Annotated in this window: 105 protein-coding genes and 1 riboswitch; of the genes, 64 read left to right on the forward strand and 41 right to left on the reverse strand. The window is 65.3% G+C overall.

All coding sequences use genetic code 11. The features are described from left to right. Positions 1-179: 179 nt before the first annotated feature. From NFC73_RS15580 to NFC73_RS15590, 3 genes are all read right to left on the reverse strand, one after another. Positions 180-998, reverse strand: a complete 819-nt coding sequence (locus NFC73_RS15580) for an MFS transporter (RefSeq protein ID WP_254751607.1) — start codon at positions 996-998, stop codon at positions 180-182. Between the two features lie 179 nt (positions 999-1177). Continuing rightward, complete coding sequence (locus NFC73_RS15585) at positions 1178-1912, reverse strand: hypothetical protein (RefSeq protein ID WP_254751608.1); 735 nt, start codon at positions 1910-1912, stop codon at positions 1178-1180. Between the two features lie 107 nt (positions 1913-2019). Next, positions 2020-2568 carry a YceI family protein gene (locus NFC73_RS15590; RefSeq protein WP_254751610.1) on the reverse strand — a complete coding sequence of 183 codons (549 nt, stop codon included), beginning with the start codon at positions 2566-2568 and terminating at the stop codon, positions 2020-2022. Positions 2569-2770: 202 nt separating this feature from the next. Here NFC73_RS15590 and NFC73_RS15595 point away from each other — a divergent pair, with 202 nt between their 5' ends. The 10 genes from NFC73_RS15595 to NFC73_RS15640 all read left to right on the forward strand — a co-directional run bounded on the left by NFC73_RS15595 (position 2771) and on the right by NFC73_RS15640 (position 17032). Beyond that, positions 2771-3451 (forward strand): histidine phosphatase family protein, encoded by a 681-nt coding sequence (locus NFC73_RS15595; RefSeq protein ID WP_254751612.1) that lies wholly within the window; start codon positions 2771-2773, stop codon positions 3449-3451. Position 3452: 1 nt separating this feature from the next. Further along, a complete protein-coding gene (locus tag NFC73_RS15600; RefSeq protein WP_254751614.1) occupies positions 3453-4088 on the forward strand; it encodes a TlpA family protein disulfide reductase in 636 nt (211 codons plus the stop codon). Positions 4089-4103: 15 nt separating this feature from the next. Beyond that, the gene (locus NFC73_RS15605; RefSeq protein WP_058931385.1) at positions 4104-4859 is read left to right on the forward strand and encodes a cytochrome c biogenesis CcdA family protein; all 756 of its coding nucleotides are present in this window, start codon (positions 4104-4106) and stop codon (positions 4857-4859) included. Beyond that, the gene (gene resB, locus NFC73_RS15610) at positions 4859-6616 is read left to right on the forward strand and encodes a cytochrome c biogenesis protein ResB (protein WP_254751616.1); all 1758 of its coding nucleotides are present in this window, start codon (positions 4859-4861) and stop codon (positions 6614-6616) included. The genes NFC73_RS15605 and resB overlap by 1 nt, the downstream gene beginning before the upstream one ends. Next, positions 6616-7752, forward strand: a complete 1137-nt coding sequence (ccsB, locus tag NFC73_RS15615) for a c-type cytochrome biogenesis protein CcsB (protein WP_254751618.1) — start codon at positions 6616-6618, stop codon at positions 7750-7752. Before resB ends, ccsB begins: the two co-directional genes overlap by 1 nt. Positions 7753-7907: 155 nt before the next feature. Beyond that, on the forward strand, positions 7908-9995 hold the full coding sequence (locus NFC73_RS15620) for an Hsp70 family protein (RefSeq protein WP_254751620.1): 2088 nt from the start codon (positions 7908-7910) through the stop codon (positions 9993-9995). Positions 9996-9998: 3 nt separating this feature from the next. After that, complete coding sequence (locus tag NFC73_RS15625; protein WP_372494677.1) at positions 9999-12152, forward strand: LuxR C-terminal-related transcriptional regulator; 2154 nt, start codon at positions 9999-10001, stop codon at positions 12150-12152. A 66-nt stretch (positions 12153-12218) separates the two neighbouring features. Next, positions 12219-13361, forward strand: a complete 1143-nt coding sequence (locus tag NFC73_RS15630; protein WP_254751622.1) for an IniB N-terminal domain-containing protein — start codon at positions 12219-12221, stop codon at positions 13359-13361. A 159-nt stretch (positions 13362-13520) separates the two neighbouring features. Further along, positions 13521-15542, forward strand: a complete 2022-nt coding sequence (locus NFC73_RS15635; protein WP_254751798.1) for a dynamin family protein — start codon at positions 13521-13523, stop codon at positions 15540-15542. Next, complete coding sequence (locus tag NFC73_RS15640) at positions 15539-17032, forward strand: dynamin family protein (RefSeq protein ID WP_254751624.1); 1494 nt, start codon at positions 15539-15541, stop codon at positions 17030-17032. The genes NFC73_RS15635 and NFC73_RS15640 overlap by 4 nt, the downstream gene beginning before the upstream one ends. 25 nt (positions 17033-17057) lie before the next feature. Here NFC73_RS15640 and NFC73_RS15645 read toward each other — a convergent pair whose 3' ends face one another. Both NFC73_RS15645 and NFC73_RS15650 read right to left on the reverse strand, forming a co-directional pair. Continuing rightward, positions 17058-17681 carry a hypothetical protein gene (locus NFC73_RS15645; RefSeq protein ID WP_254751626.1) on the reverse strand — a complete coding sequence of 208 codons (624 nt, stop codon included), beginning with the start codon at positions 17679-17681 and terminating at the stop codon, positions 17058-17060. A 7-nt stretch (positions 17682-17688) separates the two neighbouring features. Then, positions 17689-18150: a PLD nuclease N-terminal domain-containing protein gene (locus NFC73_RS15650; protein WP_254751628.1), complete on the reverse strand. Its 462-nt coding sequence runs from the start codon at positions 18148-18150 to the stop codon at positions 17689-17691. 60 nt (positions 18151-18210) lie between these two features. On the opposite strand from NFC73_RS15650, the gene NFC73_RS15655 reads away from it, so the two are divergent. Beyond that, positions 18211-18522 carry a DUF4229 domain-containing protein gene (locus NFC73_RS15655; RefSeq protein ID WP_254751630.1) on the forward strand — a complete coding sequence of 104 codons (312 nt, stop codon included), beginning with the start codon at positions 18211-18213 and terminating at the stop codon, positions 18520-18522. Here the strand turns inward: NFC73_RS15655 and NFC73_RS15660 are convergent. From NFC73_RS15660 to NFC73_RS15675, 4 genes are all read right to left on the reverse strand, one after another. Next, positions 18519-19400 (reverse strand): 1,4-dihydroxy-2-naphthoate polyprenyltransferase, encoded by an 882-nt coding sequence (locus NFC73_RS15660; protein WP_058931394.1) that lies wholly within the window; start codon positions 19398-19400, stop codon positions 18519-18521. The two genes, NFC73_RS15655 and NFC73_RS15660, sit on opposite strands and share 4 nt — an antisense overlap. Before the next feature lie 78 nt (positions 19401-19478). Further along, the gene (locus NFC73_RS15665; protein WP_254751632.1) at positions 19479-20654 is read right to left on the reverse strand and encodes an AMP-binding protein; all 1176 of its coding nucleotides are present in this window, start codon (positions 20652-20654) and stop codon (positions 19479-19481) included. An 85-nt stretch (positions 20655-20739) separates the two neighbouring features. Beyond that, positions 20740-21693, reverse strand: a complete 954-nt coding sequence (locus NFC73_RS15670) for a 1,4-dihydroxy-2-naphthoyl-CoA synthase (protein ID WP_254751634.1) — start codon at positions 21691-21693, stop codon at positions 20740-20742. Positions 21694-21837: 144 nt separating this feature from the next. After that, complete coding sequence (locus tag NFC73_RS15675; protein WP_254751636.1) at positions 21838-22599, reverse strand: CPBP family intramembrane glutamic endopeptidase; 762 nt, start codon at positions 22597-22599, stop codon at positions 21838-21840. A 147-nt stretch (positions 22600-22746) separates the two neighbouring features. Between NFC73_RS15675 and NFC73_RS15680 the strand changes: the two genes are divergently transcribed. Genes NFC73_RS15680 through NFC73_RS15690 form a run of 3 tightly spaced genes read left to right on the forward strand, consistent with a single transcriptional unit; the run spans position 22747 to position 25421 of the window. Further along, the gene (locus NFC73_RS15680) at positions 22747-23745 is read left to right on the forward strand and encodes a metal ABC transporter substrate-binding protein (RefSeq protein ID WP_254751638.1); all 999 of its coding nucleotides are present in this window, start codon (positions 22747-22749) and stop codon (positions 23743-23745) included. After that, the gene (locus NFC73_RS15685) at positions 23745-24539 is read left to right on the forward strand and encodes a metal ABC transporter ATP-binding protein (RefSeq protein WP_254751640.1); all 795 of its coding nucleotides are present in this window, start codon (positions 23745-23747) and stop codon (positions 24537-24539) included. The genes NFC73_RS15680 and NFC73_RS15685 overlap by 1 nt, the downstream gene beginning before the upstream one ends. 48 nt (positions 24540-24587) lie before the next feature. Continuing rightward, positions 24588-25421, forward strand: coding sequence for a metal ABC transporter permease (locus NFC73_RS15690; RefSeq protein ID WP_256549001.1), 834 nt, complete (start codon positions 24588-24590; stop codon positions 25419-25421). Between the two features lie 94 nt (positions 25422-25515). On the opposite strand, the gene NFC73_RS15695 is transcribed toward NFC73_RS15690, so the two are convergent. Both NFC73_RS15695 and NFC73_RS15700 read right to left on the reverse strand, forming a co-directional pair. Then, the gene (locus tag NFC73_RS15695) at positions 25516-26379 is read right to left on the reverse strand and encodes a DUF4097 family beta strand repeat-containing protein (RefSeq protein ID WP_254751644.1); all 864 of its coding nucleotides are present in this window, start codon (positions 26377-26379) and stop codon (positions 25516-25518) included. Next, positions 26379-26894, reverse strand: coding sequence for a histidine kinase (locus NFC73_RS15700; RefSeq protein WP_254751646.1), 516 nt, complete (start codon positions 26892-26894; stop codon positions 26379-26381). Before NFC73_RS15700 ends, NFC73_RS15695 begins: the two co-directional genes overlap by 1 nt. Before the next feature lie 221 nt (positions 26895-27115). Here NFC73_RS15700 and NFC73_RS15705 point away from each other — a divergent pair, with 221 nt between their 5' ends. From NFC73_RS15705 to NFC73_RS15725, 5 genes are all read left to right on the forward strand, one after another. After that, positions 27116-28825 (forward strand): ABC-F family ATP-binding cassette domain-containing protein, encoded by a 1710-nt coding sequence (locus NFC73_RS15705; RefSeq protein WP_254751648.1) that lies wholly within the window; start codon positions 27116-27118, stop codon positions 28823-28825. 131 nt (positions 28826-28956) lie between these two features. Further along, on the forward strand, positions 28957-29304 hold the full coding sequence (locus tag NFC73_RS15710) for a molybdopterin oxidoreductase (protein WP_104060431.1): 348 nt from the start codon (positions 28957-28959) through the stop codon (positions 29302-29304). Continuing rightward, positions 29304-31820: a nitrite reductase large subunit NirB gene (nirB, locus tag NFC73_RS15715; protein WP_254751650.1), complete on the forward strand. Its 2517-nt coding sequence runs from the start codon at positions 29304-29306 to the stop codon at positions 31818-31820. The genes NFC73_RS15710 and nirB overlap by 1 nt, the downstream gene beginning before the upstream one ends. After that, positions 31817-32152, forward strand: coding sequence for a Rieske (2Fe-2S) protein (locus NFC73_RS15720; protein ID WP_254751652.1), 336 nt, complete (start codon positions 31817-31819; stop codon positions 32150-32152). The genes nirB and NFC73_RS15720 overlap by 4 nt, the downstream gene beginning before the upstream one ends. A 188-nt stretch (positions 32153-32340) precedes the next feature. Next, entirely contained in the window at positions 32341-33801 is a 1461-nt protein-coding gene (locus tag NFC73_RS15725) for an amino acid permease (RefSeq protein ID WP_254751654.1), read from the forward strand. Positions 33802-33932: 131 nt separating this feature from the next. On the opposite strand, the gene NFC73_RS15730 is transcribed toward NFC73_RS15725, so the two are convergent. The 3 genes from NFC73_RS15730 to NFC73_RS15740 form a co-directional block, all read right to left on the reverse strand. Next, positions 33933-34658: a dienelactone hydrolase family protein gene (locus NFC73_RS15730; RefSeq protein WP_254751656.1), complete on the reverse strand. Its 726-nt coding sequence runs from the start codon at positions 34656-34658 to the stop codon at positions 33933-33935. A 108-nt stretch (positions 34659-34766) separates the two neighbouring features. After that, positions 34767-34940: a CsbD family protein gene (locus NFC73_RS15735; protein WP_254751658.1), complete on the reverse strand. Its 174-nt coding sequence runs from the start codon at positions 34938-34940 to the stop codon at positions 34767-34769. A gap of 122 nt (positions 34941-35062) precedes the next feature. Next, positions 35063-37324 carry a PEP/pyruvate-binding domain-containing protein gene (locus NFC73_RS15740; protein WP_254751660.1) on the reverse strand — a complete coding sequence of 754 codons (2262 nt, stop codon included), beginning with the start codon at positions 37322-37324 and terminating at the stop codon, positions 35063-35065. Positions 37325-37442: 118 nt separating this feature from the next. Between NFC73_RS15740 and NFC73_RS15745 the strand changes: the two genes are divergently transcribed. The 6 genes from NFC73_RS15745 to NFC73_RS15770 all read left to right on the forward strand — a co-directional run bounded on the left by NFC73_RS15745 (position 37443) and on the right by NFC73_RS15770 (position 42136). Next, positions 37443-37901 (forward strand): SRPBCC family protein, encoded by a 459-nt coding sequence (locus NFC73_RS15745; RefSeq protein ID WP_104060425.1) that lies wholly within the window; start codon positions 37443-37445, stop codon positions 37899-37901. Continuing rightward, the gene (locus NFC73_RS15750; protein ID WP_254751662.1) at positions 37901-38563 is read left to right on the forward strand and encodes a pentapeptide repeat-containing protein; all 663 of its coding nucleotides are present in this window, start codon (positions 37901-37903) and stop codon (positions 38561-38563) included. The genes NFC73_RS15745 and NFC73_RS15750 overlap by 1 nt, the downstream gene beginning before the upstream one ends. Before the next feature lie 92 nt (positions 38564-38655). Continuing rightward, positions 38656-39867 (forward strand): thiolase family protein, encoded by a 1212-nt coding sequence (locus NFC73_RS15755; protein ID WP_254751664.1) that lies wholly within the window; start codon positions 38656-38658, stop codon positions 39865-39867. After that, entirely contained in the window at positions 39867-40664 is a 798-nt protein-coding gene (locus tag NFC73_RS15760) for an enoyl-CoA hydratase/isomerase family protein (RefSeq protein WP_254751666.1), read from the forward strand. Before NFC73_RS15755 ends, NFC73_RS15760 begins: the two co-directional genes overlap by 1 nt. Continuing rightward, a complete protein-coding gene (locus NFC73_RS15765) occupies positions 40661-41518 on the forward strand; it encodes a 3-hydroxyacyl-CoA dehydrogenase family protein (RefSeq protein ID WP_254751668.1) in 858 nt (285 codons plus the stop codon). The genes NFC73_RS15760 and NFC73_RS15765 overlap by 4 nt, the downstream gene beginning before the upstream one ends. A 9-nt stretch (positions 41519-41527) precedes the next feature. Next, the gene (locus NFC73_RS15770) at positions 41528-42136 is read left to right on the forward strand and encodes a GNAT family N-acetyltransferase (RefSeq protein WP_254751670.1); all 609 of its coding nucleotides are present in this window, start codon (positions 41528-41530) and stop codon (positions 42134-42136) included. 87 nt (positions 42137-42223) lie between these two features. On the opposite strand, the gene NFC73_RS15775 is transcribed toward NFC73_RS15770, so the two are convergent. Then, positions 42224-43033 carry an SGNH/GDSL hydrolase family protein gene (locus NFC73_RS15775; protein WP_254751672.1) on the reverse strand — a complete coding sequence of 270 codons (810 nt, stop codon included), beginning with the start codon at positions 43031-43033 and terminating at the stop codon, positions 42224-42226. A 198-nt stretch (positions 43034-43231) separates the two neighbouring features. On the opposite strand from NFC73_RS15775, the gene NFC73_RS15780 reads away from it, so the two are divergent. From NFC73_RS15780 to NFC73_RS15785, 3 genes are read left to right on the forward strand one after another with little or no spacing between them, the layout of a single operon-like run. Next, on the forward strand, positions 43232-43927 hold the full coding sequence (locus NFC73_RS15780; protein WP_254751674.1) for a tyrosine-protein phosphatase: 696 nt from the start codon (positions 43232-43234) through the stop codon (positions 43925-43927). After that, a complete protein-coding gene (locus NFC73_RS20780) occupies positions 43924-44046 on the forward strand; it encodes a hypothetical protein (RefSeq protein ID WP_256548998.1) in 123 nt (40 codons plus the stop codon). Before NFC73_RS15780 ends, NFC73_RS20780 begins: the two co-directional genes overlap by 4 nt. Before the next feature lie 10 nt (positions 44047-44056). After that, entirely contained in the window at positions 44057-46066 is a 2010-nt protein-coding gene (locus NFC73_RS15785) for a S1 family peptidase (RefSeq protein WP_254751676.1), read from the forward strand. Positions 46067-46128: 62 nt separating this feature from the next. Here the strand turns inward: NFC73_RS15785 and NFC73_RS15790 are convergent, their stop codons facing one another. After that, entirely contained in the window at positions 46129-46482 is a 354-nt protein-coding gene (locus NFC73_RS15790; protein ID WP_254751799.1) for a PaaI family thioesterase, read from the reverse strand. Between the two features lie 234 nt (positions 46483-46716). Between NFC73_RS15790 and paaZ the strand changes: the two genes are divergently transcribed. Next, positions 46717-48819, forward strand: coding sequence for a phenylacetic acid degradation bifunctional protein PaaZ (paaZ, locus tag NFC73_RS15795; protein ID WP_254751678.1), 2103 nt, complete (start codon positions 46717-46719; stop codon positions 48817-48819). 62 nt (positions 48820-48881) lie between these two features. Here paaZ and NFC73_RS15800 read toward each other — a convergent pair whose 3' ends face one another. Then, on the reverse strand, positions 48882-49676 hold the full coding sequence (locus NFC73_RS15800) for a glycoside hydrolase family 16 protein (RefSeq protein WP_254751680.1): 795 nt from the start codon (positions 49674-49676) through the stop codon (positions 48882-48884). Between the two features lie 282 nt (positions 49677-49958). Here NFC73_RS15800 and NFC73_RS15805 point away from each other — a divergent pair, with 282 nt between their 5' ends. Further along, positions 49959-50366, forward strand: coding sequence for a VOC family protein (locus NFC73_RS15805; protein ID WP_254751682.1), 408 nt, complete (start codon positions 49959-49961; stop codon positions 50364-50366). Between the two features lie 38 nt (positions 50367-50404). Here the strand turns inward: NFC73_RS15805 and NFC73_RS15810 are convergent, their stop codons facing one another. The 3 genes from NFC73_RS15810 to NFC73_RS15820 form a co-directional block, all read right to left on the reverse strand. Continuing rightward, positions 50405-51010: a TetR/AcrR family transcriptional regulator gene (locus tag NFC73_RS15810; RefSeq protein WP_254751684.1), complete on the reverse strand. Its 606-nt coding sequence runs from the start codon at positions 51008-51010 to the stop codon at positions 50405-50407. 72 nt (positions 51011-51082) lie between these two features. After that, positions 51083-52459, reverse strand: a complete 1377-nt coding sequence (gene paaK, locus NFC73_RS15815; protein WP_372494678.1) for a phenylacetate--CoA ligase PaaK — start codon at positions 52457-52459, stop codon at positions 51083-51085. A 6-nt stretch (positions 52460-52465) separates the two neighbouring features. Then, entirely contained in the window at positions 52466-52951 is a 486-nt protein-coding gene (locus NFC73_RS15820) for a hotdog fold thioesterase (RefSeq protein WP_254751686.1), read from the reverse strand. 165 nt (positions 52952-53116) lie between these two features. On the opposite strand from NFC73_RS15820, the gene pta reads away from it, so the two are divergent. Then, positions 53117-55195 carry a phosphate acetyltransferase gene (gene pta / locus NFC73_RS15825; RefSeq protein WP_254751688.1) on the forward strand — a complete coding sequence of 693 codons (2079 nt, stop codon included), beginning with the start codon at positions 53117-53119 and terminating at the stop codon, positions 55193-55195. A 49-nt stretch (positions 55196-55244) separates the two neighbouring features. On the opposite strand, the gene NFC73_RS15830 is transcribed toward pta, so the two are convergent. From NFC73_RS15830 to NFC73_RS15840, 3 genes are all read right to left on the reverse strand, one after another. Then, a complete protein-coding gene (locus NFC73_RS15830) occupies positions 55245-55517 on the reverse strand; it encodes a hypothetical protein (protein WP_254751690.1) in 273 nt (90 codons plus the stop codon). A 94-nt stretch (positions 55518-55611) separates the two neighbouring features. Next, positions 55612-55734, reverse strand: coding sequence for a type B 50S ribosomal protein L36 (gene ykgO, locus NFC73_RS15835; RefSeq protein ID WP_058931424.1), 123 nt, complete (start codon positions 55732-55734; stop codon positions 55612-55614). A gap of 38 nt (positions 55735-55772) precedes the next feature. Then, positions 55773-56888, reverse strand: a complete 1116-nt coding sequence (locus NFC73_RS15840) for a GTP-binding protein (protein ID WP_254751692.1) — start codon at positions 56886-56888, stop codon at positions 55773-55775. A 149-nt stretch (positions 56889-57037) separates the two neighbouring features. Here NFC73_RS15840 and NFC73_RS15845 point away from each other — a divergent pair, with 149 nt between their 5' ends. The 3 genes from NFC73_RS15845 to NFC73_RS15855 all read left to right on the forward strand — a co-directional run bounded on the left by NFC73_RS15845 (position 57038) and on the right by NFC73_RS15855 (position 59435). Further along, the gene (locus NFC73_RS15845; RefSeq protein WP_254751694.1) at positions 57038-58192 is read left to right on the forward strand and encodes an acetate kinase; all 1155 of its coding nucleotides are present in this window, start codon (positions 57038-57040) and stop codon (positions 58190-58192) included. 111 nt (positions 58193-58303) lie between these two features. After that, positions 58304-58861 (forward strand): GNAT family N-acetyltransferase, encoded by a 558-nt coding sequence (locus NFC73_RS15850; RefSeq protein ID WP_254751696.1) that lies wholly within the window; start codon positions 58304-58306, stop codon positions 58859-58861. Positions 58862-58967: 106 nt separating this feature from the next. Then, positions 58968-59435 carry an SRPBCC family protein gene (locus NFC73_RS15855; RefSeq protein WP_254751698.1) on the forward strand — a complete coding sequence of 156 codons (468 nt, stop codon included), beginning with the start codon at positions 58968-58970 and terminating at the stop codon, positions 59433-59435. Positions 59436-59451: 16 nt separating this feature from the next. Here NFC73_RS15855 and NFC73_RS15860 read toward each other — a convergent pair whose 3' ends face one another. Beyond that, complete coding sequence (locus NFC73_RS15860; protein WP_254751700.1) at positions 59452-61692, reverse strand: S9 family peptidase; 2241 nt, start codon at positions 61690-61692, stop codon at positions 59452-59454. A 403-nt stretch (positions 61693-62095) separates the two neighbouring features. Between NFC73_RS15860 and NFC73_RS15865 the strand changes: the two genes are divergently transcribed. Beyond that, positions 62096-62509: a hypothetical protein gene (locus NFC73_RS15865; RefSeq protein ID WP_254751702.1), complete on the forward strand. Its 414-nt coding sequence runs from the start codon at positions 62096-62098 to the stop codon at positions 62507-62509. 67 nt (positions 62510-62576) lie between these two features. Beyond that, the gene (locus tag NFC73_RS15870) at positions 62577-62774 is read left to right on the forward strand and encodes a hypothetical protein (RefSeq protein ID WP_254751704.1); all 198 of its coding nucleotides are present in this window, start codon (positions 62577-62579) and stop codon (positions 62772-62774) included. 95 nt (positions 62775-62869) lie between these two features. On the opposite strand, the gene NFC73_RS15875 is transcribed toward NFC73_RS15870, so the two are convergent. From NFC73_RS15875 to NFC73_RS15890, 4 genes are all read right to left on the reverse strand, one after another. After that, positions 62870-63979, reverse strand: a complete 1110-nt coding sequence (locus tag NFC73_RS15875) for an LCP family protein (RefSeq protein ID WP_254751706.1) — start codon at positions 63977-63979, stop codon at positions 62870-62872. A gap of 88 nt (positions 63980-64067) precedes the next feature. Then, a complete protein-coding gene (locus NFC73_RS15880; RefSeq protein ID WP_254751708.1) occupies positions 64068-64709 on the reverse strand; it encodes an arsenate reductase/protein-tyrosine-phosphatase family protein in 642 nt (213 codons plus the stop codon). 122 nt (positions 64710-64831) lie between these two features. Beyond that, the gene (locus NFC73_RS15885; protein ID WP_254751710.1) at positions 64832-65191 is read right to left on the reverse strand and encodes an ArsR/SmtB family transcription factor; all 360 of its coding nucleotides are present in this window, start codon (positions 65189-65191) and stop codon (positions 64832-64834) included. A 4-nt stretch (positions 65192-65195) separates the two neighbouring features. Beyond that, positions 65196-66425 carry an MFS transporter gene (locus tag NFC73_RS15890; RefSeq protein ID WP_254751712.1) on the reverse strand — a complete coding sequence of 410 codons (1230 nt, stop codon included), beginning with the start codon at positions 66423-66425 and terminating at the stop codon, positions 65196-65198. A 226-nt stretch (positions 66426-66651) separates the two neighbouring features. Between NFC73_RS15890 and NFC73_RS15895 the strand changes: the two genes are divergently transcribed. The 15 genes from NFC73_RS15895 to purU all read left to right on the forward strand — a co-directional run bounded on the left by NFC73_RS15895 (position 66652) and on the right by purU (position 84496). Then, on the forward strand, positions 66652-68052 hold the full coding sequence (locus tag NFC73_RS15895; RefSeq protein ID WP_254751714.1) for a DUF6421 family protein: 1401 nt from the start codon (positions 66652-66654) through the stop codon (positions 68050-68052). Next, the gene (locus tag NFC73_RS15900; RefSeq protein WP_308292689.1) at positions 68049-68780 is read left to right on the forward strand and encodes an SDR family NAD(P)-dependent oxidoreductase; all 732 of its coding nucleotides are present in this window, start codon (positions 68049-68051) and stop codon (positions 68778-68780) included. The genes NFC73_RS15895 and NFC73_RS15900 overlap by 4 nt, the downstream gene beginning before the upstream one ends. Positions 68781-68933: 153 nt before the next feature. Beyond that, positions 68934-69863, forward strand: coding sequence for an ABC transporter substrate-binding protein (locus NFC73_RS15905; protein ID WP_254751716.1), 930 nt, complete (start codon positions 68934-68936; stop codon positions 69861-69863). A gap of 2 nt (positions 69864-69865) precedes the next feature. Then, positions 69866-70825, forward strand: a complete 960-nt coding sequence (locus NFC73_RS15910) for an amino acid ABC transporter permease (RefSeq protein WP_254751802.1) — start codon at positions 69866-69868, stop codon at positions 70823-70825. A 17-nt stretch (positions 70826-70842) separates the two neighbouring features. After that, positions 70843-71610: an amino acid ABC transporter ATP-binding protein gene (locus tag NFC73_RS15915; RefSeq protein WP_254751803.1), complete on the forward strand. Its 768-nt coding sequence runs from the start codon at positions 70843-70845 to the stop codon at positions 71608-71610. Positions 71611-71746: 136 nt separating this feature from the next. Then, positions 71747-72415: a DsbA family protein gene (locus NFC73_RS15920; protein ID WP_254751718.1), complete on the forward strand. Its 669-nt coding sequence runs from the start codon at positions 71747-71749 to the stop codon at positions 72413-72415. 152 nt (positions 72416-72567) lie between these two features. Continuing rightward, a riboswitch (glycine riboswitch) is annotated at positions 72568-72665 on the forward strand. Between the two features lie 160 nt (positions 72666-72825). Next, positions 72826-75678: an aminomethyl-transferring glycine dehydrogenase gene (gcvP, locus tag NFC73_RS15925; RefSeq protein WP_254751720.1), complete on the forward strand. Its 2853-nt coding sequence runs from the start codon at positions 72826-72828 to the stop codon at positions 75676-75678. Positions 75679-75700: 22 nt separating this feature from the next. Continuing rightward, positions 75701-76813: a glycine cleavage system aminomethyltransferase GcvT gene (gene gcvT, locus NFC73_RS15930; protein WP_254751722.1), complete on the forward strand. Its 1113-nt coding sequence runs from the start codon at positions 75701-75703 to the stop codon at positions 76811-76813. 128 nt (positions 76814-76941) lie between these two features. After that, positions 76942-77325, forward strand: a complete 384-nt coding sequence (gcvH, locus tag NFC73_RS15935) for a glycine cleavage system protein GcvH (RefSeq protein WP_058931449.1) — start codon at positions 76942-76944, stop codon at positions 77323-77325. Beyond that, on the forward strand, positions 77322-78635 hold the full coding sequence (glyA, locus tag NFC73_RS15940; RefSeq protein WP_308292690.1) for a serine hydroxymethyltransferase: 1314 nt from the start codon (positions 77322-77324) through the stop codon (positions 78633-78635). The genes gcvH and glyA overlap by 4 nt, the downstream gene beginning before the upstream one ends. A 240-nt stretch (positions 78636-78875) precedes the next feature. Further along, entirely contained in the window at positions 78876-80273 is a 1398-nt protein-coding gene (locus NFC73_RS15945; RefSeq protein WP_254751723.1) for an L-serine ammonia-lyase, read from the forward strand. Between the two features lie 13 nt (positions 80274-80286). Further along, the gene (lipA, locus tag NFC73_RS15950) at positions 80287-81297 is read left to right on the forward strand and encodes a lipoyl synthase (RefSeq protein WP_058931452.1); all 1011 of its coding nucleotides are present in this window, start codon (positions 80287-80289) and stop codon (positions 81295-81297) included. A gap of 33 nt (positions 81298-81330) precedes the next feature. Then, entirely contained in the window at positions 81331-82161 is an 831-nt protein-coding gene (locus NFC73_RS15955) for a methylenetetrahydrofolate reductase (protein ID WP_254751725.1), read from the forward strand. Next, a complete protein-coding gene (cycA, locus tag NFC73_RS15960) occupies positions 82151-83641 on the forward strand; it encodes a D-serine/D-alanine/glycine transporter (RefSeq protein WP_254751727.1) in 1491 nt (496 codons plus the stop codon). Before NFC73_RS15955 ends, cycA begins: the two co-directional genes overlap by 11 nt. Further along, positions 83642-84496 carry a formyltetrahydrofolate deformylase gene (purU, locus tag NFC73_RS15965; RefSeq protein WP_254751730.1) on the forward strand — a complete coding sequence of 285 codons (855 nt, stop codon included), beginning with the start codon at positions 83642-83644 and terminating at the stop codon, positions 84494-84496. A gap of 123 nt (positions 84497-84619) precedes the next feature. On the opposite strand, the gene NFC73_RS15970 is transcribed toward purU, so the two are convergent. The 3 genes from NFC73_RS15970 to NFC73_RS15980 all read right to left on the reverse strand — a co-directional run bounded on the left by NFC73_RS15970 (position 84620) and on the right by NFC73_RS15980 (position 86475). Continuing rightward, entirely contained in the window at positions 84620-85360 is a 741-nt protein-coding gene (locus NFC73_RS15970) for an ANTAR domain-containing protein (RefSeq protein WP_254751732.1), read from the reverse strand. Between the two features lie 129 nt (positions 85361-85489). Further along, positions 85490-86224, reverse strand: coding sequence for a GAF and ANTAR domain-containing protein (locus NFC73_RS15975; RefSeq protein WP_254751734.1), 735 nt, complete (start codon positions 86222-86224; stop codon positions 85490-85492). A 35-nt stretch (positions 86225-86259) separates the two neighbouring features. Beyond that, positions 86260-86475 carry a hypothetical protein gene (locus tag NFC73_RS15980; RefSeq protein WP_254751736.1) on the reverse strand — a complete coding sequence of 72 codons (216 nt, stop codon included), beginning with the start codon at positions 86473-86475 and terminating at the stop codon, positions 86260-86262. Positions 86476-86586: 111 nt separating this feature from the next. Between NFC73_RS15980 and NFC73_RS15985 the strand changes: the two genes are divergently transcribed. Next, positions 86587-87405, forward strand: a complete 819-nt coding sequence (locus NFC73_RS15985) for a pyruvate, water dikinase regulatory protein (RefSeq protein ID WP_252598632.1) — start codon at positions 86587-86589, stop codon at positions 87403-87405. A 151-nt stretch (positions 87406-87556) separates the two neighbouring features. Then, positions 87557-89950, forward strand: a complete 2394-nt coding sequence (gene ppsA / locus NFC73_RS15990; protein ID WP_254751739.1) for a phosphoenolpyruvate synthase — start codon at positions 87557-87559, stop codon at positions 89948-89950. A 158-nt stretch (positions 89951-90108) separates the two neighbouring features. Here ppsA and NFC73_RS15995 read toward each other — a convergent pair whose 3' ends face one another. The 5 genes from NFC73_RS15995 to NFC73_RS16015 all read right to left on the reverse strand — a co-directional run bounded on the left by NFC73_RS15995 (position 90109) and on the right by NFC73_RS16015 (position 93744). Further along, entirely contained in the window at positions 90109-91083 is a 975-nt protein-coding gene (locus NFC73_RS15995; protein ID WP_254751741.1) for a hypothetical protein, read from the reverse strand. A 166-nt stretch (positions 91084-91249) separates the two neighbouring features. Beyond that, positions 91250-91651 (reverse strand): VOC family protein, encoded by a 402-nt coding sequence (locus tag NFC73_RS16000; RefSeq protein WP_254751743.1) that lies wholly within the window; start codon positions 91649-91651, stop codon positions 91250-91252. Positions 91652-91673: 22 nt separating this feature from the next. Further along, positions 91674-92099, reverse strand: a complete 426-nt coding sequence (locus NFC73_RS16005; protein WP_058931462.1) for a helix-turn-helix transcriptional regulator — start codon at positions 92097-92099, stop codon at positions 91674-91676. A 135-nt stretch (positions 92100-92234) separates the two neighbouring features. After that, positions 92235-93056 carry a hypothetical protein gene (locus tag NFC73_RS16010; protein ID WP_254751745.1) on the reverse strand — a complete coding sequence of 274 codons (822 nt, stop codon included), beginning with the start codon at positions 93054-93056 and terminating at the stop codon, positions 92235-92237. After that, positions 93049-93744 carry a helix-turn-helix domain-containing protein gene (locus NFC73_RS16015; RefSeq protein ID WP_254751747.1) on the reverse strand — a complete coding sequence of 232 codons (696 nt, stop codon included), beginning with the start codon at positions 93742-93744 and terminating at the stop codon, positions 93049-93051. The genes NFC73_RS16010 and NFC73_RS16015 overlap by 8 nt, the downstream gene beginning before the upstream one ends. 168 nt (positions 93745-93912) lie before the next feature. Between NFC73_RS16015 and NFC73_RS16020 the strand changes: the two genes are divergently transcribed. Then, on the forward strand, positions 93913-94311 hold the full coding sequence (locus tag NFC73_RS16020; RefSeq protein WP_254751749.1) for a nuclear transport factor 2 family protein: 399 nt from the start codon (positions 93913-93915) through the stop codon (positions 94309-94311). Between the two features lie 201 nt (positions 94312-94512). Then, complete coding sequence (locus NFC73_RS16025) at positions 94513-97035, forward strand: AMP-binding protein (protein ID WP_254751751.1); 2523 nt, start codon at positions 94513-94515, stop codon at positions 97033-97035. 190 nt (positions 97036-97225) lie between these two features. Here the strand turns inward: NFC73_RS16025 and NFC73_RS16030 are convergent, their stop codons facing one another. Then, positions 97226-99307 carry a sensor domain-containing protein gene (locus tag NFC73_RS16030; protein WP_254751753.1) on the reverse strand — a complete coding sequence of 694 codons (2082 nt, stop codon included), beginning with the start codon at positions 99305-99307 and terminating at the stop codon, positions 97226-97228. A gap of 628 nt (positions 99308-99935) precedes the next feature. Here NFC73_RS16030 and paaA point away from each other — a divergent pair. The 7 genes from paaA (at position 99936) to galU (ending at position 105721) form a co-directional block, all read left to right on the forward strand. After that, complete coding sequence (gene paaA / locus NFC73_RS16035; RefSeq protein WP_254751755.1) at positions 99936-100943, forward strand: 1,2-phenylacetyl-CoA epoxidase subunit PaaA; 1008 nt, start codon at positions 99936-99938, stop codon at positions 100941-100943. Then, a complete protein-coding gene (gene paaB / locus NFC73_RS16040; RefSeq protein WP_254751757.1) occupies positions 100940-101299 on the forward strand; it encodes a 1,2-phenylacetyl-CoA epoxidase subunit PaaB in 360 nt (119 codons plus the stop codon). Before paaA ends, paaB begins: the two co-directional genes overlap by 4 nt. A gap of 11 nt (positions 101300-101310) precedes the next feature. Next, positions 101311-102198 (forward strand): 1,2-phenylacetyl-CoA epoxidase subunit PaaC, encoded by an 888-nt coding sequence (paaC, locus tag NFC73_RS16045; RefSeq protein WP_372494680.1) that lies wholly within the window; start codon positions 101311-101313, stop codon positions 102196-102198. After that, positions 102195-102713, forward strand: a complete 519-nt coding sequence (gene paaD / locus NFC73_RS16050; RefSeq protein WP_254751759.1) for a 1,2-phenylacetyl-CoA epoxidase subunit PaaD — start codon at positions 102195-102197, stop codon at positions 102711-102713. Before paaC ends, paaD begins: the two co-directional genes overlap by 4 nt. Positions 102714-102721: 8 nt before the next feature. After that, positions 102722-103963 carry a 1,2-phenylacetyl-CoA epoxidase subunit PaaE gene (gene paaE, locus NFC73_RS16055; protein WP_254751761.1) on the forward strand — a complete coding sequence of 414 codons (1242 nt, stop codon included), beginning with the start codon at positions 102722-102724 and terminating at the stop codon, positions 103961-103963. Positions 103964-103970: 7 nt separating this feature from the next. Next, positions 103971-104753: an enoyl-CoA hydratase/isomerase family protein gene (locus NFC73_RS16060; protein ID WP_254751763.1), complete on the forward strand. Its 783-nt coding sequence runs from the start codon at positions 103971-103973 to the stop codon at positions 104751-104753. Positions 104754-104830: 77 nt separating this feature from the next. Next, a complete protein-coding gene (gene galU / locus NFC73_RS16065; RefSeq protein WP_254751765.1) occupies positions 104831-105721 on the forward strand; it encodes a UTP--glucose-1-phosphate uridylyltransferase GalU in 891 nt (296 codons plus the stop codon). A 22-nt stretch (positions 105722-105743) separates the two neighbouring features. Here the strand turns inward: galU and NFC73_RS16070 are convergent, their stop codons facing one another. The 4 genes from NFC73_RS16070 to NFC73_RS16085 all read right to left on the reverse strand — a co-directional run bounded on the left by NFC73_RS16070 (position 105744) and on the right by NFC73_RS16085 (position 110630). Then, the gene (locus NFC73_RS16070; protein WP_254751767.1) at positions 105744-105968 is read right to left on the reverse strand and encodes a VanZ family protein; all 225 of its coding nucleotides are present in this window, start codon (positions 105966-105968) and stop codon (positions 105744-105746) included. 511 nt (positions 105969-106479) lie between these two features. Further along, positions 106480-107064: an LPXTG cell wall anchor domain-containing protein gene (locus NFC73_RS16075; RefSeq protein ID WP_254751769.1), complete on the reverse strand. Its 585-nt coding sequence runs from the start codon at positions 107062-107064 to the stop codon at positions 106480-106482. A 178-nt stretch (positions 107065-107242) separates the two neighbouring features. Beyond that, positions 107243-109012, reverse strand: coding sequence for a DUF4012 domain-containing protein (locus tag NFC73_RS16080; protein WP_254751771.1), 1770 nt, complete (start codon positions 109010-109012; stop codon positions 107243-107245). 118 nt (positions 109013-109130) lie between these two features. Then, a complete protein-coding gene (locus NFC73_RS16085; RefSeq protein WP_254751773.1) occupies positions 109131-110630 on the reverse strand; it encodes a tyrosine-protein kinase domain-containing protein in 1500 nt (499 codons plus the stop codon). A 724-nt stretch (positions 110631-111354) separates the two neighbouring features. Here NFC73_RS16085 and NFC73_RS16090 point away from each other — a divergent pair. Further along, positions 111355-112992 (forward strand): polysaccharide biosynthesis protein, encoded by a 1638-nt coding sequence (locus NFC73_RS16090; protein ID WP_308292691.1) that lies wholly within the window; start codon positions 111355-111357, stop codon positions 112990-112992. Next, positions 112985-114118 (forward strand): DegT/DnrJ/EryC1/StrS family aminotransferase, encoded by a 1134-nt coding sequence (locus NFC73_RS16095; protein WP_254751775.1) that lies wholly within the window; start codon positions 112985-112987, stop codon positions 114116-114118. The genes NFC73_RS16090 and NFC73_RS16095 overlap by 8 nt, the downstream gene beginning before the upstream one ends. The last annotated feature ends 67 nt before the right edge of the window (positions 114119-114185 follow it).

The following is a 114185-nucleotide window of genomic DNA, read 5'->3' on the forward strand; positions in this document are numbered from 1 at the left end:
ATCGGCAGGGGCAGCCTGAGCCTGTACAAGGTCCTCAAGGAACTCCAGGAACACCTCGTCCAGCTACTCAGCCGCTGCCCCTACTGCCAACACGCACCCCCAACCTAACAAAGTACTACTAGGTGATCGGCGGCTGATGGGGCCCACGCCCGTTAGGGTGTGGATGCGACTCGTTGCTACTACTGCCCGTACGGGTTGCCAGGCGTGGTGCCCGGGGCGCCGTACGGGTTAGCGAACGGCTGCTGCTTGCGGAAGTAAGGTGCCGCGGCCGGCAGGTAGAGCAGCACAATCGCTGCGATCCCGGCCAGCGTCCCCACGGTTCCGAGGCTCGGTGGTCCGAAGAGGCCGAAAATGGACAGGGCCGCGAAAACCGTACCGAGGATGCGGGCCCAGTTCTTGCCTTTGCGGACGAAGAACGCCACCAGCGCGTACAACCCCGCACCGATGATCGCGAAGACCACGAGCGACCCGGCAATGACACCCTTGAAATCGTCGAACGCGAATTCCGCACCAGTGGCACCGCTGCTGCGCATGGCGTCGTCGAACGCATTCCGGAACAACGGATCGTCAAGCATGCCAATGCCCATCAGCAGGCTGATGACATACACAACACCCGCGCCAATCAGAAGCCAGAACGAGATGTTGACCAGCTGGGGAACCCCGTTGGCTCCCGTGGCCTGCGGCTGCTCGGACGGGTACTGCGCGTAAGGGGACTGCCCGTACGGCTGCTGGCCATAGGGCGGAGGCGTGGGCTGGCCGAACTGCGGCGGGTTGTTCTGGCCATACTGTGGGGAGTTTTGCCCATACTGCGGGGCGTTTTGCCCGTACTGGGGTGCCGGGGGAGTCTGCTGGCCATACTGCGGGGCGTTTTGCCCGTACTGTGGCGCCGGCGGTGTGGGCTGCCCGAACTGCGGGCTGTTCTCGCCGTATCGGGGCGCTGGCGGCTGGTTGCCGGGCTCGGGCTCGTTCGGAACGGGAGGCGGGACAGGCGTGCTCATGAGCGGTCCTTTGCAGGTCGGATGTCAGTTCGGCTGCTGGGTGCAGTCCAACTGGCCTGCCCCCAGTACGGCTTACTTCCCACCGTACCCCCGGCGGGTGCCGCGGGGGATCATTCCGGAGAGGTATTCCCACAGATCGCAGCGGGATCGTACAAGGCTGTGTTTGAACCGGACCCGGTCTACGCGCGGCCCTTCGCGGCGTTGAACCAGGCCTGCGAGTTCGGCAGCCACATGAGCACCGTTGCCGCGGCGCTGATGAGGAAGCCCAGCCAGTTGTTGCCGATGCCTTGGCCCATGCCGCCGCCGCCCACGCTGCCGCCAAGCACGGCGAGCACCAGCGAAACGCCGGCCACGATGGTGAGCGCAAGTCTTGCCCATTCCTTGCCCTCCTTCATCTTCAGGACCAGGACAATCTGGGCCGCCGCCAGGGCCAGTGCCACCAGGACGAGCAGGAGGACCACAACGGCCAGTCCGGGTGCCACGACGAACAACGCCAGCGAACCCAACACGCCGAACAGGCCGCCAAGGACTCCCAGCATGCCGCCGATGAGCCAGATCCAGTACGAGACCTTGAGCTCGGTGGGCAGCCCGGTCACGCTGAACATGCCGGAGAACCCGGCCTTGGGCATAACGTCGTTGAAGTTGCGGGGGCCGTCGGTTGGCATCTCAAAGCGGAAGCCGCCCGGCTGGCCCGGCTGGTTGTAGGCCTGGCCGGGCTGAGGGTAGGCGTGGCCCGGCGCGGGATAAGACTGGCCTGGCTGCGGGTACGCCGGTGGCGGCTGGTAGCCGGCCGGAGGAACGTTGCCGGCAGTCGGCTGAGTGACTGGCGGCTGAGTGACAGGCGGCTGGGCGCCGGGTTGCTCGGCGCCGGGCTGCTGGGGCTGCTGTGGCTGCGGTACTTCACTGTTGCTCATGGGTCTCACTGTAGACCGCGTGTCCGCCTGTATCTAGGGGATAAAACAAAGCACCCCGGCCGCCAGATTCCGGGAATCTGGCGGCCGGGGTGCTTCAGGAGGAAAAACTATGCTGCGGGTGCGATGAACGCGAGCTCCAGGTTGATGGCAACCTTGTCGCTGACCAGCACGCCGCCGGCTTCCAGCACGGCGTTCCACGTCAGCCCGAAGTCCTTGCGGCTGATGGTGGTTTCAGCGGAGACGCCGGCGCGGGTCATGCCGAACGGGTCCACGGCCACGCCGTTGAACTCGGTCTCAAGGGCAACGGGGCGGGTGACACCTTTGATGGTGAGGTCCCCGGTCAGCTCGTAGCTGTTGCCCTTGGCCACGAGGCTGTTGGAGACGAAGGAGATTTCCGGGAAGGCCTCGACGTCGAAGAAGTCTTCGCCGCGGACGTGGCCGTCGCGGTTGACATCGCCGGAGTCGAAGCTGGCGGTCTGGATGGTGGCGCTGATCTTGGAATCGGCCACGTTGTCGGCGAGGTCCAGGGTTGCCACGGCATCCTTGAACTGGCCGCGGACCTTGCTGATGCCTGCGTGCCGGACAGTGAAGGCGATCTCGCTGTGAGAGTTGTCGAGGGTCCAGGTGCCGGTGGTGACGTCTGCGGGAAGAGTCATGGTGTTTCTCCTTGGGTTTGTCGGGTAGTGCTTCCGGATAGCTTGACGCTTCATCTGTTGAATCCTCAACTATCCGCTGCATCCAGTATAAACATGCGTTTGCATGTTTTGTTCCCGGTTCCGGAACATTTTTCCAAAAATTTGAGTTCTACTGGATGTAGAAGATTTCGGATCGCACGCCATCTTTGAGAAACTGGTAAACATGCCCCAATCCACTGTCCATCTGCTCCGCCACGGCGAGGTCCACAATCCTGACCGCGTTTTGTACGGCAGGCTGCCCGAATTCCACCTCTCCGAGCTGGGCCGGGAAATGGCGCAGATGCTCGCCGACCACTTCGCCGAACGTGCCGCGCGCGGGGCAAGGATCGTCTATCTCGCGGCGTCGCCGCTGGTCAGGGCGCAGGAAACAGCGGCCCCCACGGCTGAGGCGCTTAGTCTGGAAATCCACACGGACAGCCGCATCATTGAAGCGGAAAACTACTTCCAGGGCATGAAGGTCACCAAGGCCGAGCTCCGGAAGCCCAAGCACTGGCCCCACCTGGTCAACCCGTTCCGGCCGTCCTGGGGCGAACCGTACAAGGCGCAGGCCGCGCGCGTCATGACAGCTGTTGAGGACGCCCGGCTCCAGGCCATCGAATTGGCAGCCGGAGACTACGGAGCCGACGGGCCGGAAGCCATCATGGTCAGCCACCAGCTCCCCATCTGGGCCACCCGCCTCAGCGCCGAAGGCAGGCCGCTATGGCATGACCCGCGCAAACGCGAGTGCACGCTGACGTCCATCACCTCCCTGGTGTTCGACGACGACGGCTCCCTCCTGCGCGTTGAGTACAGTGAGCCCGCTGCCGTACTTCTTCCCGGCGCCGCCAGCACCCCCGGAGCCTGACATGACTGACCCTCGCGCAACATTCCGCTCAATTTCAGGCACAGCGTCCCGTCGTGCCGTGCTTGCGGCCGGTGGCGCCGCCCTGACCGCCCTGACCCTGGGGCTGTCCGCCTGTGCGCAGGAAGACGCCCTCGCCAAGCAGGCCAAAGCCGGCGACAACAAGAACTATGTGGCCGGGGACGGCTCGGTGACCGAGTTCACCGCGGCGGACCGCAAGGCCGCCGTCGCCATTAACGGCACGCTGTTCAACGGCACGCAGGTAGCCCCCGCGGACTTCCAGGGCAAGGTGACCGTCCTGAACTTCTGGTTCGCCGCCTGCGCACCCTGCCGGGTGGAGGCGCCCATCCTGGAAGACCTGCACCAGGAGTTCAAGGGCCAGGGCGTGCAGTTCCTCGGCGTCAACCTCCGCGACGAAAAAGCCACCGCGGAGGCCTTCGATAAAACGTTCAACCTGACCTACCCCAGCTTCGACGACAAGAACGGCGGCGTGCTCCTGGCCGTCTCAGGCCTGGTCCCGCCGGGGGCAGTCCCCACCACGCTGGTCCTGGACAAGCAGGGCCGCGTGGCCTCGCGCGTGCTGGGCGAAATCCAGAGAGGCACCCTCAAAGCCCTCATCACCGCCGCCGTGGCAGAGTAGCGGCGGCCCCGGACCGTGAACAGCCCTTTCGCCGAAACCATCCTGAACGGCTCGCTCCTGCTTGCCATCCCGGTGGCACTGCTCGCGGGCCTGGTGTCCTTCCTGTCCCCGTGCGTGCTGCCCCTGGTGCCCGGCTACCTGGGCTACGTCACCGGCCTGAGCGGCGTGGACCTGGAGAAGCAGAAGCGCGGCCGGATGCTGGCGGGCATCGGGCTCTTTGTATTGGGGTTCTCGGTTATTTTCGTGCTCCTGGGCGGCGCGTTCGGCCAGCTCGGCACCCTGATCACCGGCTCGCAGAATGCCTGGATCACCCAGCTGCTGGGGCTCCTGGTCATCCTCATGGGCGTGGTGTTCATGGGCGGTTTCGGCTGGCTGCAGCGTGATGCGAAAATCCACGCCAAGCCGCCGGCCGGCCTGTGGGGCGCGCCGTTGCTGGGCCTCACGTTCGGCCTGGGCTGGGCCCCGTGCATCGGCCCCACCTACTCCGCCGTCCAGCTCCTGAGCCTGTCCGGCGGTTCCTCCGCAGCCAAGGGTGCCCTCCTGGCGTTTGTCTACAGCCTGGGCCTGGGCATCCCGTTCCTGCTGATCGCCCTGGCGGTGCGACGCGGCATGGGTGTGATGTCCTTCTTCCGGACGCACCGCCTGGCCATCCAGCGGATCGGCGGCGGGATCCTGGTGGTGCTGGGCCTGCTGATGGCCAGCGGCGTCTGGGGCACCTGGGTCACCGAGTTGCAGTACTGGTTCCAAACCGATGTGAAGTTGCCGATCTGATGAGCGAGCGCGTGAAAGAAAACAAAAAGTCCCCGGCACCCGTTGCCGCCGCCAAAACTGAGGCGGCGCTGCCAGTCCTGGGGCCGGTGGAGATGCTGCGCTGGGCGTGGACCCAGCTGACCAGCATGCGCACGGCGCTGTTCCTGCTGCTGCTCCTGGCGGTCGCCGCGGTGCCCGGCTCGCTGTTCCCGCAGCGCCCGGCCAACCCCTCCATCGTGACGCAGTACATCAAGGACAACCCGGACTACGGGAAGCTGCTGGACACCCTGCAGCTCTACGACGTCTACTCGTCGGCCTGGTTCTCGGCCATCTACATCCTGCTGTTCATCTCGCTGATCGGCTGCGTGGTCCCGCGCGCCATCGCCCACTACAGGGCCATGCGCTCCCAGCCGCCACGGACCCCCAAACGCCTCTCCCGCCTCCCCGAGTACGGCACCCTCGTGGTTCCCGCCGACGCCGGCCTCCCGGCGTCGGACGCCATCCGCAGCGCCGCCGGGGTGCTGAAGAGGCGCGGCTACCGCGTTGACGTGAGGGACGACGACGGCGCGCGGCCGTCTTTGGGCGCCGAACGCGGCTTCGCCAAGGAGGTAGGGAACCTGGTGTTCCACACGTCGCTGATCGGCGTGCTGGTGTCCGTGGCCGTGGGCGGCCTCTTCGGCTACAGCGGCCAGCGCATCCTGGTGGAGGGCGACACCTTTGTGAACACCCTGGTGGGCTACGACCAGTTCACCCCCGGCACCAATTTCCAGTCCAGCCAGCTGCAGCCGTACTCGATTCAGCTGGACAAATTCGACGTCCTGTTTGACCGCGAATCACCTGGCAAAATCGGTCAGCCCATCGACTTCAACGCCGAAGTCACCACGAGGGAAACCCCGGACTCGCCCGCCAAGCAGGAAGTCCTGAAGGTCAACGATCCCGTGACCCTGGGCGGCACCAGCATCTACCTCACCGGCAACGGCTACGCGCCCGTGGTGACCGTCCGCGACGGCGCCGGCAACGTGGCCATGCAGGGTCCCGTGGTGGCCAAACTCCAGGGTGACAACTACTACTCGTCCCTTGTCATCAAGGTCCCTGACGCCAAGCCGGACCAGCTCGGGTTCCAGGGGTTCTTCCTGCCGACGGCGTTCGTCAACGATAAGGGCGTGTCCTTCAGCGGCGACCCCGATCTGTTCAACCCGCGGCTGTCGCTGAACTCGTATTACGGTGACCTCGGACTGGACAGCGGATCGCCGCAGAACGTCTTCGAAATCGACGTCAAGGACCTGACCCCGCTGAACGCCCGCAACCTGGACGCCGGCGGCATCACACTAGCGCCGGGCATGAGCTACACCCTGCCGGACGGCAAGGGAAGCATCAGTTTCGACGGCGTGAAGCGGTACGTGGGCGTGGACATCCACCACAACCCGGGCCAGCTCTACGCCCTCATTTTCGCGCTACTGGCCGTGGGCGGCCTGATCGTCTCGCTCTACGTGAACCGGCGCCGCGTCTGGGTGCGGACCGGGACGCACGAGGACGGCCGGACCATGGTGGAGTACGGCCTGCTTGCCCGCGGTGAGGACCACCGGCTCGCCGCGGAAGCGGTTGCCGTCAGGAAGCTGCTGTCCGACGAGTGGCAGCTTGCGGATTCCGATTCCGTCGAATCTGCTGACGATCCCGATTCCAGCGTCACCCAGCAAACTCCCAGCCGCCAGGGCGATAATGGCGCAGACTCCGTCACCACCCCAGCGGGCCCCACCGGGCCGAAAAAGGACCAGTAATGCCGTTCGCCATCAACGAAACCATGGGCCAGTACAGCGAGCTGTTCATGCTGCTCGCAGCCGGCACGTACACCGTGGCCTTCATCGCCTTCGCCTGGGACCTCGCGAAGAGCAGCAAGGCACTGCGCGCCATAGACCTGAAGGCGGCCGAGGCTGCCGGGACCAAGGTGCCCGCGATGGCCGGCGCCGGTGCGTCTGCTGGTTCTGCCGCTGGTTCAGCCGCGGCAGCCGGCAGTGTGGCAACGGACAGGGTTGACTCGCACCTGGCCGGACCGGTGGGACGGGTCGAGCGGCCGTCGTCGTCCGTGGCCAAGCGCGGCGGCGACGCTTCCGGGGCAGGGCAGACCGCCGACGCCGATATGCGCTACGCGGCGGAACGCCGCGTTCCGGCGCGGGTCGCCGTTGCCCTCACCGTTCTCGGCGTGCTGATCCAAGCTGCCGGCGTCATCACGCGTGCCGTGGGTGCGGGGCGGGTGCCGTGGGGCAACATGTATGAATTCCTGACCACCGGCGCCTTTGTGGCCGTGGCGGTTTTCCTGCTGGTGCTGATCCGCCGCGACCTGCGGTTCCTGGGCACGTTTGTGGTGGGCCTGGCCATCATAATGCTGGTGGCGGCCTCGGTGGCATACTGGACCCCCGTGGGCCACCTGGTCCCTGCGCTGCAGAGCTACTGGCTGATCATCCACGTTTCCATCGCGGTGCTCTCCTCCGCACTCTTCACCCTCACGTTTGCCATGTCCGCCCTTCAGTTGGTCCAGTCCCACCGGCAAAAGACGGTGGCAGCCGGTGGTGCTGACAAGCTTGGTTTTATGCGCCTGGTTCCCTCGGCACTGAGCCTGGAAAACCTGTCCTACCGCATCAACGCCATCGCCTTCATCGGCTGGACCTTCACCCTTATGTTCGGTGCCATCTGGGCTGAAAAAGCCTGGGGCCGGTTCTGGGGCTGGGACACCAAGGAGGTCTGGACCTTCGTGATCTGGGTGGTCTACGCAGGCTACCTGCACGCCCGCGCCACGCGTGGCTGGACCGGCACCCGCGCCGCGTGGCTGTCGATCGTCGGCTACCTCTGCGTGGTCTTCAATTTCACCATCGTCAACCAGTTCTTTAACGGTCTGCACTCCTATTCGGGCCTCTGAACTGGGGTTTCTCCGGCGGTCCTTGGCAACGGTCGACTGATACGCCAATCGATGTATGAATAAGGGTGTTGCCCCGCAGACGGTGATGCTACCTTGGTGGGAGTTGTCAGTGATGAAGCTCGCAGACAGCTAGTTGCGTTTTTGCCGAGGTGCTCATGAGCTATGTCCTCGCCGTTGATGTCGGGACCAGTTTCACCGCCGCCGCCATAGTCCGAATTGATCACGACGCTTCACGTGTTCCGGAGAGCCTGCCGCTGGGGCTCCGCGGAACGGCTGTGCCTTCGGTGGTCTACTACCCCGAAGAAGGCCCCATCCTGGTGGGGGAGGCGGCCGAGCGCCGCGGCCTTGACTCCCCGGAGCGGGTGGTGCGGGAGTTCAAACGACGGGTCGGAGACGACGTCCCCATTGCCGTCGGTACACTTTCCCTCCCTGCTGAAGACGTCTTCGCCACCATGGCGCGATGGGTCGCAGACCGGGCTGAAGAACGCGAGGGCGCGCCGCCGTCGGACATTATCCTTTCCCACCCTGCCTCCTGGGGTGCGCACCGAACGCAGCTCATCCTCGCTGCCCTGGCCTCAAAAGACCTGACCAAGGTCACGCTGATCAGCGAACCGGAAGCGGCGGCGCTGCACTACGCCGCCCAGGTGCGGGTGGAGGCTGGCAGTACCATCGCCGTCTACGACCTCGGTGGCGGGACCTTTGACACCGCCGTCCTGAAGAAGACGGACGCCGGCCACTTTGAACTGCTGGGCCGGCCCGAAGGGATCGAGGGGCTGGGCGGCGCTGACTTCGACGCAGCCGTCCTGCGGTACGTTGCCGATCATGCCGGGCAGGGCCTTGCCAATCTTGACCCGTCGGCGCCAGGCGCCCTGGCGGCCCTGTCGCGCCTGCGGCGGGAGTGTGTGGAAGCCAAGGAGGCGCTGTCCGCGGACAGCGAGGCCAGCATTTCGGTGCTGCTGCCGGGAATCCAGCAGCAGGTGCGGCTGGTCCGGTCCGACTTCGAGGCGATGATCAGCGAGCCCATCCGGGAAACAGTGGACGCCCTGGAGCGTTCCCTGCAGGACCTGGGGCTCACTCCGGACGACCTGTCCGCGGTGCTTCTCATCGGCGGCTCGTCGCGCATTCCCCTGGTGGCACAGCTGATTTCGGAGCGGCTGGACCGGCCGATCGCCGTGGACGCCGATCCGAAGTCATCCATCTGCCTCGGCGCGGCAGTTGCCGCCCTTCGCGCTCAGCCGGAGGGGGCCGCGCAGCCCGCTGCCATGACCGCACAGCTGGCTGGCGCCGTCGTACTCATGCAGGCTGACGGGCATCATGGAACTGCCGGCCGACGAGCCAGCTGGTCCCGGCATGCCGACGCCGGTGCTGCAGCACTCGCCGCCGGTGCCCATGCCGCCAGTGCCCATGCCGCCGGGCGCAAGGGCGGTGCGCACGGGCCACGTCCGACCGTGCGGCTGACGGCGGTAGCAGCGGTGGCGGCGCTCTTTACCGGGCTCACGGCGACGGCGGCCCAGGGCCCGGACGGACTCGGCAGCCTCTCGGCAATGTTCGCCGCGCCGGCAGATGCGGCGAAGGACGCCCCAAACGCTGCTCCTCCTGACGGAACCGGCGGACCCGGCTCCGGTGGGCCCGCGGCAGGAGCAGGCGCGGCAGGAGCAGGAGCGGTGCAGTTACCCGTGCAGGGGATCGAAGCCAGCACTCAGCTGCCGGACAGCAGCGCCCCGGCCAGTTCCACGGGACTGGACATTGTTGCCTCGTCCACCAGCAGGCCACTTACCGAAGCAGGCCAACCAGCCCCCGGCGGGGCCGCTGCCGGGACGGGTACTTCCAGTGAGCCTGCACAGGATTCCGTAGGCTCCACCCCGGGTCCGGTGACCAACCCGACGACGGATCCGGCGCCGGGCCCGGTCCCATTGCCTCTCGATCCTGCACCTGATCCGACCACTGACCCGGTCCCGGGTCCTACGACGGATCCGGCTCCGGATCCGACCACCGATCCTGCGCCGGATCCGACCACTGACCCGGCTCCCGATCCGACCACCGATCCTGCGCCGGATCCGACCACCGGCCCGCCTCCAGAGCCGTCGTCGGCACCTGCGCCGGAACCCGATCCGACCACCGGCCCGGCTCCAGGGCCGTCGTCGGCACCTGCGCCGGAGCCCGACCCGTTCGCGGAACCGTCCCCCACCACGGATCCTGTCCCAACCACGGATCCTGTCCCAACCACCGAACAGGCGGTCTGAGACATGGCCGCCAATCATACGCAGCCCGAACGGGAACTGTACGAGGCAGGGACGTCGGCTCCCGCCGGAGCCGCTGACATGGCACAGCAGCTGCGGGGCGAGAATGCGGCAGTCCGTGAACTTCTGCTGGCGCTGTCCGTCGGGTTCACCTTGCCCGGTCCACTGCCCGGGCAGCTGGCGCACAAGCTGGAAAGCCCTGACAGTCCGGGCCTGGACGCCGTGGTAAACCGCGCCGAGGCCTCGGGCCTGCTGCTTGCCGACGGGACCGTCGTCGGCCCCGCGCAGCACGCGCTCCTGAACGGCACGCCCACAGCCCGTGTGCATGCGTTGCAGCGGGAGCTCGTCGGTTTTGTTTCGGCCGAGGGCCGGCACTTCGGCGAACTTGCCCGCGAGCTGGCGAGGGGCGGACTGGCGGACCCGAGGGTCGCCGCCGAACTCGAAGCCGCAGCGGACAAAGCGCTGCATCACAACCCCGGTCTGGCAGCCCAGTTGTACAGCGAAGCGCTGCTGGCAGGGGCGGACGAACTGCGCATCGCTGCCCGCCGCGCCCAGGCCGCAGCCGCCACAGGCGACCTCGACGCCGCCGGCCGGATTATTGACGGGCTGCTGGTGAGCTCTGATCCGCCGGATGTCAGACTTGGCGTGGATGTTGCTGCTTCCGTCTGGGCACAGCGCGGGCTGCTGGTCCGCAGTGCCGACCTCTATGCCTGGCTTGGTCCGGCGAACATGGGCCGGTCCGCCCCGCTTGCCGCGGTGGCCATGATCGGCAGCGGCGACCGGGCGGGCGCGGAAGTGGCCTTTCCCGCAGAGTCGGCACCTGTGTCGCCCACCCTGCTGGCGGTGGCGCTTTCGCAAATGGGCAAGGGCGTGATGGAGTCGATGGAGCGGGATCCACACAAGGGCCTTCCGCTGCTGATCCACGCTTCGGACATGCTCAATGCCTCCGGTTCAGCGCTGCCACTTCCGGACACCCCTGGAGCGTTGGCCGCGTTACTGGCCCTCCACAGCGGTGAATCCCACGTAGCGGACACGATCATCCGCTCCGCGGTCGCAGCGAGGCAGGGCGGTGACGCCGCCAAGCCACGGCTCCACCTCTTGCAGGCGTGGTCGGCCATGCAGCAGGACGATGCTGGCGAAGCACGGCTCGCCATCAACGAAGCCTCCAAAGCCAATCACTGGCCGCTGGTGCCCAGGGACGAGTTCCTGTGCGCGGCCCTGGAGGTGGGCCTTGCGCGGCGCAGCGGCGACGTCCATGACCTGGTGATGGCCTGGGAGCGCGCCCGCGAAGCGATGCTGCACACCGCCGTCGACCTTTACAGCCTGCTGCCGTGGGGCGAACTGATGATTGCTGCCGCCCGGTTGCGGGAGACACCGCGCGTCGCGCACTATCTGGATGAAGCGTGGGTCCTGCTGGCCAAGCTGGGGGAGCCGCCCCTGTGGGCCGTCCCGCTTCACTGGGCGGCGGTCCAGGCTGCCCTGCTGAACAAGAGCCCGGCCGACCTTGCCCCGCACGCAGCAGCGCTGGTGCGGGCCTCGGAATACAGTCACATGGCCGCTGTGTTCGCCGCCGCAGGCAAGGCCTGGGTCAGCGTCCTGGCCGGACGGTTCCAGGCGACGGACGTGGAGAACGCAGCCCGGGGACTGAAACTGGTGGGCATGCCATGGGAAGGGGCCCGGCTGGCAGGACATGCGGCCGCGCAGGCAGACGAGCGCAGGGACATGATGCGGCTCCTTGCCTGCGCCAGGGACCTCCACCCGCAGGGCGGAACCGCCGGGCCACCCGCCGGGCCGTCACCGGAAGTACGCCGCGGCCCCGCCGAGAACAACCATGGCGCGCATCCTGACGCCTCGGGCCTCAGCGAACGCGAAAAGGAAGTGGCGCGGTTGGTCCTGGAAGGGAAGACGTACCGGGAAATCGGCGAAGCCATCTACATTTCCCCCCGGACCGCTGAACATCACATTGCCAGGATGCGGCGGAGGCTTGGGGCCGAAAACCGCTCCGATCTGTTGGTCCGCCTGAGGCTGGCGCTAACTGCAGATCATCCGGGCCAGGACGGAACCACTGCTGCCCCTAGCCACGAAACAGGCAAACCCCTAATGCGGGGCATCCGGGTACGGGGACACAACCCGATGCCCGGCCCCTACGAAGGACCTTAGGTTTGAGTTAAGCCCGGCACCGAGGCCTGGCGATCCACAACTCCGAGAAGATTTGAGGACCATCCAATGCCTACACTCGCAAACCAGCTCGTGCAGTTCCTCATGGGCCTGTTCAACAACCCTGCCGCTGCCCAGGAGTTCCTGCACGATCCGGAGCGTTCACTCGAGGGTGCCGGCCTCCGCGAAGTCTGCTCCGCCGATGTTGACGCCGCGATGCCGGTTGTCCTGGACTACGCACCCATCACTGTCAACGCTTCTTCCTTCGACCGGGAGTACAACACCGGCGGAAACACTTCGTGGACCGGAGGCATCGGCGGCGCCGGCCACACCCCGCCTCCTGCAGGCGGCGGTTCAATCTACACTCCGGGGCGCGACCACCATGACGATCACGCCCACGCTGTCCAGCAGCTGCACCACGTGGTGAACAACTACTCGTACACCTCAACCACCTCAACGGTGGATGACCGGGACACGATCACGGACCAGTCGGTCAACCAGAACATCTGGGCCGACGGCGACGTGAACCAGTGGTTCGACAACGAGGCTGTCATCGCATCCGGCGATAAGGCCTTGGCTGCCGGAGACGACAACAACGTCCGGGACTCCTACAACACCAGCGACTCCTACAACACGGACAACACCACGGACAATTCCACGGACAACTCGATCACTGCCGGCGGCGACGTCAACATCGGCAACCGCGATCTGGATGTGGCAGATTCGTTCAACACCGACGTTGACATTGATGTCGCTGATTCGTTCAACGACAACTCGGACAACTCCGATAATTCCGATAACTCGGACAACTCGGATAACTCCGTGGATAACTCGGAGGACAACTCGGTGAAGATTGAGGATTCCTTCCAGGACAACTCGGATAACTCCACCGAGGACAACTCCCTCGTATTCAACGACAACTCCGACAACTCCATCGAAGACAACTCCACCACCGACAACTCCACCGAAGACAACTCCACCACCGACAACTCCACCGAAGACAACTCCACCACCGAAGTTGTGGTTGAGGATTCCTTCCAGGACAACTCGCAGGCGGAGACCACCGAGGTGGAGGTGGTTGATTCCTTCAACCCGGTTGAGGTTGTGGTTGAGGATTCCTTCCAGGACAACTCCACCGAGGACAACTCGACGAACACTGACGTGGCTGTGGACACCGACGTCGCGGTCGAAGATTCGGAGATCAGCCTATAAACATCAAGTTCCGGGTACCGGGAGCGCCCGGCAGGAGGCCATCGACCTCCTGCCGGGCTCTTCGCGGATTATCCCCCGCCCCACCCGCACCCCTGCTGCAAAGGACAGATCATGGCTGAATCGCAACGACCGGGAGGCCCTGGACGTGCGCCGGTTCCGATGAATGCCGGCCAGCTGGCGTTGCTGGTGGAGCAGGGCATCGAGCTGGTGGGGACCGGGGACCGCGCGGACCTGCGGAAACGCCTGGACCAGACCCTGCGCCGGCTGAAGGATCCGAGTATCCGCGTGATCGTAGTGGGGGAATTCAAGCAAGGAAAAAGCAAACTTATCAACGCCCTGGTGAACGCCCCGGTGTGCCCTGTCGACGACGACATCGCCACCTCGGTGCCCACCGTGGTCCGCCACGGGGAACCCGCGTCCGCGGCCATCCTGCTGCCCAAAGCCGGCACAGAGCCCGGCGACGACGCCGCATTGGAGCGGCAGCCCGTCAACATAGCGGACCTGGCGGCTTACGTTTCCGAGCGGGGCAACCCCGGAAACGTCAAGAAGCTGGCAGCGGCCGAAGTTTTCCTGCCCCGCAAGGTCCTGGCCGGCGGACTGACGGTCATCGATTCCCCGGGTGTGGGGGGAATGGGCTCCTCGCACACATTGACCACCCTCACAGCCTTGCCCACAGCGGACGCCATGCTGCTGGTTTCAGATGCCTCGCAGGAATACACCGAACCCGAAATGCGGTTCCTGCGCCAGGCCATGCGGATCACCCCGAGCGTTGCGGGCATCCTGTCCAAAACGGACCTGTATCCGGACTGGCGGCGCGTGGAGGCCATGGACCGTGCCCAGCTCGCGCAGGTGGCGCCGGACATCCCGCTGTTCGCGGTTTCCTCGGATCTCCGGCTGGAGGCGGCACGCCTGCAGGACAGCGAACTCAACGCCGAGTCGGGTTTCCCTGCGCTGATCGGCCACCTCCGGAATGAAATTGTCGGCAAGGCGGAGCGGCTGCAACGGCGCTCCGTCAGCCAGGACCTGCTCTCCGTGGCTGAGAACCTGCGCCTGTCCCTGCGGTCCGAGCTGGGAGCGCTTGAGGATCCTGACGGGACGCCGCGGATGATTGCGGGGCTGGAGGAGGCGAAGTTACAGGCCGATGAGCTGCGCAAACGTTCCGCCCGGTGGCAGATTACGCTCAACGACGGCATCGGCGACCTGATCGCGGACATGGAGTACGACCTCCGGGACCGCCTGCGGCGTATCCAGCGCGAAGCCGAGGCCGCTATTGACCAGGGCGATCCCGGCCCCACGTGGACCCAGTTTTCCGCGTGGCTCGAGGAGTGCGCCGCCGCCGCGATCTCGGACACGTTTGTGTGGACCAGCGAACGCGCGCAGTGGCTTGCCGCACAGGTGGCGGAGCATTTTTCAGAGGACGAAGTGGCCCTGCCGGTGCTTCACATCTCGGACACCGACGACGCGCTGGACCCGGTGGACAACATGCCAAGGCTCGACGACGGGCACATCAACCCCCTGCAGAAGGTCCTGATCGGCATGCGCGGATCCTACGGCGGCGTGCTGATGTTCGGGCTCCTGACCGGGATTTTTGGCATGGCCCTGATCAATCCCCTGTCAGTGGGCGCGGGCCTGCTGCTGGGCCGCAAGGCGTACCGCGAGGACAAGGAAGCACGGCTGAAGCGCCGGCAGGCCGAAGCCAAGGCGCTGGTCCGCCGCCAGCTGGACGATGTCACGTTCCAGGTGGGCAAGCAGCTCAAGGACCGGCTCCGGCTGGTGCAGCGCTCCACCCGGGACCACTTCACGGAAATCGCGGACGAACACCATCGCTCCCTGGCGGATTCGGTGGCGGCTGCCCAGAAGGCGGCCACCACCTACACGCTGGAAAAGGACATCCGCATCCGCGAGATCAAGGCCGAGCTCAAGAAGGTCGACGCCCTGCACCATGCCGCCGGCCTGGTGGCCGCCGAAGTGGCCCAGTCCCCGGGTCCGCAGGACGCGCAATCTTCGGCAGGGCGCGGCACGGCGATGGGGAACCCGGCATCGGGAGGTCCGGCGTCGGGAAGCCCGGCGTCGGGAAGCCCGGCGTCGGGAAGTCCAAGGACGGGCAGCCAGGCGGTGGGCACGGCGCCGGTGGGCAGCCAGTCGGTAGGCACGGCGCCCGTGGGTGCGGCGGGCAGATGAAGGCGTCCATCAGCGCGGGAGTGGCGGACCTGATCCAGGACGCCCTGCTCGTGTACGCGGACGACCCCGCTGCGGCTGCGGCATTGGAGGCTTATGCCCGGCGGCTGTCCGAGCCCCTCAGGCTCGCTGTGGCAGGAATGGTCAAGGCTGGAAAATCCACGCTGCTGAACGCCATCATCGGGGAGGAGATCGCCCCGACCGACACCGGGGAATGCACAAAAATTGTGACCTGGTACCGCTACGGGCACACGCCGCGGATCACGGCCTACCCCATTGCCGGTGAACCGCATGTCCTGCCGCTGAAGCGCGTGGGCGGCCGCCTGGTGTTTGTCCTGGGCAACGCCCGCGCCGAGGACATGGAACGGCTGGTAGTGGAGTGGCCCTCGCCGGCCCTGCGCGAGCTCACCCTGATAGACACCCCGGGAATTGCCTCGTTGTCCGAGGACGTCTCCGCCCGGTCCACCGATTTCCTCATCCCCGCGGACGCGCCCTCGGAGGCCGATGCCATCATCTACCTGATGCGCCACATGCACGCCTCGGACCTGCGGTTCCTCGAATCCTTCAGAGACACTGAGGCGGGCAGGTCGGGAACCGTGAACGCCCTGGCCGTGCTGTCCCGTGCCGACGAGATCGGTGCGGGCCGCATTGATTCGCTGCTCTCCGCGGGTGACATCGCCGACCGGTACCGCCGGGACCACAGTCTGCGGAAGCTGGCGTTGGGGGTGGTCCCGGTGGCCGGGCTGCTGGCGCAGAGCGCACGCAGCATGCGCCAGTCGGACTTCGAGTCCATGCAGGTCCTGGCCGGCATGGAGCGGTCGGCCCGGGAGCGGATGCTGCTCTCGGCGGACAGGTTCATCAGGGCTACTGTCCCGCAAAGCCTGGGCGCCGAAGCCCGCACCTCCCTCCTTGAGCGGTTCGGGCTGTTTGGGATACGGCTGGGCGTAGTGCTGATTCGGAGTGGCTTCACGGAACCCACGCCACTGGCGCATGAACTGGCCCGGCGCAGCGGGCTGGACCCGCTGCTGCACCTTGTGGCCCGGCAGTTCCAGGCCCGCGGGGATGCCCTCAAAGCCCGTACTGCCTTGGTGGGAGTGGAAAGCTTGCTGCGCAGCGCGCCCAGGGAGGGGGCCGGCCACCTGGCCGCAGCCTTGGAACGCCTTCAGGCCAACGCCCATGAGTTCCGTGAGCTCCGCCTGCTCGCCACGATCCGTACCACGGGAGTATCGCTCAGTGATGAATTGGCGGCGGAGGCTGAAATGCTGGTGGGCGGCGGGGGTGCGGCGCCCGCCCTGAGGATGGGGCTGGCTCCGGATGCCGGACCGGACATAGTCCTGGCCGAGGCCCGCCGCTTCCTCAACCGGTGGCGGACGGTATCGGAAAACCCGCTGACGGAGCGCTCAGCCGTGGAGGCCTGCCGCGTGGTGATGCGCAGCTGTGAGGGCGTTGTGGCTGAATGCTCGGCCCTGCAGCTGCACCCGCAGTCCGCCTGAGGTCAGCCCCGCCTGACGTCAGCCCTTATTGCCGCGTCCGCGTCGGCCTGACCTGCGCCGACGGGGTCCGCGCTGCCTTGAGCCACCCTCCCGCCGACGGCACAAAAACCGCCACCAGGCCGAAGAACGCAAGGAGTAGCTGGGCTCCCCAGAGCATCACAACGTAGCTGCCGGCGTCGCCCTCGGGCAGGAGGAAATCCGCGGCCACCACCATGACCATTACCTGCCCGGCCAGCAGCGGGATCAGGAGCCAGCGGGACCAGCCGCGGCGCGCCGAGAAAATAGCCAGCGCCGCCGCTTCAAACAGCATCACCAGCAGCAGGGCGCCCAGGCTGCCCCAGAAAACAATGGCCGCGGATGTGGTCACAGCGTCAGGTCCGCCGCCGGGGGACATCTGGTCCACCACAGTGCGGAGCCGCTCCAGGTGTGAGTCGCGGGTCAGGAATGAACCGACAAGTACGGCCAGGCCTGCAACGAAGCTGAGCAGCCAAAAGGTCCGCGCCAGGCGGACGCTTTGCGGTGCCGGCGGAATGACAACGATGGGCGCCGGCGCGGCGTAGGACAGCCCGGGCCGCGGCGGCGGTGCGGGCGTGGCAGCCCCGGCGGGTTCAACTGGTTGTTGGGATTCTCCGTCGGGGTGCTGGGCCATGTTTTGCCTACTTTATGTCGCCGGTATCGTGGGTGTCCGCGTCTCCCGTGCTGGCACCGCCGGCTTCGTCGTGGCCGATCCCATCCTTGCCCCGCGTACCTGCGTTGTTCTGTCCGGTGCCAGCGGGACCGCCGTCGGCCTTGGCATTCGCCTCAAGGTCATCCTTGAGCTTCTTGAGGCGGGCAGCCTCGGCCTGGTTGCGGCGGCGCATTTCCAGGTTGCGGAGGAAATCGGGATCATCATCCGGGGCGGTGGGATGGCTGCGTGGTTGGCGGACCGGGGCTGAGTCACGCGGACGGCCGATCAGCAGCCAGAGGATGGCGCCGAGCACCGGAAGGACAATCATCACCACGATCCAGGCCGGCTTGGAGATCCCGCGAGTGAGGCGGCCGTCAGTGCGGATCACGTCCACCAGGCCGTACACAAAGATGACGAGAACTGCGACGGCGAGAACCACACGGAAGAGCATGCCATTAAGTCTATCGTCCGCAGGCCGGGGGCGTTCAGGCAGGGCGGCTAAACTTGTACCGTGGCCTTTTTGAAATACTCCCTGATCCGGCTGGCGCTGTTTGCGCCGCTCTTTGTGCTTTTTCTGTTCCTGGAGCTGGGGGCGGTGCTGTCAGTCATCTGCGCAGCGCTGATCGCGTTTGCGGTCAGCTACCTTTTCTTCCAGAAACAGCGCGACGCCGCCGCTGCCGCCATTCACGGCCGGCTCTCCGGCAAGGCCAAGCCGCTGCGCAGTGAACGCGAACAGGCCGACGCCGAAGCCGAAGACAGCCTCCTGGATGCCAACCCGGATGTCACCATCCGGAACAGCGGCCCGAGGGCACCCGGGTCCTAGAATCCGTGGCTGAGCACCAGTCCCAGTGAGAACAGCAGGCTGTAGCCGAGGTTGATCAGGCCGGTCTGCTGCAGCACGGGAATGAGGCTTTTGCGCTTGCGGCCGTTGATCATCAGCCAGGCGGGCATCAGGCAGGCCGGGATGAGCAGCAACACGATCAGCATCCACGGCCGCCCGGGAGCCAGGATGACCACCAGCAGGATGGCCACGGCGAGCATCAGCACGTAGCTTTCGCGGGCGTGCTTGTCGCCCAGGCGCACGGCCAGGGTCTTCTTGCCGGCCTGGATGTCGGTGGGGATGTCGCGGACGTTGTTGGCCATCAGCAGGGCGCAGGCAATGAGGCCGGTGCCGATCGCGCCGATAACGGCCGGCAGGTTGACCTGGCCGGCCTGGGTGTAGGTGGTGCCCAGCGTTGCCACCAGGCCGAAGAAGACGAACACAAAAACGTCGCCCAGGCCCATGTAGCCGTACGGGTTCTTGCCGCCGGTGTAGCCCCAGGCGGCCATAACGCAGCCGACTCCCACCAGGATCAGCCACCAGCTCTGGGTAATCAACACCAGCGCCAGGCCGAACAGCATGGCCACGGCAAAGGCCCCGAACGCTGCATATTTGACGTGTTCCGGCTGGGCAGCGCCGGAACCCACCAGCCGCAGGGGTCCCACGCGGTCCTCGTCGGTGCCGCGGACGCCGTCGGAATAATCGTTGGCGTAGTTGACGCCGATCTGCAGCAGCAGCGCCACCAGGGCGGCCAGCACGGCATTTACGGGGCGGAAAGAATCCAGCTCGTAGGCCGCGGCGGTGCCGATCAGTACCGGGGCGATGGCGGCCGGCAAAGTGCGGAGGCGGGCGCCTTGGATCCATTGTGCGGCTGTGGCCACGGTCAGTACCTCGTGTTGGGTCGGGAGTCGGCGAAACGGTGGTGGCGGCCGCGAACGGGCCGCCGGTGCAGGTCTACTCTACTTTCCCTGATGCAGCGCGTTGAGCCGTTCAATCATCGCCAGGCGGTCCGGCTTGCCGTTGGGGAGCATCAGCAGTTCCGGGGCAGCCAGCACGGTTTTCGGCGCCAGGAGGCCCAGTCGCCGGTGCCATTCTTCCTTAAGTACGGCGGCGTGATCCCCGGCGGGGGTGCCGGCGGCGCCGGCGTCGAGCGCCACAAAGGCGGCCACAGCCTGGCCCCATTCCGTGGACGGGACGCCGGCCACAAAAGCCGCCGCGACGTCGTCGGACTTTTCCAGCTCTTCCTGCACATGCGCGGCGGAGACCTTGACACCGCCGGTGATGATGACGTCGTCGGCGCGGCCCAGCACGGTGAGCCGGCCGTCCGCGTCCAGCATGCCGAGGTCATTGGTGCGGTACCAGCGGACGCCGTCCTCCTCGAAAAACGTGTCCGTCGCTTCGGGCGCATCCACATACCCGGCGGCCACGGTATCGCCGCCCAGCAGGATACGGCCGTCGTCGGCCACGCGGACCTGGACGCCGTCCAGCGGCACGCCGTCGTACACGCAGCCGCCGCAGGTTTCCGCGGACCCGTACGTGGTGACCACCCTGACGCCGGCCCGGCGGGCCGCGTCCAGCAGTTCAGCCGACGCCGGTGAGCCGCCCAGCAGGATGGCGTTGAACCGCCGCAGGACGGCCAGGGTCTCCGGTGACGGCGCCTCCAGGAGGCGTTGGAGCTGCGTGGGTACCAGCGAGGTGAAGCGGAACTTGTCGGTCAGCTCCAGGGCGCCGGCCGTGAACGCCTCGGGGGTGAAACCGCCGGACATGTCCATCACCCACGGGCGGGTGCCGGCGAACAGTGACCGCACCAGGACCTGAACGCCTGCCACGTACTGCACGGGCAGGGCCAGGAGCCACTGGCCCTCGCCTTTGAGCGCCAGGGCGGTGGCCATGGATGAGGCCGCCAGCGCCTCGACGGTCAGGATGGTGGCCTTCGGCGCGCCCGTCGAGCCGGACGTGCGGACCACCGCCACGGCGTCATCGCAGCCGGGCGTCTCGGTGTGTCCCACCACCAGTTCGCCGTTGGGGCCTGCGGAAAGTTCGACGGCGGGTCCCTCACCGTGGAGGGCGGCGGCCAGGGCTTTGAGCACCGGGTCGATGTCCGTGGGACCGGTGGTCTGGGTTCCGAGATTCATGTGCCGTCCTGCCTTTGAAGTCAGCCGGGGCCTGGAGGCCGGCCGGCTTGGAAGTTTGTGCCTAGAAGGTGCCTGGACGTGGTGCCTAGAAGTAGTGCGGGAAGCGGGACCAGTCCGGGTCGCGTTTCTCCAGGAAGGCTTCCTTTCCTTCCACCGCCTCGTCCGTCATGTAGGCCAGGCGCGTGGCTTCGCCTGCGAAGACCTGCTGGCCGGCCAGGCCGTCGTCGGCAAGATTGAAGGCGAATTTCAGCATGCGGATGGCCTGCGGTGACTGCCGGGCGATGTCTGCGGCGTATTCCAGGGCCACCTCTTCGAGGCGCTCGTGGTCCACGGCCTCGTTCACGGCGCCCATGCGGACCATGTCGTCCGCGGAGTACTCGCGGGCCAGGAAGAAGATCTCGCGGGCGGACTTCTGGCCGATCTGGCGGGCCAGCAGCGCCGAGCCGTACCCGGCGTCGAAACTTCCCACCGTGGCGTCCGTCTGCTTGAACTTGCCGTGCTGGCGGGAGGCGATGGTGAGGTCCGAGACCACATGCAGCGAGTGCCCGCCCCCGGCAGCCCAGCCGTTCACGACGGCGATGACCACCTTGGGCATGGTCCGCATGAGCCGCTGGACCTCAAGGATGTGGAGGCGCCCGGCGCGGGCAGGATCGATGGTTTCCTGGGTCTCGCCGTCGGCATAGCGGTACCCGTCGCGGCCGCGGATGCGCTGGTCCCCGCCGGAGCAGAAGCTGTGGCCGCCGTCCTTGGGGGAGGGGCCGTTGCCGGTGAGCAGGACCGTGGCGACGTCCGGGGTCATGCGGGCGTGGTCCATGGCGCGGTAGAGCTCGTCGACCGTGCCGGGGCGGAAGGCGTTGCGGACTTCCGGGCGGTTGAAGGCGATGCGGACGGTGGGCAGGTCCCTGGTTTCCGTTCCGCCTGCTGAGCGCTCAACCTGCCGGTGGTACGTCATGTCCTGGAAGTCGTCGAATCCGGACACGGTGCGCCAGCGGGTGGGGTCAAAGACGTCGGACACCTTGGCGGGAAGTTGGTTGCTCACCGGACAAGTCTAGTAATCGGGTCAGCTGATGCAGAACTCGTTGCCCTCGGGGGTAGGCTACGCAGCCCCTCACCGCAACGCGGGGTCACTTCCCGCCCAATAAACGGGGGCGGATGGGCATTAAGTGTCCCCGCGTTGGTTGGGTCAGGGCTGGACCTGTTGCAGCTGCTCGAATAGCTCGGGCGGGATGGCGTAGATGAAGATGACCGCCAGCAGGTTCTTCGCCGCGTGCACAAAGTAGGAGAACATCAGGTTCTTCCCGGTCCACACGTAGACAAACACCAGCGTGCCGCCCATGGCCAGATAGGGGAGCAACGCACTGAGCGTGATGGCTTCCTGGCCTGCGATATGGATGCTGGCAAAGAGGACCACAGAGAGGGCACAGCACAGCCAGATGTTGATCCGGCGGCTGAGTTTGCCGATCAGCAGGTGCCGGAAGATGTACTCCTCCACAAACGGGCCCACCACCACCAGGACCGGCACCATCAGCCAGGCAGGGACCTGTCGCATCAGCGCCTGCAGTCCGGCTTGGTTTGCCGACGTCTCCACTCCGCCGCCCGCCGACACCACCACGGCCGTGAGGATCATCATGGCCACTACTGCCGCCGGTACCATCAGCAGCGTGAACCACGGACGGGTGGCCAGCACGCGCAGGTCCCGGGCCACCACCCGGCGGGCGGCGGCCAGCGCCAGGATCCCGATCGAGCCGTAGAAGATGAGGTTCACGGCGTACGATGCCGCGGCCGGGCTGGGGGCAAGCTGGCTTATGAACGGGACCAGCAGTTCCCCTGCCACGGCGAAGAGCCCGGCCGCGGCCACATAGAGGCTGACGGCGGTGAAATCAAGGGCGGAAAACCGGTACAGCTCGGGCTGCGGCGCGGGTGGTTTCCGGTGCGTGGTGGCCATACAGTCAGCCTAGCTCCCCCCAAGTAGGTAGCAGCAGATGTCCTTTTGAGGGCTGATAACGACATCTGCTGGTACCTAGTTGGGAAGGAAGGATGGGGGTGGGCGTCACATTGCGGGGCCAGATCGGCGTCGCGTAGAATGTTCGGTATGCCTAAATCTTTGTTTCGGCGCGCCAAAGTCGCCGCCCGAACCCTCGCCCGGGGAACGGCGGCGTTCCGCGCTGCCGGCGCCGCCGCCGTCGTCGTCCTGTCCCTCTCCCTTACCGCGTGCGGGGGTGACGCGTCGGGCGCCGGTGACAGTGACAAGCCCGTCGTCCTGACCACCTTCACGGTGCTCGCCGACGTCGCCCGGAACGTTGCGGGGGACAAGCTCACCGTGGAGTCCATCACCAAGGCGGGCGCCGAAATCCACGGCTACGAACCCACCCCCGGCGACATCCGCAAGGCAGCCAAGGCGGACCTCATCCTGGACAACGGCCTGAACCTCGAAGCCTGGTTCGGGCAGTTTGTGGAGGGCCTGGACGTGCCGCACGCCGTGGTCAGTGACGGTGTGGAGGTCATGTCCATCAGCGAGGACTCCTACCAGGGCAAACCGAACCCGCATGCGTGGATGTCGCCCGTGAACGTGCAGATCTATGTGGATAACATGGTGACCGCCTTCAGCGAGCTTGACCCGGATAACGCAGCGGTTTTCAAGGCCAACGGTGACGCGTATAAGGCCGAACTGCAGGGTGTGCAGGACGAGATGAAAGCAAGCCTCGCAGGCCTCCCGGAGAACCAGCGCGCCCTGGTGACCTGCGAAGGCGCCTTCTCCTACCTGGCCCGTGATGCCGGGCTCAAAGAGGTCTACATCTGGGCGGTCAACGCCGAACAGCAGGCCACGCCGCAACAGATTACCCGCGCCATCGAGTACGTCAAGGCCAACCAGGTTCCCGCCGTGTTCTGTGAATCCACGGTGTCCGACGCACCCATGCAGCAGGTGGTGGGCGCCACCGGCGCGAAGTTCGGCGGCACACTTTACGTGGATTCACTGTCCGAAGCCGATGGGCCCGTACCCACTTACCTGGACCTGATCAGGCACGACGCCGATGTCATCACCACGGCCCTGGCCGGCACCTCCACCGGCTCCCCGGCAGGGGCGAAGTAATGAGCTCCCCGGCCATCCTCGTTGAAAACGTCACCGTCCACTACGGCGAGGTCCTGGCGCTCGATTCCGCCTCCCTCACCGTTGACGCCGCCCGGATCTGCGGCCTGATCGGCATGAACGGGTCCGGGAAATCCACGCTGTTCAAGGTGATCATGGGAATGATCAAGCCCGACGCCGGCCGCGTACTGATCGGCGGACAGTCACCTACCAAGGCGCGCAAGGAGGGCGGGATCGGCTACGTGCCGCAGAGCGAGGATGTTGACTGGCAGTTCCCGCTGTCCGTCCGCGATGTGGTGATGATGGGACGGTACGGGCACCAGGGCTTCACGCGGCGCCCCTCCAAGGCCGACCGCGCCGCCGTCGACCAGGCGCTGGACCGCGTGGAACTGGGCGAGTACGCGGAGCGCCAGATCGGGCAGCTGTCCGGCGGGCAGAAGAAGCGCGCCTTTGTGGCCCGCGGCATCGCCCAGGGTGCCACCATGATGCTCCTGGACGAACCGTTCGCCGGCGTGGACAAACGCTCCGAGGCCACCATCACCCGGCTGCTTCGCGAGCTCGCCTCAGACGGCTGCACCATCCTGATTTCCACCCACGACCTGCACGCCCTGCCCGGACTCTGCGACGAAGCCGTGCTCCTCATGCGCCGGGTCCTGATGCACGGCGCCCCGGAACTGGTGCTGCAACCGGAGAACCTCGCCATGGCGTTCGGCCTTGACGTGCTGAACCGCGACCTTCCGGAACCTCCCCACCCCGCCGCCGTCGTCCATCCCGCCACCACCGAAAGCAGGGGCTGACCCGTGGAGATCCTCGACATCCTGCTCGAACCGCTCAGCTACGACTTCATGGTCCGCGCCATCATCACCACCGCGCTCGCCGCCGTCGTCTGTGCCGTCCTCAGCTGCTGGCTGGTGCTGATCGGCTGGTCCCTGATGGGCGACGCCGTCTCCCACGCCGTGCTGCCCGGCGTTGTGCTGGCCTACATTGTGGGCGCCCCCTTTGCGCTCGGCGCCCTGGTGTTCGCGCTGATCGCGGTGACCCTGATCGGCGTCGTCCGCAACACCAGCCGCGTGAAGGAGGACGCCGCCATCGGCATTGTGTTCACGTCGCTGTTTGCCTTGGGCCTGGTGCTGATCTCCGTCACGCCCAGCCAGACTGACCTGAACCACATCATCTTCGGCAACCTCCTGGGCGTCAGCATCCCGGACCTCATCCAGGTGCTGGTGCTCGGCGTCGTCGCCTTCGTCATCCTGATCCTGAAGCGCCGCGACCTGACCCTCTACGCATTCGATCCCACGCACGCCCACGCGATCGGGCTCTCCCCGAAACGCCTGGGGGCGCTGCTGATGGGGCTGCTGGCGCTGACGTCGGTGGTGGCTCTGCAGACCGTGGGCGTGGTGCTGGTGGTGGCCATGCTCATCATCCCCGGGGCCACGGCCTACCTGCTCACGGACCGCTTCAACCGGATGCTGGTCATCGCCCCGGTGATTTCAGCCGTCTGCTCCATCGCCGGCATCTACTTCAGCTACTACCTGGACACGGCGTCGGGCGCCATGGTGGTGCTCACGCAGGGTGTGGTGTTCGCCGCCGTCTACCTGTTCAGCCCGCGGCAGGGACTGATCGGCACCCGGCTGGCGAAGGCCCGCCGCAGGAAGGCCGCCGCGCTTCTGGTTGCCTAGGCCCGGGAGTCCACAGCAACGCGGGGTCACTTACTGCCCAATACGAGGGAAAACATGGGCATTAAGTGACCCCGCGTTGCTCCTTGGGTGTGGTTTACCGCGTGGGAACAGCGGAGCGCCGCACGGTGATGTCGCCGTAGGCGCTGCGGGCGCGAATCTCCACTTTGGCGTCCGTCTCGCCTGGCCCGGTGGTGGCATCGAGTCCGTTGCGGACGCGCCCGTACTTGGTGCTTAGGTCCAGCCACGCGGCACTGCCTTCGCGGACGCCGATGGCCAGCGAACCCGCGGCGGTCTGGAGAGTGACGGTTCCGCGGGCCACCTCGCCGACGGTGATGTCGCCGTTGGAGGCCTTGATGGTGGTGGTGTCGCCGGCCCGTTCCAGGGAGACGTCCCCGTTGGCGGCACTGACCTTGAGCTCACCGGCGGCATCCATGATGTACGTGCTGCCGTTGCCGTTCTTGACGCTGGCGGTGCCGTCGATTTCCCGGATCCGGATTTTGCCCGAGCCGGTCTTGATTTCCGCCCGCCCCGCGACGCGTTCCACGGTCACGTCGCCCATGCCCGTGTGGACCCGCAGTTCCGTGGAGTGGTCGAGGTGGACGTGGCCCATGTCCGTCTTCAGTTCGGCGGAGCTGAATTCGCCCTCGCAGCGGAGATCGCCCATTCCGGACTTCAACTCCAGGCTGCAGCCGATGGGCACTTCAACTGCGATGTCCACGGCGCCGCCGTCGCTGAACCAGGTGTGGCGGCGCTGCGGATGCAGCCTTACCTGCAGGCGTCCATCCGTGTAGTCCACGGTGGTCTGCTCCGCCGCCTTGATGTCCAGGGCCCGGGTTGCTTCGCGGGGCCGGACGTTGACCACGGTGTCGGTGCGGTTGCCGGCGACGACCAGGATGTCGCCGCGGACGGACACGTCCACCACGACGGCGATTGGTTGGGGGGTCTGGAAGGTTGTCATCAGCGTGCCCATCCTGTGAAGTGCTGCTCGCCCGGTCCGCGGCGAATGGTGCGTTGCGTGGATTGGTTCCCATTGAGGGCCTCCGCGACGGCCCGGATCAGCCAGGAGTTCACGGACAGGCCCTCGACGCCCGCCGCCACTTCGACCTGCAGCTTGAGGTGGTCCGGAAGGCGAAGCGTCGTGCGCGAGGTGCTGGCGCCGTCGGACTCTTCCGAGGCCTGCCGGGAAGGCTGGCTGGACCGTTCCGTCACCGCTTCGAAGTCGCTGGCGGCGGGCGGGCTGGTGACCACAAACTCCGGATCGCGCCCTCGGAGCCGTACCTCCACCGACACCGGGGCCAGCTCGAGGGTGATCTCGCTGGCGGCGTCGGAGAGGGCTTCGAGGAGGACGAGCCGGACAGTGGACTCAAGCGCGGCAGTGAGGCGTTCGCTGAGTTCCCGGGCCTCGGGGCCACCGGCTTCGGCGGCAACGCCCAGCTGATGCTGGACGGCGGATACGTACTGGTTGAGTTGCATGACACCATTTTGACGCCATATTGGTGTCGCGTCAACACTCTTTGGCGAATATTGGTGTCACCAGTGGTGTCCCGGCTTGACGCTGCGGCTTTCGGCGGGGAAGCTGGAGCGATGAAGTCCTGAGCAGCAGCCCGGTCATGCCGGACTGTTCCCCCGAATCCAGGGCCGCCGTCGAGCAGCAGTTCCGGCGGCCACACTGCGGAATCTTGCGAGGACTTGTCTTGACTGAACACCTGAACCTTTCCGGCATCTCCCACGGCTACGGCGACCGGCAATTGCTCGACGGAATCAGCCTGGTCATCACGGCCGGCGAGCATGTTGCCATCGTCGGCGAAAACGGTGCCGGTAAATCCACGCTGCTCCGGATCCTGGCTGGGCTGGAAGCGCCCGACGAAGGAACTGTGGCCAGCCACGGCCGCGTGGGCTACCTTGCCCAGACGCACGGCCTGCCTGAATCCTTCACCGTGGGAGCCGCCGTGGACGCTTCCCTGGCCTCGCTGCGCGCCCTCGAAGCCGAACTTGACCGGCTGGAGGCCGGCCTCGCCGATGCCGAGGACGACGAGCTGGAAACCTACGGCCGGCTGCAGACCGAGTACCAGCTGCGCGAGGGCTACGCCGCGGAATCCCGGGTGGAGGCGGCGCTGGACCGGCTGGGCCTGGGCGGCCTGGACCGGAAGCGGACGCTGGGATCGCTTTCCGGCGGCGAGCAGGAACGTGTGGCGCTGGCCTGTGTCCTGGCCGACCCTGCGGACATCCTGCTCCTGGACGAACCCACCAACCACCTCGATGCCCGCGGAACCGCCTGGCTGGAGGACCGGCTGGCCGCCCATCGCGGGACAGTGGTGGTGGTGTCCCACGACCGCGTGCTGCTCCGCAAGGTGGCCAGCACCGTGATTGAGGTTGATGCCGAGCGCCGTACCGTGACCCGCTACGGCAACGGCTACGACGGCTACCTCCGCGAGAAGGCCGCCGAACGCCAGCGCTGGGTCCAGCAGTACCACGAGTGGATCGACGCGATGGAGGCGGAGCAGCGGCAGGCGGACACTGTAACCGACAAGATGGGCTACGCCCGCCAGCGCGACAATGACAAGGTGGGCTTCGACTTCAAGGCCGGCACGTGGCAGAAGGCGGCGAGCAGCAAGGTCCGCAATGCGCAGGAACGGCTCCGCCGGCTGGAGGCGAGCCCCATTGACCGCCCGCCGGTGCCGCTGCGGCTGGCGGCGGAGCTCGCCGTGGAACCGGAGGCTCCTTCTGTCTCTGGGGTCACCACCACATCCGGGGACGACGCCCTCATGCCCGCGTCGGCGGTCCTTGTTGCCCGCGGCGTCGCGGTTCCCGGCCGCCTGGGCGTTACTGATTTCGCGGCCCGCGCGGGTGAGAAGATCCTCATCACCGGCCCGAACGGCGCCGGAAAATCAACGCTGCTTTCCGTGCTGGCGGGAACCCTGGAGCCCGCCGAAGGGTTGGTTCAGCGGCCTGCGCGGATCGGCTACCTGCAACAGGAACTCGAACTCCCGCAACGGCCCGCGCTCCGCCTGCTGCCGGCCTTCGCGGCGGGCCTCGGCGGCAACATCGATGAGCACGCCGAGGCACTCCTGCGCCTGGGGCTGTTCCGCACCAGCGAGTTCCACGTCCCGGTGGGCAGCCTGTCCGCAGGCCAGCAGCGCAGGCTTGCCCTGGCCCGCCTGCTGCTGGGCGGCTACGGCACCCTGATTGTGGACGAACCCACCAACCACCTGGCGCCGGTCCTGGTGGAGCAGCTCGAAGAGGCGCTCGCCGGCTTCGCCGGGACCCTGGTCATGGTCAGCCATGACCGCGCCCTCCGGGACTGGTTTGCCAAGTGCGCGAAGAAGAGCGACACCTCGCGGACGGACGACGCCGGGCGCTGGATCCGGTACTCGATGGACAAGGGCGTGCTGGCTCCGGCCTGACGGCTCGCGTGAAGCCCCGGAAAGCGGTGAGGTTTGCGCAAACGAAAAGTTACGCACCGACCGGCAGGCCGAAACATCGGCGGCGGAGGATAGGCCTATGCCAGTCTCCCGCCGGCCGAAAGGATCTGTCCGTGATCACCAAGAACCTTTTCCTGCAGGGCATCTTCCCGTTTGTGGGCACCGGGTTGGAGAAACCCGTCCCCATCCACCGCGAGCTCTCGCACTACGTTCCGGACGGCGTCATCAACCAGACGCTCTACTTCCGGGGCGGCAATTCCAGCAGTGAACTCATCACCGTGGTGCTGATGCGGAACGGCGTGCCCATGCGCTATTTCCCCATCGGCGCCAAGAGCGACGTCCATGTGCCGCTGCGGGTGGTGGAGGACATCGACGGCGGCTCGGTGGTGGAGCTCTATCTCGCCGCCCCGGATGGCGTTGGGGGATCCGTGGTGGTGGACCTGGGCATGGTGGAGCACTGATGACCAGCGTGCTGGACCGGCCGCAGGGCAGGCACCTGGGCGCCGCGCCGCGCCGTCGGCTGGTGGTTGTTGGGAATGGCATGGCCGGCGCCCGGGCAGTGGAGGAGATCCTGGCCCGGGGCGGCGCTGACCTGTTCACGATCACCATGTTCGGGGACGAGCCCTACGGCAACTACAACCGCATCATGCTCAGCCACGTCCTCTCCGGCGAGGAAAGCGACGCCGACATCTTCCTGAACGCGCTGCCCTGGTACCGCGAGAACAGCATCACCCTGCACGCCGGCGTCCGCGTGGACCGGATCGACAAGTTCACGAAGCACGTCTTCTCCAACGACGGCAGGGTGACGCCCTACGACGTCCTCATCATCGCCACCGGGAGCCGCTCCCACATGCCGCCGATGGACGGGCTCTACACCCCGGGCGGCTCCGTGAAGCACGGCGTGTTCGGGTTCCGCACTATCGATGACACGCGCAGGATGGTCCAGCATGCGCAGCAGGAGCATCACCGGCGGGCCGTAGTGATCGGGGGCGGCCTGCTGGGCCTCGAAGCGGCTTACGGCCTGAAAAGCCACGGGATCGACGTGGAGGTGGTCCACTCGGGCGGGCACCTCATGAATGCGCAGATGGGGCCCGACGGCGGCGCGGTGCTGCGTAGGAGCGTGGAGGCCCTGGGCATCCGCGTTCACACGTCCAGCCGCACCACGGCAGTCCTCGGGACGGACACAGTCAGCGGCGTCAGCCTCCGCGACCGGGAGGACATCGCCTGCGACATGGTGGTGGTGGCCGCGGGCATCCGGCCCAACGTGGACGTGGCTGTGCTGAGCGGGCTGCCGGTGGAGCGGGCCATTGTGGTGGATGACCGGCTGCGGGTCCAGGACGAAGACGATATCTATGCGGTGGGGGAGTGCGTCCAGCACCGCGGCGAGGTCTACGGGCTGGTGGCGCCGCTGTGGGAACAGGCCGTGGTGCTTGCCAACCACGTGACCGGCGCCGACACGTCGTCGGCCTACCTCGGCTCGCGGACCGCCACTAAGCTCAAGGTGGCCGGCGTCGACGTCGCATCCATGGGGCTGCACGGGCCTGAGCTCGACACGGACGAGCACATCGTCTTCTCGGAGCCCAGCCGCGGTGTGTTCAAGTCCATCGTGGTCCGCGACAACAAGATGGTGGGTGCCACGCTCCTGGGCGACAGCCGGAAGGTGGCGTACCTGACGCAGGCCTACGACCGCGGGCTGCCCCTGCCGGAGGAGCGGATCGCACTGATGTTCGACGTCGGCGGGCCGGGTGAGGCGGTGGGCGTGGCCGAGCTCGACGACGGCGCCCAGGTCTGCAACTGCAACGGCGTTTCGAAGGGGGCACTCGTGGCCGCCGTGAAGGGCGGCTGCACCTCGGTTTCCGGCGCCATGGACGCCACGCGGGCGGGCAAGGGCTGCGGTTCCTGCAAGCTCCTGGTGAAACAGGTGGTGGAGTGGGCGGCGGACGGCGCGGTGGAGGAGGATCCGGCGGCCAGCTACTACGTGCCCGGGATTCCGCTGGACAAGCCGTCCCTGATGGCCGCCATCCGGAAACAGGGCCTGCGCTCCGTGTCCCAGGTGTTCACGGCACTGGCCCCTGGGAGCGCCGAAGATGCGAAGTCCAAGATGGGCCTGGCCTCGCTGCTGAAGATGATGCTCGCGGACCGGTACATCGACGAACGCGACGCCCGCTTCATCAACGACCGCGTGCACGCCAACATCCAGCGCGACGGCACCTTCTCCGTCGTCCCGCAGATGAAGGGCGGGGTGACGTCCGTGCAGCAGCTGCGCCGGATTGCCGACGTCGCCGAAAAGCACAACGTCCCGCTGATCAAGCTGACCGGCGGGCAGCGGATCGACCTGCTGGGGATCCCCAAGGAGGACCTGCCGCAGGTGTGGGCGGACCTGGACATGCCCTCCGGGTACGCCTACGGCAAGAGCTTCCGCACCGTGAAGACCTGCGTGGGCAAGGACTTCTGCCGGTACGGCACGGGTGACTCCACCAAGCTGGGCATCGAGATCGAGTCCCGCTTCCAGGGCATCGAGTCGCCGGCCAAGCTGAAGCTGGCCGTGTCCGGCTGCCCGCGGAACTGCGCCGAATCGCTGGTCAAGGACGTGGGCGTGGTGGCAGTGGAAGGCGGTCGCTGGGAGCTCTACGTCGGCGGCGCGGCGGGGGCGCATATCCGCAAAGGGGACCTGCTGGCCACCGTGGATGATCCGGAGGACGTCAAGATCCTGACCGGCCGCTTTATGCAGTACTACCGTGAAAACGCCAACTGGCTGGAACGGACATACTCGTTCGTGCCACGGGTAGGCATCGAACACCTCCGCGCGGTGATTGTTGAGGATTCGGAAGGCATGGCGTCCGCCCTGGATGAGGCCATGCAGGCATCCGTGGACAGCTACGTGGACCCGTGGAGCGAACGCGACGATCCCCTCACGCCGGGCCAGTTCCGGACGTCCCTGCCGCTCACGGTCCTGCCCCAGGTGCCGGTCCGATGAGCGCCGGACACAACCTGGGCCCGGTGGACCAGATCCCGTTCGGCGAGGGGCGGGCCTTCGGGGTGGACGGCGAGCAGGTGGCCGTCTTCCGGCTGCGGGACGGGACCCTGCGAGCCCTGTCCGCGGTCTGCCCGCACCGCGGCGGCCCCATTGCGGACGGCACCATCGACCGGGAGGTGGTGATGTGCCCGCTGCACCAGCACGCGTTCAGCCTGGAAACGGGCTGCTCCAGCACCGGCGCCGAACCTTTGCGCACGTACAGCGTTCAGGAGGATGTCGAACAGAATATTGTTCTGAAATATCCCCATACTCGTGGCGATAGTTTGGCTTAACCGGGCCCGGGTGTAGCCCGCGTCACTTGCTGCGGTTTGAGTCTTGTAGGATGGACAGGCCGCGCGAACCTTCGACGCCTGAGAGTTTTTGTCCACTTAAGTACCCATAATGCGGGACTATCCCGAATTATCTGGACAAAAACTCGGGTTTCCGGTGCCGGCCAATCCCCTACCCACAAGGAATTGTTGTGCCTCAAAGTACCCCCACAGAACTCGTGAGCCCGACGGCGCAATCCGCCGTCGTCGACTCCACCCTCAGCGCCGAGGGCTACAAAAAATCCCTGAGCGGCCGCCAGGTCACCATGATTGCCATGGGCGGCGCCATCGGCGTCGGCCTCTTTATGGGTGCAGGCGGACGCCTGGCGTCCACTGGCCCCGCCCTCATCTTCTCGTACGCCATTGCCGGCGTTATCGCCTACCTGCTGATGCGCGCCCTGGGCGAGCTGATCATGTACCGCCAGACGTCGGGTTCCTTCGTCAGCTACGCCGGTGAGATGTTCGGCAAGAAGGGCGCGTACCTGTCCGGCTGGATGTACTTCATCAACTGGGCCATGACCGGCATCGCCGAACTCATCGCGATCGGACTGTACTTCCAGTTCTTCTTCCCCAACGTGCCCGTCGAACTCAGCGCCATCGCAGCGCTGCTGCTGCTCGTGGGCGTCAACCTCATGAGCGTCAAGGCGTTCGGCGAATTTGAATTCTGGGCCTCCTGCCTCAAGGTCGGCGCCATCGTGATCTTCCTGGCCGTGGGCACCTTCATGGTGGTCACCAACGCCCAGGTGGGCGACGGCAACGCCTCGGTGAACAACCTCTTCGCAGCCGAAGGCGGAATGTTCCCCAAGGGTGCCCTGGTGATGATCCTGGTCCTGAACGCCGTGATCTTCGCCTACAACGGCATCGAGCTTGTCGGCATCACGGCCGGCGAAATGCAGGACCCCGCCAGGGAAGTTCCCAAGGCGATCCGCGCCGTGGTCTTCCGCATCGTGGTGTTCTACGTCGGTTCCGTGACGCTCCTGGCGATGCTGCTGCCCTCGGACCAGTACGTGGCCGGCACCTCGCCGTTCGTCACCGTGTTCGGCCAGATGGGCCTCGGCTGGATGGGCGACGTGATGAACATGATCGTCATCACCGCCGCGCTGTCCTCCTGCAACTCGGGCCTGTACTCGATCGGCCGGATCTTCCGGACCATGGCCAACAACGGGCACGCCCCGGAGTGGCTGACCAGGATGTCCAAGAGCCACGTGCCGTACGCCGCCATCCTCGCCATCGGCGCCGTCTACCTCGTGGGCATCCTGCTGAACATCTGGCTCGGCGGCTCATACGCCTTCGACCTCGCGCTCAACTCCGCATCAATCGGCGTGATCTTCACCTGGGGCGCAATCTTCGCCAGCCAGATCGCGCTGCGCCACAAGAAGGGCAAGGTCTCCTCCCTGCCCGCGCCCGGCGGGACCTGGAGCAGCTGGGCCGGACTCATTGCGCTGCTGGCCATCACGGTGCTCATCGGCTTCGACACCATGACCAGCAAGACCGGCGAGGTATTCCACCTCGGTCTCTGGACCCTGGCCACCATCCCGTTCTTCGCCCTGGTGCTGTGGCTCGGCTGGCAGAAGGTTAAGAACAACGAGCCCAAGAGCGAGCTCTTCTGCTAGGTCATTTCGCCTCAGCAGACGGACGCTAAGCGACCGGACACCCTGCGGACGGACGCTGAGAAGTCCGACGACGGCGGGTCACCCTTTCGGGGGCGGCCCGCCGTCGTCGTCGGTGGAGCATGTCGGGGCGCCTAGCCGTTCAGGTACTTCGCGAAGTGGTCCTCGATCCGCCGCCAGGCTTCGGGGGAGGACTCCGGGTCGGGGCCGATGCCCATGACCCGCATCAGCGGCCGGAAAACCGCGGGGCCCAGGTCGGTTTCGTTGAGGAACGCATGGCCCGCGGTCGGAAATTCCTTGACGCTGTTTTCGATGCCGAGGTTGTCCAGGGCGGTCTCGAGCCTGCCGGCCGCGCCCTTAAGGGTGAGGTCCCGGCCGCCGAAGTTGGCCACGATGGGGCAGGCGCCGCGGAGGCTTTCCTCGAGATTGCCGGGCAGGCGGCCGTAGTTGACCGCGGCCGCCTCGAAGCCGTCGCGGGCCACCAGCAGCGCGAATCCTCCGCCCATGCAGAACCCGATCACCCCGGTCTTGCCGGTGGACAGCGGCGACGTGGCCAGCCAGGACCGGGCGGTGGCGAGGTCGGTGAACGCGCGGCCGCTTCCCCGGAGCATGCTCCGCATGGTGCTGACCAGGCAGCGGCGCCGGCCGCCGTCGCTGAACAGGTCCACCGCCAGCGTCAGGTACCCGGCGCGGGCCATCCGGTCTGCATGCCCGCGAACGAGGTCGTTCAGGCCGAAGGCTTCGTGGATCATCAGGACCGCGGGAAACGGACCTGGCCCGGAAGGCGTGGCGAGATATCCGCCGAGCGAAGGCGAACCGCCGGCAGCGGCACTCTGGGCACTCAGGTCGACATAAGTCATGGGCCAAGGGTAGCCGTCGCCGTCGATCCCCCCATCGACGCGGTCGGCGGAAACGAGAACGGCGGCGGACCCCCCATGGGAATCCGCCGCCGTTCGAATGTGGAAGGACTAGTCCTTGAAGGTGTCCTTGACGTTTTCGCCGACCTTCTTCGCGTCAGCCTTGACCTGGTCCGCCTGGCCTTCGGCCTTAAGCTGGTCGTTGTCCGTGGCGTTGCCGGCCGCTTCCTTGGCCTTGCCGCCCAGGTGCTCTGCTTCGTTGCTGATCTTGTCTCCGAGGCCCATGAGTCTGGCCGCCTTTCGTTCCCGTTGATCTGACAATGCTTTTTCAGCCTAACACAAAGCATGCTTACCATTTCTGGGAGCCCGAATTCCAGCGGCCTGTCGGTAACTTGCGGAGTAGTGCTTCAGAGATTCGTCTGAACCGGTATGACGATGCCTGCGCCGCCGTCGACGGTGACGCGTTGCCCGGTGCGGAGCTGGAGGGTCGCGTCTCCCGTTCCTACGACGGCGGGAATTCCGAATTCACGGGCGACCAGGGAGGCGTGAGCCGCCAGGGTTCCGCCGTCGGTGATGATGGCCGCGGCACGGGCGAAGAGCGGCGTCCATGCTGGCGCTGTCGACTTGGCGACCAGCACTTCGCCTTCGAGAAAGGAGTCGAAGTCTTCCGGTCCGTGCATGACACGGACGATGCCGGTGATCCGTCCAGTGCTCGCGGGATGCCCCACGATGGCCCCTTCCGGCAGGTCATGTGAACTTCTTGCCGCGTCCACTGCCCGGGCGATCGGATCACCGATAAACCTGCCGGTTTCGCCGAGTGTCAGCGGTGCGGCGAGGTTCCGCTGCCGTTGCCAGGCATCGCGTCGGCTGGCAACGGGCGGCCGCGTACCCGCTGATCGGCCGGTGACCTCGTCCAGGTTCAGGAAATGAACGTCCGCTGGATCCCCGATGAGGCCGGCGGCGACCAGCCGTTCGCCGAGCCGGCGGGCGCAGCGGCGCAGGAGCGGCCACCCCAGGCTCAGGTCGTGGGACTGTTCTTCCCGCAGGGCCGCATAATGCTGGGCGACCTCAAGGAGGGCGTTGAAGCGTGCGAGCAGAGGGGGCTGATCGGTGAGTGCCTGGCGTGCGGCCGCTTCGGCGTCGGCTCGCTGGGCGCTTAGGCCTTCGGCCTTCCCAGTTGCCGGCAGTTGGTCAGCGCCCTGGTGGCTGGGCAACGATTCGCCGGCCGTGGGGTGGTACCAGTCCAGGGAGTAGACCGCGTGGGCAACCTCTGCCGGTGCGGTTCCGGGCAGGCCGCGAAGAAGCGCCTGGTGGCCGGTTACTCCTGCAGCTGTCCGGTGCAGCGGGCCAGCCAAATGCTTCTGCCAGAACCGGGCCAGTGCTGATTCCATCTTCCAGGCGGAACCACCGACGATGGAAAGTGACCAAAGGTAGATTCCTGCCTGTTTACACACGGCATCCACGAGTTCGACAAGCCGGACCGGAGTCGCTGAATCGACCTCCTGTTCCGCCTTCCGCACAAGCTGGCGGTACTCGGGCAGCAGGTGGTTGCGCCACTTCAGCTCCAAGCCACGGAGAACTGCGCGGTGCGCCGCGGCAGGATTGGTGGAAACGCGGAGGAGGGCGTTGAACAGGAACCAGGGTGCCCGGCCGCGGCTATCCAGAATTACTCGTCCTAGGAGCCTTGGGGAGGGCACCGGCGGGGCGTTGTAGTACCAACCATTAACGGAGGCATAGCGGAAGGGCACCCGCACGAGGGCGTCGCCTTGCATGCCGTCGAGAAATCCGGATTCGATCCGGGGCAGGAGCCAGTCCTCGAACAGCGGGGTCATCGGATCCGGGAGCCATTCACCGAGGCGGAAGTTCCGAGACCACAGACCCTTGCCGGGCACCACCCAATCCACAGCCTCCGGCAGGGCCGTAATGGGCCGGGCCTGCAGAAGGAACAGGACACCGTCTGCGTCAATGGCCCACTCAATGTCCTGCGGCACCCCGGCACGGGCCGCGACACGGCGGGCAAGCCCGGCTACCTCCCGCGCCTGGGCCGGTGTAAGAGTGCCGGCGTCCCGGGTGGCGACTGCATCCTGATCCCGGACGGTCCATTGTTCCCCGACAGCGTCACCGGCAACGAGGGATTCGCCGAGTCCGTGCACGGCCGTGACAATGGTTTCGTCACGGTCCCCGGTGAGCGGATTGGCGGTGAAAGCGACGCCGGCGGCAAGGGGCTGGACCATCTGTTGAACGAGTACCGCCATGGCAGACGCGGCCGGTTGTTCCTGGCCTGAGGCTCCGCGCGCTGACTCATACGCCGCCACCCGGTCGTGGGCAGCGGACGCCAGACAGCGCCTGATTGCACCCTCGAGGTCATCTCGTGGAATGTTGAGTAAGGTCTCGTAGAGGCCTGCATACGAAGCGTCGGGCAGGTCTTCTGCGGTGGCGGAGGACCTGACGGCAAAGGGTCCCGGACCGATCCTGTCGGCGGCGTCCTGCAATGCATCGGCGAGGATCCGGCCGGGCCGGTCAAAGGCCTCCGCAGTGACGATGAAGCCTGGCGGCACACGGAATCCGACTGCGGAGAGCGCATTGAGCGTCGCCGCCTTGCTGCCCAGCGCTGCCTGTCCCGGGTGAACGGCACCAAGCAGGGGAAACGGCTGGTGGGTGTCCGCCATCGGTCTTCTCCATGAGTGGGTAGGGGCTCTATGCAGTGAGGCTACACCCGATCCCGTGCTTGGCCCGGCGGCCCGTAGCGACCTGTCGGATGTCAGTGCCCCCGGCTAGGCTCGATGCATGGAACACAGCACAAGCCTGACCCAGCACATTCATGCCACGCCGGAAAAGGTCTGGGCGGTCATCTCGGACATCCCGGGTTCCGCCTCCACCCTGTCCGGCATCGACGCCGTGCAGATGCTCAGCGACGGGCCGTACGGCGAGGGAACGCGCTGGAAGGAAACGCGGACCATGATGGGCCGCTCGGAAACTGTGGAAATGTGGGTGACGCAGGCCGATCCTCCCCGCAGCACCACGGTCAAGGCCCTGCAGGGCGGCGCCGATTACACCTCGCGCTTCAGCCTGGCCGAGCGCGACGGCGGAACGGACCTGACGCTGACCTTCGGCGCCGACGTCGTCAAGCCCACCCTGCTCAGCAAGGTCAGCATGACCCTCTTCGGCAAGCTGGGCATGAGCATGACACGTAAGGCGCTCACCAAGGACCTGGCGGAAATCGCCGCCAAAGCGGAATCGCTCTAGTGGCGGCAAAGGCCCCCAAGGTAACGGCTCCCCGGCTCTCGCCGGTCAGCCTGGAGGATGTCACGGATGATCCGGCCCCGGACTTCCGGCGCGGTGAAAGGTACGACGGCGTCCGGTACAGCCGGGCGGCCGCTGACGGTCTGGAGCTGAGCGGCACGGATTTTGCCGAGTGTGAGTTCCAGGGCGTCTCGTTCAATGACACCCAGCTCCGCGGGGCCACGTTCCGGGACTGCATCCTGTCCGAGCTGTACGCGCCGGTGTTCCGGGCCGCCCGGTCCACGTGGCGGGACGTGCAGCTGAACAATCCGCGGCTGGGCTCGGCTGAGCTGTATGAAACCGGCTGGCAGTCGGTCCGGATCGACGGCGGCAAGCTGGACTTCCTGAATCTGCGCGGGTCCAAGCTGACGGACGTTGTCATCAGCGACTGCATCATCAACGAACTGGACCTCGGTTCCGCCTCCGGGACGCGCGTGGCGCTCAAGAACTGCACCATCGGAACCCTGGATCTCACCGGCGCCCGGCTGAAGGATTTTGACCTTCGGGGCACGGATTTCCGGACCATCAGTGGCCTCGGCAGCCTGGCCGGCGTGGTGATCGACGACTACCAGCTGAGCCTGCTGGCGCCGCTCCTGGCCGGGCACCTCGGCGTCCTTGTCCTGTGAGTGTAGTCTTTATAGAACGAACGGTCGGTAAATAGGGCGGTCACTGGACGGCCCCGAAGATTCCGGCTCCCTGGCGTAAAGGATTTGTTCTTATGGTCGAGGCTTTTCTTGTTGGCGGCGTCCGCACTCCCGTGGGCAGGTATGGCGGGGCGTTATCGGCGGTCCGTCCTGATGATCTGGCTGCACTGGTGATCCGCGAGGCGGTGTCCCGTGCCGGGCTGGATCCGGACAGTATTGAGGAAGTCATCCTGGGCAACGCCAACGGCGCGGGCGAGGAAAACCGCAACGTGGCCCGGATGGCCGTCCTGCTGGCCGGTCTTCCCGTCCACATCCCGGGCATCACGGTCAACCGGCTGTGCGCGTCCGGGCTGAGCGCCATCATCCAGGCCAGCCACATGATCAAGTCCGGCGCCGCGGACGTGGTGATCGCCGGCGGCGTGGAGTCCATGAGCCGCGCGCCGTGGGCCCAGGAGAAGCCCGCCACGGCGTTCGCGAAGCCGGGCCAGATCTTCGACACGTCCATCGGCTGGCGCTTCGTCAACCCGCGGTTCCAGAAGGGCCAGCTGGCGCGGGACGGCAAGATGACCTTCTCCATGCCGGAAACCGCGGAAGAAGTGGCACGCGTGGACGGCATCACCCGCGAGGACGCCGACGCCTTCGCGGTCCGCTCCCACGAGCGTTCCCTCGCCGCCATCGCCGCAGGGCGCTTCAGGGACGAGATCGTCCCGGTGCCGGTGAAGTCCCGCAAGTCCGAAACCGTCGTTGATACCGATGAGGGCCCGCGCGCCGGCACCACCCTGGAGGTCCTCGCCGGGCTGCGCCCCGTGGTTCCGGGCGGGTCCGTGGTCACGGCCGGGAACTCGTCCACGCTGAACGACGGCGCTTCGGCCATCATCGTTGCGTCCGAGGCCGCCATCGCCCGGCTGGGCCTGACGCCGCGGGCCCGGATCATCGACGGCGCCTCCGCCGGCTGCGAACCCGAAATCATGGGCATCGGCCCGGTCCCGGCGACGCAGAAAGTGCTCGCACGGAGTGGCCTCAGCGCTGGTGACCTGGGCGCCGTCGAGCTTAACGAAGCGTTCGCCACGCAGTCGCTCGCGAGCATGCGCCGGCTCGGACTGGACCCGGACACCGTGAACAACGACGGCGGTGCCATCAGCCTGGGGCATCCGCTCGGTTCCAGCGGCTCACGGATCGCCATCACACTGCTGGGCCGGATGGAACGCGAGGACGCCAGGCTCGGCCTGGCTACGATGTGCGTCGGCGTGGGCCAGGGCACCGCGATGCTGCTGGAGCGTGTCTGATGCCCGCCCCGGACGGCGCGAACGGACACGTCAGCTCCCTTGACTTCGAGACGCTCCTGGTCGAGGAGCGGGAGGACCGCGTGGTGGTCCTCCTCAACCGCCCGGAGGTCCGGAACGCCATCGACCAGCAGATGGTGGACGAACTGCATCTGGTCTGTGCCGCGTTGGAGCAGAATCCCAAGGTCCTGATCATCTCAGGGGTCGACGGCGTCTTCGCCTCGGGTGCGGACATCGCCCAGCTGCGTGAGCGGCGCCGTGATGATGCCCTGCAGGGAATCAATTCCACCATTTTCGTGCGGATCGCGAAGCTGCCCATGCCGGTCATTGCCGCCCTGGACGGGTACTGCCTGGGCGGCGGCGCCGAGCTCGCCTACGCCGCCGACTTCCGGATCGGCACGCCCAGTGTCCGGATCGGCAACCCCGAAACAGGCCTGGGTATCCTGGCGGCGGCCGGGGCCAGCTGGCGCCTCAAGGAGCTGGTGGGGGAGCCGTTGGCCAAGCAGATCCTGCTCGCGGGCCTGGTCCTCCGCGCCGAGGAGGCCCTGGCTGCAAGCCTCATCACCGAAATCCACGAGGCGCCGGAGCTGATGGGTGCCGCGCACAACCTCGCGGACAGGATCGGCCGCCAGGACCCGCTGGCCGTGCGGATCACCAAATCCGTGTTCCACGCCCCCGCGGAGGCGCATCCGCTGATCGACCAGCTGGCCCAGGGGATCCTCTTCGAATCCCAGGCCAAGTTCGACCGCATGCAGTTGTTTTTGGATAAGAAAACAGACAAGAAAACGGACAAAAAATGAACCCGAACCTTCCCTCCACCGTTGGCGTCCTCGGCGGCGGCCGCATGGGCGCGGGGATCGCCCACGCCTTCCTGATCAACGGAGCCGACGTCTTGGTGGTGGAGCGCGACGAAGCGTCCGCCGCAGCCGCCCGGGAACGGGTGGAATCTGCCGCCGCCAAGAGCATCGAACGCGGCGCCACCGACGCCAACCTGGATGAGATGGCCGCGCGCCTGACCGTCACGGTGGACTACGACGACTTCACCGACCGCCAGCTGGTGGTCGAGGCCGTCCCCGAGGACTGGGACCTGAAAGTCACGGCACTCCGGGGCATCGAAGCGCGGCTGGCCGAGGACGCGTACCTGGCGTCCAACACGTCGTCCCTGTCGGTCAACGGTCTGGCCCGCGAACTCAAGCGGCCACAGAACTTCCTCGGCCTGCACTTCTTCAACCCCGTCCCCGCGTCCACGCTCATCGAAGTGGTGCTCGGCGAGCAGACGTCCCCGGACCTAGCTGAGACGGCGAAACGGTGGGTCGAGGCACTCGGCAAGACCGCCGTCGTCGTTAATGACGCACCGGGCTTTGCCTCGTCACGGCTGGGTGTGGCCATCGCGCTGGAGGCGATGCGCATGGTGGAGGAGGGGGTGGCGTCCGCGGAGGACATCGACGCCGCCATGGTCCTGGGCTACAAGCACCCCACGGGCCCGCTGCGAACCACGGATATTGTGGGGCTGGATGTGCGGCTGGGCATCGCCGAATACCTGCATTCAACGCTGGGGGAGCGGTTTGCCCCGCCTCAGATCCTCAAGGACAAGGTGGCCCGCGGAGAGCTGGGACGGAAGACGGGCAAGGGATTCTTCGACTGGGCTGAGTAGGATTTCCGGGTGACCCTCTTTGAACCCCTCACCCTGACCGGCCGGCACGTGATTCTTGAGCCGCTGCAGCACGATCACCATGACGGCCTGGTGGCGGCGGCGCAGGATGGCGAGCTGTGGAACCTCTGGTACACATCCGTGCCTGCGCCGGAGGGGATGGCGGCGGAGATCGACCGCCGGCTGGCCCTGCAGGAGCAGGGGTCCATGGTGCCGTTCACCACGCGGCTGATCGATCCGGCCACCGGCGGCCCGGGCCGGATCATCGGGATGACCACTTACATGAATATCGACGCCGGCACGCCCCGCGTGGAGATCGGCTCCACCTGGAATGCCGCGTCAGTGCAGGGCACCGGAACCAACGCGGATTCCAAGCTGCTGCTCCTGCGCCACGCGTTCGAGACCGTTGGCTGCCCGGCGGTGGAGTTCCGGACTCACTGGCTGAACCACCAGTCCAGGGAAGCAATTGCCAGGCTTGGTGCGAAACAGGACGGCGTGCTGCGCAACCACTCCCGGACCAGCGACGGCGTCCTGCGTGACACCGTGGTGTTTTCAATCCTGGAGCACGAGTGGCCGATGGTCCGGAACGGGCTGGAGCACCGACTCGCCAAACGCCGTTAGCGGCCTCAACTCCGAGTTTTTGTCCAGATAAACCCCTCAAACAGCCACCCCAAAAGCGGCGTTATCTGGACAAAAACTCGGGAGGGGCTAGCTCTGAGCGAAGGCGCGTTGGCTGACCAGTGAGGCATGGTAGCCCTGGCGGTAGCCCTCCCCGGTGGGGTGGAAGTTGGCGGGGTCCAGGATGTTGGCGGCGTTGAAATTGATCCATGGTGCCGCCGAACCCACGCCGTGGCCCGCAAAGGCACTTGTAACGTCGACGTATTGGGATCCGGTCCCGTTGGCAACGCCGGCGATGACGCCGTTGAGCCCGTCGACCATGGGGTTGGCCACCAGGGCGAACGGGTGGTCAGGGGCGAAGAGGTGCGGATAGCCCGTCAGGACGATCTTGGCGTTGGGTGCCTGGGACCGGATGGCGCCGACCATGGTCAGCAGCGACGTGGCCAGCGAACCGTCCGTCAGTTTTGCCTGCGCGGCAGCGAGGGCGCCGCCGCACTCCAGTGATGTTGGGGCAGGGAGGCAGGCCAGAAGTATGGCCGTGGTGCCGACGTCGTTTGCGCCGACTGTAATGGTGATGACCTCGGCGCCGGCGACGCTGGCAGGCAGGTTGCCGGCCACGGCTCCAGCGGTATACCCGGAGCAGCCTGCATTCGCGTTCAGCTGGATACCCTTCAGGTTGTCCGCAATGACCGGATATCCCTTGCGGCTCACAAAGCAGGTCCGGTCTGTGTAAGGTGCCGCGCCTTGCCCGGCGGAGTAGGAATCGCCCAGCGCCACATAGTCGGTTCGTGACGTGGTCGCCGCTTGGGCCGGGATGACCGTGAAGCCCAAAGCCATTGCCATGGTGGCGAGGCCGGCCGCAAAAGCCGAGCGCCGACGTCGTACTCCAGAACGTGCCATTGAATTTTCCCCTTTGACTATCTATTTGAATAAATAACACAGGCATGTAACAGCCACCGTACGCCACGCTCAAAGGCAGGTCACGGGCCCGGAGTACTCGATTTTCCGGCGCCGCTACACTGTCCGGTACCTGCCCATCGTGTGCGGGCGGTGGCGGCTGTGTGGTTAGCTGTCCGGGTGGAGACGACAGGGGGAGCCGTGAACTGGGACGGAGCCGTGAATGCCTGGCACGTTGCAGGCCGCGTTTACCGGATGGGGCGCCGCGAATGGCTCACCGAGGCAGGTTGGCGGCAGGCGTACGACGACGGCGTCCGCACGGTGATTGATCTCCGTAACTCCCGTGAAGCGCAGCGCCGGGACACTGACCCTGCCGTGACCGAAGCGGCCTGGTCCGGCGTCATGATCGTCGCCGCACCCACTGAAGAACCCGATGATCCGCGGTTCACGGCCGTCTGCGGACCGTACCTCAATGATCCCGCCCAGTATCTGCACAACGTCCGGCTCTACCCGGAGAAGTTCGTGGCGGTGTTCCGCGCTGTCGCGGCTGCCGAGGCCGGTGCGGTCGTCATTCACTGCGCCGCTGGCCGGGACTGGAGCGGCATGGTGGCCGCCATGCTGCAGGACCTCGCCGGCGACCCGGACCAGCTCATTGCGGACGGCTACGCCCAAGCCGCCCGAGGCATCAACGAACGCTTCCGGACGCACGGCCCGCCCCATGCTGGCGAACGCCACATCGACGACGCCGAACTGGCACCCCTGCTGGAGCGGCGCGGCCAGGTTGTGGTGGAGTTTGTCCGGGAGCTGGACACCCGCACCTTCCTGCTGCGCAACGGCCTGTCCGAGGCCGAACTGGACGCCGTCCTGAGCCTGCTCGGCAGCCGGGTGGCGCCATGAATTCCATGACGTATGTGGCGGCCTCGGGCCAGACCTTCCTCATGGCAGGCGGGGCGGTCTTGTGCCTTGCCGCGGTGGTGGCCTCGATCATGGCACGGCGGAGCGATACAGATGAATAGAACGAAAGCGATGGCACACAGTTTGAAACGCGTATTTGCAGCAGCAGCGGCTGCCGGAGTGGCACTTTCCGTGGGGCTCGGGGCCGTGCCGGCCTGGGCTGTTGAACAGCCGGCCGTTGAGCCGCCGCCGGTCGTCGCGCAGCCGAGCGAAACGCCCCCCGGCGACGCCGGCCTTCGGGAAGCTGCCCTCCGCGATCTTGGCCTGACCCCCGAAGAGTTCGCGGCTGCGGGCCAGCTGGGCAAGCAGGCCGCGGACGTTGTGGCGGCCCTGCAGGATATCTCCGGCTACCTCGGAACACGGATCCACGATGGCCGCATTCTGGTTGCCGGCACCGGGGCCGAGCTGGAAGCGGAGGTGGCACGGCTCACTGCGACTATCCCGGCCATCGACCTTGAAACCGCACCCGCCGTGCCGCCGTCGGACGGGCCTGCTGACGGAACTGACGCGCCGGCCGCGACAGGCACTCAGGCGACCGGTTCTCCGGCGACCGGCACCGAACTGGCCCGGAGCACCCAGGAGCTGTACCAGGCGTACCTCCGCGACGTGGGCGCGGCCGAGTTGCAGGCCGTGGCGTACACCGGGAACAGGTTCGTAGTCCGTATCGGCGGAATCAACGGGTCCGAGGCCATCGTGCCTGATTCGGCCGACGACGCCGGAAATCCGAGCCTCGCCAGCCCCAACGCGGACGGCAAGATCTCGCCCGCCGAGTTTGTGGCCCGCTACACCAACGTGCAGCTCGACGCCGGGGCGCCGCTCGCGCCGCAGGCCGACCTTTCCGGCGGCCAGGGCTACTTCACCGACATCGGACAAATCTGCTCCGCTGGCTTTTCAGTGTTTGACCCGGCAGGCCTGCCGGGCGTCCTCACCGCCGGACATTGCACGGATGACGGCACCGCGGCAACGGCCACCGTGGAATTTCCGCAATGGAACCGTGGCGACCTGTTGGGGACCTTCGGGTTCAGCCAGTTCGGCGGACCCGGAAACTCCACGGTCCTGCGCCCCAGCAACGATGTTGACCCCGGCAACGTCGGCACGGACATCGCGGTTATTGGCCAACTTCGCGCGGACCTCGATCCACTGCCCGCCGCCAGCACATGGAACGATCCCTCGCAGGCCGGCAGGGACGTCAAGATCATCGGAACGGCCGCCCCGGTCATCGGCATGCCGGTCTGTCGCTCCGGCCGAACCTCAGCGTGGTCCTGCGGAACCATCAACGAAGTGGGGATCTACGTGGCAGGCGGACTCAACTTTGCGACGGATCCGACAGACCTGCGGGCCTTCAACGGTTTCCTGTCCTTCGATGTCCAGTCCAGCGGCGGCGATTCCGGCGGGCCCTGGGTCAGCGGCAACTACGCCATAGGCACCCACTCGGCAGGAGAAGAAGCGCCCAAACCCAACGAAGCGCCGCCGGCAAACTTCGCCGTCGCCGCCACGCTGCAGGACTCATTGGCGGTGCTCCCCGGCTACCAGCTGGAACTCTTCCTCAACAAGCCGACGGTGACGTCGCCCGCGCCGGGGGCAACGTTCGACGCCGGCCAGACCGTCACCGGCACGGTGGCCGCGGCTCCGGCGTCGGCTGTCGCGGCGGGTTCGAAGGTCAGGATCACCGTGACTGGCCAGGCGCCTCTTGAGGTTCCCGTGGATACCGCCGGTGCGTGGTCCTTTACTGCCCCCGCGGTGGCCGGCCCGCTGCGTTTCACGGCCGAAACGGTCAACGGATTCAGCACATCCGGTGCCGCGGCCTTCTACTTCGCCGCTGTCCCCCCGCCGTCCCCGCCGGCCGCGCAATCTCAGCCCCCGGCTGCGGTGCCAGCCGCGAACGGTGCGCTGCCCCCAACACGTGACAGCGCCGCCGTCGTACGTCCGCTGGGTGACAGTGCGGGGGCTAACTTGGCCAACACGGGCGCCTCCGGGCTGATCCTGGCAGGAAGCCTGGCCGCTGGTGCGCTCGCCGTCGGCGGTGTGTTCCTGTTGTTGGCGAAGCGGCGGAAGCGGCAGCGCCCCACCCCAACTAGGTAGCAGCACATGTCGTTTTGAGCTCTCATAACGACACCTACTGCTACCTAGTTGGGAGGGGAGGGCTACTTCTTCGGCTTGATCAGCAGGTTGGTGATGCGCAGGGTGCAGAGGCGCTGGCCGGCGTCGTTGGTGATAAGGACCTCGTGCGTGGTCAGGGTGCCGCCGAGGTAGATTGGCGTGGCGGTGATGGTGATCTTGCCCTCGCGCGCGGAGCGGTGGTGCGTCGCGGAGACGTCCACCCCCACGGCAGTTTTCCCCAACGTGCTGGCGTGGATCACGGCCGCCCAGGAGCCCACCGCCTCGCCCACCGCCAGGGACGCGCCGCCGTGGAGCAGCCCGAACGACTGCCTGTTGCCCTCCACAGGCATCGTCGCCACCACGCGCTCGACCGATTCCTCCAGGATTTTCACGCCCATCTTCTCGTCGAGCTCCCCGAGCACGATCTTCCACGGTGTGGCGGCCGGGGTGGCGCCCGGTGTGGTGTCCGGCGCAGCGGCGTCGGGGGATAGGGCAGTCATGGGTCTCCTTTGGCGAGGCTGAACTTCCAGTGTGCGGCACGGCACAGTCATGTACTGTAGACATATTACCGAACGGACGGTCAGTAAAGCCCTGGCCGCGTTTTGTCCCCGCCTTGGAAGGACCCGTCAACGATGACCACCACTGCAGAAGCCACAGTCGACACCGTCCAGACCGTTCCCAGTTTCATCCAGGATTCCTGGTGGACTCCCGACGCCGGTTCGGCAGCTTCCGCTGTCCCCGTGCGGGATGCGAGCACCGGGGAAGTCCTGGCCCAGGTGAGCACCGACGGCCTGGACCTTGCCGCCGTCGTGGATTACGGCCGCAGCACGGGACAAACGGAACTGGGCAAGCTGAGCTTCCACCAGCGCGCCCTGAAGCTCAAGGAGCTGGCGCAGTACCTGAACGCCCGGCGCGAGCACTTTTATGCTTTTTCTGCCCAGACCGGTGCCACCAGGATCGACTCGATGATCGATATTGACGGCGGCATCGGCGTCCTCTTTACGTTCGGTTCCAAGGGCCGGCGCGAGCTGCCCAACTCGCAGGTGGTGGTGGACGGACCCCTGGAGGTGCTGTCCAAGGACGGCTCGTTTGTGGGCGAGCACATCTATACCCGCATCCCGGGCGTGGCCGTGCAGATCAACGCGTTCAACTTCCCGGTCTGGGGCATGCTGGAGAAACTCGCGCCGGCCTTCATCGCCGGGGTCCCCACCATCGTCAAGCCCGCCACCCCCACCGGGTATGTGGCCGCGGCCGTGGTGAAGGCCATCATCGAATCCAACATCCTGCCGAAGGGCTCGCTGCAGCTGATTTCCGGCTCCGTCCGCGGCCTCCTGGACGTGCTGGACTACCGCGACCTCGTTGCCTTCACCGGCTCCGCCTCCACGGCCCTGTCCCTGAAATCGCACCCCAACGTGGTCAAGGGCGGCGTCCGCTTCACTTCCGAAACGGACTCCCTCAACGCCGCCATCCTTGGTCCGGACGCTGTGGAGGGCACCCCGGAATTCGACGCCTTCATCAAGTCAGTGGTCACCGAAATGACGGTCAAGGCGGGCCAGAAGTGCACGTCCATCCGCCGCGCCATCGTCCCGCAGGAGCTGGTGCCGGCGGTGATCGCCGCGATCGGCAGGCGCGTGGATGAGCGTGTGGTGCTGGGGGATCCCCGCGCCGACGGCGTCACCATGGGCGCTTTGGCGTCGCTCGAACAGCTCGCCGATGTCCGCGCCGCGGTGCAGTCAATGCTCGACGCCGGCGGTGAGCTCGCGTACGGAACGCTCGATTCGCCGTCGGTCACCTCTGCCGGCGGCGCCACGGGCGTAGTGGATGCTGGCGCCTTTATGTCGCCGGTGGTGCTGAGCTGGGCTGACGCGGAGACTGACGCGATCCACTCACTCGAGGCGTTCGGCCCGGTTGCCTCCGTGATCGGATACAAGGACCTGCCCGACGCCGTCCGCCTCGCCGCCCGGGGCGGCGGCTCCCTCGTGGCGTCGGTGTGCACCAACGATCCTGCCGTGGCCCGCGAACTCGTCACCGGGATCGCCGCTCACCACGGCCGTGTCCTGATGCTCAACCGCGAGGACGCCCGCAGCTCCACCGGCCACGGTTCACCTGTCCCCCACCTGGTCCACGGCGGTCCGGGCCGCGCCGGCGGCGGCGAGGAGCTGGGCGGCATCCGCTCGGTCATGCACCACATGCAGCGCACCGCCATCCAGGGCTCGCCCAACATGCTCACCGCCGTCACCGGCCTCTGGCACACCGGCGCAGACCGGAACTTCACGCTCGAGACCGAGGGCCAGCACCCCTTCCGGAAATCCCTGGCCACGCTGCACATTGGCGACGCCATCCGCTCGGAGCTGCGTGAGGTCTCGCTGGAGGACATCACCGCGTTCGCCAACTCCACCGGCGACACGTTCTACGCCCACACCAACCAGGAAGCGGCAGAAGCCAACCCGTTCTTCCCGGGCATCGTGGCGCACGGCTACCTGCTGCTGAGCTGGGCCGCCGGACTGTTTGTGGAACCGGCACCGGGCCCGGTCCTGGCCAACTACGGCCTGGAGAACCTCCGCTTCATCACGCCTGTGGCTGCCGGGGACTCCATCCGGGTGACCCTGACCGCCAAAAAGATCACCCCGCGTGAAACCGACGAGTACGGCGAGGTGGCCTGGGACGCGCTCCTGACCAACCAGAACGACGAGATCGTGGCCACCTACGACGTCCTCACGCTCGTCGAAAAGTAGCCCCAAATTCCGGACGCTCTCTCACTTAATGTGGGTTCCGGGCGGACGCTCTCTCACTTACGTTACGGCCCCGGTGGTGTCGTCGTCGGGGTGGGAGTTGGGTCCCCCGCCGCATACGCACGCACCCAGTCCACCCGCATTTCACCGGCGCCGTCCGCAGTAGCATCCGGGAACCAGTCAAGCTGCAACGTCTGGTGCATCGGACCCGGAGGCAGATGCGCAGTATTGGTTTCCTCGAACCACTTCACGCCGTCCACGTACCCGACGATCCCCGCAGGCGACCAGTCCACGGCATAATTGTGGAACTGAGACACGTCCAGAGCCTTGGTGGCTGACGTTTGCGTGTTACTGCACGAGTAGTGCTGGAAGAACTTGATGACGTTCCAGTCACCAGTCGTTTCCGCGTAATCAACCTCGCCGTCACACGGCCAGTTGCCGTTATCCGGCCAAAGGATTGAAACCATGTGATACTCGTTGTCGCCCGAACCCGCAGCCCGGACCTCCCACCGACCGTACTTCTGCCGCGCGAACTTCGCGCCCATTCCGGCAGTCGTGCCGTCCGGGGTTCCGGTGATAACCATTTTGGAGCCGTCCACAGTTACCTGTTGCGGACTCCGGACCCCGTTTCCGTTATGGCCGGCGCTGTTGTGCACGGACCATTTGGTAGCGTCCGGCGCACCCACATAATTGAACTCATCGCCAGCCGTCGGCGTGCCCCAGTTCAGCGTCGTCGCGGCTGAATCCGCTGTGGGAGCAATGGCGGTTGTCGTCGGAGTAGCGGTGGCAAATGGGGGCGGAACCGTACACCCTGACAGAGTTAGGCCGGCCAGCACCATCAACACCCGCAATTTTTTCATTGAACGTTCCACGCCCTCACGTAGTCCACCCGCATAGCTGCTCATCCTGGAACTGCGGGTCCCTCATCCTTCGCGCCATCCCATGAGCATAAGGGCGGCCGGCGGCAGACGGGGCGAGTCCGAAAAAATGGGGGCATCCCACCTGCCGGTCCATCCTCAAGAGCGAACCTGAACCGGTCCTCGCATGAGAGAGCGTCGAGTTTTTTCCCGCATTATGTGAGAGAGCGTTTGGATCTTTCCGGGCTGCTGCGGCGTAAAATTTCCACCGTAGGAGGTGGCCAAATGAACCTAGCCCTGAACACAGCCACAACCATCCTGCCCGTCGATGACGCAGCGCGCGCCCGCAGTTTCTACACCGAAAAACTGGGCCTCCCGCACCGCGGAATGACAGACAATGGAAGCGAATTACTCGGTAGCGACGGCGGCCCGATGCTGCAGTTGTTGCCGGTCTCGGACGGGAAGCACTCCGAGCACACCGCCCTCAGTTTCGAGGTGCGCAACATTGAGCGGATCGTGCAGGACATGGAGGCCAGGGGCGTCCGTTTCCAGGACTACGACCTGCCCAACCTCAAGACCGAGAACCACATCTGCACAACGGACTCCGAGAAATGCGCCTGGTTCATGGACACGGAGCACAACATCCTCTGCGTTCACGAGACGTTGGGCATGCAGGTCGAATACCAGCTCTGACCGCCCCGGAAGGTCGCACTCAGCACGCGCAGCATTCCCTAGTGCTGCGCGTGGAGCCCGTCGAACGCGATGGTGATGACGTCGTCGGCCAGTTTTTCCGGCGTGAGGGAGCCGCCCGGTTTGTACCATTCCACGATTGAGTTGATGGTGCCGAACAGCAGGCGCGTGACGGTGCGCGGATCGATGTCCTGGCGCAGCGAGCCTTCGTCGCGGGCTGCGGCAATCAGGGCGGCCACCTCGTGATCAAACGCGCGACGGCGTTCCAGGGCGTCGCGCTCAATGTCAGTGTTGCCCCGCAACCGTAGGAGCAGCGTGACAAACGGCAGCCGCTCCACAAGGACGGCCACGGTTTGCCGCAGGACAAATTCCAGCCGTGCGTCCGCGGCGCCGCTTTGCGCCCCGGGCTGTTCGAGGATTGATTCCAGGCCACCGAGGGCATGGTCCAGGGCGAGCTTCAGGAGGTCGCCCTTGGACGGCACGTGGTGGTAGATGGCCGATTTCGAGATGCCCAGGTTCTCGGCAAGGATGCCCATGGACGTGGCGTCATAGCCGTGCCGGTTGAAGACGTCGACGGCGATGAGCAGCACCGACTGCTGGTCGTAACCGGGACGGCCGCGCTTGCTGGGGACTGCTGTAGTGGGCATACCGGCTATTTTCCCATGAACGTTCGGTAATCCCTGCAGCGCCGCAGCCGGGGCCTCACGTGTCCGTTCGCGCTAGGCCATGGGGCGCAGGTCGTAGATCCGGCGCAGCTTGCCGTTTGACCGCTCCAGTGAACCCGGCTCCACCACGTCAACGGCGCACGAAGAACCCACGTGGATCTTGATCTGCTCCTGCAGGGTGCGCGCCGCCGTCGTACCCTGCTCAACTGTCACCGCGTCCCGGCGCTCGATCTTGACCGTCAGCTGGTCCATCCGCTGCCCCTCGGGGCGGGTGAGTTCGAGCTGGAAGTGAGGGCTGAGTTCGGGGATGCGCAGCGCGATTTCCTCGATCTGGGACGGGAACAGGTTCACGCCGCGGAGGATGATCATGTCGTCGCTGCGGCCGGTGATGCGGCCCATCCGGCGGTGCGCGGGGCGGGCGGTGCCGGGCAGGAGGCGGGTGAGGTCCTTGGTGCGGTAGCGGATGATCGGCAGGGCTTCCTTGGTGAGCGAGGTGAAAACGAGTTCGCCGTGTTCGCCGTCGCGCAGGACGTTTTCCTTGCCCACGACGGGGTTGAACGCGTCGATGATTTCGGGGCGGAAATGGTCCTCCCAGATGTGGCTGCCGTCCTGGGTTTCCACGGCCTCGCCGGCGACGCCCGGGCCCATCACTTCGGACAGGCCGTAGATGTCGCAGGCCTTGATGTTCATGGTGACTTCGAGTTCGTGCCGCATCTCCTGCGTCCACGGTTCGGCGCCCAGGACCGCGTACTTGAGCGATGTGGAGGCGGGGTCGATGCCCATATGGGCCATCGCGTCGGCGATGGTCAGCAGGTAGGTCGGCGTGCACAGGATGGCATCAGGCGCGAAGTCCTGGATGAGCTGGATCTGGCGTTCGGTCTGGCCGCCGGACATTGGGATGACGGTGCAGCCCAGGGCTTCAGCGCCGGCGTGCGCGCCCAGGCCGCCGGTGAACAGGCCGTAGCCGTAGGCGTTGTGGACCTTCATGCCGGGCCGGACGCCGGAGGCGCGGAGGCAGCGCGCCACCAGTTTGGCCCAGTCGGCCAGGTCCTGCTTGGTGTACCCGACGACGGTGGGCCGGCCGGTGGTGCCCGAACTCGCGTGCACGCGGGCGACTTCGCTTTGCGGCACGGCGAACATGCCGAACGGGTACTCGGCGCGCAGGTCTTCCTTGGTGGTGAACGGGAAGTTGCCGAGGTCGGCCAGTTCGCGCAGGTCGGCGGGGTGGATGCCGGCGTCGTCGAATTTGCGCTTGTAGAGCGGCACGCGGTCGTAGGCGTACGCCACGGTGTGCTGCAGGCGGGTGAGCTGGAGGGCCTCGAGTTCGTCGCGGGAGATGGTTTCCTCGCGGTCCAGGATGGGATCTGTGCCCGGGGAGGTGCCCTGGGACGTGGACTGCGGCATGGGCGTTTCGGGGGCGTGGAGGGTCATGGTTTCCTACTTCTTGGGAATGGTGCGGCTGCGTCCGCGGAACTCGGCGATGAGTTCCCCCGGGTTGCCGGAGCTGGGTGGCGAATCGGGCTGGGCACCGGGCTGCGTGCCGGCGTCGGCGGCGAAAATCTGGATGTCGTAGAGCCCGCTGCGCCCTGAGCTGGACCGGCGGTCCGCGACGGCGGTGATCACCTGGCCGCGGTAGGCGGGCTTGAGGAAGTTGATGTCGACACCGGCGGCAACGGTAATGCTGTCGGCCTCTTCGGGGGTGGGATTGACCGGGTTGCAGGCAAGGGCGAACGCGGAATCGGCGAAGGCGAAGATCATTCCGCCGTGCGCCATGCCGAACCCGTTGAGCATTTCCTGCCGGAGCTTCATGCGGATGGTGGCGTGTCCGTCGCTGACGGCGAGGACCTCGATGCCCATCCATTCGGAGGCGTAGTCGTTTTCCAGGATGGGGTGGGTGACCCCGGAGAGTGCTGCTTCAGCCATGCGTCATTGCCTCCAGCTTTATTTACCGAATGTTCATTAGGTAATCCCAGATGCGGGTCCGGTGTCAAGGGCAGACCGGTCTGCGGGTACCCCTGATCGGTGGGACCCCCGGCACGGAAGTGCAAGGATGGAGGGACCGGCACCACGCACAGCAAAGGGCGGACCATGGCCAAAGGCATCTACGTCAGCGCGACCACCCCGGGGTCGGGCAAATCGCTCGTGGCCCTGGGCCTCGCGGACACGCTCCACCGGCACGCGGACCGGATCGGCTTCTTCAAACCGGTGGTCCACGGCCCGGACGCCGCCGACGATCCCATGGTGGCGCTGATGAAATCACGCTTCGCGCTCGACGACGACCGTTGCCGTGGCGGCCTGACGTCCACTGAGGTGCGTGCCCTCCTCGCAGACGGAAAACGCGCCGACATCGATGCGCGCTGCGTGGAGATCTTCGCCGAGATCGCCAAGCATTGCGACGTGGTGATCGTGGAGGGGACGGACCTCACCGGCCAGGACGCCGCCGTCGAGTTTGACCTGAACGCCCGGCTGGCCAACAACCTGGCCGCGCCGGTGGTTGCCGTGGTGGGCGCCAAGGGGCTCAGCGTCGCGGAGGCCGCGGCCGCCGTCGAGGTTTCCCGCAAGGAGCTGGCGGCGGAAAAGTGCTCGCTGCTGGCCATCATGGTGAACCGCGCTGACCCGGACCTCGTGGAGGCAATCGCGGCCGCCATCAAACCGGGTGCATCCAACCGGCCCGTGTACGTCCTGCCGGAGCTGGAGGAGATCGCCCGGCCCACCACCGGCGAGGTTGCCACGGCGCTGGGCGTACGCCAGATCGCCGGCCTCGCGGACATGGAACGCGACGTCCGGGACATCAAGGTGGCCGCCATGAACGTGGGCAACTTCCTGAACGTGCTGGACGAGGGGGCCCTGGTGATCGTTCCCGGCGACCGTGCGGACGTGATGGTGGCCTGCCTGGCGTCGTCGTTCTCGCCGGAATTCCCGGTGCCGTCCGCGCTGATCCTGACCGGCGGCCTGTCCCCGGACGCCAACATCTACCCGCTCCTGGCGCAGGCGCCGTTCCCCGTGTTTGCCGCCAGCCAGGACACCTACACCACTGCCAAGAGGGTCTCCGAGGTCCGCAGCGAGATCTGGTCCGGGCACCGCCGCAAGGTGGCCTCCGCCCTGGGTCTGTGGTCCAAACGGGTGGACGAGGCCGAACTCGTGGAACGCCTCCACCTGCCGCGCCCGGAGCGGATGACCCCGCTGCGGTTCCTGCACGACCTCATCGAACGGGCCAGGGGGCAGCGCCGGCACGTGGTGCTGCCGGAGGGAACGGACGTCCGGATCCTGCAGGCCGCCGAAATCCTGCACCGCCGCGACGTCTGCGACCTCACCCTGCTGGGACCGGATTCGCAGGTCCGGGAGCTGGCAGCGGCCAACGGCATCGACCTCGCCGGGATCAACATCGTGGACCCGGCCACCTCGGAACTGCGGCAGGGGTTCGCGGAGAAGTACGCCGAACTGCGTGCGCACAAGGGCGTGGACCTGCCCAAGGCCCTGGAAATCATGCAGGACGGCAGCTACTTCGGCACCATGATGGTCCAGCTGGGTGTGGTGGACGGCATGGTGTCCGGCGCCGCCCACACCACCGCGCACACCATCCGCCCGGCGCTGGAGTTCGTCAAAACGCGCGACGGCGTCAAGATCGTGTCCTCGGTGTTCCTGATGCTCATGCCGGACCGGGTGCTGGTCTACGGCGACTGCGCCGTGAATCCGGACCCCAACGTGGAACAGCTCGCCGACATCGCCCTCGCCTCGGCCGAAACCGCGGTGCAGTTCGGGGTGGAGCCGCGGGTGGCCATGCTGTCCTACTCCACCGGCGGCTCGGGCTCCGGCGAGGCCGTGGACGAAGTCCGGCAGGCCACCGAACTGGTGCGTCAACGCCGCCCGGATCTCGCCGTCGAAGGCCCCATCCAGTACGACGCCGCCGTGGACGCTTCCATCGCGGCCTCCAAAATGCCCGACTCGTCAGTGGCAGGCCAGGCGACCGTGTTCATCTTCCCGGACCTGAACACCGGCAACAACACGTACAAGGCGGTGCAGCAGAGCTCCGGGGCGGTCGCCGTCGGGCCCGTCCTGCAGGGCTTGCGCAAGCCGGTCAACGACCTCTCGCGCGGCTGCACCGTGGAGGACATCGTGAACACGGTGGCCATCACCGCCATCCAGGCAGCAACGCGGGGTCACTAAATGCCCCTTCCGGAGGGAATATTGGGCATTGAGTGACCCCGCGTTGAGGTTAGCTGTTTTCCGGCTTGGCCAGGCTGTCTGGGTCTTCTTCCTTGGCGGGCTCGTCGGAGAGTCCTTCGGGCGTGAGGTCCAGGTTCTGCGGATCCTTGGGTTGTTCAGCAGGCTCGCCCACTTCATCGACCTTGGGGCTTCCGGTGTCGTCCAGGGCCGGGTTGGCACCCTCGACGCCGGTAGGGTCCGTGGTGCCGGAGGCGGGTTCTGGGGTCCCGGGTTCTGCTGTCCCGGGCTCGGTGTCGTCGGGCTGAGTGGTGTCGTTCGGCATGAAAGTCCTCTCTGCGTGGTGCAACGTGTCCGCCGACTCTAAGCGCCTGCCGCGGCTGACGCAACGGCAGGCGCGGGTGAGCCGGTCTGCAGCCTCAGCCCTGACGGGCCTTCATCCGCGGATTCTTCTTGTTGATCACAAACGTTCGGCCCCGGCGTCGGACGATCTGGGCGCCGGGAACTTTCTTCAGGGCGCGGAGGGAATTTCTGACTTTCATGGGCTTGCTCCTTGTTGTTGGTGTGCGGCGGGGGCCGTTCAGGACGGGGCGGGGTCGAGCTGGAACGGGTCGGTCAGACCGGCGAACCCGGCCTCCATTTCCGCGTCGGTGAGTTCGCAGGCGGAGAGCAGCTGCGCAATTTCCGCCGGGTCCATGCCCTCTCCGGTCGCGGCCAGCACGCTTCCGCGGTCCCCGTGTTCCGGATGCCAGTCCAGGTGGGCGTCCACATGGTTGAGGGGATCGGGCGCCGCACCGGCGTCCTGGTCTGCCAGCCACGGTCCGGTGTTTTCGAGCCAGACACGCGGGCCGATGCCCTGGATGGCGATCCGGCACTGCGGTGCGGCGGCGATCCACAGGCGTCCCCGCAACCAGCAGCACCCTTCCGCGAGGGACGCCAGGGCGTGCCGGAACCGCTCAGGGTGCAACGGCCGTTGGGCCCTGTGGGTGACGGTAGTGAACGGTGACGTGGAGGACGACGCCGGGATCCGCACCGAACCGGGGACTGTCCGGCTCAGGGCGTCGTGGTAGTTGTGGCGGCCCGGGCGGATGAGGCGGGCGTTTTCCGCCACGTCAGCGTGAGGGGCCAGTTCCCTGACCAGTTGGACGCCGCGAACACGCAGGGCGGGGTCGGCCGGACACAGGTCCACCTCTGCCAGCAGGACGGTGTCATTGAACGACAGCTCGCCGATGAGGAATTCACCAGCAGTGCGCTGGTCCTCCGGGACTGGTGTGAACCCGGACTCAAACAGGGTGTGGTGGTCCCAGATGTGGTCCTCCAGCGTGTCAGGGGCGCAGGCAAGGACAGCGGAATCAATCGTCACCGGGCGGGAAAGGCCACGCCGCAGGGCGCCGATCGCGGCCTCCGCGGACACGGCCGGAGGGAGCCCGATGATGGCCTGGGTCTCCCCGCGTTCCAGCAGCCGCTCGATGGTGGGCACGAGATCCAGCCGCACGGTGCAGCTCAGGCAGCCGTGTTCCAGCTGCGTCTCGGCGCGCTCCACAAGCCCGGACTGGCTGGAGATCCTGCGGATCACCACGCCGTTCTCCAACAGATCGTGCAGGACCACCACGGCGCCGGGATTGGCCGCGGCCGCGTCTTGGCAGGCTTGCTGGCGGCACAGGGCGTCCAGGGAGCTGATCACAGTGATATGCATGCCGATTACTCTAATGAGAATCATTATCATTTACAAGCCAGCGTACACAGGAGGGGAACTTATAGAGTGGATCCCAGGGAGCGCTGCGCCAGGCTCCGGCACACCCCTCGTCAGCTGTGCCCCGCGGCACCAAGGCTCCAGGAGGCCCCATGCTTGTGCTCGTTATCAATTCCGGTTCGTCCTCGCTCAAGTACCAGGTCCGGGACGTGGTCGCCGGCATGGTGCTGACCGAAGGGCTGATCGAGAAGATCGGCATGGGCAACGGCGGTGATGGCGACGGCGAAATCGAGGGCCCCCGAGATCATGCGGAGGCGCTGGAACTGGTAGATGCCGCGATCCATGCCGAGCTCGGGGACCTGGACCTGGCGGCGGTGGGCCACCGTGTGGTGCACGGCGGTGAGCGGTTCGCCGAGCCCGTGCTGATCGACAACGAGATCACGCGTGCCATCGAGCGCCTCAACCCGCTGGCGCCGCTGCACAACCCCGCCAACGTCCTGGGCATCCGCGCCATCAGCAAGAAGTGGCCGGACCTGCCGCAGGTGGCCGTGTTCGACACCGCATTCCACCGCACGCTGCCCGAACACGCCTGGCGCTACGCCGTCCCCGATGAGCTCTACACGAACCACGGCATCCGCCGCTATGGCTTCCACGGCACGTCGCACGAGTACGTCACGCACCGCGCCGCCGGGCTGCTCGATCTTCCCGTGGACGAGTTCGACGGCGTGATCGCCCACCTGGGGAACGGCGCTTCCGTCACGGCCATCCGCCGCGGTCAATCGGTGGACACGTCCATGGGCTTCACGCCGTTGGAGGGCCTGGTGATGGGCACCCGCTCAGGCGACCTTGATCCCTCCATCCTGGTCTTCCTCGGCCGGATCGGGTGGACGCCGGAGGACATCGACACCATGCTCAACCGCGAATCGGGGCTGAAGGGGCTCGCCGGAAACAACGACATGCGCTCGGTGGTGGAGGCGTCAGAGGCCGGCGACGCCAAGGCTTCGATGGCGCTCGCGGTTACGTCCTACCGGCTGGCCAAGTACATCGGCGGCTACCACGTGGCCGTCGGGGGCGCCAAGGCACTGGTGTTCACGGCGGGGATCGGCGAAAACTCGCACCAGTTCCGCGCCCTCGTGACTGACAGGCTGAATGCGCTGGGCATAGAGCTCGACGCCGGCCTGAACAGTCAGCGGTCCAAGGAACCGCGGGTGATTTCCACGGCTGCGTCCGCCATCCCGGTTTTGGTGGTGCCCACCGACGAGGAGCGCGCCATCGCAGAGGCAACTGCCGCCGTCGTCGGTGGTTGAGCCTGGGCCCACGACCGCAGGGTTCCCTGACCGAGCTTGCGAGGTGAGGGAGCGGTTGGGGAGCGAAACCCGGTGATCGAGCTTGCCCGGGCTGCGGGGTAGCCTCAGTCCATGCCTGAGATCACTTTGCCCATCCGCACCGAGCGTTTGATCCTGCGCCGGTTCGAAGCTGGGGACCTGGACGCCTTCCATGCCTACCATTCGCTGCCTGAAACGGCCCGATTCCTGCCCGGGGAGGCCAAGAGCTACACCAAGTGCATGGAGTCCGTGGGCAAGTACGCCAACTTCGTCTTCGAGAAGGAGGGCGACTGGATATGCCTGGCCATCGAGGCCGTGGACGCCCCGGGACTCCTCGGCGAGGTGGTGCTGAAGTGGCTTCCCGGCAGCGGGCAGGGCGAAGTGGGATGGTCCCTGGCGCCGGGCGCGCGGGGCAAGGGCTACGGGGCCGAGGCCGCGGATGCCGTGCTGAGGCTGGGGTTCGAGGAGCTGGGAATGCACCGGATCGAGGCAAAGCTCGACGCGCTCAACACCGCCTCCGCCGCCTTGTGCGAACGGCTGGGCATGCGGTTGGAGGCCCGGCTGGTGGACAAATGGCATTACAAGGGCCAGTGGGCCACTGAGCTGGTCTACGCGATCCTCGAGGACGAATGGCGCGCCCGCTCCCAGTGAGGGAAACGAATGGCCATTGACTGCCTGATGGGTCAAGGCCAAACTGGCGTTGTGCCTAGCTGCCGGCCATGCCGCGCTGGCAACAGGCGTGTCCAAGGAGAACCCGATGCCTACCGTGGAAGAAAGCGTCTACATTGCCCGCCCGCCACAGGAAGTCTTCAATTTCCTGTCCAGGGGCGAAAACATTCCGGTCTGGGACTCCTCGGCGGTCCATGCCGAAACGGTCGGGACCGAGCCTGTTGCGGTCGGCACCCGGGTCAAGGGCGCCAGCAAGGTGGTGGGCAGGAAATTCGACTGGACAACCGAGGTCATCGAATTCCAGCCTCCAACCCGCCTTGTATCCCGCTCGGTGGAAGGAAAGCTGGAATTCACTATCACCCATGTCCTGGAACCTGAAGGTGACGGGACGCGCCTGAACTTCCGGATCGATGCGGCATCTGGCCTGGGCGGGGTGTTCGGCAAACTGGCCGACCGGTTCGTGGAACAAGCCCAGGCCAGGACCGTCCGTGCCAACCTCGAGACACTGGCCGAGCTGCTGACTGAGCATCCGGAGCTCGGGAGCAGCGACGCCTGACGGCGGTGATCAATGGCTACTTGAGGCCAGCCCCTGGCAGCAGGTCGTTGGCGCCGAGGGAGTCGGCGATGAACGCGTAGTCCCACGCCCGCTCGCGCCACTGGACATAGCGCCCGGACGCGCCGCCGTGGCCGCCGTCCATTTCGATCTTCATCACCACAGGCTCGGCGCCGGTGGTCTTGTTCCGCAGCTCCTGGACCCACTTGGCCGGCTCCACGTACAGGACACGGGTGTCGTTAAAGGACGTCACCGCGGCCACCTTGGGGTACGCAACGGAACGCACATTCTCGTACGGTGAATAGGACTTCATGTAGGCGTATACGTCCGGGTCGGTAATGGGGTTGCCCCATTCCTCCCATTCCAGGGCGGACAGCGGAAGCTCCGGGTCCAGGATGGTGGTGAGGGCATCCACGAACGGCACCTGCGCCACCACCGCTGCGTACTTTTCCGGTGCCAGGTTGGCCACTACGCCCATCAGCAGACCGCCTGCTGAACCGCCGAGCGCCGCAATCCGGGACGGATCCACCCACCCGGACTTGGCCAGCCAGTCCGTGGCGTCCACAAAGTCGGTGAAGGTGTTCTTCTTGGCGAGCTTCTTGCCGTCCTCATACCAGTGCCGGCCCAGCTCGCCGCCGCCGCGGATGTGCGCGATCACAAACACCACGCCGCGGTCCAACAGCGACAGCCGGGCGATGCCGAAGCCGGGGTCCATGCTCAACTCGTAGGAGCCGTACCCGTAGACCAGGCCCGCAGCCGTCGAATCCTGTTTGACGCTCCTGTGCCGCAGCACAGACAGGGGGATCCGCGTGCCGTCCGCGGCGTCGGCCCATTCGCGGGTGGCCACGTAGTCGCTGCCGTCGTAGCCGCCCAGTACCGGGCTTTCCTTGCGGAGCAGCAGTTCGCCGGCGGGCTGCGCCGGGGTGGGCAGCACAAAGTCGTAGACGCGCGACGGCGTGAAGTAGGACGTGTAGCCCAGCCGGATGACCGGGGCCTCGTAGTCCGAACCGCCGACGCCGGCCGTGTACAGCTCCTCGTCGAACGCCGGTTCCACCGGGGCTTCCTGGGCGGGCGTACCGAGGCCGGCCAGTCCCATCACCTGGACGCGTTCGATCGTGTCTTTGCGGACGGACACAATCAGGTGCGTGGAAGTGACGCCGGCACCGTTGACGCGGACGTCGTCGGAATGCTCGACGACGGTACTCCAGTGCTGCTCGGCCAGCGGCTTGGCGAGCTCGGCGGGGTCCGCCAGGGAGACCATGGAGTTGATGGCACCGCGGTTGTGGGTGAGCAGGATGCGTTCTGATTTTTCGCCGTCAGGACCGGTGAGCAGGAACGGCTCGGCCTCGTAGAGGACGCGCTCGTCCCGCGAAATCACGGTGGTGAGGGCCGCCGTCGGGTCATCGAAACGCAGCAGGCGGGTCTCGCTGTACTCGGAGCAGCCGATGCCCAGCACGAGGTGGCGCCTGTCGGAGGAGAGCTCAAAGCCCAGCCACATGGCGACGTCGTCCTCCTGGTAAATCACCTCATCGTCGGTGACCGGCGTGCCCAGGACGTGGGACTTCACCTGGTACGGGCGCCACGAATCGTCCACCACGGTGTAGAAAATGCGGGTGCCGTCGGGGGAGAAGCTGACGCCGTAGAAGATGTTCTCGATGACGTCCGGCAGGAGCTCACCCGTGCGGAGGTCCTTGATGTGGAGGGTGAAACGTTCGTCGCCGGCGTTGTCCACGGCGTAGGCGTAAAGGTCCCCGTCCACCGTGACGGCCGAGCCGCCCACGGAGAAGAACGGCTTGCCTTCGGCCTCGATGTTGCCGTCCAGCAGCACTTCCTCGCCGGGGATTTCGACGCCGGCCTCCACTGCGGGGGGAGTCCAGTCGGCCACGGGGTTGCCGGTGTCCTGGGCGCGGACGCGGCACTGGATGCCGTACTCCTTGCCCTCAACCGAGCGGCTGAAGTACCACCAGCCGTCCTTGCGGTTTGGGACAGACAGGTCTGTCTCCTGCGTGCGGCCCTTGATTTCCTGGAAGATGGCCTCGCGCAACGGCTCCTGGTGGGCGGTGACGGCCTCCTGGTAGGCGTTCTCGGCCTTCAGGTGCTCAACCACCTCGGCGGATTCCTTCTCGCGCAGCCACTCGTAGTTGTCCACGAACGTGTCGCCATGGTGCGTCCGCTCGTGCGGGACCTGCTTGGCCACTGGGGGCGTGGGGGAGGGAGCGGCGGATGAAGTGGCGGAATCCTGCAGCGGAGTCTGGGTCATGCCTTCAATATATAGAGCCGGGCGGACAAAATGGCCGCCGTTCGCTACCGGGGTAGCGCCCTCCTGCAGCCGGGCCGGATCGCCGCTAAGTTACCGGCCGGAACCCCTTGAACCACCCTCCGCCCGGTGCTAAAACGCCATTACCGGGAGGATCCGGACGCGTTCTTTTTCATCTGCCTTCATAGGGCGGTTAGCCGTTTCGGCACGCCACAGCGCCAGACAGCGCATCGGCAGTCTGCGGGCGACCCTTCCGATACGGTGGTCCCCGGCCCCGCCGGGGACCACTTCTCTGCGTCCCTGGCCATGCTGGTGCGGGTTGCCGCAGGAGGCTGCGCAAGGACCTTGACAGGGCGTCATTATCGCGGGCTAATTGGAAGCACTCTTAGTAATATTGGGGGCGAAGATGCGAAACCTGATTCCGAAAGGCATCCTCCGGAAGATGCTCCTGCCGCCCACGTATGGCCTACACCTGACGCCCGGCGCAGAGTTCACGGTGCTCTCTGTCGAAGTCTGGAGCACGTGCCTGGTGGTCAACATCCACGTTGAATCCGCTGCCGGGAGAGGCATCCCGGAAATTGCCATCGAAGACCATTGGGGCACACAATACACCCTCCGGGACTCGGCCAGCCTCGGATCCCGGAACCTGCAGGTATTCACCCCGTCCCTGCCGCCCGGCACCAGAAGCCTGACCATCAGGTCCACGGACGACGCCAACGCCCGCCTGGTGGTGAGCTTCGCCGTTCCGCTGATGCGGGAAGCCGGCGAAGCAGCCAAAGCGCCGGTTTCCCGCCCGGTCCGTCTGCGCCGTCCGGCCTAGAAGCAGGTCGGACGGAGTATCCTGATCACGCAAAGGCGCATCCGCCCAGCGTGAGAGGGGAAGTTCCATGACCATCCCGCCAGTGCACGAACCAGAGCCGTTCCCGCCGGAACCAGGCCCGGACCCCTTCAATCCGGAGCCCACCCATCCCGGCCACCCGGGACCGGACAGGCCCAGCCCCATCCCGACGCCGGAACCGCCAGGTCCGCTGCCCTTCCCGGATCCGGGGCCCGCACCGCTGCGCCCGGACCCCACCCGGAGTTAAGTCACCGATGAAACGGCCCCTGGCACTGAATGAACTGCCGGGGGCCGTTTCACTTGGTGCCTGCCAGCTGGTGCCAAGCAATCACCCCCGGCGTACTACCCGCCCGCGTACTCGGGCAGCCGGCCTTCGCGCATGGCAGCCGCTACCTGGGCGATCCCGCCATAGTCCGGGAACACCACCGACGCCCCTCCCGGTGCCGTGCCCACCCCTGCTGTCGGAAGCGTGAGCGAAACAACCGCGTTGGGGTCGATCCCGCGCATGCCATAGGCCAGGATCGCCACGCCCACAGGATCAAAGCCCTGGTCCACTGTGAGGTAGCCGGATGCAAAATTCACCAGGGCCCGCACAGCAGTCACGTCGTGCAGGGCGCCGTCGCTGGTGAGCCGGGCAAGAATGGCGCGGAGGAACGTCTGCTGGTTCCTGACCCGCTGGAAGTCGCCGTCGACGAAGGCGTAGCGCTCGCGGACGAATTCCAGCGCCGCCTGGCCGTCGAGGTGGTTCACCCCCGGTGTGAAGACGTGCTGGGTTTCGTGGGTGGACTGGAACGGCACGGTGACGTTCACGTCGATTCCGCCCAGCCCGTCGGTGAGCGTCCTGAAACCGTGGAAGTCCAGCATGACGGTGTGGTCGATGTGGGTCCCCATCAGGGACTCCACCGTGCGGGTCGCGAGCGGTATGCCGCCCACCTGCAGGCTGGTGTTGATCTTGGCGTAGCCGTAGTCGGGGATGTTGACGTATAGGTCGCGCATGAGCGAGACCACGTGCACGCTGTGGCGGTCGGCCGGGATGTGGACCAGCATGAGCGTGTCGGCGCGGTGGTCCTGCGATTCGCCCGTGGCCGCGGTGTGGGCTGCCTGCTCCCGGGCGTTGGCACGGCTGTCGCTGCCGATCACCAGGATGTTCATGGGCGCCGCGGGGAGTTCCGCGATGGGTTCGGGCGGCGGGGGAGGGGCCGGTGCCGGGGGCGGTGGCGGTGTCGTCTCCGAAGGAGTGGGGGTGGCGGTGTCAGTGATGGTGGGCACCGGGGCCGCAACTTCCGCGGCAGGCTTGGTGAACAGCAGGGCGGACACGGCGACGACGGCCACCAGCACCAGCGACAGCACCGCGGCGATCAAGCGGCGCCGTTTCAGCGCGGCAGGCGCGGCAGGCTCGGGGCCGGAATTGCCGGGGCCGATCGGATCAGGACCGCTTGGGGTGCTCGCCATGACTTAGTGTCCGCCCTCGGACCCGGTTCAGGCTACAACGCGGAGCGTGTCGTTTCCGAGCCGTAACGTACGACGGCGGCCCGCCGGTTTAGGCGGGAATGTTCAGGCGCGCGTGCCGCAGGATGGAAACGATGGCCGGGGCCAGTTCGTCCTCCATCTGGTGGTAGATCTCCGGGCTGCGCCGGTAGGGGTCGATGATGTCGTTTTCGGAAGAATCCGCGGGCAGTGACAGGTGCCGGACGGACGCGGCGCGCGCGGGCACCCCCCGCCAGAAGGCGGTGTTGGCACCGACGGGACCGCCGCCGTCGTCCGCTACCGTACCGTGTGCGGCACTGTCCGCACGCTCGTCCAGGACGTCGAGCATGCGGGCAAACTCGCGGATGGTGAACGTGCGCTTGAGCAGGGAGGCGTCCAGCTGGAGCACTTCGCCGCGGTGGCCCGAGGTCATGGTGAGCACCAGGTCCACGCCGCGCAGGATCTTGCCGGTCAGCTGCCGCGAGACGAAACCGTCCGGGTTCCCGCCGAAGGTGCGCACGATGTCACCGGACAGCGGCTGCATGGGGTCGCCCACCATGGCCCGGGTTCCGGCGCTGGTGACCTCGAATCCGCCCGGCATCACCTGGTCCAGCCCGGCCTGCAACAGCCGCTCAGCCACGGGGGAACGGCAGATGTTGCCGGTGCAGACCGTCAGGATCCTCACGGGTGCGGGGGCAGATGCGGGGGATTCCACGGAACGTCTCTTTCCAGCCGATGCGCCGGACCCGGTGCGGCCCGTCGTACCTTTCAACTTAACACGTGCGGGCCGGGCCTAAAGCGGGCGACGGCCGCGCGCTCGCCTTACCGCCAGGACGGTCAGCCGTGGCTGGGTTCCCCCGTGACGGTGTGGTCGGCGTGATTCAGGCCTTCCAGGACAAGCCGGGCGAGGTGGCCGTCCGCGATGCTGTAGACCACCCGGCGACTCACTTTTTGGGTGCTGACGAGGCCGCTGAACCGGAGTTTGGCCAGGTGCTGGCTGACGGAGGTCCGGGAGGCGCCGGTGCGTTCCACCAGAGTGGTGACGTCGGCCGGTTCTTGGGTCAGGAGCCAGAGCACATGCAGGCGGGTGGGATCTGCGAGCATCCGGAACGTGGCCGTCGCGGCATCCAGCCGGCGGGCATCGGGGAGCCTGGGGTGGTGAAGGCTCGGTGTGTTGACGCGTTGGGCCTCTTCCACCAGCTCACCCTTTCCTGCTGGCCGGTTCTGCGCCGGCCTTGGAGGCAGCCGGCCAGAATTTCAGGGCCGCTGCTGTACTGATCATAGCCACCACTGCCAGCGCTGCTGCGGCCGCGGGCTGGCTGGCGGACGCGCCGATCCAGCCAGCGACAGGGTAAGTGATGATGAAGCACGCGTGGGAGAGGGAGAACTGGGCGGTGAAGATGTAGGTCCGCGTGCTTTCGGATGCCGAGCGGCGCAGCAGCCGGGCCGATGGGGTGCTGATCATCGAAGTCCCGATGCCAAGTGCCACCCAGAGCCCCAGCAGCATGAGCCATGGCCCGGCAGTCGCCAGCAGGACAAACGTGCCGGCGAGGCCAATGCCAAGAAGCGCTGCTCCGGACATCATCAACGAACGGTCGGCTATTCGGTCCAGCGCCCTGGGTGCGCTGAGCGCTGCAGCCATCGAGCCGGCGCCATAACACGCCAGGGCGATGGCGACGTCGGCGTTGGATCCTGCGAACAGGTCCCGGACATAGACCACAGTGTTGACCAGCACCAGGGCTGTAGCGGCCGCCACGGCCAGATTCAAAGCAAGGAGGCCGCGCAGTTCCGGCGACTTCGCAAAGATCCGTGCACCGAGGGTGGTGCGTCGCCACAGTGATCCTTCCTGACGGGCTGCCGGTGTGGCTGGCAGCCTGGTGGTCATCACGAGTGCCGCTGAGAACATAAACCCTGCCGCGGTGCCGAGGAAGAGTTCGTGGAAGGTAAGTACGGATAGGAGTGCTGCGGCCAGGGCCGGACTGAGCAGGGATTCCAGGTCATAGGCGAGGCGGGAGAGTGACAAGGCCCGCGTGTACTGCCGTTCATCGGGGAGCACCGCCGGGATCAAGGACTGGAAGGCGGGCGTGAACGTAGCGGAGGCGCTCTGCAGGACAAAGACCAGCATGTAGATTTGCCAGGCCTGATCCACCGCGGGGAGCATCAGTGCGATGCCTCCACGGGTCAGGTCCGCGGCCACCAGGACCGGCTTTTTTGGCAGCCGTTCCACCAGTGCCGCCATGACGGGCGCGACGAAGACGTAGGCCAGCATTTTTATGGTCAGCGCCGTCCCGAGCACGGCCCCGGCCTGCGCTCCTGCAAGGTCGAACGCCAGCAGTCCGAGGGCCACCGTCAGCAAACCCGTCCCCAGCAACGCAACAATCTGGGCTGAGAAGAGCTTCCGGTAGGCGCGGATGGCGAGAACTTCGATCACAAGGATCCCTCAATCAATATGTGCGTACCTATGCACCTATTGTAGGCGGCTAAACCCCAATGTCATGCAGGGCCAACCTCGAACGGGGCACGGCAACCTCTTGGCCACCAGCCCTATTTCCCGAATTTAGACTAAGACTTGCTTACTGCGCCTCTGTTTTTAGATGAAGATGTCTTTCTGTTCACTAGTGTTACGCGGGTCACAGAGAAGGAAGGACGCCGTAGCAATGACTGCAACAAAACACGTATCCCGCTCCTCAATAGGTGCCCTGCTTGCCTCAAACCCGTCCTGGACCGAGCTGAAACGGGCCGCCGGAGAACTGCAGCAGATCCAGGTGAAGGACGGCTCGATACCTGATCCGGGGGACCATGACCGAGCCCTGTACGAGGTCACCACCATCACGGCTTCACTCAGGGAGTTGGCCCCTTCGTTCCCGCACGATGCGGAGTATCTGGCCCGGCTGGAAGTTGACTTCGAGCGGTGGGCTGCCTCCTCGTTCGGGGTCCCGGACTTCCTGGATTCCCTGCTCGCATTCCAACCACAGCAGCACCGAATCGACGGACTGCCGCATCTGGTGGTCTTCCCTATGTATACGCAGAACGGCAGCCCGAACCGCTTCGTGGAGGCCGTGCTGTTCGAAGTGGTGTGGCCGGAGTTCATCGCTGAACTCGAAGGTGCAGAGTATTCGAACCCGCTGTTCGTACCCATCCGCTTCATCGACTTCACACCCGGCTATGACACGAACTCGGCGGTGTTGTTTCCCGAGAGCGTAGCCGTCCGTGAAACGCCGCAGTTCACCTGGGGTGGTATTTTCGCGGATCGCGAGGCTGAGCGGTTCCGGAGGGTAGTGGCCGCAGCCAGCGACATCACGTCCCTCACTCTTCCCGACGGAGCGCGGCGCCTGCTTGAAGACCCTCAGCTGGCCATGGAAACCTTCGTGATGTGGGATCTGATCCATGACAGGACGCACATGCGCGGGGATCTGCCGTTTGATCCATTCATGATCAAGCAGAGGATGCCGTACTTTCTCTACACCCTGGAAGAGCTGCGGTGCGATCTGACGGCATTCCGCGAATCCGTCCGTATCGAGAGGGATGAGAACGCGCCGCCGGAGGCGCGAAACCACGCGAAACTCGTCCAGTATGCCGTCATCTTCGACCGGATTTTCCGGTTCGCGATGACAGGAAACCGGGTCCGCAATTACGACGGACTTGGCGGTCAGCTCCTTTTCGCATGGATGCACCAGCACAAGGTGCTTCATTGGACGGACTCGAAACTGTCCATCGACTGGTCGGAAGCGCCCGAGGTTGTTATCGAACTTGGGAAGCAGATCGAGGAGCTGTACTGGCGTTCAATTGACCGCCCGAAAACCGCTCACTGGCTGGCGGCCTATGAATTCATCAGCGCCACAGTCACCCCGAACCCCGCATCCCTCTGGGCCAAAGGGCCCGGGGCGCTGGCCCTTCACGGCCCTCCTCGGGGCCTGACCGACCAGGTGCTTGATGACGAGTTCCCACTATCAATGTTCTACGAAGCACTGGAGAAAAAGATGAGAAACGTCATCGAATCCACGGCCGGAATCACCGGCGAGCCAAACGGCGGCGGCAGCCGCCAGGACGCGGCATGATGGCTCCCGACGGACGCCGGACCGTTATGGTGGCCGGCTCCACCAGCGAGGCCGGGACCGCCGTCGTATCGGCCCTCAGCGGCGCCGGATTCCGCGTCGCCGCCGTGGACCTGGACACTGAACGCGTGCAGAACCTCGCACAGTCCTGGCCCAACGTCACCGGGTACACCTGCAACCTCGCAGAACCCGCGGCCGTCCGGGAACTGGCATCCACGGTCCGGCGGGACCTTGGACCCCTCGACGGCCTCATCCACCTGGTGGGTGGCTGGCGCGGCGGCGACGGCATACCGGGGCAGGAGGACTCCGACTGGGACTTTCTGCACACCAGCGTCCTGACGACACTGCGAAACACCAGCCGCGCCTTCTACGACGACCTTGAAAAGTCCCCGGCGGGCCGACTGGCCATCGTGTCTGCCCAGGCAGCCGCCAATCCCTCCGCAGGTGGTGCCGCCTACGCAGCGATCAAGGCCGCTTCCGAAGCCTGGACGCTGGCGGTGGCCGACGGCTTCCGCAGCTCACAATCCGGCAGCACGAACGACCGCCAGCCACAGCGGTCAGCTGCCGTCGTGTTCGTGGTCAAGGCCCTCGTCGACGACAAGATGAAAGCTTCCCAGCCCGACCGGAAATTCCCGGGATTCACCCATGTGAAGGATCTCGGAGCCGCTTCGGCCGCCCTGTTCAGCAGGTCCGCCGCCGAACTCAACGGTTCCCGCCTACCCCTGGGCTGATCTTCACCTATCCCGATTCTTCGCCTGTCCCTACCGGGAAGCAGGTAGGGAGATCCACCAAGCGCCAGTACGGGCGCGCCCGCACGCCGACCTGCGTGCAGGCAGTCAGAAAACAGTCCCATTCATGGGCCACACCCAACCAAGAGGTAAACAATGTCGTTTTCTCCGTCCAAGAGGACAAAGGCACTGGCGAGTCTCGCCATCGGCCTTCTTTCTCTGACCGGTTGCACCAATGCATCACAGATCTCGGGGGGAGCTGCCCCGGGTTCCGCCGGCTTTGATCCCGCCTCTGTGGCCAGGGACGATGCCCTCGCCGCGAGCGTCCCTGAGGCCATCCGGAGCAAGGGCACCCTCACGGTGGGTGCCGACACAACGTACGCACCTGCCGAATCCCTGGGCGGCGCCGATGGCCAGACCCCGGTGGGCTACAATGTGGATTTCGCCAAGGCCATCGGTGCGACCCTCGGCCTGAAGGTCAGGGTCCAGACGTCGGAATTCACGGGAATCCTGCCCGCTCTCGGTGCCAAGTACGATCTGGGAATCTCCTCCTTCACCATCAACGAGGAGCGGCTGAAGGCCGTCAACATGGTCAGCTACTTCAATGCCGGCACGCTGTGGGCCGTCCAGAAGGGCAACCCGAAGAATTTCAGCGTCGATGACATCTGCGGCAAAACCGTGGGCGTGCAGACCGGCACCACCCAGGAGGACCCCGACGTCTCCGGCCGGTCCAAGGCATGCACGGATGCCGGAAAACCGGGCGTCAACGTCGTCACTTTGAAAACGCAGACAGACGTGACCACCCGTCTGGTGAACGGCAGCATCGACGCCATGGCCGCCGATTCCCCCATCATCGGCTATGCCCTCTCGCAGACCGGCGGCAAGCTGGAGGCCCTCGGCGATGTCTACGCTGCGGCACCGCAAGGCATCGCGGTCGCCAAAAGCGACACCGCCCTGTCCGAGCTCATGAAAAACGTCATGAACAAACTCATCAGCGACGGGACCTACGCGAAAATCCTGGACACCTGGAGCAACACCAAGGGCGCCGTCACGAAGTCTGAAGTGAACCCGGCGGTAGGCAATTGAGCATCCTCGCACCCACCGATACAAGCGACCGCAGGACCAGTGCCGCGCACCGGAAACCGGAACTGATCGACGCCGTTCCGGTCCGCCATCCCGGCCGCTGGGCCGGCGCCGTCCTCATCCTGCTGTTCGCCGCGCTGCTGGGCCAGAGCCTGGTCACCAATACCAATTTCCGCTGGGACATCGTCGGCACCTATTTCATGGACGTGCTCGTCATCCAGGGCATCGGCTGGACGTTGCTGCTGACAGTCCTCTCGATGGCGATCGCCATCACGCTGGCCATTCTCCTGGCCTTCATGCGCCAGTCGGACAATCCCCTGTTCCGCGGCGTGAGCTGGACCTGGGTCTGGTTCTTCCGCGGCACACCGGTCTACACCCAGCTGGTGTTCTGGGGCCTCATTTCGGTGCTTTATCCCAAGATCGCCCTGGGGATTCCGTTCGGACCGGAATTGTTCAGCTTCAGCACGCAGGACGTGATCACCGCCTTCATGGCAGCAATCCTGGGCCTGGGGCTGAACGAGTCAGCCTATCTGGCCGAAATCTTCCGCGCCGGCCTGAAGTCTGTCGACTCCGGCCAGATGGAAGCCGCCGAGGCCCTGGGGATGCGCAAGTCCAACATCATGTGGCGGATCATTCTGCCCCAGGCCATGCGCGTCATCGTGCCGCCCACCGGCAATGAGACCATCGGGATGCTCAAGACCACCTCGCTGGTGCTCGCGGTGCCGTTCACCCTGGACCTGACATTCGCAACCAACGGCATCGCCAACCGCAGCTACCTGCCCATTCCGCTGCTGATCGTGGCCGCCCTCTGGTACCTGGTGATCACCAGCATCCTGATGGTGGGCCAGTACTACGTTGAGCGCCACTTCGGAAAGGGCGTGGACAACATCGTCCCTGCCCCGGTCAGGCCGACCCCTGCGGCCGCCGCAGCCAAAGCACCCAAACAAGAGGATGAGCTACCGTGACCATCACCAACGACGTCATGACAAGGAAGACCCTCGTCCGGATCGACGGGGTCCACAAGTACTTCGGAGAGCACCATGTGCTCCGCGGGATCGACATGACGGTCCGGCAGGGCGAGGTTTCCGTGCTGATCGGGCCGTCCGGGTCGGGGAAGTCCACATTGCTGCGCTGCATCAACATGCTGGAAACCATCAGCGCCGGCCGGATCCACGTCCGCGAGGAACTGATCGGCTACCGCGAAACCCGCGGCCGCCTGCATGACCTGACCGTCAAAGAGACCGCCGCCCAGCGCAGGGAGATCGGCATGGTCTTCCAGCGCTTCAACCTCTTCCCGCACCGGACGGCGCTGCAGAACATCATCGAGGCGCCCACCCAGGTCAAGCGGCAATCCAAGGTGAAGGCCAGATCGCGCGCGATGGAGCTCCTGGACCGTGTCGGTCTCGGAAACCACGCCAACCACTATCCCGCGCAGCTCTCGGGCGGCCAGCAGCAGCGCGTGGCCATCGCCCGTGCACTGGCGATGGAACCGGAACTGATGCTCTTCGACGAGCCGACCTCGGCCCTGGACCCGGAACTCGTGGGCGAAGTGCTCAGCGTGATGAAGGATCTGGCCACGTCCGGCATGACCATGATCGTGGTGACCCACGAGATCGGCTTCGCGCGCGAGGTCGGAGACACACTGACGTTCATGGACGGCGGCGTCGTCGTCGAAAGCGGCAACCCGCGTGACGTCATCGCCAATCCGCAGCAGGCCCGCACCCAGGAGTTCCTCTCCAAAGTTCTCTGACGGCTCAACCCCGACGGTCCGGCCCAGACGGTCCGGGCGTGATGTCCGAAGCGGATCATGCCCGGACCGGCATTGGCGGTGGCGCGCTGGCTATGATCGAGGTACTGGGTTCTGAGCTGAGGGGGAACACTGGCTGATGAGTGCCGTTACTGTCGCGCGCAACGTCCGGGTCGCTATCTGGACAATTATGGCGGTCCTTGTGGCTGGGGGCGTGATCTGGTTCGCCGTGTTTACCGCAATCAAACCTGCCACGCCCGCGCCGTCGGCGTCCGCTGATTCCCAGGTGGCGAGGGAAGACAGTCACCGGCTCACCAGCCCACCGGCCGAAAAAGCCCAGCTGGTCGAGTTTCTGGATTTCGAATGCGAGGCCTGCCGCGCCGCCGAGCCCCTGGTGGCGGAGCTGAAGGAGGAGTACGGGGACAGGATCACGTTCACCCACCGCTACTTCCCCCTGCCCGGACACCTGAATTCCGGCACCGCAGCGCTCGCTGTCGAAGCGGCCGCGCGCCAGGGGCACTACGAGCCGATGGTCACGAAGCTGTTCGCGACCCAGCCCGAGTGGGGCGGAAAGCAGGACTCCCAGGCCGCCCTCTTCCGGACCTACGCGGAAGGTCTCGGCCTCGACATGGCCCGGTTCGATCAGGATGTTGTTGCCGAGGACACCAAGGAACGGATCCGCCGGGACATCGCGGACGGGAAAGCCCTGGGTGTTACCGGCACACCGACGTTCTTCCTCAACGGCGAAAAACTCACCCTCAACACCGAAGCCCAGTTCCGGCAGCTGCTCGACGACGCCGTCCGGTAGCAGGTCCCCATCGGTTGCTCCGTAGGGGCCCTTGAGCGCCCAAAAGCGCCTTTACGGAGCAACCGATGGTGGCGGGATGCCGGAAATCTTGCACGCAATCCAGAATCCGGCTAACCTGTGAGACGTGTCACGGACAAAGTGGCACATGCTTTTGATCTGCGGCGGGAGAGTCCTGCCGGTACGTTCAGCAGGCGCCGTAGGAGCAAATCCTCCCCAGGAATCTCTCAGGCCCACGTACCGCCGCGGTTAGGCAACTCTGGAAAGCAGTCCGGCAACGGGCTCACCGACGGTGCAAGCGTCACCCTGCGGCAAGCAGTGGTCGCGGAAACTCTCAGGTCCGATACAGAGCGGGGAGGAACCCGAATCAATGTGGCGTACCCAGCGCGCCACCTGAATTATGGAGTTCCTTCATGACCATCCAGTCGTCCCCTTCCACCTTTGCCGATCGGCATATTGGTGCCCGCCGCCAGGCCGATATCGACTCCATGCTCAAGGCCGTAGGCTATGACAGCGTTGACGGCCTCGTGGACGTTGCCGTCCCCGACTCCATCCGCCAGGCCAAGCCGCTGGCCCTCAAGGACGCCCTCAGCGAGGTTGAGGTCCTTGCCGAGCTGCGGAAGCTCGCGGCGAAGAACAAGACTGCCGTCCAGATGATCGGCCAGGGCTACTACGATACGGTCACGCCTGCGGTGATCCGCCGGAACATCCTTGAAGCGCCGGCCTGGTACACCGCCTACACCCCGTACCAGCCCGAGATCTCCCAAGGCCGCCTCGAAGCGCTGCTGAACTTCCAGACCATGGTCCAGGACCTGGTGGGCCTGCCCATCGCGAACGCGTCGCTGCTGGATGAAGCCACCGCCGTGGCCGAGGCCGTGCTGATGATGCGCAGGGCCAACAAGAACAAGACGGCGCATGACGGCAAGACCGTCCTCGACGCCGACTGCCTCCCGCAGACCATCGCGATCGTCAGGGGCCGCGCCGAGGCTCTCGGCTTCGAGGTCGAGGTCGCCGACCTGTCCCAGGGCCTGCCCGACGGCGTCATCAACGGTGTTGTCCTGCAGCAGCCGGGTGTCTCCGGCCGCGTGTTCGACCACACCGCCGTCATTGCCGAGGCCAAGGAGCGCGGCGCGCTCGTGACCGTCGCCGCCGACCTGCTGGCGCTGACCCTGATCACCCCTCCCGGGGAGCAGGGCGCGGACATCGCCGTCGGATCCACCCAGCGTTTCGGGGTGCCGCTGTTCTTCGGCGGCCCGCACGCGGCCTACATGGCCGTGGCGAAGGGCCTGGAGCGGTCCATGCCGGGCCGCCTGGTGGGGGTGTCCAAGGACGACGCCGGTGTCCCCGCGTACCGTCTGGCGCTGCAGACCCGTGAGCAGCACATCCGTCGTGAGAAGGCCACGTCCAACATCTGCACCGCGCAGGCACTGCTGGCCATCGTCTCCTCGTTCTACGCCGTTTACCACGGCCCGGACGGCCTCAAGGCGATCGCCGAGCGGGTCCACCACAACGCCCGCACGCTGGCCACCACGCTGAAGGTCGCCGGCCGCGAACTGGTCACCGAGACCTTCTTCGATACCGTCACCGTCCGCGTCCCGGGCAAGGCCGCCAAGGTCATCGCCGCCGCCGAAGCGCGCGGCATCAACCTGCGCCTCATCGATGAGGACACGGTCGGCGTTTCCGCTGATGAAACCACGACGACGGATGTCCTGTCCGCGATCGCCGTCGCCTTCGGCGCCGGTCCGGTTGTGGACGCGAAGGGCTTTGAACTGCCCGAATCGGTGCTCCGCACCTCGGAGTACCTGCAGCACCCCGTGTTCAACACGCACCGTTCCGAGACCCAGCTGCTGCGCTACATCCGCCGGCTGAGTGACCGGGACCTGGCGCTGGACCGGACCATGATCCCGCTGGGTTCCTGCACGATGAAGCTGAATGCGACGGCGGAGATGGAGGCCATTTCCTGGCCGGAGTTCGCCTCGATCCACCCGTTCGCCCCGGATTCCCAGACCGTGGGCTGGCGCGAACTGATCGGCGGGCTGGAAGCTGACCTCGCGGAAATCACCGGCTACGACCAGGTCTCGCTCCAGCCGAACGCCGGGTCGCAGGGCGAGCTCGCGGGCCTGCTGGCCATCCGCGGCTACCACCTCTCCCGCGGCGATGACCAGCGCACGGTCTGCCTGATTCCGGCCTCGGCGCACGGCACCAACGCCGCCTCGGCCGTCCTGGCCGGCATGAAGGTGGTTGTGGTGGCCACCGCTGCAGACGGCAGCATCGACCACACGGACCTCTACGCCAAGATCGAGGCCCACAAGGACGCGCTCTCGGCCATCATGATCACCTACCCCTCCACGCATGGTGTGTACGACGCCGACGTCACCGAAATCTGCGACGCCGTGCACGCTGCCGGCGGCCAGGTCTACGTGGACGGAGCCAACCTCAACGCGCTCGTGGGCCTCGCGCAGCCGGGCAAGTTCGGCGGCGACGTCTCGCACCTGAACCTGCACAAGACCTTCTGCATCCCGCACGGCGGCGGCGGACCCGGCGTTGGCCCGGTCGCAGCCAAGGCCCACCTGGCACCCTTTATGCCCAGTGACGCCAACAAGGCAGCGCACGAAGCCGGCCACGGGGTGGCCATCAGCGCATCCAACTACGGCTCCGCCGGTGTCCTGCCCATTTCATGGGCGTATGTGAAGCTGATGGGTGCCGAAGGCCTGACCGAGGCCACGAAGTCGGCGCTGCTGGCGGCGAACTATGTTGCGGCCCGCCTGAACGAGTACTTCCCCGTCCTCTACACGGGCGAGGGCGGGCTGGTGGCGCACGAGTGCATCCTGGACCTCCGCGACCTGACGGCCAGGACCGGCGTCACCGCGGAGGATGTGGCCAAGCGCCTCATCGACTACGGCTTCCACGCCCCCACCCTGGCGTTCCCGGTGGCCGGCACGCTCATGGTGGAACCCACCGAGTCCGAGGACCTGGTGGAGATCGACCGGTTCATCGATGCGATGATCACCATCCGGAAGGAAATCGACCAGGTCGCCAACGGCGACTTCGCCGTCGAGAACTCCCCGCTGCGGCACGCACCCCACACCGCGTCCGCCGTCGTATCTTCCGACTGGAACCGCGAGTACCCGCGTGAGCAGGCAGCCTTCCCCCTCGCGTCGCTCAAGCAGGACAAGTACTTCCCGCCCGTCGGACGCATCGACGGCGCAGGCGGAGACCGCAACCTGATCTGCTCCTGCCCGCCCATCGAGGAATTCGCGAACTAGTTTCGTGTGAAAGGCTTTCACAATGACTGAGAACTACACCGCTCTCTACGAAGAGCACAAGAAACTCGGCGCATCCTTCACCGATTTCGGTGGCTGGCAGATGCCCCTTAAGTACAGCTCCGAGCTGGCCGAGCACCACGCGGTGCGCAAGGCTGCCGGCCTGTTCGACCTCTCCCACATGGGCGAAGTCTGGGTCTCCGGCCTGGAAGCCGGCGCGTTCCTGGACTACGCCCTGGTGGGCAAGCTCTCCGCCATCGCGGACGGCAAGGCCAAGTACTCGCTCATCTGCAATGCCGACGGCGGCATCATCGATGACCTCATCGTGTACCGCTTTGGCGACGAGAAGTACCTCGTGGTCCCCAACGCGGGCAACGCCCCCACCGTCGCCGTCGCGCTGGCCGAACGCGCCACGGCGTTCAACGTGAAGGTGGAGGACGCCTCCGCCATCACCTCACTGATCGCGGTCCAGGGCCCCAAGGCCGAGGCCATCCTGCTCAAGCTCACCGACGAGGCCCAGCACGCACTGGTCACCGACCTGAAGTACTACGCGTTCAACGAACTCACCGTGGCCGGCCACAACGTCATCCTGGCCCGCACCGGCTACACCGGCGAGGACGGCTTCGAACTCTTCGTACCGAACGACGGCGCCGCCTCCCTGTGGGCGTCCGTCGCCGAAGCAGGGGCTGAGTTCGGGATCGTTCCGTGCGGCCTCGCCTCCCGCGATTCGCTCCGCCTCGAAGCCGGCATGCCGCTCTACGGCAACGAACTCTCCCTCGAACGGTCACCGTTCGACGCCGGCCTGGGCGGCGTTGTGGCGCTCAAGTCCAAGGAAGGCGACTTCGTGGGCCGCTCCGCCCTGGAAGCCGCCAAGGACGCCGGATCCAAGCGTAAGCTGGTGGGCTTGAAGGGACTCGGACGTCGCGCCGGCCGCGGGCACTACCCGGTGCTCAAGGACGGCGCTGTGGTTGGCGAAGTCACCTCCGGCCAGCCCAGCCCCACCCTTGGCTACCCGGTCGCGATGGCCTATATCGACGTCGAGCACGCCGAAATTGGCACCGCCCTGGACATCGACCTCCGCGGCAAGGCAGAGCCTTTCGAAGTTGTCGCCCTGCCGTTCTACAAGCGCCAGAAGTAGTCCTCCCAATCCCAGAGCCAGACGCTCTCTCACATAACGCACGTTTTAGGCCGACGCTCTCTCACCTTTTGCGGTGTTTGGGCCAACGCTCTCTCACTTTTGAATTCGAAACGTAAGGAATAGACAACATGGCTAAGGTTGCCGCTGAACTGAAGTACTCCGCCGAGCACGAGTGGATTGCCTTTGATGGCTCTGGTCCGTCCGTTGTTGGCGTGTCCGCTGTTGCCGCTGAGGCGCTGGGCGACATTGTCTACGTGGACCTGCCCGAGGTTGGCTCCACGGTGACCGCGGGGGAGACCTGCGGCGAGATCGAATCCACCAAGTCCGTCTCTGACCTGTACTCCCCGGTGACGGGCGAGGTCACGGAAATCAACGAAGACGCCGTCGGCGATCCCGCACTGATCAACTCCGATCCGTACGGTGCCGGCTGGCTGTTCAAGGTCACCGTCGAGTCCGAGGGCCCGCTGCTGTCCGCCCAGGAATACGCCGAAGTAAACGGTGGCGAACTGTGAGCGCCGCCGCTGCAGGCACCGCAGCTTTTGAGCAGGTAGTCTCCGCGAGCCTGGACACGGACCTGTCGGTGCTGGACCCGGAGATCGCCGCCAAGATCGACGACGAACTGGGCCGCCAGCGCAATGGCCTGGAAATGATCGCCTCCGAGAACCACACGGCCGTTGCTGTGATGCAGGCGCAGGGCTCGGTCCTGACCAACAAGTACGCCGAGGGCTACCCGGGCAAGCGCTACTACGGCGGCTGCGAGCACGTGGACGTCATCGAGCAGCTGGCCATCGACCGCGTCAAGGCTCTGTTCGGTGCCGAGTTCGCCAACGTTCAGCCGCACTCCGGCGCCCAGGCCAACGCCTCGGTCATGCACGCGCTGATCAAGCCCGGCGACACCATCATGGGCCTGAACCTGGCCCACGGCGGCCACCTGACCCATGGCATGAAGATCAACTTCTCCGGCAGGCTCTACAACGTGGTCCCGTACCAGGTCCGCGAAGACACCCACACCATTGACATGGCCGAGGTGGAGCGCCTGGCGCTGGAGCACAAGCCGCAGCTGATCGTCGCCGGCTGGTCGGCCTACGCCCGCCAGCTGGACTTCGCCGAATTCCGCCGGATCGCCGATCTGGTGGGTGCCTTCCTGATGGTGGACATGGCGCACTTCGCCGGCCTGGTGGCAGCCGGCCTGCACCCGAGCCCGGTGCCGCACGCCCACGTCACCACGTCCACCACGCACAAGACCCTCGCCGGTCCGCGCGGCGGCATCATCCTCTCCAACGACGCCGCGATCGCCAAGAAGATCAACTCGGCTGTCTTCCCCGGACAGCAGGGCGGCCCGCTGGAGCACGTCATCGCCGGCAAGGCCGTGGCCTTCAAGATCGCAGCCACGCCGGAGTTCAAGGAACGCCAGGAGCGCGTCCTCGCCGGCGCCAGCATCCTGGCCGACCGCCTGGTCCAGCCGGACGTCACCGCCAAGGGCATCAACGTGATCTCCGGCGGCACCGATGTGCACCTGGTCCTGGTTGACCTGCGCAACTGCGAGCTGGACGGCCAGCAGGCCGAGGACCGCCTGGCCGCGATTGACATCACCGTCAACCGCAACGCCGTGCCGTTCGACCCGCGCCCGCCGATGGTCACCTCCGGCCTCCGGATCGGCACCCCCGCGCTGGCCACCCGTGGTTTCGGCGAGGCAGCCTTCCGTGAAGTTGCGGACATCATCGCCGAGGCATTGATTGCCGACGCCGACGCGGACCTTTCCGGCCTGCGTCACCGGGTAGAGGCACTCGCCGCCGCCCACCCGCTTTACCCGGGCGTTTAGCTTCTGCCCGTACCGGTGGGACTAACATCCTCTGCGTGCTGCTCCTTCGTCGCTTTGACGCACGCTGCCGGATGCCAGTCCCACCGGCACTCGCGGGGATCGTCGCCTTTGGTGACGTTCGCGGGTGACTGGGCGGATTCCGGAAGCGTGCGTCAGAGGCGAGGTACGAGCCAGCACGCGGAGGAATTCGGTCAGGCGCCACCCAACCCGACCAATTAATTATTAAGTTAGGAAACGCACATGGCCGTTGGAGTCTTTGATTTGTTCTCCGTCGGGATCGGGCCGTCGAGCTCTCACACTGTGGGGCCGATGCGCGCTGCCGCGGTGTTTGCCGAGGAGCTCAAGGGCTCCGGCAGCCTGGACAGGGTGGCCGGGCTGCGGGTGGACCTGTACGGGTCGCTGGCCGCAACCGGCCACGGCCACGGCACCATGACGGCCATCCTGCTGGGCCTGGAGGGTTTCCACCCCGAGAAGATCCTGCCGGCCGAGGTGGAGGAGCGGCTCGCCGCGATCGCCGAAACCGGCACCCTCCAGCTCGCCGGTTCCGTGCCCCTGCCGTACGGGGTCAAGGACATGGTCCTGCGCCCGCTCACAGTCCTGCCGCGGCACACCAACGGCATGACCTTCACGGTCACTGACGAGGCAGGCGAAGTCGTCCACAAGGCCACGTTCTTCTCCGTCGGCGGCGGCTTCATTGTCCGCGAAGGCGAAGAGGACGCGGCCCTGAAGGAACTCGACGAGTCCAAGAAGGAACTGCCCCTGCCGTTCCGGACCGCTGCCGAGCTGCTGGGCCGGTGCCAGTCCAAGGGCCTGTCCATCGGCGATGTCATGTTCGTCAACGAGCTTGCCTCCCGATCCGAACAAGAAATCCGCGAAGGCCTGCTGCACATCTACTCCGTCATGGAGGAGTGTGTGGCAACCAGCCTCAAGCGCGAGGGGCTGCTGCCCGGCGGACTGAAGGTCCGCCGTCGTGCTCCGGACTGGCATGAGCGGCTCGAAAAGGAGGACAAGGACCGGGACCCGAAGTACTGGCAGGAATGGGTAAACCTCATCGCCCTGGCGGTGAACGAGGAGAACGCGTCCGGCGGCCGGGTTGTCACCGCACCCACCAACGGCGCCGCGGGGATCATCCCGGCGGTCCTCTATTACGCACTGCATTTCGCCCCCGGCATGGACAAGGCCACGCAGGAAGACCGCGACGACGTTGTGGTCAAGTTCCTGCTCACGGCCGGTGCCATCGGGGTGCTGTACAAGGAACAGGCGTCCATTTCGGGTGCCGAGGTGGGCTGCCAGGGCGAGGTGGGATCGGCGTCGTCCATGGCTGCCGGCGCCCTCGCCGAGGTGCTGGGCGGCACACCCCAGCAGGTGGAGAACGCGGCGGAGATCGCGATGGAACACAACCTGGGCCTGACGTGCGACCCGATCGGCGGGCTGGTCCAGGTGCCGTGCATCGAACGCAACGCGATCGCGGCGGCGAAAGCCATCAACGCCGCGAAGATGGCGCTGTGGGGCGACGGTACGCACCGGGTGTCCCTGGACGAGGTGATCGTGACCATGCGCGAAACCGGCAGGGACATGAGCTCCAAGTACAAGGAAACAGCCATGGGCGGCCTCGCCGTCAACGTAGTGGAATGCTAAGGGAAGAGAACTGATGACACTGGCACCAGAAGGCCGGAAGCTGCTGCGCGTTGAGCAGCGCAACTCCGCCGTACCCGTGGAGCGGAAGCCGGAGTGGATCAAGGCGAAGGTCCAGATGGGTCCGGAGTATGTCCAGCTCAAGAACCTGGTCAAGAAGGAAGGCCTGCACACGGTGTGTGAGGAGGCCGGCTGCCCGAACATTTTCGAGTGCTGGGAAGACAAGGAAGCCACGTTCCTGATCGGCGGGTCCGAATGCACCCGGCGCTGTGATTTCTGCCAGATCGACACGGGCAAGCCGTCCCCGGTGGACATGTTCGAGCCCACGAAGGTGGCCCGCTCGGTCCTGGCCATGCAGCTGCGCTACGCCACGGTCACGGGGGTGGCCCGGGATGACCTGGCCGATGAGGGTGTGTGGCTGTACGCCGAGACGGTCCGGAAGATCCACGAACTGAACCCGGGAACCGGCGTCGAACTTTTGATCCCTGACTTCTCCGGCAAGCCCGAACACATCGCGGCGATCTGTGATTCGAAGCCGGAGGTCTTCGCGCACAACGTCGAGACCGTGCCGCGGATCTTCAAGCGGATCCGGCCCGCGTTCCGGTACGACCGGTCCCTGGATGTCATCACCCAGGGCCGCAAGCTGGGCATGGTGACCAAGTCCAACCTGATCCTGGGCATGGGCGAGACCCGCGAGGAGATCTCCGAGGCGCTGCGGGACCTGCACGAGGCCGGCTGTGACCTGATCACCATCACCCAGTACCTGCGCCCCAGTGAGCGGCACCTGCCGGTGGACCGCTGGGTCAAGCCGCAGGAGTTCGTGGACCTCCAGGACGAGGCCAACGAGATCGGCTTCCTCGGCGTCATGAGTGGCCCGCTGGTCCGTTCCTCCTACCGCGCCGGCCGGCTCTGGGCCACCGCGATGCGCAAGAAGGGCTGGGAAATCCCCGCCGAACTCGCCCACATCGAGTCCTCCGGCAGCACCCGCCAGGAAGCCAGCTCACTGCTCGCCGCCCACGCCAGCTGAGTATTCAGAACCGATATCAGGAAAGGACCGAAGATGTTCCCTACAAGAATCGAAATCATCCCCTCAACCGGGATCGTTGAGCAGGTCCAGGCCCTGGTTCCGTCGACCACCACGCTGACCATGACGTGCCTGCCGCACCACGGCATCGAACGGACCATGCGCACTTCGGTGGAGCTGAGCACGCTCGGCTACACCGTCATCCCGCACCTGGCCGCGCGCAGCATCCATGACCGGGCCGAACTGACCCGGATCATGCGGGAGTGCGACGCTGCCGGCATCGGCGAGGTGTTTGTGATCGGCGGCGACCGGAAACAGCCAGCGGGCCCGTACGACTCAGCCCTCCCGCTGCTCGAGGACATCGCCCAGTACACCGGCGGCCGGATGCGCGCCGGTGTGGCAGGCTACCCGGAAGGCCACCCCACCGTGGCCGCCCTGGACCTGCTGGACGCGCTGCAGGACAAGCAGCACCTGGCCACGCACGTGGTCACCCAGATGTGCTTCGACGCCCCCAAAATCCTCGACTTCGCGGCGCTCCTGCGCCGCGAAGGCGTGAACCTGCCCGTCTGGGCGGGCGTGGCGGGGTCCGTCCCGCGGACCAAGCTGCTGGCACTCGCCACGCAGATCGGCGTCGGAAGTTCCCTGAAGTTCCTCAGCAGCAAAGGAACTTTGGCGCGGAAGCTGCTCAGCGGCGACCGCTACTCACCCCACACCCTGGTGGCCGGGCTCGAAAGCCAGCCCGGCATCGCAGGGATCCACCTTTACAGCTTCAACAACCTCGATGCGGTCCCCAACGACGCGGGCCTCGCATCATCCCCAACGGCACTCCAGCCAGCATTGATTCGAGGAGCAGCACGTGAGCAGTAAAACCGTCACTACCCCGGGCAACACACCCCACCTTGAACGCCAGCTCAGCAACAGGCACATCCAGCTGATCGCCATTGGCGGCGCCATCGGCACGGGCCTGTTCATGGGCTCCGGCAAAACCATCTCGGCCGCCGGCCCGTCCGTCATTTTCGTCTACATGATCATCGGCTTCATGCTGTTCTTCGTCATGCGGGCCATGGGCGAACTGCTGCTGTCCAACCTGCACTACAAGTCCTTCAGCGACTTCGCCGCCGACCTGCTGGGCCCCTGGGCCGGCTTCTTCACCGGCTGGACCTACTGGTTCTGCTGGGTGATCACCGGCATCGCGGACGTCATCGCCATCGCCGGCTACTCCAAGGAACTCTGGCCGTCACTGCCGCTGTGGATCCCGGGCCTGGCCACCGTGGCCATCCTCCTGCTCCTGAACCTCGCCACCGTGCGGGCGTTCGGGGAGACCGAGTTCTGGTTCGCGCTGATCAAGATCATCGCCATCGCCGCGCTCATCATTGTGGGTCTGTTTATGATCTTCAGCGGTTTCCAGTCCGACGCCGGCCCGGCCACCTTCACGAACCTGTGGAGCCACGGCGGGATGTTCCCGAACGAATTCATGGGCTTTGTAGCCGGCTTCCAGATCGCCGTGTTCGCGTTTGTGGGTATTGAACTCGTAGGCACCACCGCCGCCGAGGCCAAGGACCCGGAGAAGAACCTGCCCAAGGCCATCAACTCCATCCCCATCCGCGTCCTGCTCTTCTACGTGGGCGCCCTCATCATCCTGATGTCGGTCACCCCGTGGACGCAGTTCCAGGCCGGCCACAGCCCGTTCATCGCCATGTTCTCCCTGGCCGGCCTCGGCGCCGCAGCCACCGTGGTGAACCTGGTGGTGCTCAGCTCGGCCATGTCCTCGGCCAACTCCGGCATCTACTCCACCTCCCGCATGGTCTACGGCCTGGCCCAGGAGGGCGACGCCCCCACCCTGTTCAGCCGCCTGTCCGCCCGCAAGGTCCCGCAGAACGCCCTGTTCCTCTCCTGCATCCTGCTGCTCTCGGGTGTCATCCTGATGTACGCGGGCTCGGACATCGGCAAGGCCTTCGACATGGTCACCACCGTGTCCGCCGTCTGCTTCGTCTTCGTCTGGTCCATCATCCTGGCCAGCTACCTGAAGTTCCGTTCACGCCGTCCGCACCTGCACGAGTCATCCAAGTACAAAATGCCCGGCGGCATCCCCATGGTCTGGGTGGTCTTCGCGTTCTTCGCCTTCGTCCTGTGGGCACTGACCACGCAGCCGGACACGCTGGTGGCGCTGCTGGTCACCCCCATCTGGTTCGTCCTGCTGGGCGTCGCCTGGGTCATCCTGCGCAAGCGCCCGTCCCACCTGGCCCGCTACGCGGAGTTCCAGAAGGACCTCGCCGGCGAGAAGGAAGTGGCCGAGGAGAAGGCCGAGGCTGAGCTGGCCGACGCGAAGGCATCGCGGGAGAACTAAATGGCAACCGAACATGTTCTGACCGTCAACTGCGCCGAGTCGCCGGGGATCGTCCACGCGATCACCGGGTACCTGCTGGATCACGACTGCGACATCATCGACACCAAGCACTTCGGTGACCGCCAGGCCCGGCAGTTCTTTATGCGGGTGCATTTCGAATCCGGCAAGCAGCCGCTGACCACGGAGGACCTGCGCCGGGACTTCGAGCCGCTGGCCGCTGAGTGGGCCATGAACTGGCAGCTGGAGCCGCACGGCCGCAAGCGCCGTGTGCTGGTGATGGTGTCCAAGTTCGGGCACTGCCTCAACGACCTGCTGTTCCGGGCCCGCACCGGTGACCTGCCGGTGGACATCGTGGCCGTGGTGTCCAACCACACGGACCACGAGGACCTGGTCAAGTGGCACGGCATCCCGTTCTTCCACCTCCCGGTCACCCGGGTGACCAAGCCGGCGCAGGAAGCGCGCCTGCTGGAGCTCGTGGATGAGTTCGACGTGGAACTGGTGGTCCTGGCCCGCTACATGCAGGTCCTCAGCGACGAGCTGTCGGCCCAGCTGACGGGCCGGACCATCAACATCCACCACTCGTTCCTGCCCAGCTTCAAGGGCGCCAAGCCGTACCACCAGGCCTACGAGCGTGGGGTGAAGACGGTGGGCGCCACGGCGCACTACGTCAACGCGGAGCTGGATGAGGGGCCGATCATCGCCCAGCAGGTCATCGACGTGGACCACACATACACGGCCGACGACCTGGTCCGCGTGGGCCGCGACGCCGAGTGCAAGGCGCTGAGCAACGCGGTCCGCTGGCACTGCGAAGGGCGGGTAATGCTCGACGGCGGGCGGACAGTGGTTCTGCGCTGACCGTTCTGCGCGTCCCCACCCCAACTAGGTCGCAGCAGGTGTCGTTATGAGCCCTCATAACGACACCTGCTGCGACCTACATTCGGGGGAGTGCTTGGGTAATGCCCGACGGCGGGCGCTGCCTCAGGCGCGCTGATGGAAGTATGTGGGCGGAACTCCGCCCGGGAGCGTGCTCAGCATCGCTTCGGCGGCGTCGCGGAGGGTCAGGTTCCGATGCCTCGATGCGTGCGTGAGCATCTGCAACGCCGCCTCGTAGGAGCACCCGTTCTGGCCCATGATCACGCCGCAGGCTACGTTGACGGCGGTGCGGCTGGCCATGGCTGCGCGGAGATCCGCGGATTGGGCCAGGCCGGCCCGGACCCGCAGTGCCAGGACAAGGCTCTTGGCTGCCACGTCGGAGAACGTCAGCGCCTGGCCGGCGATGACCGGCGTGAACACGTTCGTTTCCGCCGAATACAACGTCAGCGCGGCCCGGTAGCCGCGTTCCAGCGGCAACGGCACGGCGACGGTGGAGCGGAAGCCGGCTGACCTGAGACTGGCCGGGTACTCGTCCCAGCGCGTGTCCAGGCAGTGATCATTGAGAATGATGGTCAGGCGGCCGCCCAGTGCCCGCGAGGTGGGACCCCGTCCGGCGAGCTGGTCCCACCGGGAAAGGCCGCCAGCGGCGTCGGTGGTTGCCGCCGTGAAGGGCGTCCCGTCCGGCCGCACGAGCGTCACCGTGCACTCCACGGGGTTACCGGCCATCTCGCTCACGGCTGACGCCGCGATCCGGGCCAGCGCGCATACCGATGCCGCTTCCGAGTGTCCGCGGATGTCCAGCAGGACCCCCGAGACGTGCCAGTCCACCTGTTGATCGATCATCATGCCCCAGTCCCCATGTGTTGATACGCCCTCATCGTAAAAGGCTCTGAGGGAATGGCACACGAGTAGTGAGTACTCGCTTTTTTTCCAGGGCGGGCAGGTAGCCGTCAGACCCGGGTTTCGTTGGCGTCCCTACATGTCGAAGTAGGTGGTGGCTTCCTCGCCCGAGACCTTCCGGACGATCTCGTCGGCCACGTCCCGGAGCTTCTGGTTCCGGTGGCTGGAGACCTTCATCAGGATGGACATCGCCTCGGCCTGGCTGCAGCGGTTCTGGGCCATGATGATCCCGCAGGCAATGTTGATGGCCGTGCGGCTCATCATCGCCGCGCTCAGGTCGTCCGCGGCGCTCTCGGCGGTTCCCACCCTGACGGCCAGGCGGACGGCGCTGCCGGCGACGTCGGCGAAACTGGCTGCCTCGCTGATGGTCGCCTCGGTGAACACGCCAGTTGACGGCGCGAAGAAGTTCAGGACCGCGGCGGCGTTTTCGCCGAGTTCCAGGGGGACGCCCAGGACGCTGTGGATGCCCTCCTGGATCAGGCGCTCCTGATAGGTCGGCCAGCGCGGGTCGGTGCGGACATCGGGCAGCAGGACAGGGGTCGCCGCCTTCAGCGCTGCGAGGCAGGGCCCGTCGCCCACGGCCTGTTCGATGCGGTCCAAGTGGATGGCGCGCTCCGTGCTGCCGCCTACCGTTGTGGTTTTCCTGGCGTGCTTGAGGGTGACCCCGCACTCCACGGTGGCGCCGGCGGAGCGGCTCAGGGCGGCCGCCGCGATCGTGGAGAGCCCGCCCAGGAAGTCAGCCACCGATCCCGTGCCGATAATCAGGTCCTGCAGCTCCAGGAGCAACTCATGTTCGGGCGAATTGGTCATGCCCAAATCTAGGCCGAACGGCGGGCGCTCACAAGCTATCCGGCGGCCTGCGGTGCCTCCACCTTGATGATCTCCAGGGCGTCAGGATCCAGCAGCTTCCGCGTGCCGGTCCGCGCGTCCCTGATCCAGATCAGGTCCAGGGAATGTACGACGTCGGTCACCCGGCCTTTGTGGAAAAGCTTGCCGTTGTGCCACGCCTCGATGTGGTCGCCGAGTTGGATTTTTGCCGTCTGCACCTTGTCAGTGATCATGCTGTGCCTCCTGCTGGTTGTCCCCGTATGCCCAGCATGCCCCGGCCAGGTTGCCGCAGTGTTTCTGCCGCGTGATTTTTCCGTGTCAGCTCGTCGGTGGAGAATGCCTTCATGACCAATGACGAGATTCGGCCTGTCTACTTCCTTTCGGACAGCACCGGCATCACCGCGGAAACGCTCGGCAATACCTTGCTGACTCAGTTCCCGGCGAACAACTTTGACCGCATCACGGTCCCGTTCATTACCACCGCCGAACAGGCCAGGACCGTGGTGGGCACCATCGACAAACTGGTCGCCACGGGCCCGCGGCCCATCGTCTTTTCCACCGCTGTCAGCAGCGACATCAGACAGGCCATTGCAACGTGCCAGGGGATCATCGTGGATCTGATCGGGACGCATGTGGGACAGCTGGAGGAAGCCCTCGGTTCCCCGGCCAGCGCCGAACCCGGCAGGGCCCACGGCCTCGGCAACGCGGAGCGGTATCAGTCCCGGATGGCCGCCGTCGAGTACGCCATGGAACACGACGACGGCCAGAGCCTGCGGGCGCTGGAAAAGGCGCAGGTCATCCTGGTGGCACCGTCCCGCTGCGGAAAAACGCCCACCACCATGTACCTGGCGCTGCAGCACGGCATCTTCGCCGCGAACTTCCCGCTGGTGGACGAGGATTTCCAACGGGAAGGGCTGCCCAAGCCGCTGCGGCCTTTTGTTGAGAAGTGTTTCGGGCTGTCCTCCAACCCCCTGCGGCTGAGCCAGATCCGCACCGAGCGGCGCCGCGGCTCACCCTACGCGTCGCTCCGTCAGTGCGGCTTCGAGCTGCGCAGTGCCGAGCAGCTGTACGTCTCCCACCGGATCCCGTACTTGAATTCGGCCACAGTGTCCGTGGAGGAGATGGCCGCCACCATCCTGCAGCGGATGAACCTCAAACATTAGGGAAAAATTTCACAAGCTTGGTGTGGCGCACATCATGTTGGAAAGGTGCTTCGGACCTGTCACTGTAGACAGGATTCGCGCCCACCAACCGGCCACAGCCGCGCGCGGGGCGGCGCCCCCGCATGCCATCATCTGCAAAGGAGCAGCAATTATGACGACAGACATCCTGTGGTTCTCAGAACTCGGACTCAAGGACCTTGACCGGGTAGGCGGCAAGAACGCCTCACTCGGCGAGATGGTGCAGAACCTCACCTCCGCCGGCGTCCAGGTCCCGGACGGCTTTGCCACGACGGCCGACGCCTACCGCAGCTTCCTGGCTGATTCCGGCCTGGACCAGAAAATCGCCGACCGGCTGGTGGGGCTGGACACCGATGACGTGACGGCCCTGGCGGCAGCGGGCAAGGAAATCCGCGCGCTGATGCGCGAGACGCCCTTCCTGCCGGACTTCGAGGCGCAGATCCGGAACGCCTACCAGCAGCTGGTGGACAAGCACGCGGGCTCCGAGGACCTCTCCTGGGCCGTCCGTTCCAGCGCCACTGCGGAAGACCTCCCGGACGCCTCCTTCGCCGGGCAGCAGGAAACCTTCCTGAACGTCCGCGGCATCGAGAACATCCTGGTCGCCATCAAGGACGTGTTCGCGTCCCTCTACAACGACCGGGCCATCGCCTACCGCGTGCACCACAAGTTTGAACACGCCGAGGTGGCACTCTCGGCGGGCATCCAGCGGATGGTGCGCTCCGACGTCGGGGCCTCCGGCGTGATGTTCACCATGGACACCGAGTCCGGGTTCCAGGACGCCGTGTTCGTCACGTCCTCCTACGGACTGGGCGAAGCAGTGGTCCAGGGCGCCGTGAACCCCGATGAGTTCTACGTCTACAAGCCCGCGCTGCAGGCCGGACGGCCCGCCATCCTCAAGCGCGGCCTGGGCGAGAAGGCCCTCCAGATGACCTACACGGACAGCCAGGAGATCGGCCGGACCATCGACTTCGTGCCGGTGGAGGCCTCCCTGCGGAGCCGCTTCAGCCTCAGCGACGCCGACGTCGAGCAGCTCGCCCGGCACGCCGTCGCCATCGAGAACCACTACGGCCGTCCCATGGACATCGAATGGGGCAAGGACGGGACCGACGGCGGCCTGTACATCCTGCAGGCACGCCCGGAGACGGTGCAGTCCCGCCGGGCCGCCGGCAGCCTGAGCCGTTTCCGGCTCAACGCGACCGGCCGGGTGCTGGCCGAGGGCCGTGCGATCGGCCAGCGCATCGGCGCCGGCAGTGTCCGCATCCTCACCTCGATCGACCAGATGGCCGCCTTCAAGACCGGCGATGTGCTGGTCGCGGACATGACCGACCCGGACTGGGAACCGATCATGAAGCGCGCTTCCGCCATCGTCACCAACCGCGGCGGACGCACCTGCCACGCGGCGATCATCGCCCGCGAACTGGGGATTCCCGCCGTCGTCGGCACCGGAAGTGCTACGGATTCCCTTGCCGACGGCCTCGAGGTGACCGTCTCCTGCGCCGACGGCGAGACCGGCACCATCTACGAAGGGCTCCTGGACTTCAGCGTCGAGGAAACCGCCATCACCGAGCTGCCGGACGCCCCGGTGAAGGTGATGATGAACGTGGGTACGCCGGAGCAGGCGTTCACGTTCGCGCAGCTGCCGAACCACGGCGTGGGCCTGGCCCGGCTGGAATTCATCATCAACCGCCAGATCGGCATCCACCCCAAGGCGCTCCTGAACCTGGACAGCCAGCCGGCGGACGTGGCCGCGGAAATCCGGGAACGGATTGCCGCGTACAGCAGCCCGCGCGACTACTACATCAAGCGCCTGGCCGAAGGGGTGTCCACCATCGCGGCGGCCTTCGCGCCGGAGCCGGTGATTGTGCGCATGTCCGACTTCAAGTCCAACGAGTACGCCAACCTCATCGGCGGACCGGCCTACGAGCCGCACGAAGAGAACCCGATGCTCGGCTTCCGCGGCGCCTCCCGGTACCTGGAGCCGTCCTTCCGGGACTGCTTCGACCTCGAGTGCGAGGCCCTGTCCTTCGTCCGCAACGAGATGGGGCTGACCAACGTCAAGCTCATGATCCCGTTCGTGCGGACCCTGGACGAGGCCCGCGGCGTCATCGAGCTGCTGGCGGAGAACGGCCTGGTCCGCGGCGAGAACGGCCTCGAGGTGATCATGATGTGTGAGATCCCCTCGAACGCGCTGCTGGCCGACGAATTCCTGGACTACTTCGACGGCTTCTCCATCGGCTCGAACGACATGACCCAGCTGGCCCTGGGCCTGGACCGGGATTCCGCGATTGTCTCGGGCGGCTTCGATGAACGCGATCCTGCCGTCAAGAAGCTCCTGAGCCTGGCCATCAAGGCCTGCAAGGCGCGCGGCAAGTACGTCGGCATCTGCGGCCAGGGTCCCAGCGACCACGCCGACTTCGCCGAGTGGCTGGTCGGGGAGGGCATCGATTCCGTCTCCCTGAACCCCGACACCGTGGTGGACACCTGGCTCCGGCTCGCCGGCACCGCGGAGCCTGTCGAAATCGGCTAACAAGCGCGAACTGAACGCACGACGTCGGCACCCGGGCTGGGTGCCGACGTCGTCCGTTCCTGGCGCTGCGCAGATTCCCTGTCGACGCGCAGCTTCCTTGTCGCTACGCAGATTCCCTGTCGACACCTAAATATCGGTGGCGCCAGGGAATCTGCGCGTCACGGTCGGGTTTGCGCGTCGAAAACCGCGGAACGCGCACGACGGCGGGGCACGCCAGCCGCTGCCAGCTTGCGTTCCAGCTTCCCTGGCTCCATCAGCTCGGCCCAATCCCACCGCACCACGTTGAACCCGGCGGCCCGGATTCGGTTCTCGCGCGCCTTTTCCTCCACAACCACCTGCGACGCCGTCCGGCCCTTGAGGTACTCGGGTTTGACGTACTTCTCCACACCATCGAATTCGCCAACAACTTTGGCCTGCTTCCAATAGAAGTCGGTGTAGCCCACCAGGCCGTCCCTGTCGTGGATGGCTTGCTGCAGGACCGGGGCTTCGAAGCCGGCCATGTGGATCAGGGCGCGGCTGTAGGACTCCCCTGCGGAACCGGACAAAGGGTCCGCGAAAGCCACTGCGGTCAGCAGTCTTCGCCGCGCGGCAGTGGAATACATGGATCCGATACTTGCCTCCAGTTCAGCCGTGGTCACGGCAGGCAGCCGCAGGGTCCGGTCCGGTCGAAGCACATGATCCAGGGGTGCGGCAGCTTCGGTGAAAGGCGTGAACGCCGCCAGGTCCAGGACAGTGCGGATGCGGCCGGTAACGAGCAGGCCCTCCCGCCGGACCACCGTCAGACCCGCCGGCGCAGCAAAGTGGCGGCGGACCCCGGCACGTGACCGGCCGCCGTCGTTCTTCAGGGTGAGGGCCTGGACCGGGTGGTTCAGGCCGATGGTGGGTATTCCCCACACGCTGGCGGCGGAGTGCCTCGCGAAGACGGTGGGTTTCTCGAACGTTTCCGCAGCTGCCTGGACGCGGAGGCGGTACTGCTCCCACGGCTTCAGTCCCTTCCAGACCTGCCCGTCCGTGTAGACGCCGTGCCGGACGCGGACCAGGGAACCGGCCTTGACGCGCTTGGCAAGGTCATCCGGGGTCAGCCCGTGAAGGGCGCGGTCGCGGGCCAGGAGGAGCGGTGGAAGATCCGTCATGTAGCGACGATGCCAGCTGTGCGCCCTCGGCGGGAGGCGCAGGTGCCGCTATGTGGAGAAGTCCTGGCGACGCGCTTGTTCGTTTCCGACGCACACCTGCCCTGGCGCACCCGGTATATGGGCTGCGTAGAGGAAGATCAGCCTCGAAAACGAACGTGCGCGTCGGTCAGCCCTGGTTGATGCGGATCATGTTGCCGGACGGGTCGCGGAAGGCGCAGTCGCGCGGGCCCCACGGCTGGACGATGGGTTCCTGGAGGACCTCGGCGCCGGATGCGCGGAGCTTTTCGAACGTGGCGTCGAGATCGTCCGTGTTGAACACGAGCATGGGCATAACGCCCTTGGTGACGAGTTCCTGGATGGCGTCCCCGTCGGCCTGTGAGCGGCCGGCGTGCGGGGGCGAGAGGACGATCTCGAGGTCGGGCTGGGCGGCGCTTCCGAGGGTGACCCAGCGCTGTCCGTCCGAGCCGACGTCGTTCCGGACTTCCAGGCCAAGGGCGTCGCGGTAGAACGCGAGGGACTCATCGACATCGTTGACGGTGACGTTGGTGTACTTCAATGAAATGTTCATGTCTCCCACGCTAGGGGAGTGGCTAGGAAGAGGCTTCTTCAATCCTGCTCGGTTTGCGCGAGGGCCGGGTGTGCTGCCGGGCGATGCACGTGGGCATTGCTTTCACGGCATGGTGTTCGCGGGCCCGGTAGGCGCTGGGCGTTATGCCGACGATCTCGGTGAACCGCGAGCTGAACGAACCCAGGGACGTGGAGCCCACTTCCATGCACGCGTCGGTCACGCTGACACCGGCGCGCAGCAGCGCCATGGCACGTTCGATCCGCCGCGTCATGAGGTAGTTGTACGGGGTCTCACCGTACGCGGCCTTGAACTGGCGGGAGAAGTGCGCAGCGGACATGAGGGCACCGGCAGCCATGGTGGGCACATCCAGCGGCCGGGCGTACTCGCGGTCAATCAGGTCACGGGCCCGGCGCAAGTGGGCCAAGTTTGCCAGCTCCTGCGGTGTCATGAGGCAAGTCTAGTAGCGCTCCACTCCCGGTGGTCGAGCCTGTCCGCCCGGTGTTTGAGCTTGTCGAAATCCCGGCGCCCCTACCCAGTTGCCTCCAAGCAGCCGCCGCAGAAGGACGCGCCCACCAAGGTGCAACTAGCTTTGGCCGAGCCTGCGGAACTTCGGTGCGCTCTGCGGGTTGTCCGCCAGGATCTTCAGGTTCATCCGGGCTCTCTGCCGTACTTCGTCCTCGAGCAGCATCCAGGACTGGTGTGCACGGTCGCCGAGGCTGTCATACAGGCCGATGATCCGCGAGCGGTCGCTGCCCTTCATCTGATCGCGCGTGGTCAATGGTTCCAGGACGCAGGCGGAGAGGACGACCGCATCGTCCAGGTGGCGGCGGGTGTCGCGGCTGTCATCCCGGTAGGCCGCACCTTTCAGGACGAGGGCTCCGAGGACGTTGGGGATACTGATGAGGACGTCCTTTTCGTCGTCACCGCCGTCGACGTCGGGAACTGGGAACCGGCAATAGACCGTCCGCTGCAGGGCCTGGGTGCCGGCGGGTAGGGCGAACATATCGTGGCCACCCAGTCGCTGAGGGACCCGTGGAGCGACCCAGTCCGCGACCATTACGTCGACCTGTTCCTTCCCGCGGACAAACCGGTGGGCCGGAGCAGCGGAGTCTATGGACGTCTGCAGTGCATAGCCCATCCCGGCAAGGATGGCGTGGACCTGCGCAACTGTCGTCCCAGGGGTCTCAAGATGAAGGACGATGTCCACGTCCGCGGTCGGCCGGGCCACAGCCAGTCCGGCCCGGGCAGCGTGGAGTTGGACCATGAGTCCGCCGACCAGAGTCCAGTGCTGGGCGGGGAGGTTCCGGGCCAGCTCGACGCATTGCGGCCAGGGCTGGCCCCAGCCACCTGGCGGTGTGGCGACGTCCCAAATTTCGCGGCCGTCGTCGTGGATTCCGTCAGCCACGGTTGACCTGTTCGTCGAGGAGCTTCTCCAGAACGGACCGGCCGGCAGAGTGCTCCCTCGTCGCGACGGATTCGGCCAAATCAAGGGCGATGGCCGCCGTGGGAACACCTGCTTTGAGGGCTTCCTCGAATTCCACTTCTCGCAGGGTGACGTTCCCGCTCGTGTCCGCTTCCATGTAGAAGGCTTCGGCCATCTCGTCAGCGACGCCCAATGGGACGTAGCCGTCGAGGAACCCTCCGCCTCCGGCCAGACCAAACTTCGATGCGATGCCGGCGTCCCTCATTGCCGTCCCGCCGGTGGCAGCTACGTGTTCTAGCAGCCTGGAGATCGCGTCGGGTGTGGCGCGGAACCTGCGAACCGTGGCCCGGTTGCGGGCGGCAGCCATGATCTCGTCTACGGTGCGGGTCTGCAAGGATTGGCGGAGCCGGTAGCGCTCGGAGGGTTGGAGCCAAGCTGCGTCGGCCCCGTCAAGCATGGCAAGGGCAGCCCAGGCGATCCTTGGGGTCCAGGCGCGGCCAGCCCTGCGGGGCACCTGGTAGGCGCGGTTCAGCGAGTCAGTGGAGACCAGAAGGCTGTTGCCGGACTTGAGGACGTCCAAGCGGCCGTGGGCGACCATGTTTCTGATCTGCCGGGTGCTCACGCCGAGCTGGTCTGCCGCTTCCTTGGTGCTGACATAGTTTGAACTCATAGGCACAATACTACCGCACCGGGAATAATTCTGTGTATGCGGAACACTTCCCCCTACGGCATCGTTGTGTCTATCGGTTCGTGGCACGTTGCAGCGTGGCGCTACGCAATGACGTGAAAATGCTCGGGCAGCCGTGCAGGATCAGCTGCGCGTGGAGCATACTGAGGCATGACTGACCGCGACGACTTCCTGGCCTGGGTAAAGTCCGCGCTTTACGAGGCGGAGCTGGCCCTTCACAACGGCGATTCGGCCCCGCGCCGGGCAATCTGGTCACGTAAAGAACCCGTGAGCGTCCTGGGTGCGTGGCGCAACGCCTATGGCCAGCATGAGCTGGACGGGCTCTTCGCCGACCTCGAGAAGAGTTTCTCCGACTGCACGTCGTACGCGTTCGAAGTGCAGGCCTACGACGTCGTGGATGACATGGCCTACACCGCCGGACTGGAGCACACGTCCGCCTCCGTCAACGGTCAGCCGCAAAGGTACACCCTGCGTGCCACGCAGGTGTATCGCCGCGAAGGCGGCGAATGGAAGGTGGCCCATCGGCATGCCGACACTGTTGTCGAGTGACGGCGCCAGGCACGTCGCGTGACCCGGGTACTGATCCGTTGCGGGGCGTCGAACCGCAGATAGGCGCGGACGGGACGCGGCCCTTTACGCCAGAAGCTGGAGAAATAGGGCACAGTTTGTTTTCTTAATCCACCAACGCCCGGTGTACTCTTCCAAGGTTAGGCTTCCCTAAATCGCCGAAGACACCTCTGGACCACACCTATGAGCACCCAACTTGACCTTCAACGCCTGTCGATTGCGGCGAACCTCGCGAACTACGGGGACAGGACTGCCGTTGCCGCCAGCAACGGTGTTTTAACGTATCGGGAACTGGCCGGCCGTGTTGAGGAGCTGGGCCGGCGACTCGGTACCGAACGACGCCTGGTGGCCCTGACGGCCGGTAACGATGTTGACTCGCTGGTGGGGTACCTGGCGGCCATGGCGGCCGGTCATCCGCTGATCCTCCTGCCCGCGGACAAGCCTGCCGCCCTGGAGTCCCTCGTGGCGGCCTATGATCCGGACGTTATCCTGAGTTCCGCGAACGGCCGGACTGTACTGGAGGAGCGGCGGCCTGGCACCGGACACACCCTGCACCCGGACCTGGCCCTTCTGTTGAGCACCTCAGGTTCCACGGGATCACCCAAGCTTGTGCGGCTGTCCTATGAAAACCTCCAGGCAAATGCAGAGTCCATCGCGGAATACCTCGGCATCACGGAGTACGACCGGGCAATGACCACGCTGCCCATGTCCTACTGCTACGGGCTGTCGGTGATCAACAGCCACCTGCTGCGTGGTGCCAGCCTGGTCCTGACGGATCTGTCCGTGGTGGACCCCTGCTTCTGGGATCTGTTCCGCCGCGAGGGCGCCACATCGTTCGCAGCCGTTCCCTACACCTTCGAGTTGCTCGAGCGGGTGGGGTTCGCCGCGATGAAGCTGCCCACGCTCAGGTATGTGACCCAGGCTGGCGGCAGGCTCGGCCCTGACCTGGTCCGGCGCTACGCCGGCCTGGGCGCAAGGAGCGGCTGGGATCTCTTTGTGATGTACGGCCAGACGGAGGCCACCGCACGCATGGCCTACCTCCCGCCCCGGCTGGCAGGTACGTCGCCGGGTGCCATCGGAGTCCCTGTCCCCGGCGGCGCCTTCCGGATAGACCCGGTCGCTGGACTGGAACATGGGGAGCTGGTCTATTCCGGGCCCAACGTGATGCTGGGTTACGCCCAGACGCCGGCGGACCTCGGCCTCGGGCGGACGGTGGATGAACTCCGCACCGGAGACTTGGCGCGCAAGAACGCTGACGGACTGTACGAGGTAGTGGGACGGCGCAGCCGGTTCGTCAAGATCGTCGGCCTCCGCGTCGACCTTGGGCAGGTGGAACGGATCCTTGCCGACCTTGGTATTCAGGCCGCGAGCGCCGGCACGGACCAGGGACTCGTGGTCGCCGTCGAAGGTGAACACGACCCCGCGCTGCTCGGCAAGCTCCTCGCCCAAGGCATAGGCCTGCCCCGCGCTGCCCTGGAAGTACACTCGGTGCCGGAGCTCCCTCGCCTGGCGTCCGGCAAGCTGGACTACCCGGCCGTCCTGGCGCTCGCCAAACCCACACGTCAACACGCGCCGTCCAGCACGAACTCCGGAGCTACGCCGCAGGACAGCGTGGTGAAGATTTTTGAAGACACGCTGGAGCTGACGGACATTTCCGACGGCGACACTTTCGTTTCGCTCGGCGGGGACTCCCTTTCGTATGTGGCAGCGTCCGTGCGGCTTGAGCAGGCGTTGGGACATTTGCCCCCGGACTGGCACATCACCCCGGTGGGAGTACTCGGAGCCCGCCTTGAGCAGCCGCGGCCGCGGAAGCGCCGCCTCTTCGCCCGGCTTGAAACCAGCATCGTGCTGCGGGCGGTCTCCATTTTCCTGATTGTCAGCACCCACATTGGATTCCTGCACTGGCAGGGTGCGGCCCACGTGCTCATGGCTGTGGCGGGGTTCAACTTCGCCCGGTTCCAGCTGTCCGGGGAACGTATGCCGCGGCTGCGGAAGCAAGTGGCCAGCCTGGCCAGGGTCATCGTCCCCAGCATGGCCTTCATCGGCTTCGCGTACCTGATCACCGACAGATACAGCCTGGCGAACATCGTCCTCCTCAACGCCATTATCGGACCCGAAGAGGTGACCACCCGGTCGCATTTCTGGTTCATCGAGGTGCTCGTCTACGTGTTGGTCAGCATGACGGTTCTGCTCGCCCTGCCCTGGGTAAGCCGGGCCGAAAAACGCTTCCCTTTCCTCTTCCCGCTGGTGCTGCTCGCCGCCGGGCTGCTCACCCGCTATGAGCATTTTGAGCCGGGAATTCCGCACACACCGCCCATATTCTGGCTATTCGCGCTGGGATGGGCGGTTGCCCGGGCCCGCCATATCCTGCAGCGAGGCGCCGTGAGTGTCCTTGCCGCTTTGACCATCCCGGGGTTCTTCGACAACCCCGCCCGTGAACTGACTGTCCTGGCCGGGATACTCCTGCTCCTGTGGCTGCCCAGCATTCCCGTCCCGGCCGGGCTCCGGCGCCTCACCGTTCTGCTGGCCAGCGCGTCCCTGCACATCTACCTGGTGCATTGGCTGGTCTACCCGCTGCTGGTTGAGCTCAGCCCCGCGCTCGCCGTCGTCGCCTCACTGGCCGCAGGATCGGCGTACTGGGCACTCTGCAGCGTGGCGCCAACGGTCATCGGCCGCGCCAAGAGCCGGATCCTGTCCGCTCGGTGAGCCCGGTAACCGCTCCCGCCCAGTTGCTCTCCAAAGACCACGGCAAAACCCGGGACACGCCGGGCTGTTGCGTGTCGCGAACGAAGGAATCGGGGAGGAACGTCCGACGGCGGCAGGCGCCACCGCAGCCCACCTCGGTTGGCTGCCCCTCCCGGCCGCTGGGTTCCACAGTCTTTCCCCGCGTCCCTGTTCAACGATCCGAACGACGGGGGAGTTCGCGGGGCTGGGCGTTGCGCGGTGTCGGTTCCGTTGCATGTGCTTGTAGCTGCTTTGGTATTTCGTGGGCCGGGACGGGCGTGGACCAGAGGTATCCCTGGGCGTGGCGGACACCGAGCCTGCGTAGTTGGTTCAACTGCGTCGGTGTTTCGACGCCTTCGGCGATGACGCTGAGGTTCAAGACGCGGGCCATGCCGAGGATGAGTTGGATGATGGAGGCGCTGCTGGGATCTTTATAGCCGAGTTCTGATACAAAGGACCTGTCGATTTTCAGTGTGTCGGCGGATAGCCACCGGAGCTGGCTCAGGGATGAGTAGCCGGTGCCGAAATCGTCGATGGCCAGGCCGACGCCGCAGGCATGCAGGCCTTGGACGATGGCGGTGGGCAGTTCGCGCTGATCCATGAGTACGGATTCGGTGATTTCCAGGGTGACGGCGTCCGGGCTGATGCCGGTGGTGCAGAGAGCGTCCCGGACGGTGTCCACGAAACGCAGGTCCTGGAGTTGGCGCACGGAGACGTTGACGAAGATCGTGAGATCCTTGGCGCCGGGCAGGGTGTTGCGCCAATGTTGGGTCTGTTGGAGGGCCTGGTTGAGGACCCAGCTACCAATGGGAACGATCAGGCCGCTGTCTTCGGCGAGGCTGATGAAGCTTGCGGGCTGGAGCAGGCCGAGTGTGGGGTGTTCCCAGCGCAGGAAGGCTTCGAGACCAACCGGCCTCCCGGTTTTGACGTCGATCACGGGTTGATAGTGGAGACTGAGCTCATTCCGGCCCAGGGCGAGGCGGAGGTCGGATTCGAGGTTGAGTCGGGCGGTGGCGGCGGGCTGGGTGTGGGAGTCGCGGGTCGCTATGCGGTCGCCGCCGGCCTTCTTGGCTTGGTACATGGCCAGGTCGGCTGCGTCGAGGATGGTCTCCGCTGTGTCTCCCGGGCTGGCAGGGGCAATGCCGATGCTGATGTTCAGGAAAATCTGGCGGTCGTCGAGCGTGAATGCCTCTTTGACAGCGGTGCGGAGCCGTTCGGCCACGGCAGTAGCCTCCGTGGCGTGCAGATTTTTGCAGATCACGATGAATTCGTCGCCGCCGAACCGGCCAACGGTGTCGCCGGGCCGGATGGCGGGACGGAGCCTGGCCGCGAGTTGACTGAGGATGGCGTCTCCGGCGGCGTGGCCGACGGCGTCATTGACGGTCTTAAACCGGTCAACGTCCAGGAAGAACACCACAACACTGGATGCTTTGCGGCCCAGGAGGTCATGGAGGATGGTCTTGATCAGGATCCTGTTGGGCAGCCCAGTCAACGCGTCATGGGATGCCTGATGTGTCAGGACCGCTTCGGCCAGCTTACGGGCGGTGATGTCTAAGGCGGTGATGAGTACCCTGGTCCGGATGCCGGTGCCGGTGACCCTGACGCTGGCCAGAATCCAGCGCACGTCACCGGTTGGTTGGATGAGGCGGAGCTCGCGGTCAAGATGCCGGGAGCCGGCCCGGTCCAGGGAATTCCAGTCGGACCTGACACCGTCCCGGTCCTGGGGATGGATTTTTTCCAGAAGCATGGATATGGAGACTTTCTCGCCCGTGGTGAGGTCCAGAAGACGGCCAAATTCCTCCGAATGCCACCACCGGCCCGAGGAGAAATCGTATTCGGCGCTTCCCACATGGGCCATCTCCTGGGCTTCGATGAGCCGTTCGCGTTCCTTGCCGGCCTCGTCCTGCAGCTGCGACACCGCTGTGACGTCCCGTGCGATGGTGGAGCTTCCGATCAGTACTCCGTCGGCGTCGAACCGGGGTGAGTGCGTGAGTGAAACCTCGGCGACGCGGCCGTCGTTGCGCCGCCAGCGGGTCCGGACCTCGCTGGAGCCTTTTCCGGCCAGGAGATGTTCCAGGGCCCCCCGATGCAGAATGGGTCCGTTCGTGGTGGTCAGCAGGTCATAGTTCCGGCCGATTGCTTCGTCAGCGCTGAAGCCGAACATTTCGGTGGCACCGGCATTCCACGCAGTGATTGTTCCGTTCAGGTCACCGCTGATGCGGGCCTCGGGGACGGCCGGCGTATGAGGAATCATCGGTACCTCTTTCATCGGCCGGATCTTGCAGATCTGGATTTTGGTCACGGGAAATTCACGGGGAAGAGCAGGATGATTCGCTTGACGCGTCTGTCGACATTGACGCTGGACTGGAAGGAGGAACCAGCGACTTGCTGGTTTCCCGCTTCCGGCCTGCTGGCCGGCTCATCGCGTGAGAGCAATTAGAAATCCGTGCTGTAGCCCCCACCATGAACGGATATCACCAACGGCGTGGTGTATGGCGTCACTTTGTGCCTCTTTCGGTTGAAAGTCAATTGATGCAGTCACGGTTCAGGTTTACCGGAATTGAGCTCACTGCCATCCGCGGCCATTGCGGAGGTGCGGGTAAGGGGCTAGGTTCCCCCCTACCTCACGACGGTCGACACGCACGATCGCAATCGACGCGCATCCGATCTGACGCGCACGAAATATGGGCCGCGTCAGGGAAGATGCGCGTCGACAAGGGATATGCGCGTCGCCAGCCGGTGAGAGAGCGTTGCCGAAAAAGCCGCATTAAGTGAGAGAGCGTCGTGGCCCGCGCCTTGACGCCTTCCGCACTCCACGCATATCCTGAACGAACGGTCGGTAAATAAATCGAACCAATCCAGGCAGGTGCATAGGAGCAACCATGGAAGCCAACGCCCAGCGCGACGCGGACAGCCAGGCCAGGGACAGCCAGGCCAAGGACCGCCAGGACGCGGACGGTCAGGCCAACTTCGACCGGGTCATCAAAGAGGACTCCCGCATTGAACCAAAAGACTGGATGCCGGACGCCTACCGCAAGACCCTCCTGCGCCAGATCTCCCAGCACGCCCACTCGGAGATCATCGGGATGCAGCCGGAAGCCAACTGGATCTCAAGGGCCCCGAGCCTGAAGCGCAAGGCCATCCTCATGGCCAAGGTCCAGGACGAGGCCGGCCACGGGCTCTACCTGTACTCCGCCGCCGAGACGCTTGGCCAAAGCAGGGACAAGATGACGGCCGATCTCATCGCCGGCAAGGCCCGCTACTCCAGCATCTTCAACTACCCGGCCCTGACCTGGGCGGACATGGGTGCCATCGGCTGGCTGGTGGACGGCGCCGCCATCTGCAACCAGGTGCCGCTGTGCCGCGCCTCCTACGGCCCCTACGGCCGCGCCATGGTGCGCGTCTGCAAGGAAGAGAGCTTCCACCAGCGCCAGGGCTTCGAGATCCTGCTGGAACTCGCCCACGGCACCCCGGAGCAGAAGCAGATGGCCCAGGACGCCGTGAACCGCTGGTACGCCCCGGCGCTGATGATGTTCGGCCCGCCGGACGACGATTCGCCCAACTCCCGCCAGTCCATGGCCTGGAACATCAAGCGCTTCAGCAACGACGAACTCCGCAGCCGCTTCGTGGGAATGATGGTGGAGCAGGTCCGCGTGCTGGGCCTCACCCTCCCGGACAGCGAGATCCGCTTCAACGAGGACACCAAAAAGTGGGAGCACGGCCCGCTGGACTGGAATGAGTTCCACGAAGTCCTCGCCGGCCGCGGCCCCTGCAACGCCCAGCGGCTTGAGCGCCGGAGGGAAGCGCACGACGACGGCGCCTGGGTCCGCGAAGCAGCCGCGGCGTATGCAGCAAAACAGTCACTGAAGACAAAGGAATACGCAGCATGATCCCCACCGACTCCCCAACCTCGCAAGCTCGGCCAGGGACCCCTGTCGGCGTGGCCCCAGAGCCGGCCACCGACCGCAACGCCTGGGGCCTCTGGGAGGTCTTCGTCAGGTCAAGCCGCGGGCTGTCGCACGTCCATGCCGGATCACTGCACGCGCCGGATGCCGCCATGGCCCTGCGCAACGCCCGCGACCTCTACACGCGCCGCAACGAGGGTGTGTCCATCTGGGTGGTGCCGGCCGACGCCATCGCCGCCAGCGACCCGGACGCCAAGGGCTCGTTCTTCGAGTCCCCGCAGGGCAAGGACTACCGGCACGCCACGTACTACACCAAGAGCGAAGGGGTGAAGCACCTGTGAACTCTGCACCCATCCCCACCGGCTCCCACAGCTCGCAAGCTCGCGGCGGGGCCCTCGCCGGCGTGGGCCCAGAATCCGCCACCCGCATCACCCCCGGCAACGCCCTGCGCCCGGAGGACATCGCCCTCGAGGTCCGCACCGGCCTGGCCAGGCCCACCGAGGACGTGGCCGAGTACGCGCTGCGCCTCGGGGACGACGGCCTGATCCTCGCGCAGCGGCTGGGCCACTGGATTTCCCGCGGTCCCGAGCTGGAGGAGGACGTGGCCCTGGGCAACATCGCCCTGGACCAGCTGGGCCACGCAAGAAGCTTCCTCACCTACGCGGGCGGCGCCTGGGACAAGACCGAGGACGAGTTGGCGTACTTCCGGCGCGAGCCCGAGTTCCGGTCGGCCGCGATCTTTGAGCAGCCCAACGGCGACTTCGCGGCCACCATCGCCCGCCAGTTCATCGTGAGCTACTACCAGTTCGAGCTCTACCGCCGCCTCACGCAATCCACGGACACCACACTCGCCGCCATCGCCGCCAAGGCCGTGAAGGAAGTGGACTACCACCGGGACCACAGCGCCCAGTGGATCCTCCGCCTGGCCGGCGGCACGGACGAATCCCGCACCAGGATGATCCAGGGCCTGAAGCAGATGTGGCCCTACGTTGCCGAGCTCTTCCAGGACGACGAGCTGACCGCCCGCCTGGCCGAAACCGGCGCCGCCGTCGAGCCTTCCAGCTTGAAAGCGGACTTTGACCGCCTCACCGGGGAGATCCTCGCGGAAGCCGAGCTTGAGGTGCCGGTCGTGCCGGCTGCCCCGGGCGGCGGTCGGCATGGCCGGCACTCCGAGCACCTGGGCTACATCCTCGCGGAGATGCAGGTCCTGGCGCGCGAGTACCCCGGAGCAAGCTGGTGACCGCCGTGGCCGTCGAGCAACTGACAGAGCAGCAGAAGGCCTGGGACATCGCCGCCACGGTCTGCGATCCCGAGATCCCCGTGCTCACAATCGAGGACCTGGGGATCCTCCGCGACGTGCAGGTGACAGGGGAACAAAGCGTAAGGGTCACCATCACGCCCACGTACTCGGGCTGCCCGGCCATGGACGCCATCCGCGACGACCTGAAAACAGCCTTCGCCAAGGAAGGCTACAAACAGACAGAGGTGGACCTGGTGCTCGCCCCGGCCTGGACCACGGACTGGATGACCGAGGCCGGGAAGGCGAAGCTGCGGGAGTACGGCATCGCGCCGCCGTCGGGCATGGCAGCAGCCGCCCGCCACAGCGGCCCCATCAGGCTCAAAATGGCCGTGAAATGCCCGCAGTGCTCCAGCCTGAACACCAAGGAGCTCACCCGGTTCGGCTCCACGTCCTGCAAGGCGCTGTACGTCTGCAAGGACTGCCTGGAACCGTTCGACTACTTCAAAGTCCTGTAAGGAACCCCATGCCTGTTGTGCGCCAGACCGCCGCCGAATCGGCGCTAGCCAGCGGCCGCCGTCGTCCGTCCTTCCACACCCTCACCGTCACCGAAGTAAGAAGGCTGACCGAGGACGCCATCGAGGTGACCTTCGATGTACCCAAACAGCTCGCCGGCCAGTTCGACTACCTGCCCGGCCAGTACGTGGCCCTGCGCACCACGCTGCCGGATGAGACCGGCGAGCCGCACGAGATCCGCCGCAGCTACTCCATCTGCGCGGAGCCGCGCACGTTCCCGGACGGCAGCAGCGAGATCCGGGTGGCCGTGAAGCAGGACCTGGGTGGGCTGTTCTCCACGTGGGCCAACGCGGAGCTGAAGGCGGGGGACACCCTGGACGTCATGAGCCCCATGGGCGCGTTTGTGTCCAAGCACGGCAGGGACGGCAAGGCCGTGGAGCAGAACGTCATGAACTCCATGAACCACCCGGAGGAGCTCGCGGGGGAGGCCGCCTCCCAGGGCGCCGGCACCTTTGTGGCCATCGCGGCGGGGAGCGGCATCACCCCGGTGATCGCGATCGCCCGCACGCTGCTGGCGGCCAACCCGGAGACGCGCTTTGACCTGATCTACGCCAACAAGGCCGCCATGGACGTGATGTTCCTGGAGGAGCTGGCGGACCTGAAGGACAGGTACCCGCAGCGGCTGGCCATCCACCACGTGCTGTCCCGCGAGCAGCGGATCGCGCCGCTGCTCAGCGGACGGATTGACGCCGGGAAGCTCCAGCAGCTGCTGGGCACCGCCATCCACGCGGACGATGTGGACGAGTGGTTCCTGTGCGGGCCGTTCGAGCTGGTGCAGCTGTGCCGGGACACCCTGGCCGAGCGGGGGGTGAAGCCGGAGCACGTGCGGTTCGAGCTGTTTACGTCGGGCAAGCCGGACCGCCCGGAGGGCCACGCGGGCCGTCCCGTGGTGGTGGACGAATCCCAGGAGACGTACAAGATCACGTTCAAGCTCGACGGCCTGCAGGGCGAGGTGGCCAGCCCCACACACGCCCGCGAGTCGATCCTGAACGCCGCGCTGCGGGTCCGCGCGGATGTGCCGTTCGCGTGCGCCGGGGGAGTGTGCGGCACGTGCCGCGCCAAACTGGTCACCGGCACCGTGACCATGGACGAAAACTACGCGCTGGAGCAGGATGAACTGGACAAGGGGTACGTCCTGACCTGCCAGAGCCACCCCACGAGCAAAGAAGTAACAGTCGACTTCGACGTTTAAGGAACCCATGATCTCCCTCTCCATCGCCAACAACGTCGCCGAAGTGGTCCTGGACGCGCCGTACAAGCTGAACTCGCTCGATGAGCAGGCGCTCGCCGATTTAACACAGGCGTACGACGACGCCGCTGCCGCCGCCTCACGCGGTGAGGTGCGGGCGCTGCTGCTCAGGGGAGAGGGCCGCGCCTTCTGCGCGGGCCGGGATATTTCGGGCGTGGCGCCGGAGACGGACGACGCCGAGGCGTACCTGGGCGGGCTGGTGCAGCCGCTGCTGAAGAAGATGAGCGCGTTCCCGGCTCCGACGTTCGCGGCCGCCCATGGGGCGTGCCTTGGTGTGGGGCTGGGCCTGCTGCTGGCCACGGACGTGGTGTACGTGGCGGAGAACGCCAAGTTCGGGTCGCCGTTTGCCAAGCTGGGCGCCACGCTGGATTCAGGCGGGCACTGGTATTTCACGGAGCGGCTGGGCATGCACCGGACGCTGGACCTGATCTACACGGCCGAGCTCATATCAGGAACGGAGGCGGTGGCGCGAGGGATGTTCAGCAGGGCCATGCCCGCCGATGAATTGTTGGCCAACGCCAAGGAAATTGTGACAAGGGTTGCCGCCGGAGCAACGGGGGCCTTCACAGCGAGCAAGGAGCTGGTGGCGCACATCCGCGACCAGCGGCTGGGCCTCTGGGACGCCATGTCCGAGGAAAACGCCGAGCAGGCACGGCTCTGCAAGAGCGCAGACTATGCCGAAGGCTTCCGGGCGTTCCAGGAGAAGCGGGCGCCAGTCTTCGAAGGCCGGTGATCGCGCCCGCCCAAGCCGGTGATTGAGCCTGTCGAAATCAATTGCGTGTTTTGGCAATCGATTTGTAAGGTTCACCTATGACTATGGGGAAATCTATTACTAAAGCCGTCATTCCTGCTGCCGGCTTGGGTACTCGCTTCCTGCCCGCCACCAAGGCAATGCCGAAGGAAATGCTGCCGGTGGTTGACCGCCCGGCTATCCAGTACGTCGTTGAGGAGGCCGTCAAAGCCGGCCTCGACGAAATTCTGATGATCACGGGGCGCAGCAAGCGCGCCCTTGAGGACCACTTCGACCGTGAACCCGGCTTGGAGCGCGCGCTGGAGCTGAAGGGCGATCAGGGTCGCCTGGACCTGGTCCACGAGGCCTCTGATCTTGGTCCTATCCACTACGTCCGCCAAGGCGAAGCCAAGGGCCTGGGCCACGCGGTGCTGTGCGCCAGCCAGCACGTAGGCAACGAACCATTCGCCGTCCTCCTGGGTGACGACCTCATCGACGAGGCCGAAACTCTCCTCTCCACCATGATGGAGGTGCAGCAGAAGACTGGCGGTTCGGTTATCGCGCTCATCGAGGTGGATCCCTCGGAGATCGGTGCATACGGCTGCGCGGACATCACGGCCATTGAAGGCGAGGACTACGTCCGCGTCAACAAACTGGTCGAGAAGCCGGCCATCGCCGAAGCGCCGTCCAACCTGGCCGTCATCGGCAGGTACGTGCTACACCCGTCGGTGTTCGGCGTCCTCGAGAAAACGGAGCCGGGCCGCGGCGGAGAGATCCAGCTGACGGACGCGCTCCAGACGCTTGCCGCTGGCGAGGGTGAAGGCTCGGGCGTGTACGGCGTGGTGTTCAAGGGTCGCCGCTACGATACCGGCGATAAGCTGAGCTATCTGAAGGCAGTCATCACGCTGGCTTCCGAGCGCGTGGAGTTCGGTGAGGACTTGAAGACCTGGCTGAAGGCCTTCATCGGCTAACTCCTGCTGCTCCTGTGACGCTCTACGGGCCTGCCGCTGACCAGCCACGGGTCTGTAGCCGTTTAAGGGCGGCAGCGACCAGGAGCGCGCCAATTACGGCACCTCCGTTGTTTGTGACAAGATCCAGCGCGCTCGCGAATCGATTGTGAAGAAACAGCAGCTGGCCCAATTCGATGCAGCCGGAGATGATCAATCCCAAATTTCCGATCTGCCACGACGCTTTTTGCGGATACGCAAGGACCGCCACCGCACCCAACGGAATGAAGAGCGCTAGACGGGCGGATGCTTCGACGAACTCGCGATTGAACCATGCACAAATTCCGTGGGCGTGGAGGAATCTCAGGACGTTTTTGCCAGCTGACCCTGCACGAGTTGATCGACCAGGCTAGGCCAGAATGCCACCAGTCCAAGTGTCACAAGCATGGCCACAAAGACTGTGCGCCAGAACCTAAGGATGTTCAAGCCTCTCAAGCAGGCCTCACATGGATTTAAGTAATGCCAGCGCCGCCGCTCCCAGCGCGACTACAGCTAGCACTCCCAGGAGTATGTAGGGGATTGCCTGTGTGCGGGGGAGGGGAATGGAGAAGTCAACCTGCCACGGTATTCTGCGCCAATGTCTTCCCATAGGTCCAATCAATACCACAGGGCTGCCGTCTGCGTCTGTCCATTCCGTGGTTGAGCCTGTCGATCCTTAAACGCAAAGGGTGGGTGCTTCTCCGGATTTCCGAAGAAGCACCCACCCTGAGTGCGCTTAAAGGCTATGCGTTAGCAGTTGCCTTGTTGCGGCGAGCAAGAATAACGCCAGCAGCGCCCAGGCCGAGTACTCCTACGCCAGCTGCGCCCCAGAGGAGCAGGCTGGCATCAGCACCGGTGTTGGCCAGAGGGGCGCCGCCACCGTTGGTGTTAGCCAGTCCGCTGGCGAAGGCGGGGTCGACCACTACCGTGACGGGGCCAACAGTGTTGCCCGTCGCGTTACCCGTGGCAGTGATTAGGTAGGTTCCGGCCTCTCGAATGGTGATCGGCACGGAGAAGTTTCCTTCTGCGTCTGCCTGTGCCGCAAGTGTCTGCGCCTCGATGACCACGTTGATCCTGGAGCTTACTGACCGGTTTCCGACGGCGGCGCCGCCTGCTGCGGGCGGGTTGCCCGGGGTTACCTGGATGGTGAGTGTTTCACCAGCGAAGGGGCCTTTTCCACGGAAGACGAATTGTTCGCCTGGGCCTACGGTGCCGTCAGAAACGGCGGCCTGCGGCGGGATGGGCGGGTAGTTGGCCGCGATAGCCGGCGCTGTACCGACCAAGGCGAGTGATCCTGCAAGAGCGAGTGTTGCGAGCGTTTTCTTCATTGGTGTCCCCCCGGAGACGTTTAAGTTTTTGATGTACCCGAATTGAGGATTTTCCCCTCTGCAAGAGACCTGTGCAGAAATATCGAGCCTTGAACCCTCATAGAACTTACCACCCGCAGCGGATTGTGAGCAACGTCAATCCAGTCGGTTTACCAACTGTTAAGGTATGCGCGAGTTTCTAGCGACAGTTAGCATATTCTGTGGGAAGCATCACATCTTTGACTTCCTGCACGGTTGGCGTGACAGACAGGGTCGGATCTTTATGTTGGACCACCTTGACGAAGCTCATTTCAACTTCGCTAGACTGACCCGGCGCCAGCCGGGTGGTGACAATGCCAACTGGGCGATCGCCATGTAGATGGGATCCAAAGCCAACCTTTTGCCCGTCCGCTGTAGCGGTATCTACGTGCGACATGGCAGGGCCGTAGACGACGACGTTGGTTTGAACTGAGCCCGGAGGGGTGCCATACCTGCCGTCCCCAGTCACCGAAACAGGTAGAGAACTCGCCGCGTCAGCTGGAGCCGTGTTGGTAGTGCTAATTCGAACCTTGTACTCAGCATAATCATTGTTTGTACAAACCTCGATCAGCTGCACAGATCGTCGCACATAGTAGTCCATTTTGGCCCCTGTGCCGTCATTGAAATAGACTCCGAAGGCTGCGCCTCCAACACTGGGGCCCGATGTGGCGCCTCCCATGTCAATATCGCCAAGAATCTGCTGCTCGTCATTATGGTCACTCCATACACGAATTCTGTTCTCTTCAAAACTCTGCGTTACTGCTTTCAACAACGCAGGTCCTGCCGCTTTGCCTGAAACCAACACTTTGAATATCTCTTGCGAAACGGCGGAAAAGTACACATCCTGAGCCTGGTTACTATCGATAGTCCGGTACGCGTCTGAAAGTAGCGTTCGCACTACGTTTTGCGAGGTGAGCGAAGCTGGCAATCCCGGGTGGAACGGCACAGGCACTGAAATTGGTCCTGAGGCTTCAAGGATGTGGCCCAATACTCCAGCATCGATGGACACAACGCCATCTATAGACTCACCAAACCGAGCTTCCCACATTGCTTTGGCAGTACGGGCAGCTGTTGGGAAGTCAGGTGTGAGATTGACGTCGCTAATGAAGGTACCAAGGCGGGCAGAATATATTAGGGTCTGGTCAGGATCCACAGGCACTGGTGGGGTAAATCGGCCGATCGATGAACCGCTTTCCTGTCGAACGAACTCGATGGACCCGTTGTCCACACGGATTAGTGCTAGGGAACCAGGCAACCCGCCAGTGGCACGGACCTCTGCGCTGTTCTGGACGAGGACGAGATAACTTCTTACCTCATCCGAACCCATCATGGCTGGCAACATCCTTGATACGTTTGAGGCAGTTCGTAAAGCCCCACGAAATTCACCAAGTTTATCCATGGCCTCTGTGAGGGGCACGGCCACCTGCACAACCAATCTGGATTTGTCGATGGACTGTAATCGAGAATATGTCAGCTCCAGGGTATTTGAGGCTGAGACAATGGCCGGCGCAGATCTGCTGAGGGGACTTATGTCGATACTTCCCCCGGCCGGGGACAGATTTTCCCAATCCAGAGAACTGACTATCTTCGCTATTGGCATGGCAGTACCTGAAGCGACCTCGTCGGCAGCCACGGCTACTTCGCGAACAGCGGATAGGTTTGGTCCGAGTATCGGCACCACACTGGCAAGCTTCCACAGGGGATCCTCGACCGCATCTCGGGCGCGCGCCGTGTGACTGGAGATTCGGTCTATCGTCGCCGCGGCTGCCGCAGTATCTTTCGACGCAATGTCGCTCTTGAAGTCTGCGATCAAGGCTGTAGCAGCGTTCAACTCGGCGTTAACCTGGTTAGCTCTAAAGGCAATCCAGCCGGCAAGACCGGCAGATAACAATATCGCGATTCCAAGAACGCTCGCAACGCGAGACAGCACTCGTTGGAGCTGGCGGTTTGGGTGATGCTTTGGCCGTCTTGAGCCGCCCCTTTTAGTTGCCGGGGCGCCGTCTTCGGAAGTCCGAACATCATCGCTCAATCGCCGGGGACCGGGGACGTTAGTTGTCACCTCGGCCCCTATTGCGGACCTCGCGCAACCGTGATGTGCTCCGAGGCTCTCCATTCAGTAGCTGCTCAAAAGTTGAGTCAGGAAGTCCCGGCTCCGAACGGTTCACACTCTTGGGGCGGCGCGGTGTAGATGTCGTGTGACCGTCGTTGCTGTAGTAGCTGTATGCGTAGGCATCCGGACCCTTCGTTGGCAACCGATTCAACACAACGCCCAGGAGATCGGCGTCGACCATGGCTAATGCGGAAAGCGACTTTTCCACATCAGTGGTATGAACTTTTTGCGATCCGATTACTAGAACAACGCCGCCAACCTGTTGGGCCAGAACTGCTGCATCCGTGACGGGTAGCAGCGGTGGCGCATCAATAATTACGGCGTCGAAAGCAGCCTCAAGACGAAGTATCAACTGTTTCATCGCCTCGGATCCTAAGAGTTCACTAGGATTTGGAGGTATCTGGCCTGCGCTTAATACGTACATGTTGTCATCACCCCAGGGCTGGAGCACGTCATCAAGATCCGCTCTGCCAACAAGCGCCGTTGTGAGTCCAGCGCTGCGCTCAAGACCTAGATAATCTGCGACCATCGGGCGCCTCAAGTCCGCATCCACCAGTGCTACTGACTGGCCGGCCTGAGCGAGTGCAATGGCGAGATTGGTCGCTGTCGTGCTCTTACCCTCACCAGGGAGCGACGAAGTAACTAGGACGGTTTTAGAGCGGTGGCTTACATGCGCGAACTGAAGATTGGTTCGAAGCTGGCGGAACGACTCAGCGCGCGGAGACTGCGGGGCGGACTGAGTTAGAAGGGGGTTTTTTGTTGCCTCCGGATCGAAACTAATTCCACCGAGAATAGGCGCTTCGGTTATGCGGCGGAGGTCTGCCTCGCCACGAACACGTGTGTCCAATACTGAGCGGAGCACTGCGACGGCGATGCCAACTGTGACGCCGACGAGAAGTCCGAGTACCAAATTTAGACGTACATTGGGTGACGAGGGAGTGCTCGCTGCAATGGCAGGCGTGACGATGGACAGCTTGACTGGAGAAACATCGCCTCGCGACGGGCGCTCCAAGTCATCGACGACGTTCACTAGGCTGTCGGCCACCGCCTGAGCTATAGCGGCTGCTTGAACCGGGGATGGGTTTACGACGGAGATGCTAATCAGAACAGTCTTAACGTCCGAGGTCGCCGTGATGCTTCCCGATAAGACCTCGGGAGTGGTGTCCAAACCCAGGGCGTCGACGACAGGTTGAAGCACGGCCGGAGTGCTCACAGTCTCGACATATGACTGAACTCGAGCCTGCGTGAAAATGTTTCCTTGCTGCAACTCCGCCACGGAGCCAGAATTTTGAAGAGCTACAAACAACTTCGTCTCTGAGGTATAACTCGGCCTTATGAGCAGTGAGGCTGCCCCGGCGCCGAGCGTGCCAATAAGTGCGCACGCCAAAACGGTAATCCAGCTCCGGCGTAGAATGCGCAGATAGTCCTTTAGCTCCAAAATCGAGCCCCTTTCAGATGGGGTTTCACGCGGCCAAGTTTCACCAAGCCTACCTTCTTGGATGAGTCACAAACGTCGATGCCAAACCACCCAGGTTTTCAGGTCACGCCACACGGTTGCCAACGAAATTGCTGCATGTCATCGACATAGTTTGGCGTCGATGTGGTGGAAGCGCACCTCGACCCCTCTGTGTGCGCATCGATTGTGTGCGCGACGATCCGTACAGAAGTTTCAGCGGTCCGTGCGTCTGGATGCGACAAATCAGGACGCGATGCGTGTTGCGGCCGCAATGTTAACTCAAACAAGTGTCAGCTACAAACTTTGAATCTGTCGCATCCCTGGCGACAGTCTAACGACCGGCTCACCTCCGTTGAGGTGCTTTAATAGCGAGGGACACAGCTCTGGTACGCGGCCCAAAAGGGTATCTGCCCTGGTGTCTACGTTTAATCGACTGAGGCTTCAGCGTGCAGGCTTCCGCTAAAGCGCTCGTGAGTCACTAGTGTGGGGGAACTCTGTGGGAACTTTGAAGGAAGCTGCGCGCAGTACGTCGTCGGCGGGTTTCGCGGAACGATGGGCATATCGGATTCTTCAGTACGCGGTCGATGCCGAGGCATGGGTTATCTCCATCGCATTCGCCGTCCTATTTCGGTTTGACTTTGTAGCGGGACAAGTGAATTGGCTCTCCGTCGGCATCCTTGTGCTCTTGGCGATACTGCTCCAAGCAGTGTGTGGATGGCTATGGTCGCTATATCGAGGTCGTCACCAGTATGGTGCCTTCCACGAAGCTCAGACTCTTCTTCTAACCGTCGTCACAGTTGCCAGCATTCTCTTCGTGGTCAATGTATTGTTCATCAGCCAGCCGGGGCTTCCGCGCAGCACCACACTTGTGGCCTTACCTGTGGCGTTCGTCTTGATGGGCGGAACTAGACATCTCCAGCGAGTCGTACGGGAACGGAACACCCGACCTCGGGAGTCTGCTCAGCGCACACTCGTATACGGCGCGGGGCAGACAGGGGCCTACCTTGTCCGACGTATGTTGACTGATCCAACGTCTCCGTATGTGCCCGTGGGCCTGATTGACGATGATCCACACAAAGGCCATCTGAGACTGTCAAATGTTCCAGTAATAGGCTCCAGACGCGACTTGAAGAAGGCTGCCGCCGATACAAATGCTGTGGCCCTGGTCCTTTGCATCGCCCGGGCTGACGCGGACTTCATTCGTAAGCTTTCTGACGAGGCGGACGAAGCTGGCTTACGAATGATGGTTCTTCCTTTGCTGTCGGAACTATTGCAAACCGGAATGAAGCTTGGTGATTTACGTGATGTAGCCATCGAAGACATAATTGGTCGCCACCCCGTTAACACAGAAATTGAATCGGTCGCAGGGTATATCAAGGGTAAGCGCGTACTTGTCACGGGCGCGGGGGGCTCAATCGGTGCGGAGTTGTGCCGACAAATTTCGTCCTTTTCACCCAAAGAAGTGATCATGTTGGATCGCGACGAGTCGGCCCTCCATGGCGTGCAAATGACCATATTGGGGCACGGCCTCTTGGACAGCAGTGACGTGGTCCTCGCAGACATTCGCGATGCTGAGGCTATCTCCAAAATATTCAATGACCGCAAGCCGGAGGTGGTATTTCACGCTGCCGCGCTCAAACACCTTCCGATGCTCGAGCAATATCCAGACGAGGGTTGGAAGACCAACGTTATTGGAACGCTGAATGTGCTAGCGGCGGCCAGAAGCGTGGGGGTCGAGACCTTCGTGAATATCTCGACCGATAAGGCTGCAAACCCGACGAGTGTGCTTGGCCATTCGAAAAGAGTGGCAGAACGACTCACTGCGTGGTATGCGAGTGAAACGAAGAGTGCTTATCTGTCGGTGCGGTTCGGAAATGTAATCGGGAGTCGCGGTTCAATGCTTCCAACATTCATTGCGCAGATTGAGGCGGGAGGTCCCGTTACGGTCACGGATCCGGAAGTCACCAGATTCTTCATGACAATTCCAGAAGCCTGCCAACTGGTTATCCAGGCGGGAGCCATCGGTCGGCCGGGCGAAGCATTGATCTTGGACATGGGAAGCCCGGTAAGGATACTCGATGTCGCACAACGAATGGTTGCGATGTCGGAGCGTCCTATCGAGATCGTTTTCACTGGTCTCAGAGAAGGAGAAAAACTTCATGAGGAACTTCTCGGCATATCTGAGATCGATCTACGACCATTCCATCCTCAAATAACGCACACAACTGTACCTCCGCTGGAACCAGGAGACTTGGACCCATCTCAATGGCAGCATCCAACTATCCGCTCGGTTGAAGCACCGAAGGCCTACTTCACCTCACCTCTAGGATCGCAGAATGACTAATCGCATCTATATGTCCTCTCCTGACGTCTCCGATGTAGAGGAAAAATACATTCTTGAGGCCCTAAAGTCGGGGTGGATCGCACCCCTTGGACCGGACGTTAATTCGTTCGAAAACGAAATGGCTGATCGGATTGGGCGGGAACATGCCGTCGCGCTTAACTCCGGGACAGCAGCACTTCATTTGGCTCTACTCGCTCACGGCGTCGGACCTGGTGACGTAGTTCTGACATCGACGATGACCTTTGCCGCAACGGCAAATGCTATCAAGTACACAGGCGCTGAACCTTACTTTGTCGACTGTTTGCCCGAGACCGGAAACATGGATCCGACCTTGCTTCGTGAGACACTGACGGCACTGCACCTGGCCGGCGAAAGGGTAGCTGCCATAGTTCCCGTCGACCTGCTGGGAAAATGCGTGGATTACGTCACTATAGGGCAGCTGGCCAGCGAGTTTGGTGTTCCGCTGGTCGCAGACGCCGCCGAATCGCTTGGCGCTTTCCACGAGGGCCTTCCGGCAGGGTCATGGGGTGACACGGCCATTTTCTCTTTCAACGGAAACAAAATAATGACGACGTCGGGCGGTGGCATGCTGTTAACCGACAACGAGGAGATAGCCGACCACGTCCGGTACCTGGCGACGCAGGCACGGCAACCCGTGGTCCACTATGAACACACAGACATCGGATATAACTATCGTCTCAGTAACCTCCTAGCGGCCCTGGGACGGGCGCAGCTGTCGAGGCTGGATGAAATGATTGCGCGACGCGCGGGGCACAGGGCCTTCTACATCGAACTCTTTTCCGAAATCGAGGGTGTGGAAATCTTCGGTGCCTCAACGCATGCGGATGATAACTTCTGGCTGACTTCGGTCCTCGTCGATCCAGAAATTGCTGGGTTCGATGCAAAGGCGCTGAGTATGGCACTTGAGGCGGCCAACATTGAAAGTCGTCCCCTTTGGAAACCAATGCATCTACAGCCTGTCTTTAGATCCTCCCGGGCCACAGTTAATGGGTCTTCGCAGCGCCTCTTCGAAAGAGGACTGACACTGCCAAGTGGGTCGGTTCTGTCTGACCAGCAAATGGCCGTTGTCGGAACCACAATCAAACGATTTGTAGAAAACGCTTAATGGAACGAATTGCACTTGGTTACTAAAGCATCCATTGGCGACTTGTGCAGTCTTGTGAATTAGGGTA

Origin of the sequence: Pseudarthrobacter humi (assembly GCF_024294965.1) — a bacterium.
Classification (GTDB): Bacteria; Actinomycetota; Actinomycetes; order Actinomycetales; family Micrococcaceae; genus Arthrobacter; species Arthrobacter humi.

Excerpts from the sequence above, each read along its gene's own strand:
- NFC73_RS15580 (WP_254751607.1), bottom strand. The coding sequence starts at position 998 with ATGAGCACGCCTGTCCCGCCTCCCGTTCCGAACGAGCCCGAGCCCGGC.
- NFC73_RS15585 (WP_254751608.1), bottom strand. The coding sequence starts at position 1,912 with ATGAGCAACAGTGAAGTACCGCAGCCACAGCAGCCCCAGCAGCCCGGC.
- NFC73_RS15590 (WP_254751610.1), bottom strand. The coding sequence starts at position 2,568 with ATGACTCTTCCCGCAGACGTCACCACCGGCACCTGGACCCTCGACAAC.
- NFC73_RS15595 (WP_254751612.1), top strand. The coding sequence starts at position 2,771 with ATGCCCCAATCCACTGTCCATCTGCTCCGCCACGGCGAGGTCCACAAT.
- NFC73_RS15600 (WP_254751614.1), top strand. The coding sequence starts at position 3,453 with ATGACTGACCCTCGCGCAACATTCCGCTCAATTTCAGGCACAGCGTCC.
- resB (WP_254751616.1), top strand. The coding sequence starts at position 4,859 with ATGAGCGAGCGCGTGAAAGAAAACAAAAAGTCCCCGGCACCCGTTGCC.
- ccsB (WP_254751618.1), top strand. The coding sequence starts at position 6,616 with ATGCCGTTCGCCATCAACGAAACCATGGGCCAGTACAGCGAGCTGTTC.
- NFC73_RS15620 (WP_254751620.1), top strand. The coding sequence starts at position 7,908 with ATGAGCTATGTCCTCGCCGTTGATGTCGGGACCAGTTTCACCGCCGCC.
- NFC73_RS15625 (WP_372494677.1), top strand. The coding sequence starts at position 9,999 with ATGGCCGCCAATCATACGCAGCCCGAACGGGAACTGTACGAGGCAGGG.
- NFC73_RS15630 (WP_254751622.1), top strand. The coding sequence starts at position 12,219 with ATGCCTACACTCGCAAACCAGCTCGTGCAGTTCCTCATGGGCCTGTTC.
- NFC73_RS15635 (WP_254751798.1), top strand. The coding sequence starts at position 13,521 with ATGAATGCCGGCCAGCTGGCGTTGCTGGTGGAGCAGGGCATCGAGCTG.
- NFC73_RS15640 (WP_254751624.1), top strand. The coding sequence starts at position 15,539 with ATGAAGGCGTCCATCAGCGCGGGAGTGGCGGACCTGATCCAGGACGCC.
- NFC73_RS15645 (WP_254751626.1), bottom strand. The coding sequence starts at position 17,681 with ATGGCCCAGCACCCCGACGGAGAATCCCAACAACCAGTTGAACCCGCC.
- NFC73_RS15650 (WP_254751628.1), bottom strand. The coding sequence starts at position 18,150 with ATGCTCTTCCGTGTGGTTCTCGCCGTCGCAGTTCTCGTCATCTTTGTG.
- NFC73_RS15665 (WP_254751632.1), bottom strand. The coding sequence starts at position 20,654 with ATGAATCTCGGAACCCAGACCACCGGTCCCACGGACATCGACCCGGTG.
- NFC73_RS15675 (WP_254751636.1), bottom strand. The coding sequence starts at position 22,599 with ATGGCCACCACGCACCGGAAACCACCCGCGCCGCAGCCCGAGCTGTAC.
- NFC73_RS15680 (WP_254751638.1), top strand. The coding sequence starts at position 22,747 with ATGCCTAAATCTTTGTTTCGGCGCGCCAAAGTCGCCGCCCGAACCCTC.
- NFC73_RS15685 (WP_254751640.1), top strand. The coding sequence starts at position 23,745 with ATGAGCTCCCCGGCCATCCTCGTTGAAAACGTCACCGTCCACTACGGC.
- NFC73_RS15690 (WP_256549001.1), top strand. The coding sequence starts at position 24,588 with ATGGTCCGCGCCATCATCACCACCGCGCTCGCCGCCGTCGTCTGTGCC.
- NFC73_RS15695 (WP_254751644.1), bottom strand. The coding sequence starts at position 26,379 with ATGACAACCTTCCAGACCCCCCAACCAATCGCCGTCGTGGTGGACGTG.
- NFC73_RS15700 (WP_254751646.1), bottom strand. The coding sequence starts at position 26,894 with ATGCAACTCAACCAGTACGTATCCGCCGTCCAGCATCAGCTGGGCGTT.
- nirB (WP_254751650.1), top strand. The coding sequence starts at position 29,304 with ATGACCAGCGTGCTGGACCGGCCGCAGGGCAGGCACCTGGGCGCCGCG.
- NFC73_RS15720 (WP_254751652.1), top strand. The coding sequence starts at position 31,817 with ATGAGCGCCGGACACAACCTGGGCCCGGTGGACCAGATCCCGTTCGGC.
- NFC73_RS15730 (WP_254751656.1), bottom strand. The coding sequence starts at position 34,658 with ATGACTTATGTCGACCTGAGTGCCCAGAGTGCCGCTGCCGGCGGTTCG.
- NFC73_RS15735 (WP_254751658.1), bottom strand. The coding sequence starts at position 34,940 with ATGGGCCTCGGAGACAAGATCAGCAACGAAGCAGAGCACCTGGGCGGC.
- NFC73_RS15740 (WP_254751660.1), bottom strand. The coding sequence starts at position 37,324 with ATGGCGGACACCCACCAGCCGTTTCCCCTGCTTGGTGCCGTTCACCCG.
- NFC73_RS15745 (WP_104060425.1), top strand. The coding sequence starts at position 37,443 with ATGGAACACAGCACAAGCCTGACCCAGCACATTCATGCCACGCCGGAA.
- NFC73_RS15755 (WP_254751664.1), top strand. The coding sequence starts at position 38,656 with ATGGTCGAGGCTTTTCTTGTTGGCGGCGTCCGCACTCCCGTGGGCAGG.
- NFC73_RS15760 (WP_254751666.1), top strand. The coding sequence starts at position 39,867 with ATGCCCGCCCCGGACGGCGCGAACGGACACGTCAGCTCCCTTGACTTC.
- NFC73_RS15765 (WP_254751668.1), top strand. The coding sequence starts at position 40,661 with ATGAACCCGAACCTTCCCTCCACCGTTGGCGTCCTCGGCGGCGGCCGC.
- NFC73_RS15775 (WP_254751672.1), bottom strand. The coding sequence starts at position 43,033 with ATGGCACGTTCTGGAGTACGACGTCGGCGCTCGGCTTTTGCGGCCGGC.
- NFC73_RS20780 (WP_256548998.1), top strand. The coding sequence starts at position 43,924 with ATGAATTCCATGACGTATGTGGCGGCCTCGGGCCAGACCTTCCTCATG.
- NFC73_RS15785 (WP_254751676.1), top strand. The coding sequence starts at position 44,057 with ATGGCACACAGTTTGAAACGCGTATTTGCAGCAGCAGCGGCTGCCGGA.
- NFC73_RS15790 (WP_254751799.1), bottom strand. The coding sequence starts at position 46,482 with ATGGGCGTGAAAATCCTGGAGGAATCGGTCGAGCGCGTGGTGGCGACG.
- paaZ (WP_254751678.1), top strand. The coding sequence starts at position 46,717 with ATGACCACCACTGCAGAAGCCACAGTCGACACCGTCCAGACCGTTCCC.
- NFC73_RS15800 (WP_254751680.1), bottom strand. The coding sequence starts at position 49,676 with ATGAAAAAATTGCGGGTGTTGATGGTGCTGGCCGGCCTAACTCTGTCA.
- NFC73_RS15805 (WP_254751682.1), top strand. The coding sequence starts at position 49,959 with ATGAACCTAGCCCTGAACACAGCCACAACCATCCTGCCCGTCGATGAC.
- NFC73_RS15810 (WP_254751684.1), bottom strand. The coding sequence starts at position 51,010 with ATGCCCACTACAGCAGTCCCCAGCAAGCGCGGCCGTCCCGGTTACGAC.
- paaK (WP_372494678.1), bottom strand. The coding sequence starts at position 52,459 with ATGACCCTCCACGCCCCCGAAACGCCCATGCCGCAGTCCACGTCCCAG.
- NFC73_RS15820 (WP_254751686.1), bottom strand. The coding sequence starts at position 52,951 with ATGGCTGAAGCAGCACTCTCCGGGGTCACCCACCCCATCCTGGAAAAC.
- pta (WP_254751688.1), top strand. The coding sequence starts at position 53,117 with ATGGCCAAAGGCATCTACGTCAGCGCGACCACCCCGGGGTCGGGCAAA.
- NFC73_RS15830 (WP_254751690.1), bottom strand. The coding sequence starts at position 55,517 with ATGCCGAACGACACCACTCAGCCCGACGACACCGAGCCCGGGACAGCA.
- ykgO (WP_058931424.1), bottom strand. The coding sequence starts at position 55,734 with ATGAAAGTCAGAAATTCCCTCCGCGCCCTGAAGAAAGTTCCCGGCGCC.
- NFC73_RS15840 (WP_254751692.1), bottom strand. The coding sequence starts at position 56,888 with ATGCATATCACTGTGATCAGCTCCCTGGACGCCCTGTGCCGCCAGCAA.
- NFC73_RS15845 (WP_254751694.1), top strand. The coding sequence starts at position 57,038 with ATGCTTGTGCTCGTTATCAATTCCGGTTCGTCCTCGCTCAAGTACCAG.
- NFC73_RS15850 (WP_254751696.1), top strand. The coding sequence starts at position 58,304 with ATGCCTGAGATCACTTTGCCCATCCGCACCGAGCGTTTGATCCTGCGC.
- NFC73_RS15855 (WP_254751698.1), top strand. The coding sequence starts at position 58,968 with ATGCCTACCGTGGAAGAAAGCGTCTACATTGCCCGCCCGCCACAGGAA.
- NFC73_RS15860 (WP_254751700.1), bottom strand. The coding sequence starts at position 61,692 with ATGACCCAGACTCCGCTGCAGGATTCCGCCACTTCATCCGCCGCTCCC.
- NFC73_RS15865 (WP_254751702.1), top strand. The coding sequence starts at position 62,096 with ATGCGAAACCTGATTCCGAAAGGCATCCTCCGGAAGATGCTCCTGCCG.
- NFC73_RS15870 (WP_254751704.1), top strand. The coding sequence starts at position 62,577 with ATGACCATCCCGCCAGTGCACGAACCAGAGCCGTTCCCGCCGGAACCA.
- NFC73_RS15875 (WP_254751706.1), bottom strand. The coding sequence starts at position 63,979 with ATGGCGAGCACCCCAAGCGGTCCTGATCCGATCGGCCCCGGCAATTCC.
- NFC73_RS15895 (WP_254751714.1), top strand. The coding sequence starts at position 66,652 with ATGACTGCAACAAAACACGTATCCCGCTCCTCAATAGGTGCCCTGCTT.
- NFC73_RS15900 (WP_308292689.1), top strand. The coding sequence starts at position 68,049 with ATGATGGCTCCCGACGGACGCCGGACCGTTATGGTGGCCGGCTCCACC.
- NFC73_RS15905 (WP_254751716.1), top strand. The coding sequence starts at position 68,934 with ATGTCGTTTTCTCCGTCCAAGAGGACAAAGGCACTGGCGAGTCTCGCC.
- NFC73_RS15915 (WP_254751803.1), top strand. The coding sequence starts at position 70,843 with ATGACAAGGAAGACCCTCGTCCGGATCGACGGGGTCCACAAGTACTTC.
- NFC73_RS15920 (WP_254751718.1), top strand. The coding sequence starts at position 71,747 with ATGAGTGCCGTTACTGTCGCGCGCAACGTCCGGGTCGCTATCTGGACA.
- gcvP (WP_254751720.1), top strand. The coding sequence starts at position 72,826 with ATGACCATCCAGTCGTCCCCTTCCACCTTTGCCGATCGGCATATTGGT.
- gcvT (WP_254751722.1), top strand. The coding sequence starts at position 75,701 with ATGACTGAGAACTACACCGCTCTCTACGAAGAGCACAAGAAACTCGGC.
- gcvH (WP_058931449.1), top strand. The coding sequence starts at position 76,942 with ATGGCTAAGGTTGCCGCTGAACTGAAGTACTCCGCCGAGCACGAGTGG.
- NFC73_RS15945 (WP_254751723.1), top strand. The coding sequence starts at position 78,876 with ATGGCCGTTGGAGTCTTTGATTTGTTCTCCGTCGGGATCGGGCCGTCG.
- lipA (WP_058931452.1), top strand. The coding sequence starts at position 80,287 with ATGACACTGGCACCAGAAGGCCGGAAGCTGCTGCGCGTTGAGCAGCGC.
- NFC73_RS15955 (WP_254751725.1), top strand. The coding sequence starts at position 81,331 with ATGTTCCCTACAAGAATCGAAATCATCCCCTCAACCGGGATCGTTGAG.
- purU (WP_254751730.1), top strand. The coding sequence starts at position 83,642 with ATGGCAACCGAACATGTTCTGACCGTCAACTGCGCCGAGTCGCCGGGG.
- NFC73_RS15970 (WP_254751732.1), bottom strand. The coding sequence starts at position 85,360 with ATGATGATCGATCAACAGGTGGACTGGCACGTCTCGGGGGTCCTGCTG.
- NFC73_RS15975 (WP_254751734.1), bottom strand. The coding sequence starts at position 86,224 with ATGACCAATTCGCCCGAACATGAGTTGCTCCTGGAGCTGCAGGACCTG.
- NFC73_RS15980 (WP_254751736.1), bottom strand. The coding sequence starts at position 86,475 with ATGATCACTGACAAGGTGCAGACGGCAAAAATCCAACTCGGCGACCAC.
- NFC73_RS15985 (WP_252598632.1), top strand. The coding sequence starts at position 86,587 with ATGACCAATGACGAGATTCGGCCTGTCTACTTCCTTTCGGACAGCACC.
- ppsA (WP_254751739.1), top strand. The coding sequence starts at position 87,557 with ATGACGACAGACATCCTGTGGTTCTCAGAACTCGGACTCAAGGACCTT.
- NFC73_RS15995 (WP_254751741.1), bottom strand. The coding sequence starts at position 91,083 with ATGACGGATCTTCCACCGCTCCTCCTGGCCCGCGACCGCGCCCTTCAC.
- NFC73_RS16000 (WP_254751743.1), bottom strand. The coding sequence starts at position 91,651 with ATGAACATTTCATTGAAGTACACCAACGTCACCGTCAACGATGTCGAT.
- NFC73_RS16005 (WP_058931462.1), bottom strand. The coding sequence starts at position 92,099 with ATGACACCGCAGGAGCTGGCAAACTTGGCCCACTTGCGCCGGGCCCGT.
- NFC73_RS16015 (WP_254751747.1), bottom strand. The coding sequence starts at position 93,744 with ATGAGTTCAAACTATGTCAGCACCAAGGAAGCGGCAGACCAGCTCGGC.
- NFC73_RS16020 (WP_254751749.1), top strand. The coding sequence starts at position 93,913 with ATGACTGACCGCGACGACTTCCTGGCCTGGGTAAAGTCCGCGCTTTAC.
- NFC73_RS16025 (WP_254751751.1), top strand. The coding sequence starts at position 94,513 with ATGAGCACCCAACTTGACCTTCAACGCCTGTCGATTGCGGCGAACCTC.
- NFC73_RS16030 (WP_254751753.1), bottom strand. The coding sequence starts at position 99,307 with ATGATTCCTCATACGCCGGCCGTCCCCGAGGCCCGCATCAGCGGTGAC.
- paaA (WP_254751755.1), top strand. The coding sequence starts at position 99,936 with ATGGAAGCCAACGCCCAGCGCGACGCGGACAGCCAGGCCAGGGACAGC.
- paaB (WP_254751757.1), top strand. The coding sequence starts at position 100,940 with ATGATCCCCACCGACTCCCCAACCTCGCAAGCTCGGCCAGGGACCCCT.
- paaE (WP_254751761.1), top strand. The coding sequence starts at position 102,722 with ATGCCTGTTGTGCGCCAGACCGCCGCCGAATCGGCGCTAGCCAGCGGC.
- NFC73_RS16060 (WP_254751763.1), top strand. The coding sequence starts at position 103,971 with ATGATCTCCCTCTCCATCGCCAACAACGTCGCCGAAGTGGTCCTGGAC.
- galU (WP_254751765.1), top strand. The coding sequence starts at position 104,831 with ATGACTATGGGGAAATCTATTACTAAAGCCGTCATTCCTGCTGCCGGC.
- NFC73_RS16075 (WP_254751769.1), bottom strand. The coding sequence starts at position 107,064 with ATGAAGAAAACGCTCGCAACACTCGCTCTTGCAGGATCACTCGCCTTG.
- NFC73_RS16095 (WP_254751775.1), top strand. The coding sequence starts at position 112,985 with ATGACTAATCGCATCTATATGTCCTCTCCTGACGTCTCCGATGTAGAG.